This window comes from Nonomuraea sp. NPDC052129 (genome assembly GCF_040680095.1).
GTDB lineage: Bacteria > Actinomycetota > Actinomycetes > Streptosporangiales > Streptosporangiaceae > Nonomuraea.
The window spans coordinates 170,904-254,208 of record NZ_JBFAVX010000016.1 but is presented as its reverse complement, the minus strand read 5'-3'; the positions used below and the strand labels follow the sequence as shown (position 1 = coordinate 254,208).

The 83,305-nt window shown below is 66.9% G+C and carries 102 protein-coding genes and 1 tRNA gene (1 of these 103 running past the window's edge); 87 read left to right on the top strand and 16 right to left on the bottom strand.

Going from position 1 to position 83,305, the window contains the following annotated elements; all coding sequences use genetic code 11:
- The first annotated feature begins 107 nt into the window (after window positions 1-107).
- The 28 genes from AB0L53_RS31960 (at window position 108) to AB0L53_RS31825 (ending at window position 15,291) form a co-directional block, all read left to right on the top strand.
- Window positions 108-959 carry a YqaJ viral recombinase family protein gene (locus tag AB0L53_RS31960; RefSeq protein WP_364001716.1) on the top strand — a complete coding sequence of 284 codons (852 nt, stop codon included), beginning with the start codon at window positions 108-110 and terminating at the stop codon, window positions 957-959.
- Window positions 956-2,416, top strand: coding sequence for a hypothetical protein (locus AB0L53_RS31955; RefSeq protein WP_364001707.1), 1,461 nt, complete (start codon window positions 956-958; stop codon window positions 2,414-2,416). The genes AB0L53_RS31960 and AB0L53_RS31955 overlap by 4 nt, the downstream gene beginning before the upstream one ends.
- Complete coding sequence (locus tag AB0L53_RS31950; RefSeq protein ID WP_364001704.1) at window positions 2,416-2,808, top strand: hypothetical protein; 393 nt, start codon at window positions 2,416-2,418, stop codon at window positions 2,806-2,808. The genes AB0L53_RS31955 and AB0L53_RS31950 overlap by 1 nt, the downstream gene beginning before the upstream one ends.
- 79 nt (window positions 2,809-2,887) lie before the next feature.
- Window positions 2,888-3,310 carry a hypothetical protein gene (locus AB0L53_RS31945; RefSeq protein WP_364001702.1) on the top strand — a complete coding sequence of 141 codons (423 nt, stop codon included), beginning with the start codon at window positions 2,888-2,890 and terminating at the stop codon, window positions 3,308-3,310.
- Window positions 3,307-3,564 carry a hypothetical protein gene (locus AB0L53_RS31940; RefSeq protein ID WP_364001699.1) on the top strand — a complete coding sequence of 86 codons (258 nt, stop codon included), beginning with the start codon at window positions 3,307-3,309 and terminating at the stop codon, window positions 3,562-3,564. The genes AB0L53_RS31945 and AB0L53_RS31940 overlap by 4 nt, the downstream gene beginning before the upstream one ends.
- On the top strand, window positions 3,561-3,686 hold the full coding sequence (locus AB0L53_RS31935; protein WP_364001696.1) for a hypothetical protein: 126 nt from the start codon (window positions 3,561-3,563) through the stop codon (window positions 3,684-3,686). Before AB0L53_RS31940 ends, AB0L53_RS31935 begins: the two co-directional genes overlap by 4 nt.
- The gene (locus tag AB0L53_RS31930; RefSeq protein ID WP_364001693.1) at window positions 3,683-4,057 is read left to right on the top strand and encodes a hypothetical protein; all 375 of its coding nucleotides are present in this window, start codon (window positions 3,683-3,685) and stop codon (window positions 4,055-4,057) included. The genes AB0L53_RS31935 and AB0L53_RS31930 overlap by 4 nt, the downstream gene beginning before the upstream one ends.
- Window positions 4,057-4,434 (top strand): hypothetical protein, encoded by a 378-nt coding sequence (locus AB0L53_RS31925; protein ID WP_364001690.1) that lies wholly within the window; start codon window positions 4,057-4,059, stop codon window positions 4,432-4,434. The genes AB0L53_RS31930 and AB0L53_RS31925 overlap by 1 nt, the downstream gene beginning before the upstream one ends.
- Window positions 4,434-4,856 (top strand): hypothetical protein, encoded by a 423-nt coding sequence (locus AB0L53_RS31920; RefSeq protein ID WP_364001687.1) that lies wholly within the window; start codon window positions 4,434-4,436, stop codon window positions 4,854-4,856. Before AB0L53_RS31925 ends, AB0L53_RS31920 begins: the two co-directional genes overlap by 1 nt.
- Window positions 4,853-5,101 (top strand): hypothetical protein, encoded by a 249-nt coding sequence (locus AB0L53_RS31915; RefSeq protein ID WP_364001684.1) that lies wholly within the window; start codon window positions 4,853-4,855, stop codon window positions 5,099-5,101. The genes AB0L53_RS31920 and AB0L53_RS31915 overlap by 4 nt, the downstream gene beginning before the upstream one ends.
- A complete protein-coding gene (locus AB0L53_RS31910; protein WP_364001681.1) occupies window positions 5,098-5,649 on the top strand; it encodes a hypothetical protein in 552 nt (183 codons plus the stop codon). Before AB0L53_RS31915 ends, AB0L53_RS31910 begins: the two co-directional genes overlap by 4 nt.
- Window positions 5,646-5,837, top strand: coding sequence for a hypothetical protein (locus tag AB0L53_RS31905; RefSeq protein WP_364001678.1), 192 nt, complete (start codon window positions 5,646-5,648; stop codon window positions 5,835-5,837). Before AB0L53_RS31910 ends, AB0L53_RS31905 begins: the two co-directional genes overlap by 4 nt.
- Window positions 5,838-5,936: 99 nt before the next feature.
- A complete protein-coding gene (locus tag AB0L53_RS31900; protein WP_364001675.1) occupies window positions 5,937-6,137 on the top strand; it encodes a hypothetical protein in 201 nt (66 codons plus the stop codon).
- A gap of 7 nt (window positions 6,138-6,144) precedes the next feature.
- Entirely contained in the window at window positions 6,145-6,480 is a 336-nt protein-coding gene (locus tag AB0L53_RS31895; RefSeq protein WP_364001672.1) for a hypothetical protein, read from the top strand.
- Window positions 6,477-6,797 carry a hypothetical protein gene (locus AB0L53_RS31890; protein ID WP_364001669.1) on the top strand — a complete coding sequence of 107 codons (321 nt, stop codon included), beginning with the start codon at window positions 6,477-6,479 and terminating at the stop codon, window positions 6,795-6,797. The genes AB0L53_RS31895 and AB0L53_RS31890 overlap by 4 nt, the downstream gene beginning before the upstream one ends.
- Window positions 6,781-7,167, top strand: a complete 387-nt coding sequence (locus AB0L53_RS31885; protein ID WP_364001666.1) for a hypothetical protein — start codon at window positions 6,781-6,783, stop codon at window positions 7,165-7,167. The genes AB0L53_RS31890 and AB0L53_RS31885 overlap by 17 nt, the downstream gene beginning before the upstream one ends.
- Before the next feature lie 3 nt (window positions 7,168-7,170).
- Window positions 7,171-7,515, top strand: coding sequence for a hypothetical protein (locus tag AB0L53_RS31880; protein ID WP_364001663.1), 345 nt, complete (start codon window positions 7,171-7,173; stop codon window positions 7,513-7,515).
- Window positions 7,508-7,954 carry a hypothetical protein gene (locus tag AB0L53_RS31875; RefSeq protein ID WP_364001660.1) on the top strand — a complete coding sequence of 149 codons (447 nt, stop codon included), beginning with the start codon at window positions 7,508-7,510 and terminating at the stop codon, window positions 7,952-7,954. The genes AB0L53_RS31880 and AB0L53_RS31875 overlap by 8 nt, the downstream gene beginning before the upstream one ends.
- Window positions 7,955-8,071: 117 nt before the next feature.
- Entirely contained in the window at window positions 8,072-8,596 is a 525-nt protein-coding gene (locus tag AB0L53_RS31870) for a DnaJ domain-containing protein (RefSeq protein WP_364001657.1), read from the top strand.
- A 762-nt stretch (window positions 8,597-9,358) separates the two neighbouring features.
- A complete protein-coding gene (locus AB0L53_RS31865; RefSeq protein WP_364001654.1) occupies window positions 9,359-9,634 on the top strand; it encodes a hypothetical protein in 276 nt (91 codons plus the stop codon).
- 468 nt (window positions 9,635-10,102) lie between these two features.
- Window positions 10,103-10,858 carry a hypothetical protein gene (locus tag AB0L53_RS31860; RefSeq protein WP_364001651.1) on the top strand — a complete coding sequence of 252 codons (756 nt, stop codon included), beginning with the start codon at window positions 10,103-10,105 and terminating at the stop codon, window positions 10,856-10,858.
- 61 nt (window positions 10,859-10,919) lie between these two features.
- Window positions 10,920-11,624: a hypothetical protein gene (locus AB0L53_RS31855; protein WP_364001648.1), complete on the top strand. Its 705-nt coding sequence runs from the start codon at window positions 10,920-10,922 to the stop codon at window positions 11,622-11,624.
- Between the two features lie 73 nt (window positions 11,625-11,697).
- Window positions 11,698-12,420 carry a hypothetical protein gene (locus AB0L53_RS31850; RefSeq protein WP_364001645.1) on the top strand — a complete coding sequence of 241 codons (723 nt, stop codon included), beginning with the start codon at window positions 11,698-11,700 and terminating at the stop codon, window positions 12,418-12,420.
- A gap of 486 nt (window positions 12,421-12,906) precedes the next feature.
- Window positions 12,907-13,305: a hypothetical protein gene (locus AB0L53_RS31845; protein ID WP_364001642.1), complete on the top strand. Its 399-nt coding sequence runs from the start codon at window positions 12,907-12,909 to the stop codon at window positions 13,303-13,305.
- A gap of 335 nt (window positions 13,306-13,640) precedes the next feature.
- Entirely contained in the window at window positions 13,641-13,787 is a 147-nt protein-coding gene (locus AB0L53_RS31840; protein ID WP_364001639.1) for a hypothetical protein, read from the top strand.
- Window positions 13,788-14,178: 391 nt separating this feature from the next.
- Window positions 14,179-14,553 carry a hypothetical protein gene (locus AB0L53_RS31835; protein ID WP_364001636.1) on the top strand — a complete coding sequence of 125 codons (375 nt, stop codon included), beginning with the start codon at window positions 14,179-14,181 and terminating at the stop codon, window positions 14,551-14,553.
- 270 nt (window positions 14,554-14,823) lie between these two features.
- Entirely contained in the window at window positions 14,824-15,057 is a 234-nt protein-coding gene (locus AB0L53_RS31830) for a hypothetical protein (protein WP_364001633.1), read from the top strand.
- Between the two features lie 15 nt (window positions 15,058-15,072).
- Complete coding sequence (locus AB0L53_RS31825; RefSeq protein ID WP_364001630.1) at window positions 15,073-15,291, top strand: helix-turn-helix domain-containing protein; 219 nt, start codon at window positions 15,073-15,075, stop codon at window positions 15,289-15,291.
- A gap of 67 nt (window positions 15,292-15,358) precedes the next feature.
- Here the strand turns inward: AB0L53_RS31825 and AB0L53_RS31820 are convergent, their stop codons facing one another.
- Window positions 15,359-15,883 (bottom strand): hypothetical protein, encoded by a 525-nt coding sequence (locus AB0L53_RS31820; protein ID WP_364001627.1) that lies wholly within the window; start codon window positions 15,881-15,883, stop codon window positions 15,359-15,361.
- A gap of 20 nt (window positions 15,884-15,903) precedes the next feature.
- A complete protein-coding gene (locus tag AB0L53_RS31815) occupies window positions 15,904-16,380 on the bottom strand; it encodes a hypothetical protein (RefSeq protein WP_364001624.1) in 477 nt (158 codons plus the stop codon).
- 185 nt (window positions 16,381-16,565) lie between these two features.
- On the opposite strand from AB0L53_RS31815, the gene AB0L53_RS31810 reads away from it, so the two are divergent.
- Together AB0L53_RS31810 and AB0L53_RS31805 are read left to right on the top strand one after the other, a co-directional pair.
- Window positions 16,566-17,540: a tyrosine-type recombinase/integrase gene (locus AB0L53_RS31810; protein ID WP_364001621.1), complete on the top strand. Its 975-nt coding sequence runs from the start codon at window positions 16,566-16,568 to the stop codon at window positions 17,538-17,540.
- A 756-nt stretch (window positions 17,541-18,296) separates the two neighbouring features.
- Window positions 18,297-19,082, top strand: a complete 786-nt coding sequence (locus AB0L53_RS31805; RefSeq protein WP_364001618.1) for a DNA adenine methylase — start codon at window positions 18,297-18,299, stop codon at window positions 19,080-19,082.
- Here AB0L53_RS31805 and AB0L53_RS31800 read toward each other — a convergent pair.
- Together AB0L53_RS31800 and AB0L53_RS31795 are read right to left on the bottom strand one after the other, a co-directional pair.
- The gene (locus AB0L53_RS31800) at window positions 19,062-19,529 is read right to left on the bottom strand and encodes a hypothetical protein (RefSeq protein ID WP_364001615.1); all 468 of its coding nucleotides are present in this window, start codon (window positions 19,527-19,529) and stop codon (window positions 19,062-19,064) included. The genes AB0L53_RS31805 and AB0L53_RS31800 overlap by 21 nt on opposite strands.
- Window positions 19,526-19,891: a hypothetical protein gene (locus tag AB0L53_RS31795; RefSeq protein ID WP_364001612.1), complete on the bottom strand. Its 366-nt coding sequence runs from the start codon at window positions 19,889-19,891 to the stop codon at window positions 19,526-19,528. The genes AB0L53_RS31800 and AB0L53_RS31795 overlap by 4 nt, the downstream gene beginning before the upstream one ends.
- A 55-nt stretch (window positions 19,892-19,946) precedes the next feature.
- On the opposite strand from AB0L53_RS31795, the gene AB0L53_RS31790 reads away from it, so the two are divergent.
- From AB0L53_RS31790 to AB0L53_RS31650, 29 genes are all read left to right on the top strand, one after another.
- Window positions 19,947-20,264 carry a hypothetical protein gene (locus AB0L53_RS31790; RefSeq protein ID WP_364001609.1) on the top strand — a complete coding sequence of 106 codons (318 nt, stop codon included), beginning with the start codon at window positions 19,947-19,949 and terminating at the stop codon, window positions 20,262-20,264.
- Window positions 20,264-21,007: a ParB N-terminal domain-containing protein gene (locus AB0L53_RS31785; RefSeq protein WP_364001606.1), complete on the top strand. Its 744-nt coding sequence runs from the start codon at window positions 20,264-20,266 to the stop codon at window positions 21,005-21,007. Before AB0L53_RS31790 ends, AB0L53_RS31785 begins: the two co-directional genes overlap by 1 nt.
- A gap of 27 nt (window positions 21,008-21,034) precedes the next feature.
- Window positions 21,035-21,532: a hypothetical protein gene (locus AB0L53_RS31780; RefSeq protein WP_364001603.1), complete on the top strand. Its 498-nt coding sequence runs from the start codon at window positions 21,035-21,037 to the stop codon at window positions 21,530-21,532.
- A complete protein-coding gene (locus AB0L53_RS31775) occupies window positions 21,529-22,815 on the top strand; it encodes a PBSX family phage terminase large subunit (RefSeq protein ID WP_364001600.1) in 1,287 nt (428 codons plus the stop codon). The genes AB0L53_RS31780 and AB0L53_RS31775 overlap by 4 nt, the downstream gene beginning before the upstream one ends.
- 187 nt (window positions 22,816-23,002) lie before the next feature.
- Window positions 23,003-23,542 (top strand): hypothetical protein, encoded by a 540-nt coding sequence (locus AB0L53_RS31770; RefSeq protein WP_364001597.1) that lies wholly within the window; start codon window positions 23,003-23,005, stop codon window positions 23,540-23,542.
- 23 nt (window positions 23,543-23,565) lie between these two features.
- Window positions 23,566-25,029: a hypothetical protein gene (locus tag AB0L53_RS31765; RefSeq protein WP_364001594.1), complete on the top strand. Its 1,464-nt coding sequence runs from the start codon at window positions 23,566-23,568 to the stop codon at window positions 25,027-25,029.
- 9 nt (window positions 25,030-25,038) lie between these two features.
- On the top strand, window positions 25,039-25,338 hold the full coding sequence (locus AB0L53_RS31760) for a hypothetical protein (protein ID WP_364001591.1): 300 nt from the start codon (window positions 25,039-25,041) through the stop codon (window positions 25,336-25,338).
- A gap of 84 nt (window positions 25,339-25,422) precedes the next feature.
- Window positions 25,423-25,605 (top strand): hypothetical protein, encoded by a 183-nt coding sequence (locus tag AB0L53_RS31755; protein ID WP_364001588.1) that lies wholly within the window; start codon window positions 25,423-25,425, stop codon window positions 25,603-25,605.
- Window positions 25,606-25,634: 29 nt separating this feature from the next.
- On the top strand, window positions 25,635-27,203 hold the full coding sequence (locus tag AB0L53_RS31750) for a phage portal protein (protein WP_364001585.1): 1,569 nt from the start codon (window positions 25,635-25,637) through the stop codon (window positions 27,201-27,203).
- Window position 27,204: 1 nt separating this feature from the next.
- Complete coding sequence (locus tag AB0L53_RS31745; RefSeq protein WP_364001583.1) at window positions 27,205-29,091, top strand: phage minor capsid protein; 1,887 nt, start codon at window positions 27,205-27,207, stop codon at window positions 29,089-29,091.
- Window positions 29,088-29,261: an Rmf/CrpP family protein gene (locus AB0L53_RS31740; protein WP_364001580.1), complete on the top strand. Its 174-nt coding sequence runs from the start codon at window positions 29,088-29,090 to the stop codon at window positions 29,259-29,261. Before AB0L53_RS31745 ends, AB0L53_RS31740 begins: the two co-directional genes overlap by 4 nt.
- A gap of 71 nt (window positions 29,262-29,332) precedes the next feature.
- A complete protein-coding gene (locus AB0L53_RS31735; RefSeq protein ID WP_364001577.1) occupies window positions 29,333-30,208 on the top strand; it encodes a hypothetical protein in 876 nt (291 codons plus the stop codon).
- Between the two features lie 45 nt (window positions 30,209-30,253).
- Window positions 30,254-31,198: a P22 phage major capsid protein family protein gene (locus tag AB0L53_RS31730; RefSeq protein ID WP_364001574.1), complete on the top strand. Its 945-nt coding sequence runs from the start codon at window positions 30,254-30,256 to the stop codon at window positions 31,196-31,198.
- A 13-nt stretch (window positions 31,199-31,211) separates the two neighbouring features.
- Window positions 31,212-31,541, top strand: coding sequence for a hypothetical protein (locus tag AB0L53_RS31725; protein WP_364001571.1), 330 nt, complete (start codon window positions 31,212-31,214; stop codon window positions 31,539-31,541).
- Window positions 31,534-31,878 (top strand): hypothetical protein, encoded by a 345-nt coding sequence (locus tag AB0L53_RS31720; RefSeq protein WP_364001569.1) that lies wholly within the window; start codon window positions 31,534-31,536, stop codon window positions 31,876-31,878. Before AB0L53_RS31725 ends, AB0L53_RS31720 begins: the two co-directional genes overlap by 8 nt.
- A 44-nt stretch (window positions 31,879-31,922) precedes the next feature.
- Window positions 31,923-32,312 carry a hypothetical protein gene (locus tag AB0L53_RS31715; RefSeq protein ID WP_364001567.1) on the top strand — a complete coding sequence of 130 codons (390 nt, stop codon included), beginning with the start codon at window positions 31,923-31,925 and terminating at the stop codon, window positions 32,310-32,312.
- 312 nt (window positions 32,313-32,624) lie between these two features.
- The gene (locus AB0L53_RS31710) at window positions 32,625-33,026 is read left to right on the top strand and encodes a hypothetical protein (RefSeq protein WP_364001564.1); all 402 of its coding nucleotides are present in this window, start codon (window positions 32,625-32,627) and stop codon (window positions 33,024-33,026) included.
- Entirely contained in the window at window positions 33,023-33,475 is a 453-nt protein-coding gene (locus AB0L53_RS31705) for a minor capsid protein (protein WP_364001561.1), read from the top strand. The genes AB0L53_RS31710 and AB0L53_RS31705 overlap by 4 nt, the downstream gene beginning before the upstream one ends.
- A gap of 79 nt (window positions 33,476-33,554) precedes the next feature.
- Entirely contained in the window at window positions 33,555-34,028 is a 474-nt protein-coding gene (locus AB0L53_RS31700; protein ID WP_364001558.1) for a hypothetical protein, read from the top strand.
- A complete protein-coding gene (locus tag AB0L53_RS31695) occupies window positions 34,028-34,534 on the top strand; it encodes a hypothetical protein (protein WP_364001555.1) in 507 nt (168 codons plus the stop codon). The genes AB0L53_RS31700 and AB0L53_RS31695 overlap by 1 nt, the downstream gene beginning before the upstream one ends.
- Before the next feature lie 269 nt (window positions 34,535-34,803).
- A complete protein-coding gene (locus AB0L53_RS31690; RefSeq protein ID WP_364001552.1) occupies window positions 34,804-37,173 on the top strand; it encodes a hypothetical protein in 2,370 nt (789 codons plus the stop codon).
- Window positions 37,174-37,276: 103 nt separating this feature from the next.
- Window positions 37,277-38,056 carry a hypothetical protein gene (locus tag AB0L53_RS31685; protein ID WP_364001549.1) on the top strand — a complete coding sequence of 260 codons (780 nt, stop codon included), beginning with the start codon at window positions 37,277-37,279 and terminating at the stop codon, window positions 38,054-38,056.
- Between the two features lie 16 nt (window positions 38,057-38,072).
- Window positions 38,073-38,636, top strand: coding sequence for a hypothetical protein (locus AB0L53_RS31680; RefSeq protein WP_364001546.1), 564 nt, complete (start codon window positions 38,073-38,075; stop codon window positions 38,634-38,636).
- A gap of 24 nt (window positions 38,637-38,660) precedes the next feature.
- Window positions 38,661-39,806, top strand: a complete 1,146-nt coding sequence (locus AB0L53_RS31675; RefSeq protein ID WP_364001543.1) for a hypothetical protein — start codon at window positions 38,661-38,663, stop codon at window positions 39,804-39,806.
- Window positions 39,807-39,817: 11 nt separating this feature from the next.
- Window positions 39,818-42,541 (top strand): fibronectin type III domain-containing protein, encoded by a 2,724-nt coding sequence (locus tag AB0L53_RS31670; RefSeq protein ID WP_364001540.1) that lies wholly within the window; start codon window positions 39,818-39,820, stop codon window positions 42,539-42,541.
- An 11-nt stretch (window positions 42,542-42,552) separates the two neighbouring features.
- A complete protein-coding gene (locus tag AB0L53_RS31665) occupies window positions 42,553-43,203 on the top strand; it encodes a hypothetical protein (RefSeq protein ID WP_364001537.1) in 651 nt (216 codons plus the stop codon).
- Complete coding sequence (locus tag AB0L53_RS31660) at window positions 43,200-43,541, top strand: hypothetical protein (RefSeq protein WP_364001534.1); 342 nt, start codon at window positions 43,200-43,202, stop codon at window positions 43,539-43,541. Before AB0L53_RS31665 ends, AB0L53_RS31660 begins: the two co-directional genes overlap by 4 nt.
- A 7-nt stretch (window positions 43,542-43,548) precedes the next feature.
- Window positions 43,549-43,830 (top strand): hypothetical protein, encoded by a 282-nt coding sequence (locus AB0L53_RS31655; protein WP_364001531.1) that lies wholly within the window; start codon window positions 43,549-43,551, stop codon window positions 43,828-43,830.
- Window positions 43,814-44,545 (top strand): CHAP domain-containing protein, encoded by a 732-nt coding sequence (locus tag AB0L53_RS31650; RefSeq protein WP_364001528.1) that lies wholly within the window; start codon window positions 43,814-43,816, stop codon window positions 44,543-44,545. Before AB0L53_RS31655 ends, AB0L53_RS31650 begins: the two co-directional genes overlap by 17 nt.
- A gap of 7 nt (window positions 44,546-44,552) precedes the next feature.
- Here the strand turns inward: AB0L53_RS31650 and AB0L53_RS31645 are convergent, their stop codons facing one another.
- Window positions 44,553-45,653 carry a pentapeptide repeat-containing protein gene (locus tag AB0L53_RS31645; RefSeq protein ID WP_364001525.1) on the bottom strand — a complete coding sequence of 367 codons (1,101 nt, stop codon included), beginning with the start codon at window positions 45,651-45,653 and terminating at the stop codon, window positions 44,553-44,555.
- Window positions 45,654-45,907: 254 nt separating this feature from the next.
- On the opposite strand from AB0L53_RS31645, the gene AB0L53_RS31640 reads away from it, so the two are divergent.
- Window positions 45,908-46,147 (top strand): hypothetical protein, encoded by a 240-nt coding sequence (locus AB0L53_RS31640; RefSeq protein ID WP_364001522.1) that lies wholly within the window; start codon window positions 45,908-45,910, stop codon window positions 46,145-46,147.
- 52 nt (window positions 46,148-46,199) lie between these two features.
- A complete protein-coding gene (locus AB0L53_RS31635; protein ID WP_364001519.1) occupies window positions 46,200-46,814 on the top strand; it encodes a hypothetical protein in 615 nt (204 codons plus the stop codon).
- A gap of 282 nt (window positions 46,815-47,096) precedes the next feature.
- On the opposite strand, the gene AB0L53_RS31630 is transcribed toward AB0L53_RS31635, so the two are convergent.
- Together AB0L53_RS31630 and AB0L53_RS31625 are read right to left on the bottom strand one after the other, a co-directional pair.
- On the bottom strand, window positions 47,097-47,702 hold the full coding sequence (locus tag AB0L53_RS31630) for a YdcF family protein (protein ID WP_364001516.1): 606 nt from the start codon (window positions 47,700-47,702) through the stop codon (window positions 47,097-47,099).
- A complete protein-coding gene (locus AB0L53_RS31625) occupies window positions 47,699-49,060 on the bottom strand; it encodes a helix-turn-helix transcriptional regulator (protein ID WP_364001513.1) in 1,362 nt (453 codons plus the stop codon). The genes AB0L53_RS31630 and AB0L53_RS31625 overlap by 4 nt, the downstream gene beginning before the upstream one ends.
- Before the next feature lie 723 nt (window positions 49,061-49,783).
- Here AB0L53_RS31625 and AB0L53_RS31620 point away from each other — a divergent pair.
- The 11 genes from AB0L53_RS31620 (at window position 49,784) to AB0L53_RS31570 (ending at window position 60,108) form a co-directional block, all read left to right on the top strand.
- Window positions 49,784-50,431, top strand: a complete 648-nt coding sequence (locus AB0L53_RS31620) for a GPP34 family phosphoprotein (protein WP_364001510.1) — start codon at window positions 49,784-49,786, stop codon at window positions 50,429-50,431.
- A gap of 31 nt (window positions 50,432-50,462) precedes the next feature.
- Entirely contained in the window at window positions 50,463-51,938 is a 1,476-nt protein-coding gene (locus AB0L53_RS31615) for an APC family permease (RefSeq protein ID WP_364001507.1), read from the top strand.
- Between the two features lie 18 nt (window positions 51,939-51,956).
- Entirely contained in the window at window positions 51,957-52,625 is a 669-nt protein-coding gene (locus AB0L53_RS31610; RefSeq protein ID WP_364001504.1) for a GNAT family N-acetyltransferase, read from the top strand.
- A gap of 107 nt (window positions 52,626-52,732) precedes the next feature.
- Window positions 52,733-52,924 carry a hypothetical protein gene (locus AB0L53_RS31605; protein ID WP_364001501.1) on the top strand — a complete coding sequence of 64 codons (192 nt, stop codon included), beginning with the start codon at window positions 52,733-52,735 and terminating at the stop codon, window positions 52,922-52,924.
- Window positions 52,925-53,128: 204 nt separating this feature from the next.
- On the top strand, window positions 53,129-53,989 hold the full coding sequence (locus tag AB0L53_RS31600) for a hypothetical protein (protein WP_364001498.1): 861 nt from the start codon (window positions 53,129-53,131) through the stop codon (window positions 53,987-53,989).
- 251 nt (window positions 53,990-54,240) lie between these two features.
- On the top strand, window positions 54,241-55,560 hold the full coding sequence (locus AB0L53_RS31595) for a hypothetical protein (protein WP_364001495.1): 1,320 nt from the start codon (window positions 54,241-54,243) through the stop codon (window positions 55,558-55,560).
- Window positions 55,561-55,563: 3 nt separating this feature from the next.
- Window positions 55,564-56,796 carry a metallophosphoesterase gene (locus AB0L53_RS31590; RefSeq protein WP_364001492.1) on the top strand — a complete coding sequence of 411 codons (1,233 nt, stop codon included), beginning with the start codon at window positions 55,564-55,566 and terminating at the stop codon, window positions 56,794-56,796.
- A gap of 22 nt (window positions 56,797-56,818) precedes the next feature.
- Window positions 56,819-57,358: a dCTP deaminase gene (gene dcd / locus AB0L53_RS31585; RefSeq protein ID WP_364001489.1), complete on the top strand. Its 540-nt coding sequence runs from the start codon at window positions 56,819-56,821 to the stop codon at window positions 57,356-57,358.
- Entirely contained in the window at window positions 57,355-57,885 is a 531-nt protein-coding gene (locus tag AB0L53_RS31580; protein ID WP_364001486.1) for a hypothetical protein, read from the top strand. The genes dcd and AB0L53_RS31580 overlap by 4 nt, the downstream gene beginning before the upstream one ends.
- Window positions 57,882-58,982 (top strand): glycosyltransferase family 4 protein, encoded by a 1,101-nt coding sequence (locus AB0L53_RS31575; protein WP_364001483.1) that lies wholly within the window; start codon window positions 57,882-57,884, stop codon window positions 58,980-58,982. Before AB0L53_RS31580 ends, AB0L53_RS31575 begins: the two co-directional genes overlap by 4 nt.
- An 82-nt stretch (window positions 58,983-59,064) precedes the next feature.
- A complete protein-coding gene (locus AB0L53_RS31570) occupies window positions 59,065-60,108 on the top strand; it encodes a serine hydrolase domain-containing protein (protein ID WP_364001480.1) in 1,044 nt (347 codons plus the stop codon).
- Window positions 60,109-60,188: 80 nt separating this feature from the next.
- Here the strand turns inward: AB0L53_RS31570 and AB0L53_RS31565 are convergent, their stop codons facing one another.
- Window positions 60,189-60,923, bottom strand: coding sequence for a GntR family transcriptional regulator (locus tag AB0L53_RS31565; protein WP_364001477.1), 735 nt, complete (start codon window positions 60,921-60,923; stop codon window positions 60,189-60,191).
- A gap of 47 nt (window positions 60,924-60,970) precedes the next feature.
- Window positions 60,971-61,648: a winged helix-turn-helix domain-containing protein gene (locus AB0L53_RS31560; protein ID WP_364001474.1), complete on the bottom strand. Its 678-nt coding sequence runs from the start codon at window positions 61,646-61,648 to the stop codon at window positions 60,971-60,973.
- 290 nt (window positions 61,649-61,938) lie between these two features.
- Between AB0L53_RS31560 and AB0L53_RS31555 the strand changes: the two genes are divergently transcribed.
- The 11 genes from AB0L53_RS31555 (at window position 61,939) to AB0L53_RS31505 (ending at window position 70,785) form a co-directional block, all read left to right on the top strand.
- Window positions 61,939-62,337: a hypothetical protein gene (locus tag AB0L53_RS31555; protein ID WP_364001471.1), complete on the top strand. Its 399-nt coding sequence runs from the start codon at window positions 61,939-61,941 to the stop codon at window positions 62,335-62,337.
- Between the two features lie 59 nt (window positions 62,338-62,396).
- Window positions 62,397-63,905, top strand: coding sequence for a hypothetical protein (locus tag AB0L53_RS31550; protein ID WP_364001468.1), 1,509 nt, complete (start codon window positions 62,397-62,399; stop codon window positions 63,903-63,905).
- Window positions 63,902-64,288, top strand: a complete 387-nt coding sequence (locus tag AB0L53_RS31545; RefSeq protein WP_364001465.1) for a hypothetical protein — start codon at window positions 63,902-63,904, stop codon at window positions 64,286-64,288. Before AB0L53_RS31550 ends, AB0L53_RS31545 begins: the two co-directional genes overlap by 4 nt.
- Before the next feature lie 152 nt (window positions 64,289-64,440).
- The gene (locus AB0L53_RS31540; RefSeq protein ID WP_364001463.1) at window positions 64,441-64,665 is read left to right on the top strand and encodes a hypothetical protein; all 225 of its coding nucleotides are present in this window, start codon (window positions 64,441-64,443) and stop codon (window positions 64,663-64,665) included.
- The gene (locus AB0L53_RS31535; protein ID WP_364001460.1) at window positions 64,662-65,195 is read left to right on the top strand and encodes a hypothetical protein; all 534 of its coding nucleotides are present in this window, start codon (window positions 64,662-64,664) and stop codon (window positions 65,193-65,195) included. Before AB0L53_RS31540 ends, AB0L53_RS31535 begins: the two co-directional genes overlap by 4 nt.
- A gap of 13 nt (window positions 65,196-65,208) precedes the next feature.
- Window positions 65,209-65,658: a hypothetical protein gene (locus AB0L53_RS31530; protein ID WP_364001458.1), complete on the top strand. Its 450-nt coding sequence runs from the start codon at window positions 65,209-65,211 to the stop codon at window positions 65,656-65,658.
- On the top strand, window positions 65,655-66,623 hold the full coding sequence (locus AB0L53_RS31525; protein WP_364001455.1) for a hypothetical protein: 969 nt from the start codon (window positions 65,655-65,657) through the stop codon (window positions 66,621-66,623). Before AB0L53_RS31530 ends, AB0L53_RS31525 begins: the two co-directional genes overlap by 4 nt.
- A 13-nt stretch (window positions 66,624-66,636) precedes the next feature.
- Window positions 66,637-68,571, top strand: a complete 1,935-nt coding sequence (locus tag AB0L53_RS31520) for a hypothetical protein (RefSeq protein WP_364001452.1) — start codon at window positions 66,637-66,639, stop codon at window positions 68,569-68,571.
- A complete protein-coding gene (locus AB0L53_RS31515; protein ID WP_364001449.1) occupies window positions 68,571-68,870 on the top strand; it encodes a hypothetical protein in 300 nt (99 codons plus the stop codon). Before AB0L53_RS31520 ends, AB0L53_RS31515 begins: the two co-directional genes overlap by 1 nt.
- A gap of 296 nt (window positions 68,871-69,166) precedes the next feature.
- Window positions 69,167-69,421 (top strand): helix-turn-helix domain-containing protein, encoded by a 255-nt coding sequence (locus tag AB0L53_RS31510; RefSeq protein WP_364001446.1) that lies wholly within the window; start codon window positions 69,167-69,169, stop codon window positions 69,419-69,421.
- Window positions 69,418-70,785: a tyrosine-type recombinase/integrase gene (locus AB0L53_RS31505; protein WP_364001443.1), complete on the top strand. Its 1,368-nt coding sequence runs from the start codon at window positions 69,418-69,420 to the stop codon at window positions 70,783-70,785. Before AB0L53_RS31510 ends, AB0L53_RS31505 begins: the two co-directional genes overlap by 4 nt.
- 132 nt (window positions 70,786-70,917) lie before the next feature.
- Here AB0L53_RS31505 and AB0L53_RS31500 read toward each other — a convergent pair.
- Window positions 70,918-70,992 (bottom strand) — tRNA-Arg (locus tag AB0L53_RS31500).
- A 116-nt stretch (window positions 70,993-71,108) separates the two neighbouring features.
- Here AB0L53_RS31500 and AB0L53_RS31495 point away from each other — a divergent pair.
- Entirely contained in the window at window positions 71,109-71,495 is a 387-nt protein-coding gene (locus tag AB0L53_RS31495; protein ID WP_357941552.1) for a response regulator, read from the top strand.
- Between the two features lie 406 nt (window positions 71,496-71,901).
- Here AB0L53_RS31495 and AB0L53_RS31490 read toward each other — a convergent pair whose 3' ends face one another.
- Window positions 71,902-74,646 (bottom strand): AAA family ATPase, encoded by a 2,745-nt coding sequence (locus AB0L53_RS31490; protein ID WP_364001439.1) that lies wholly within the window; start codon window positions 74,644-74,646, stop codon window positions 71,902-71,904.
- A gap of 103 nt (window positions 74,647-74,749) precedes the next feature.
- Here AB0L53_RS31490 and AB0L53_RS31485 point away from each other — a divergent pair, with 103 nt between their 5' ends.
- Together AB0L53_RS31485 and AB0L53_RS31480 are read left to right on the top strand one after the other, a co-directional pair.
- Window positions 74,750-75,370, top strand: coding sequence for a LysE family translocator (locus tag AB0L53_RS31485; protein WP_364001436.1), 621 nt, complete (start codon window positions 74,750-74,752; stop codon window positions 75,368-75,370).
- A gap of 4 nt (window positions 75,371-75,374) precedes the next feature.
- Complete coding sequence (locus AB0L53_RS31480; protein WP_364001433.1) at window positions 75,375-75,920, top strand: TetR/AcrR family transcriptional regulator; 546 nt, start codon at window positions 75,375-75,377, stop codon at window positions 75,918-75,920.
- Between the two features lie 90 nt (window positions 75,921-76,010).
- On the opposite strand, the gene AB0L53_RS31475 is transcribed toward AB0L53_RS31480, so the two are convergent.
- From AB0L53_RS31475 to AB0L53_RS31460, 4 genes are all read right to left on the bottom strand, one after another.
- The gene (locus AB0L53_RS31475) at window positions 76,011-77,207 is read right to left on the bottom strand and encodes a hypothetical protein (RefSeq protein ID WP_364001431.1); all 1,197 of its coding nucleotides are present in this window, start codon (window positions 77,205-77,207) and stop codon (window positions 76,011-76,013) included.
- Between the two features lie 9 nt (window positions 77,208-77,216).
- Window positions 77,217-77,597 carry a Rid family detoxifying hydrolase gene (locus AB0L53_RS31470; protein ID WP_357941542.1) on the bottom strand — a complete coding sequence of 127 codons (381 nt, stop codon included), beginning with the start codon at window positions 77,595-77,597 and terminating at the stop codon, window positions 77,217-77,219.
- A gap of 9 nt (window positions 77,598-77,606) precedes the next feature.
- On the bottom strand, window positions 77,607-78,632 hold the full coding sequence (locus AB0L53_RS31465) for an alanine racemase (RefSeq protein ID WP_364001427.1): 1,026 nt from the start codon (window positions 78,630-78,632) through the stop codon (window positions 77,607-77,609).
- A gap of 298 nt (window positions 78,633-78,930) precedes the next feature.
- The gene (locus tag AB0L53_RS31460) at window positions 78,931-80,475 is read right to left on the bottom strand and encodes an amidohydrolase family protein (RefSeq protein WP_364001424.1); all 1,545 of its coding nucleotides are present in this window, start codon (window positions 80,473-80,475) and stop codon (window positions 78,931-78,933) included.
- A gap of 242 nt (window positions 80,476-80,717) precedes the next feature.
- Between AB0L53_RS31460 and AB0L53_RS31455 the strand changes: the two genes are divergently transcribed.
- Entirely contained in the window at window positions 80,718-81,167 is a 450-nt protein-coding gene (locus AB0L53_RS31455) for a hypothetical protein (protein ID WP_364001421.1), read from the top strand.
- A gap of 12 nt (window positions 81,168-81,179) precedes the next feature.
- Here AB0L53_RS31455 and AB0L53_RS31450 read toward each other — a convergent pair whose 3' ends face one another.
- A protein-coding gene (locus AB0L53_RS31450) for a DUF4153 domain-containing protein (protein ID WP_364001418.1) crosses the window boundary here: on the bottom strand, window positions 81,180-83,305 show its 3' portion. 1,198 nt of this gene lie beyond the right edge of the window; only the last 2,126 of its 3,324 coding nucleotides appear in the window; its start codon lies off the right edge, out of view — the gene reads right to left on this strand; the stop codon is at window positions 81,180-81,182.

Sequence of the window (83,305 nt, the reverse complement as noted above, 5' to 3'; positions counted from 1 at the left end):
GGTGGGGCCAAAACTCACCAGAACGCAATCAACCGATCACGCAGTGGGGCCAACACTCACCCGTAGATGGGGCCAGCTCTCACCCTTGAAACCAGACTGGCTCCCGCATCGCCGGGGTCGTCGGCCTGTCCAAGTACGCATCCCGCTACAGCACCTGGTGCGAGATGGCGGGCCTCGTTGAGCCCGACCCGCAGAACGATGACCAGGCCCGCGGCCACTTCCTCGAAGGTGGGGTCGCGGACTGGTACGCCGCCGAGCATCCAGAGTTCAAGCTCGTCGAGGCCGGAACGTGGATCCACACCGACCCTGAACGGGACTGGCAGCTCGCCAACCCCGACCGGCTGCTCCTGCAGCACGGTCGCGTGGTCGGCGGACTGGAAATCAAGACCGACGAGAGCGGCCGAGAGTGGGGATCACCCGGCACCAACGAGATCCCCGTCTACTACGCCGCCCAGGTCCAGTGGTACATGGACACGCTGGGCCTCAACTGGTGGAAGGTCGCCGTCCTCATCGGTCGTGGCTTCCAGTTCCGCGAGTTCCACATCGACTACAACCCGGACGACGCCGAGTGGATGCGCGAGCAGGCCGAGAAGTTCATGGTGAGCATCGCCTGGGACGAGATGCCCCCGGTCGATGGCCACAAGGCCACTGTCCGCACCATCCGCAAGCGGCATCCGGCCATCGACCCCAACCTCGTCTACGACATCTCGCCTGAGCTGGCCGATCGTTGGCTCCCCGCCCTGGCGGAGGAGAAGACGGCTCTCGCTGACGCCAAGGCGGCCAAGGCCCGCGCGGAGCGGGCCCGCGCGGAGCTGCTCGACGCGATGGGTCTGGCCGGCCGAGCCCGGTACGGCCTTGACAACGTCGCCCGCCGCCAGTCCAAGAGCGGCGGCATTCCCTACCTGGTCGTCGAATCCGACCTTCCCGCCTCTGAACTGCAAGGAGCCGCAGCAGCATGACCACCTCGGACAACCTTCCCGCCATCGCCGCCTGGTCGGTCCCCGACCGGCTCAAGTACGCGCACGAGCTGGCCAACTCCGGCCTGCTGCCTGATTCCTTCCGTAAGCAGCCCGCCAACGTGCTGTACGCGATCGAGTACGGCATCGCGCTTCGCGTGGATCCGGTCGTCGCCATCACCGAGATCCATGTCATCAAGGGAAAGCCGTGCCCGTCCTCGGCCTTCATGTCCGCTCTCGTCCGCCGCGCTGGGCACAAGCTGAGGATCAAGGTCGAGCGGGACGACCAGGGCAACCCGGTGAAGGCCGTCGCCACTCTCATCCGGGCCGATGACCCGGACTTCGAGTTCATCTCCGAGTGGACTGTAGCCCGCGCACAGCGGGCGGGCCTGTTCAAGCAGAACGACAACTACGCGAAGTACACCGAGCAGATGCTCAAGGCCCGCGCCCAAGGCGAGGTGTGCCGGGACGGTGCGAAGGAAGCGTTGCTTGGGCTGTCCCACCTCCCCGAGGAGATGGGCGTCGTCGTCAACGAGGACGGTTCGTACGTCATCACCGATGCCACGGTGGAGGCGGGCGCATCGGTGCGTGAGGCCGCCGCGGCTGCGCAGGAGGCGACCGGCGTGGTCATCGTCAGTCCGAAGAAGCTGAAGGACCTGGCCGACCTGATGGACGCCAAGGGCGTGCAGGACAAGCTCGGTTACCTCCGAGACCTGTTCCCCGACCACGAGTTCAAGTCGGCCCACGACCTGACCGCTGCACAGGTCGACCAGGCGATGAACGCGCTCGGGCGGGGAGTGAACCTGCCCAAGCCACAGGACTCGGATGGAGCGCAGTCGAGCACCGCGCCCGCCAGCGAGCAGACCAGCCCGGCCCTGGACGATGAGAAGCCCGCCGGCGGCGGCGAGCAGCCCTCAGCCTCCAAGGAGGAGCCGGTGGAGGGCGACGTCGTCGAGGACGGGCCCGCCGACCCTGCAGACCTTCGCGTGCTCGGCATCCTGATGACGGACCTGGGCATCACCCCGCACAGCGGCACAGGTTCCAAAAAGCTGAACGACGATGCCCGGTTCACCTGGCTGTCGAACTTCCTGGGAGTCAAGGTCGAGGGCTCCACGAAGAACCTCAACTACGACCAGGCACAGCGTGCCGTGGCCGAGCTGAAGCGGCTCCAGGTCGAGCGCGCTAAGCAGCGGGTCAGCCTGTACAAGCAGATCGGCGAGTCGTTCGACCGAGTCGGCGTCGCGGGCGAGGAGCGTTTCCACGACCTGTCCGACCTGCTGGGTCGGACCGTGATGAAGGCCGACGCCCTGACTCACGATGAGGTTGTCGCAGTGGCCGAACTGCTGGAGCAGGCGCTCGGCAGCGAGCAGCCCCGCAAATCCTGGGACACGATGATCCACGCCGCTAAGGCCGCGCTCGCGGCCGAGGCCCAGAGCGAGCAGCAGGGCGGCGACTTCTGATGGCCTCCACGGAGCTGGCCGTACGTCACGTGGTCAGGTTCAACCGAGCCACCTGGCGCAGCCCGCGCGCTGAGATCTCCCTGATCCTGCCGCTACCGAAGAACACCATGGACCCTCGCTGGCTGGCCTGCACGAACCACCACACTGCGTGCGACTGCCGAGAGGCGGAACTGGCCGAGGAGCTCAACGAGGTCCGGGTGGAGCTGCGCCACATTCTGACGGTGCTACAGGAGGAACTGGCCGATCACGCGACGTGGGCCTACACCGCCGACAACCGGGACGACCCGATCGCGCAGTGCAAGTGCTTCGGCTGCAAGATCGCTCGGCGCATCTACCACTCCATCGGCGGTGAGGTCATCACCAACGGATCCCGCCGAGGCACCACCAGATGAACCCCGTCCGGGCGTCCGCGCACACGCCAGGGCGCCCGGACGGCACCAACCTCACCCCGCCCTCGAAAGGACCGTTGGCATGACCAGCGACAACACCGCGAACGAGAGTAACCCGCCCGGTATCAACCCCATCGACCCGCTCGGGCAGTACTTCACCGACGACACCATCCAGATGCTCGTGGGCCAGCGCAACTCCCTTGTGGGCCAGGCCGAGCAGATCCGGCAGCGTGCCGACCACGAGATCGGCACCCTGAAGCGGCAGGCACGCCAGATCGAGACGCTGATCCGGTACGCCGACCAGAACCGCGACCCCAGCAGCGGCGGGCAGACCCCGGAGACCATCGAGTGCGCGGGGTGCGGCCGAGCCGCGCACTGGGTCCCCAGCTTCGGCTGGTACCACACGGTCGACGGCCAGTCCGTCCCTGCGGGTGAGCAGTGCAAAAGTGAACCGCTCCCCAGCGCCGCCGAGCCGGCCCGCCTCGCCGAGGTCGGGCGCGCGTGACGATCAAGCTCCTTCCGGACGGTTCGATCGACCCGTCCGGGATCGACTACCAGCAGGAGACTGGCCCGTACTGGGTGGTCTTCGTGAACAACTCGGCGGTCAACCCAGACCGGCCGCTCCCCCACGCATACGCCGCACACGAGTGGACTCGACTGGCCAGCCACGCACTCGAGACCGGCGGACGCGATCGCGTCGAGCTCGTGCAATGCACGCCCGAGGAACTCGACTGGGCGCCCGCTGGCGGTACCCAGTGAATCGCCGCAACGACCGCCCCGACCTGTGGGCGCTGGTGGGGCTGCTGCTCCTCGCCGTCACGGTCGCCATCGTCGTCCTCACCTCGTCCCCCTCCATCCTGGAAAGCGAGATCATCAAATGACCACCCTCACCGCTGTCCCCGGCAAGACCGACATCCGCGTCGGAGCCGCCGACCTGCTCAAGACCGGCGGCTGGATCAAAGGCAAGTACTACTCGACCAACCCCAAGAAGGCCGGCGTGTGCCTCGTCGCGGCGATCAGCCTCGCTGCGGGCCTGCCCGCCGTCGCGCTGGCCAGCCTCAAGCCGCACTCCAAGGACATGGGCTACCTCGCCCGCTGGGAGATGGCGCAGGACCTGTGCTTCGAGATCGCCGCCACGCTCGGCCGACCCGCGCACGAGATGCCGCCGACGCGGTGGCTGTCGTACTGGAACGACAAGCCCCACACCACCCTCGACCACGTGCTCGGCGTGCTCGAAGGGCAGGCTGCCTGATGACCACGCTCGACACCGCTGAGATCCGGCGCAAGACGGCCGAACTCCTGCGTCAGCGCGGATGGGTCAAGGACGAGCACCTCGCCGACTCCGCACACCCGACGGAGTGCCGCCTGTGCCTTGTAGAGGCTATCGGTCAGGCTGCGGGCCTTCCGCCCCTCAGCCTGAGCACCGCAAACAAGCGGGCGGCCCTGCTGGAACCGGCTTACCGTGGCCAGTACCGGGCGGTGCGCCACACCATCGCTGAGCTGGCTGTCGCGCTGGGGTGGCTGGAGACGAGCACCCAAGGCCCGATGTACTGGCTGCTGAACTGGAACGACGCCGCTGACCGTTCCGTGGACGACGTCCTCTCCGTGCTCGAAGGGCAGGCCGTCTGATGGAAGAGTGGTGGTACCGGCTGACCCGCCGCCAGCGGCGGATCGTCCTCGCGGGCGTGGTGGCGTACTCCGCGCTCAGCTTCGTGAGCGCGGGCATCTGGGCGTTCGCCACGGTCATACTGGTGCTCGCGGTCTGCTGCCCGCTCAGCTATGCCTTCGGTCACGAGTCCGCGCGGCGTGAGCTCGAACGCCGCATGGACCTGACCGAGACCCAGTACTCGAACGCCGTCGAAGCGACAACGCGGGCCATCCAGGACCAGGCGGAGATCGCCAGCGAACTCCATGAGCTGCGCAGAGACCTGGCCGCCTCTCATCTACGTCAGGCCACCCTCCGCGCCCGCCTCAACGAGGCCGGGATCAGCGTGGCTAACGACGACACCGAGGAGATCGACCGCGTCCCGGAGGCCCAGCCTCACCCGTGAGAGACCTCCTGCTCTACCTCCTGGCTGCGGTCGGCGCGATCACCGTGTCGGCCGCAGCCGCATTGGTGCTGTTCGGAGTGCGGCTGCACCGAAAGCACCAGCGGGCCAGCCGTGCGCGGCGCGACCAGCGGGCCCGCACCCTGAGACCGGAGCACGTGAACGGCCAGGAGGGCCTGGCGGCCTGGCACGACTACATCACTGATCACGACCTGCACAACATCGACATCCCGAAGGAATGGAAATGACGACTCCCCGCGTGGCGGGCTGCGACATATCGCTCACCAGCACCGGCCTAGCCTTCAACACCGGCTGGTGCGCCACGGCCGGACGCGACGGAATCACCGCGCTGGCGATCGAGCAGCGCACCATGACGATCCGCGAGCAAGCCGACAAGCTGCTGCTTCACCTGCAGACCGCCGACCTCGTGCTCATCGAGAAGTTCGTGCTCGCCCGGGGCAAGGCCGGCTCGGGCGGCGCGGGCGAGCGGGCCTACCTCTACTACCTGGTCGTGGACGCCCTCATCCACCAGATCGGCGTCCCGATCGTCGAGGTGCCGCAAGCCACGCTCAAGATCTACGCGACCGGCAGCGGCAACGTGAAGAAGGACGAAGTCAAGGACGCGGTTGCACGCCGCCTGCCCATGTTCGTGACCAAGGGCAACGACGACATGTGCGACGCCGCCGTGCTCGCCGCGATGGGCTCCGACCGCCTCGGCCACCCTCTCGCCGCCATGCCGAAAGCGCACCGCAGAGCACTCGACACGGTGACGTGGCCGCAGGTGATGGCCGCATGATCCGCCTCATGGCGTTCCTCGCCGTGCTCGCCGCCACCTCGGGCGCCTCCTGGGTCATCTACCAGGACAGCAAGCCGGGCGGCATCCTCATCTTCCTCGCCTGCATGGTCGTCTTCGTCGCTCCCACGTACTACCGGCTGATGGACCTCACCCCCAAACGCGACGACACGACCCCGAGGATCGGATGAGTCCCCGCAAGCGCGAGGAGCGCGGCGAGCCCGTCGTCGTTGACGGCCAGGTCGTCGGCTTCCAACTTCCCCTGCCCGACCCCGACAAGGAGCCCAAACGTGCCAGCACCCGAAAGCGCACCGCTCGACACCAAGCGACAGCGGAACCGAAGGCGCAAAAAGCCTGCCCATAGCCGGACGGCGATCTGGTCCCACGACGGCGCCACGCTGCTCGCCGTCGTCGAGGGCCACGTCACCCCGGATGACATCGCAGCCGCGCGGCAGCTCGCTCTCCGCGCGACACCAGCACCACCGCAGTAGGAGAACCATGCCCAGCACAGCCGAGAAGACCATCGCCCGAGTCCTCCGAAGGAAGACGCCCACCGCTGAAGCCGTCCTTGACGAACTCGCCCGGGCGGGCTGCACGATCACTGACCCGGAGCCCATCGAGCCGCCCGTGTGGCTGCCCAAGGACAACATCAGCCGGGCCAACGTGCAGCAGGTCGCCGACCTGGTGCGCGAAGGCAAAACCGTCGAGGAGATCGTCGCTGAGACCGGTAAGTCGAAGCGGATGGTTGACCGCTACGTCTCCGCCGCGATCCACCTCGGGTGGGTGCGCCGCCGGCCGCAGCGGAAGCCATCGACACGGAAGGCGCCGTCGTGACGGCGGCCGAGGTGCTGCGCCGCGCCATCAGTGACGCTGCCAGAGCGTTAGCGCACCGCATGTACGAGCGTGACCAGCTCCCGGAGGACGAACGGCCCGACCCATACGCGTTCGCGCTCGACTATCTCAACGCGCAGGTCGGCCACGGCTGGAGGCCGACAAACGCGCAGAAGAACTCGTGGACGTCAGCGCCGCCGCGCGACCACACCGAGACCTACAACCGCGGCGCTGCACTGGCGCGCCGCCTGCTCAACCGCGAATCCGCCACCGATGACGACACCGACAAGGGGAGCTATCACGATGCAGGTCCCGTTTGATCCGAGCGGCAGCCTGATCCGCCACCCACACCGATATCCGAGCCCGGACGAGATCGACTGGCAGGACGCCAAGCCCTTCCAGGCTCGCCTCATCCTTACCGACGTCAGGAACGCCCAGGGCTACGGCAAGTACGTCATCTGGGCAGAAGCCCACGGCATCCGCCGCTTCCCGATGGACACCGAGCACGCCTTCGCCGTCGTCAAGAACACGTTGATGGACCACGGCGCCATCATCACGGACACCAACCCGGAGTGGACGTTCACCAAGACCCACGCCCGCGGTGGAGACGCCTACGGGATCAAGCTCGTCCGCAAGCGGTTCCTGGATCAAGAAGGCGGCGACACCGAGCCGGAAGAGAACGAGGAGTAACCCATGACCGCCCCTCAGCCACTCAAGCGCGCCTCGATCGCCCTGCTGAGGCAGATCGCCGCCCACGACCTAGGAAATGGCGTGCTGTTCCAGCCTGCACCACGCGGATGCCGCAAGATCGACGGCACGGACTTCTCCACCCGGGACGAGACGTTCCGCCTCCCCGCACAGCTCCAGCTCATCACCATCGAACACCCCCGGCTCGGCGTCTGGAAGATTCAGTTGACCCACGCCGGCCACGACTACCTGGCCAAGGCCGACGAACGCCGCGCCAAGCACGGCCCGATCAAAGGCGCGCGGGCAAGCCTGATCGTGGTCGACGAGGCCGTTCGAGGCCACCATGCCTAAGCAGAACCCCGACCAGCCCGGCGACGGGTTCAAGCTCATCGAAGGCAAGTCCAACAGCTACCGGCACCGCAACACATGGCTACGGCGCTGGCGCGACAGCGACGATCCCCTCTGCGCCGTCACCCGAAAGGCCCGCGGGGTGGAATGCGGCCCTCCCGTCGCGGTCGTCCTCGTCCAGTACTCCTCGAACTCCTTCGCCCGCCCCGACGTCGGTCGGCTGCGCTCGGTGTGCGCCTTGCACCTGCCATTCGCGGACGGCGTGGCACGCCTGGCCAAGGAGGCGGAGGTGGCCGCGCACGTCCGCCTCGTGGATGCGCACGCGGAGGAGTTCGCTGAGTACTTCGAGGATGAGGTGACACGGCGGTGCAAGAACGCGGCCGAGGTGGCGATGCAGGGGCTGGCCCACTTCCTCAAGGATGGCACGGAAGGAACCCGATGACCGAGCAGCCGCCGATGACGCTCAATGCGCGGAGGGTTCGGGGGCCGGGGAACCGAAGGCGGCGGATGACCCGCACACCCCGCTCGGCCAAGGGCCTGCCTTCGGGCGAGGTGGTGCGTGTTCTCACAGACTGACCTGGCCCAGTGCCGGAAACATGGGTGCGGCAAGTCGATCCGGTGGACGACCACCGAGCTCGGCAAGATGCTCGCCGTCGACGCATACCCGGACCCGGACGGTAATACGGCCGTGTGGAAGGACGTGTTCGGCGTCCTCTGCTCCCGCAGGGTGACGAAGGCTCGGCCGCTCGCCCCGCACGAGAAGCTGATGCGACCGCACACGTCCACCTGCCTGCGGGGCCAGCGGCGGACGGCGACCGATGGCCCGCCTCGGCAGCCGCCGCCCAGGCCGGCACCGGCTGAGGGCGAACTGTACGGCCGGCTCGGCGTCGACCAGAGGGCTACTGCGCTGGACATCAAGAAGGCGTACCGCCGGCTGGCCCGTCAGCTCCACCCGGACCTTCACCCGGGCGACGCCGCGGCGGCCGAGCGATTCAAGAAGGTGACGGAGGCGTACGACGTGCTGTCCGACCCACGTAGGCGAGCCACGTACGACGTGACCGGGCGACGGCCGACACCGAGATAAAGGGAGGGGTGAACTGGCCGGACCCGAGTAGGAGGAATTTGCCACAGATGCTCCTGATTACTCCTGATTACTCCTGCTGTTCATCCTTTCCGCGAAGAGCTGTAGGGGGGCAGGATCAAAGGCGCGAACCCTGGCCAGGAGCGCAGGTCACATACCACGCATATACGGTGGGGGCTCGACCACTTCCCTCGGTGGGCGGGTCCCCGCTTCACGTTCATGGAAGGGAAGGCGGCACGCAGTATGCCGTGGGTTCGCGTCGATGATCAGTTTCCTACGCATCGGAAGGTGCGGCACCTGTCTGACCGGGCGTTTCGGCTGTTCGTGTCGGCGTTGTGCTGGTGCAACGACAACTTGACCGACGGGCACATCCAGGAGCGTGAGCTGAGGTTCGTCAGCGATATTCGCGCTCCGAAGCGGTACGCAGATGAGCTGATTTCGGTCGGATTGTGGGAGAGAACGGACTCAGGTTGGCGTGTGCATGACTACCTGATTTATCAGCCTTCCGCAGAGAAGATCAGGGAGGGTCGTGACGCTAAACGAGCACGTCAGGAGCGGTGGCTAGACCGCAAGCGCGAGGAAGGAAGATCACGCGGAGACGCGTCTCAAGACGCGACCGCAGGCCTGTCTGAAGACGCCCCCCCAATCCCATCCCAATCCCACTCCCAAGACAACTTCTCTAGTCAGTCATCTAACCCGCCGTACCCCGCGCGCGACCACGACGACAACCAGACAGACGGACAGGACTTTTCCCAGGTAGACGAGATGGTCAAGCGCGAACTCGCTCCGCTCGCCGCGCACGACCTCACAGACCAGCAAGCCGCCCACATCAGGCGGACCATCCTCGGACGAGCCCGAAGCAAGGTGAAGAACCCGTACCGGTACGTGCAACGAGCGCTCCGCGCCAACCCCGGCGAACACCTGCCCAAGTTCGAACCCATGCCCGACGCACACCGAGGCGTCGGTCGCATGTGCCCCCACCACCCGTTCATGGCCGAACCCTGCAGAGCATGCGCAGCCGACCGCCTCGCCGCCGACTAGCAGGAAGCACCACCCGAGACCCGTCACCGACCCCACCAGGCCAGCAACCCCTGGTCGTCGATGACGGGTTTTCGCATAAACAGGACACCGCACAGACCACAACCAAGAACACAGACAGGAGACCAGCAAAAGACCTGACGACGTCCACACACGCGCGCTAACAGGGGCACACCAGCACAGAGAGACCCTGACACACGCAGAAGCGCTCACAAGCGACAACAGCACACAAACCGCGACCAGCCCCAAGCACCACAACACCACCCGAAGCTGACGATGCCGACGGCTCGGCGCGGGGCAATGGATCACGGTTCGGGTAAGCCCGGAACTTAGTATGGCTTTCAAACTAAAGCGTTAGCACTGGCCGGATAGGGGGTGGGGGTATAACTGGGACTCCCGCTTCGCAACGAGTTGATAACAAAAGATTGACAACTCTTGCTACCTCATTTTCTAGAAAACACAGTGATCACTGTGAGAAACACATCAACGGCCACGGCAGCGAGCGCAGCGCTTCTCAGCGCTGCGACCATCGCCGCCGCCCTGGCCATCGCCGCACAGGCCGCGCCCAGCAGCGCGACCACCACGGCGCACGTAGCAGTGCCAACGTGCGTCACCGTGACGCCTACGGCGGAGATCACCGTCCCCGGTGAACCTCCCCAGGTGATCAAGACCGTCATGCCGTTTCCCCTGTGCATGGACGTGGTGACCCTCACCGGTCCGCAGGGTTCGCCCGGTCCGAACGGTGCCACCGGCCCGCAGGGTTCGCCCGGCCCCCAGGGGTCGCAGGGTGAGACCGGACAGACCGGCCCTCAAGGTCCGGAAGGTCCGGCAGGCCCCCAAGGTCCGAAGGGCGAGCAGGGCCCCGCAGGCGTCCAGGGCCCGAAGGGCGACCAGGGCGAAACCGGTCCGACCGGTCCCGCAGGCACGCCCGGAACAGTCGGCCCCACAGGCAATCAGGGCAACCCCGGCACGCCCGGACGTGACGGCAAGGACGGCAGGAACGGCACGCCTGGACCTACCGCCACGACCACGCCCCGCGCGTCCAGCACACGCCGTGCGACCCCCACGCCCAAGCCCGTATCCACGGAAACCCCGTGGCTGGACGGGTGGCAGGTACCGGCCGTCTTCGCCTTACTGGCGCTACTGGCCGCCGCGTACCTTCTGTGGCTCAAGCGTCGCGACCGGAATGCTGAAAGCGACAGCGGTACCGCTGACGGCGACGTCTAGCAACTCCCGCCCCCGCCCACACGGGCGGGGGCACCCACAACATCGAAAGGCAAGATCCAAAGTGGCACCTACCAAGCCGACCACCGACGCCGTCAAGGCGGCACTCTCCACACTTCTGGCCTGGTTCTGCACCATGGCGGACGGGCAGTACCGGCCCGTCGTCGTGATGGAGGCAACCAAGCGCGTCAACCACGACGACAGCAGGAACAGCCCGACCCGTCTCGGGTGGCGCTGCCCCGGTACGCGCCTGCCAGTCGTGGCCATGCTCGCAGCCCTCAAGCGCGGTTGGGACGCCGCGCCGAAGTCGTGGCCGATGCTCGCCGACGTGGCCCCTGCCACGCTCGTGGAGGAGGGTTGCGCGCTCTACGGTCTCGACTCCGAGCACGTGGCAGCCGACTGGGACGCGGTCCGGGAGCAGGCAGACGGAGCGGTGATCACCGCCCTGTACCGCGCCACGCAGCCCGACGTGTCCGCCCCGTGGGACGTGATCGCGGCGGTTCTCACCCCCGCCCCCGAGTCGGAGAAGGGCAGCAAGCTCCCCGACCAGGAACGCGAGTTGGTCAACGCGATCATGAATCTCTCCGAGACCAACCCCGCACGCGCCGCCCTCATGACGGAACTCACCGACGAGGGACGCGCGGAAGTCGAGCGCCGCACCAAGGCCAAGACCGAGAAGGAAGCGCGCCGCAAGGCAGCCAAGGACCAGGCCGACGCGCAGAAGGCGCAGACCAGCGACAAGCCCGCTAAGGCGACCGCCAAGAAGTAGCCCCACCGCCCCCGCCCCGGCATGGGGCGGGGCACCCCACCAACACCCCCAACCACCACAGGAAGAGACCGGCATGAACCCGATCAGGCGCGGAGCGGCTTACGTGGCCGTCGAAGCCGTGCAGGCCGCGCGGCAGGCGTTGAACGACCACCGGATCGCCTGCGGCAAGTGCGTCAAGCAGGCCGCGTGTGACACGCTCGCGAACCTTCAGCGCGAGGTCTTCATGTCCAGCCAGACCAGCCGCGCGGCCCTGCTCACGTACGCGGCGCAGGGCAGCACCGTGGAGTACCACGGGCCCGCCGTCCACCTGCACGGCGTGTGGTACATCACGGACACATGCCGTACGTCCCTGCACACGTCGTACCTCCTGCACGCGGTCAGGAGCGGCGCGATCATCGATGACGTGCCGTTGGACCAGATCAGGCAGCCGATGGAACCGGAGCCAACCGGCGTCCTGGCAGCCGTCCAGCGCGCGGCGGCCGAGATCACGCGTCTACTCGCCGCGTGCGGCTACCTCCTGCACGTCCGCGTGTTCGCAGAAGAGGGCAGGGCTCGTGTCGAGTACGACGCGCCCATGTTCGGCCGGTACGACCATGAGGCCCGATACGCGCGCCAGCACGCGACCGGCAAAGCTCAGGAGGAAGCCGCCTACGTGGTCGAAGCGCTCATATCGCTCCGCATGATGAGCCAGTTCGCGCGGACCGGAGCACTACGCGAGATCAACGGCCACGCGCGCAGCGCAGAACTAGCGCGCGAACGCGTCGAGAAACGCACCACGCGCCGACCGACCGCCTAGCGCGCATCGCGCCCAGCGAGCCCCGCACGGCACCCAGCCGTGCGGGGCTTTCGCGCGTCCCGCCCCCTCCGGGGCGGCCCTGGGGGTCCCTATTTGGCTTGGTTGATGGCGAATGGAGTTGATCTTGTACTGTTGTGGGTCGTCTCGGAGGGGTGGTGTGTGGTGGCTGGTCAGGCGTGTGTGGGGCCGTGCAACGACAGGGCGCGTGAGGTGTGGGGCGTGTTCCTTGCCGCTCGTGATGTGCATGCGGATGCGGTGGATCGGTGGGTGCGGGAGGGTGCGGAAGGTGAGCCTCCTGCGGAGCCGGTTCAGCCTGTGCTGTCGTGGCGGCCGGGTGAACCGTTGGTGTGTGGACGGTGTCGGGCGACGACGAGGCGGGCGTTGCTGGAGGTGGATTCGCTGGCGTCGGTGGTGTCCGCGCGGGGGGATGGTCTTCGTCCGGCGTCGCGCTGGTCGCGCGTGTCGGGGTCGAGGCCGAAGCCTGCGGTGTCGCCGGATGCGGAGCTGCTGGACGAGTTGGTGGGGGAGCTGCTGTGGTTCGAGGATCAGGCGCGGGCGGTGTTGGGGTTTCCGCCGCGCCCGTCTGGTGCTCGGGGTGCGGTGGCGAGGTCGCGGGCGGTGGCGTGGCTGGTGGATCACCTGGAGTCGGTGCTCGCCGCGGCGGCGGCCGGGCCGGCCGAGCTGGTGAAGGGTGCGCTCGGCTGGGAGTCGCGGCTGCGGAGGACGGTGGAGGACGAGCCGCCGAGTTGGACGCCGGCGCGGTGCTCGTGCGGTGACCGGAATCTCCGCTGGGATGCGCGGGTCGGGTACTTCGTGTGCGGGGCGTGCGGCAATCACGTGTCGGCGGTGGAGGAGCGGGGCCTGGTCGTCGACGAGGCGGGTTAAGTGCAAGGTGTGATTGATCGGCTTATATACCGCGGCGACATATTATTGAAAGCGCCGTATCGATCGGTGGGCATGTCTCCGACGAGGAGTACATCTTGGCCGGTATCGGGATGAGACGCAATTAGCGTCGTCCCGAAGATGGCGTTTCTTGTCGAGTCTCCTCCTGGTCGATCTATCTCAACCTGGCTGCACGGTTGAAGGTATAGGGCGTACTTGTCATTTTCTTCAACATCTGTCGTGCCTAAAGGCATGAAAAAGACAGACATGGACGCCGGGCGAGCGTTGGCATTGCGTATGACTAGTGCTGTAGATGTTGTGTCATTCGGTGGCCACCATTGGATATTTCGAAAGAAGGATGCCTTCGTTTCCGCGTCAGCTTCGGCTTTCTCTCGGGCGCGATCCCGCTGATCCTGCGCTCGTTGCGCCAGGGCATCGGCGCGCTGCTGGTCGCTGATCTTGAGCGCGTTCACGGAAATTACTAGGGCTGGCACGGACATGAGGCCGGCCAGGACGGTGGCGATGGCGGCCCAGGCTTGGACGTTCCAGCGGACGTCACGGGCTCGTGTTTTGCGGCGAGGGCGTTGGGACAACGCGATGCGTCTGGTCACTCGGCCGGTCGTACGAGCAGCAGCGCCCCGTGCCTGCGAAGAGGGCGAAGGCAACACGAGGCGTTTCGTCACTCGGCCGGACGACCGAGGAGCAGCGACTCGTGACGATTGCAGCGGTTTTCGCCCCATACCCTATTGTGCCTCTTGAGACGGCAGTGGCGCGTGAGCACCTGGTTACGTGTTATAGATCAAGTTGGGACCTGGACGGCCAGAGGCGTCATCAGCGTGCGAGCAACACTGGGCGGTCGGGACGCGAATACCTGACATGGGAACAGAAGCGTTCTACACCACAGCCGCACAGGTCCTACCGACGCTGTTAATTGCCCTAGCAGTGGAGGTCGGGTTCTTGCTGCAGATCTTCTTCGGGGAGAAGAAGAAGCCAGGGCGGGCGAGAGCGGCCGCAGGAGAGATTGCTAAGTGGGGCGGGGGGTTTATGATACTTGGCCGGATATTTCTGTTTGGCGAGGTGCTGGCTCTTGCTGCGATCGCGTTCCGGTGGTTCAACGGATGGACATTTGCTGGGGTTGGATTGTGTCTGCTGATCATGCTTGGTGCAGTGGTCTACATTCCCACCAGGCGCCTCCTCCGGGCGGATCTCTCGTCGGATAAGGATGAGGATGAGGATGAGGATGAAGGCTAGCGTCTGCGTCGTTGCGCCGGGTCGGCGGGGTGTGTAACACTTCGTGTCGGCAGGTGATCTGTGCCCGTCACGCGGTTCGGTCCTGTGACCTGCGGAAACTCTGATGAGGCACTGAGAGCGTCTCTAACAAGATCACCTTTCTGCCTATCTCCCCCTATGCGAACAAGCGAGATCGCTCACGAGCGTTGACCATGACGCGCCGATCTCGCCTGATTGCATGTCCGGAATCGCCTAGTACGTCCTCGAACGCGACCAATGCGGGGGTGAGACGTGCACCCAGCGACCGCCCGCCAAGCCGCCACTCGCCTCGACCGCGAACCGGGCACGATCCGGCAGTGGGCCCGCCGCTACCAGGCGCGCGTCCTCGGCCGGGCCGGCCGTGAGGTCGTCTACGACTACGACGACGTGGCCACGATCGAGGGCTGTATCTGGCGCGGCGACCCCGTCCCCCTAACCCCTGAAGCCCGCGACGAGCTTCGCGCACAACTTGGGCGCGCCGCCTGAATAGAGAGGCCCTTCGTGAAACTCCCGAAGAACAAGCGCATCGTCGGCGCCGAGCGCGCCCAGCTTGCCGAAGCGGTCGCCCAGCAATACGCGAGCGGCGAGTCGATCCGCCTCATCGCCCTCAACATCGGGCGCTCCTACGGGTTCGTGCACCGCCTCCTCGGAGAGGCCGGCGCCGAGCTGCGTCACCGCGGCGGCAACCAGCGGTCGGCCTGCGAAACAGCGAGCGCGTGATGCCGCGCGGTCAGTGGCGGCGGGAGACGGAGCCGGTAGGCATGTCCTGGTGTGGGCCGATGACGTGCTATCGGAGTATGCCCGGGTTGGTGAACATGTACGTCACCGCGATGATTCCTGCGAGGATCATTGAGAGGAAGACGGCAAAACCCCACCTGCCAAGTCGGGCTGGGGTACCGACTGCTCTGTAGAACTTGTCGGTCGCCCAGGTGTGGTAGGCGGCACCAGCGATGACGAGATAGCCGAGCACGATGGCCATGAAACCACCGGGGACTCCATGGTTGTTGCGGGCGAAGGCTCCCATCAGCAGGAGTATCCATCCCATCGCTAGCCCGGCGAGTGTCCAGATCATCTCGCCTTGACCCTCTTTGCCTGGTTCGTTTTGGAAGGCGTAGACGGGGCGGGGGGCTGGGCGTGGGCTCACATCATGATTGGCGGGTTCCTCAGGCTCGTCCTGTGGTTGTTCTGTCCGACGATGAACGCTTTGGCGGGCATACCGGATGGTTGCAATGAGAGATGTGATTGCTACGAGGAGGCCAAGTACCGAGGCCACCTTGTCGGCGATGTCGAGACTTTCGAGCCAGGCCGGCATGAGGATTCCCTTCGGGGCGGTCAGGGGACGAGGAGATTGATCAGCACGCCGATAGGGATCGACATTGCCACTCCCAGGGCGAAGAACATCCACTGCTGGCGCCGCTCCGCGCGGATGGTCGCCTTCGTCTCGCCAACGAGGATCTGCCGAATCTTCTCAGCCTGCTCCTGATCGATCGCCAGAAGGCGCTGCTGCTCCTCGGCCTGGCTGATGAGAGCTTCGCGGGCCGCCTGCTGAGCTTCAAGATCGCGCCGTAGATCGTCCATCAGCCTGGCGGCTTCGGCGAATGCTGTGTTGACCTGTATGAGTCGGTGTCGAAGGGCCTCGCCCGGATCTTCGGCAGCATGCGTGATCTGTTGTCTGCCCGTGTGGATTTTCCATGCAATCGGGCCCATGAGAAACGTGATCATAAGGGCGAAGAGGATGGTTCTCGGGACCGGCCAGTCGCCGGACCAGCCGATGGCCACTGATGCGAAGACGATAAGCATGAGCGGCACGGACATTTCCCCGTGCAACACAAACCATGCACGCACTCTTCTCATCTGTCTATTGGACCGTAGCGCGAGGTATTAGCGCGGCGGTGAGATAGAAATGCGACCTTGAGTCTTCAGAGCTTCATGATCTCTAAGAAATGGTCATAATCGTAGTTATGTCCATAGATCATTCCTGCTAGCGTCGAGATATGACTGCCGAGCTGATCCGGGAGCCGATCGGGTCAGGTGGGATCTCCTTCCCGCCGACTCTGCTTGGCTTCGCCCAGGACGCCACGATGGCATGGCTACTGTCGTACGACTCGAAGAACACGCGCGATGCCTACCGGCTGGAGATCGAGCGGTGGTTCGCGTTCTGCGACGAGACCGGCCTCGACCCGCTCAAAGCGCGCAAGTCCCACGGCGACGTCTACAAGCGGTGGCTCGACCTCCAAGCTGGAAAGCCGATTCCCCCGAAGACCATGCAGCGACGGATCTCGGCAGTGTCGTCCTGGTACGACTACCTCGCCGACGAGGAGATCATCGACGCCAACCGGTTCAAGCGGACCCGCAGGCCGAAGGTGTCACGAGGCCACTCCGAGACGACCGCGCTCACGCGTGACGAAGCCCGCGCGCTGGTGGCCGCGGCCGACGCCGACCACGGGCCGGCCCGACTCCGTACCTCGGCGTTCATCCGGGTCCTGCTGCACACCGGAATCCGGATCGAGGAAGCGGTCTCCGCTGAGTTGAGCGCGCTCGGGTATGAGCGGGGCCTGCGGACGCTGCGGATCGTCGGCAAGGGCACGAAGCCGAAGAAGCGCCGCCTCCCGGTGGAGACCGGCTACGCGATCGACCGGTATCTGGAGGACCGGGCGCGCCGTGCTGGCGTCGAGGTGTCGCAGCTCACTGGGCGGATCTTCGTGACCGATACCGGCGGCTGCTTCTACCGGTCGTCGGCGTCGGCCCTGGTGACGCGGATCGGCCGCCAGGCCGGGATTCTCGCGAAGGTCACTGCGCATGTGCTGCGGCACACGTGGGCGTCGCTGGCTGCGGAGCTGGGCGCGGACCCGTTCGAGATCAAGGAAGCTCTTGATCACGAGTCGATGGACACGACCATGGGCTACGTGCATTCGGGGCGACAACTGGAAAGAGATCCTTCCCAATTGGTGGCGTCGGCGGTTGAGTAGGGCGCTGCCCGAAAGAGGGTTCGATCTTTCAGGTAGAGGAATGTACACCTACGGCAAACGGTTAACGCGTGGATACAGAAAGCCTCCCAGGAGTATCAAGTTCTTCCACTCGGGAGTGGAAGAACGTTGGACGTCCTGGAAGGCTGCTGCTACTTCCCGCTGGGAATCACCTTGGCGATAATCAGGGCGATGGCCAGTGGTGGAGTCATACTCGCACCAGAAACGGCGAGTATGATGCACAACCGGACGGTTCGGGTCTTGCTTTCCAGGGCTTCCCGGACCGTCCGCCCGAACTCGCTGACTGCGCTAGGCAGGAGATCGGACGGTTCTATTGGAGGGAGAGGTGCATCCTCTTCCCCATCGCGAGATGTCATGACGAGACAGTCCCGCACGCGCGCCCTGAAGTGCAACAACGTGAAAGTTATTCAATCTCCGAAGGAGTGAAGTTTCATCCGCTAAAGCGTAAATCTACGACTCCCCGGAGTAGATTTGAACACCTTCCACCTCAGGGGTGCCCGACTTGGGCCGCTATGTCGCGCTATTCCCTAAGACTGAGCGGGAATTATGTTAGCGGGCAGGCCAGCCGTGTCCCTGATGTCAGACGTCGGCGATCGTTCGGAGGCAGAAGAGTGAAATCTGGCTTCGGCAGCCGAACTGAAACGTTTCGCACATCAACGACATAAGCAACATGCGAGAGCCGGGTGAACCGATACAGGGCACCGGCTCTTTCGCGTGCTCCCTTAAGGAGAACCGCCCGTGGCGTTGCGCCCTCCGTTTCAGTACTACGGAGCCAAGGGCAGGCTCGGCCCGTTCCTGGCCAGCCTGCTCCCCAAGCACGAGGTATACGTCGAACCCTTCGCCGGATCAGCCGCCGTATTTTTCGCCAAGAACCCCGTCCCCATCGAGACGATCAACGACATCAACGGCGACCTCGTGTGCTTCATGCAGACGCTCCGAGACCGGCCCCGCGCCCTGATCAGGGCAATCGAGCTCACGCCATACGCCCGCGCCGAGCACCAGGCCGCCAAGCTCGGCGACACCACGGCGTCGGACCTGGAGCGCGCCCGCCGCTGGTGGATCCAGTGCACCCAGAGTCGAAGCGGTGAGGCGGGCGCTTCCTGGCGTCGGCCGACCTCGCGGACGCGGGTCAACAACCCGGCCGGCTCCAAGCGGGCCGCCGCGGCGCTGCGTTGGCACGCCGCCCGGCTGCGGGAGACGTTCATCGAGCAGTGCGACGCGTTCGAGCTGATCGAGCGCATGGACTCGCCGCAGACGGCGATGTACGTGGACCCGCCATACCTGCGCAGCACCCGCAACATCTTCGGGTCCGGCCATTACGTCAAGGAGATGGACCGCGAGCCCGAGCACCGCCGCCTCCTGGAGGTGCTCGCCGCCAGCAAATCAGCAATCGTCCTCAGCGGCTACAGGTCTCCGCTGTATGACGAACTGCTTGGCGGGTGGCACCGCATCGACTACCGCGTCCGCGCCAGCTCCAGCGACGAGCGGCGGCACGCTGTCGAATCAGTCTGGATCAACCGATGAGGGCTTGAAGTCGACTATTGCCGACTTGCCAATATCGCCATATTCGTAAATGACACCATTTTTGCCGCTTATTCTGATGTTTTTCCCGTCTGATCCGGTTATATACCTGACGCGAATATCGTCCGCCTTATCGACGGTATGGGAATCGGAGACCCGATAGAAAACGCTTGGCAGCAGGAGCCGAAACAGCAGAGCCTCGCGACGGATGTGTGAGCCAGTGGCCCCTGTGGCGAAGGTCAGCGCGGTGATCAGTTTGAAGAGTTTTCCTGGGCGGCTGTCGATCACGGCAGCGTATTCCTCAACGCGGATCTCGGCCCGTGCTGACTTCCCGTACCGCAGACGTGCCGACCAAGTCACGATCTTCCTGGCTGCCCATGGGGAGATGTCGCAGAACTCGTTGACGAGCAGGCCGCCGCCGATGGCGAGGATGATCTCCTGCGTGCTCACCTGCCGCCTCCGGCTAGGAGGCCGTGCATCCAGTCGAGGCGAAGGAAGCCAAAGGCGGGCTTAGGCTTAAACGGAGCGGGGCGCCGTTCGGCGAGCAGTGCACGAACTGCGGGAACAGCAGCACCAACCATCGTGTAGAAGCGACGACGTGGTCGGTTCGCGTCAGGTTCGAGTTCTTCCCACTCTCCCATGACCATGTGTGCGTCTTCGAGTCGGTCAAGGACGTTGTAGACGGTAGGGCCCGAGCGTTTGACCTGCTTCATAATCGCCCAGCCATGGACCTTCTCGCCTTCGTCGTGAGCATTAAGCAGCACCTCCAGGACGTCCAGCGTGGGCTGAGTGATGCGTTGCAAACCTTCCATGACCTTATCTTACCTACTCAAAATAAGCGGTGCGCGCCGAACAGGAGAGCTGATCATGGACATCAAGGAGTACCAACCGACGCCGGAGCTCGTCGAGGCCGTGCAGGTTGTCGGCGGCCAGGTCGAGGACGTCGTGTCATGGATCAACACGTACTCGAACCTGCGGGGGATCGTCGGGCAGACCGCGATCCGTGGTCGTTCCGGCGAGTACGTCGATGTCCAGACGCCGGAGGGTATGCGTCGCGCGGTCCTGGGCGACTACGTGTGCCACGACGGCGCGGGTGAGTTCTGGCCCGAAGCAAAGTCGATCTTCGAGCGCCGGTTCGCGGTGCTCCCTGCGGCGGTCCTCCCGAGCGCGGCGGGGAAGGGCTGATGGCGAAGATCGCGCCACAGGAGTACCGGATGGTCGCGGTCGGCGACCTGGAGCCGCACCCGGACAACCCCCACCGGGGCGACGTGGGCGTGATCGTCGCGTCGATCAAGAAGAACGGCTTCTATGGGTCCGTCGTCGCCCAGAAGTCGCGGATGCGGATCGTCGTCGGTGAGCACCGCTGGCGCGGCGCGACCAAGGCCGGGCTCAAGCATGTGCCTACGGTCATCATCGACGTAGACGATGAGGCAGCGAAGCGGATCATGCTCGCGGACAACCGATTGGCGGAGTACGGCGAGTATGACGACGCCAAGCTCGCCGAGCTGCTCCAGTCCCTCCCCGACCTGGATGGCACAGGGTGGAGGGACGACGACCTCGCGGATCTGCTCGACGACCTCGGCAGCAACATCGAGATCGTGCATGACGAGCCGACCCAGCCCAGGCCCGCACCGGCCGGGACGCCAGCCCCTGCAAGGGAAGACCTCGACGACGAACCCGAGGACGACACGGCCGATGGCAAGGACGGCGAGGAGCCAGCGGACGAGGACAGCGCGGTCCGGACGGACGCTCCCCCTCCCCCACGGCCCAAGGCGGGTTCGACGGTCGAGTTGATCGTGCCGCTCACGGCGGCGCAGCACGACGAGGTGACCGGCCTCATCGCGGACATCCGCAGCCGAGACGGTGAGGCGCCGCTCACAGAGGTGGTGATGGCTGCACTTCGAACGCACGCAGAGCGACAGCGGTAGTGCTGTCATAATGAGGGGATCCCCTTCATGGCCGACGATCCACAGGCAAAGCTGGCGCGGCACGAGCGCCGCTATCAGGCGTTGCAGATGCGGATCGCTGGGGTCAGCAATGCGGTGATCGCTCAGCGGCTGGGCTACTCCTCGCCGCAGCTCGTCTCCAAGGACGTCACGACCGCACTGAAGAGGGCCGCCAAGCAGGAGGCGATGGCAGCAGAGGAGCTGCTGCATCTGGAGATCAACCGGCTGGACCGCATGATGGCGTCCGTTTGGCCCCGGGTGATCAAGGGCGAAGTCAACGCGGTCGAGGCCGCCCTGAAGATCGTTAACAAGCGGGCAAGCCTGCTCGGTCTGGACCTGATCAACAGGAACGGCGCGGCCGACAACGACATGGCCAGCCTGCTCGGCAACATGCTCATCCAGCTCCAGCAGCGTCACAACGTGCCCGACCCGGACACCGATGTGATCCTCCAGGCCGACGTGATCCACGGCGAGATCGAGTACGACGACGGCGGGGGTGAGGCGTGAGCCTTGTTCTGGACATCGTCCTGTCACCCAAGCAGGAACGCAGCATCGCCGAATCGACGGCTCGTCTGAACATCTGGCAGGGTGCCATTCGGTCAGGCAAGACCATCGCGTCCCTGATCAGGTGGGTCACATTCGTCGCGAACGCGCCGCGCGGCGGCAGCCTGGTGATCGTCGGCAAGACCGCAGACACCATCGCCAGAAATGTCTTCGAGCCGCTCACAGATCCCGCGATCACCGGCCCGATCGCCAAGCGCATCACCTACACCCGCGGTGCCCCGACCGCGACCATCCTGGGCCGCCGCGTCGAGATCATCAGCTCGAACGACGCCCGCGCCGAGAACCGTCTGCGAGGTATGACGGCGGCCGGCGCCTATGTTGACGAGGCCACCCTGATCGAGCGGCCGTTCTGGGACATGCTCTTGTCCCGGCTGAGCGTGAAGGGTGCGAAGCTCTTCGCCAGCACAAACCCAGACGCGCCCAGCCACTGGCTCAAGAAGGACTTCCTCGACCGGGCTCACGAACTCGACCTCAAGAGCTGGCACTTCCGGCTCGACGACAACCACTCGCTCGACCCGGCTTACGTCAAGGCTCTGAAAGCCGAGTACTCCGGCTTGTGGTTCAAGAGATTCATCGAGGGCCGTTGGGTCATGGCTGAGGGAGCCATTTACGATCAGTTCGACGAGGACAAGCACGTCGTGACCTCGTTGCCGCTGATGGAGAAGTGGCTGTCGGTTGGCGTGGACTACGGCACCACGAACCCTTTCGCGGCGGTGCTCCTGGGCGTGTCCGTTCCCGACAGGGAGGGTCAGCGTCGCATCTTTGTCGCCTCCGAGATGCGCTACGACTCCCGTGCCGAGCGTCGCCAGTTGACCGACTCGGAGTACAGCACGCGGTTGACCGACTGGCTGGACCACATTTCCGGCACGTACGGGCCAGGCACGCACGGCGTCAGGCCTGAGTGGCTGGTGGTGGATCCCTCGGCGGCCAGCTTCATCCAGCAGTTGTACCGGGACCGCTACCGGCCCATGCAAGCCGATAATGCGGTCTTGGACGGCATCCGTACGGTGTCGAACCTCATCTCCGCCGACCACCTGCGGGTACACGCGAGCTGCCGCGGCCTGCTCGACGAGATGGCCGGCTACGCGTGGGATGAGCGCAAGGCCGAGCGCGGTGACGACGTGCCGGTCAAGGTGGACGACCACAGCGTGGACGCCCTGCGGTACGCCCTGCACACCACGCAAGCGGCGTGGCTGAGGCTGCTCGAACCCGTCCCCGTTCTCTAGACGCGCACCCCGGATATGCGGCCGGTTGTGGCGGCTTGGCCGCCCGGAGGTGCGTCGCTCCGCGCGGCTTCCCCGTACGCGCGTCGAGCACCAGGTGCGGTCCCCGGCCCTCGCTGTTGAGGGGCGGCGGTGGCCGGGGCCGCACTGCTGGACCTCGTGATGATCCGATTCTGATCAGGGAGTTTCCGTGACTGCTGAGAGCATGCTCATCTGCGAGTCGATCAAGTGGAAGGCCGCGTGGCGGCTGGCGAAGTTCTGGGGTGACGATATCGGCCCGGATGCGGTGCCGTATGACGTGATCGAGCGCGCGGGCAACCTGCTGATGCATGGTGGCGCCAGCATGATGTGGCAGGCGCTCATCGGCAATGGCAACGCGACCCCCGGCCAGGCGCTCACCTACTTCAACAACGCGAACGCATTCCTTGGAGTCGGTGACTCCAGCGCCGCGGCGGCGGCCACACAAACTGACCTACAGGCGGCGTCCAACAAGGTCCGCAAGGCCATGGACAGCGCCTTCCCGCAGCACACGGACGGCACCACCCCCGCCAACGCCACGGTGACGTTCCGGTCCACGTTCGCGACCGCCGACGCGAACTTTGCCTGGAACGAATGGGGCATCTTCAACGGCGCTGCAGGCGGCCGGATGCTCAACCGCAAGGTCGAGACGCTCGGCTCCAAGACGTCGGCCGCCTCGTGGGTGCTCACCGTCACGCTGACCCTGGCCTGACCTGCGGCTCTAGGGGGGCGTTCATGGCCGCACTGGTTCGGCCGCTCGCATCGGCCGCGTCCGGCACGAGCACGTCGTTCACGTGCGCCAAACCGGCTGGCACGGTCGCCGGCGACATCCTGATCGCACTCCACGCGTGCGACGCAGGTGCCATGTCCTTGATGGGCACCCCCAGCGGGGGGAGCACGTGGCAGCCGTTGCTGGCCAGGCAATGGGATGTTGGCGAAGACCCAGGCACGAAGCTGTGGTGGAAGACGGCAGGGGCGTCGGAGCCCTCGACCTATGGTTTCACGCAGGGGTCCGGTTCTGACGGGATCGCTATCATCGCCGCCATCTCCGGTGTATCGCAGGTCATCGTGTCTGCGCAGAGCGGCTACTACACGCCCGGCGTGTTCGCGACGGCCCTGCCTACGCCGGGTATCTTCCCGAACGGCGCCGACGATATCGAACTTCGTTTCGTCACGTCGCCAGCCGGTGGCGTGGAGACGCTTACGTCACCAGCCGGGATGAGCACCGGGGCCGTCAGCGTCCAGTCGCAGAAGTACACCTGCGGCAGCGCTGCGTATCGGCAGCTCACCAGCTCCTCGCCCACGGGGACGCTGAACTTCAGCGCATCGCCTGGCCTCTCGCTGGCCCAGGGCTTCACGGTGGCGATCCAGTCCGTAGCCACTCAGGTTGCCAAGAGCGGATCGGACTCGGCTGCGCTCACCGAGCAGGCCAGCGTGTCGGTGGCGCAGCTGCGCAGCGACTCAGCGGCTCTCACCGACAACGCGCAGGCGTCGCCGCTGGTGGTCGAGCAGGCCAATCTGGCTGAGACGATCGTCCTGGGTTCAGCCGCGGCCACGGCCGACACCGCAACGGCAGCGGAGACCGCCTTGACGGCCGCCGAGGTGCTGCGACCCGACACCGCCACGCTCGGTGAAGCGAACCAGCTCTCGGCCATGACCGGCCGGAACGACACCTCCAGCATGGTCGAGGCCGCCGCTATCGGCCTTTCGATCAGCGACCAGGTGACGCTCGCGGAGATCGCGTCCAAGGCAGAGTTTCTCGGCCCGGTCACAGCTGATCAGGTCGCAGTGAATGATGCCGCATCCGCGGGGGCTCTGCTTGGAACCGGCGACACAGCCGCGGTGGCCGAGCATGCGCGCGTAGACGTGCCGCGCGCCGCGACCGACTCTGCCGCGCTGAACGAGCAGGCCGCCGCAGGCCCCGGTGTCAGGGAGGCGGTAGCGCTCGCCGAGTCGGCCAACGTCACCGTCCTGCTCGACCGGTCCGATGTCGCGCTGCTGGCCGATGCGGGTTCGTCCGCCAAGCCGACCAACGCGTCGGACTCAGCCGCGCTGATTGAGACAGCGCTCGTCGCCGAGGTCGGCCGGGCGATCACAGGCGTGGAAGACCCGCGCCGACAGTGGGGCGCGAGCAGCGGCCGACGCCAGTGGAGCGTCGATACGTCCCGCCGTACCTGGTCCGCTTCGACGCACACGTAAGGAGCTGTGGTGCTTGAGCCCATGTCGTCGCTCTCGCGCGAGTGGCTGCCGTTCTTCGTGCGCGGGGCGAGCGGCACGGAGGTGGTGCAGATCGCGTTCACCGTGCCCGGTGTGGAACCGGTCGAGGACGACTGGAACGACGCCGTGTGGGATCCGGCTTCCATCACTCAGCAGGGCGCGGACGCACGCGTCCTGTTCGGCCCAGGCGGCACGGTCGAGCGGCCGGACGGCACATACCAGGCGTGGGTCCGTGTGACTGCGCCACCCCAGCTACCGGTACTGCCCGCCGGGCTGATCTACGTCATCTAGGGAGTCTTCAAGGAGAGTCCGACAACCGGCCGGATCGTTCGCTACCGGGGCAATCAGGGTCTCCAGGCGATCAGGGCGGCCATTGTGACCGCTGACGTGGACACACTCGACCCCGAGGGGGTTCGGCTCGGCACGGTGCCGCCGCTTGATTCCGCCTTCCACGTGCACCTATGGGTGTTCACGCCTGGGCAACAGGGCGGGTTCCACGAGTACAACGTCGGCCCTGGCGCCGGGCCGGGCTACTGGCATTGGCCCACGCGCACGTGACCGAATCAACTGAAGAGTAAGGGCGTGAGATGCCGCTGCCGGTGCAGGATCAGGCGTGGCCGCCGCCGCACATCAATCGTGAACTGCGGCTCTATCGACAGTGGGAGGCGTGGTACGCCGGAGATCCTGATCATCTGGCGAGCGTGTATGGCGCGAACCAGGTTCATGGGGTCGGGCTGGACCCGAAGGGGTGGGATCGGCCACAGCCGGGCGTGACAGGGTTCATCAACCGCGTCAGCCGCTGGTTCTGGGGAAGCCCGACACCGGCCGGGCAGGTTCGGAACACCAAGCTTCACGTGCCGATCGCGGGCGATATCTCGTCCACCTCGGCGGACCTGCTGTTTTCTGAACCTCCGACGCTTCGGGTGAAGGGCAAGAACGGTCAGAAGCGGCTCGACTCCCTCATGCATGAGGCGGGCATCTACGGCTCCCTTCTGGAGGCCGCAGAGGTCAGCTCGGCGTACGGCGGTGTGTTCCTCAGGGTCGGCTGGGACACCGAGATGTACGACCATCCGGTGCTGTCGGTGTTCCCACCTGATAGCGCCGTCCCGGAGTTTCGATACGGGGCGTTGGCGGCGGTCACGTTCTGGAAAGTCCTCGCCGAGGACGACAAGTGCGTGATCCGGCACCTCGAACGGCACGAGAAAGGCCGCGTCTACCACGGGCTGTTTGAGGGCACTGCGGACCGGCTCGGCAAGCCGATCCCGCTGACCGAGCACCCGGAGACCGAGATCTACGCCGACAAGGTCGACGAGACGGGCGGCTTCGACACCTACTACGCGCGCGGGCTGCTCACCAGCTACGTGCCCAATATGAGGCCCCACCGGCTGATACGGGGGACGGCGCTCGGACGCAGCGACTACCAGGGCGTCGAGCACCTGATGGACAGTCTCGACGAGGTGTGGACCTCACTCATGCGAGACATTCGGCTCGGTAAGGGCCGCATCGTGGTGCCGGACCTGTTCCTGGAAAACCACGGGCGCGGCAAGGGCGCGTCGTGGGATCCGGACAAGGAGATCTATTCCGGCCTGGGCATGCTGCCGCCGCCCGGCGCGGCGCCGAATGCGATGCTGACGGTCTCGCAGTTCGCGATCAGGGTCACCGAACACGTCGAGTCCGCACAGGCCCTGGTCGCTCAGATCCTTCGCGGCGCGGGCTACTCGGCGTCATCATTCGGCGAGTCGGACGGCTCCGGCCGACAACTGACCGCGACGGAAATCCACGCCCGCGAGCGTAAAAGCTTCTCGACCAGGGGCAGGAAGACGGGCTACTGGACCCCGCCGCTGCAATGGCTCGCGGAGGCGCTGCTGTCCGTGGACCTCGGCGTGTGGGGCACGAAGGTCACGCCCGAACGCGCCGAGGTGCATTGGCCGGACGGCGTCATGCCGGACCCGGAGGCGCTGGGACGCACGGTCGAACTGCTCAACCGGGCCCAGGCCATCAGTCTTGAGTCCAAGGTGCGCGTGGTGCATCCCGAGTGGGACGACCACCAGGTCACGGGCGAGGTCAAGAGGTTGCGCGACGAGCTCGGATTGACCGTCCCGGATCCGGACAGGCTCGACGACGTTCTTGTCCCGGATGCGGACGGCGAGGACTGACGTGAGCACTGCGGCGGCCGAGGCTCTGGCGCAGGAGGACCTGGAGCAGATCGAGGCCACTCTCGACCACGCCCGCGCCGTGGCAGCCATCTACTACGACGCTGAGCGGGAGCTGCTGCGCGTCGTGTCGGAAGCGCTGGTCGCACGGCTCGGCGAGCCCGAATGGGAGGGAGTCCGCTTCGCGGAGCTGCGGGAGCTGCGACGCCAGGCCGACCGGGTGGTGCGCCGCCTGGAGCGGCTGTCGCAAAAGCTCGTGACGGCTGGCGTCGACGCGGCCTGGCGCCGCGGCGTGCAGCGCGCGATGACGGACCTGACGCATCTCGGGAACGCGAAGCGGATCGGCCAAGGCCAGGGCGTGATCGAGCTGGCCAGGCAGACGGTGCAGCGCGTGCAGAGCGTCCACATGGGGGCGTTGCGTACGACGCAGGCCGTGTTCTCTCAGGTGGTTGCGCAGGTGTCGGCCCGAGCGCTGACGGGCGCGGAGAGCAGAGAGCAGGCGACGCGGCGGGCGCTGGACATGTTCGCACGCAAGGGCATCACCGGGTTCACGGACTCCCAGGGCCGGTCGTGGTCGATGGGAACGTACACCGAGATGGCCGTCCGCACGGCGATGGCACGGGCGGCCGTGGACGGTCACCTGGCCACGCTGAAGGAGAACGGCGTCGATCTCGTGATCGTGTCCAGATTGCCGTTCACCTGCCCGAAGTGCGACTTCTGGGAGGGGAAGGTCCTCGCCCAGTCAGGCCGGATCGGCTGGCGCCAGGAACTGTCGTACGCGTCGGACGAGATGGTCGATGTACTCGTGGAGGGCACCGTCGAGCAGGCCCGCACGGCCGGCTTGCTGCATCCCGGGTGCGGGCACAACCTCGGCGCGTACCTACCAGGCGCGACGAAGAGGCCCCCGGTGCGCAAGCATCCGGCCGACTACGGCGACTCGCAGAAGATGCGCCGCATGGAGCGGGATCTGCGGGCCGCGAAGCGGCAGGCGTCGGTTGCGCTGGACAAGGAAGACCGTGATCGGGCCGACCGGCGCGCAGAGTCGCTGAACGAGCAGATCAAGGAGCACGCCAAGGAGTCCGGCCTACCGATTCGCCGCGATCGGCAGCGCGCCAAGATGCTGCCGCGCAATCTGGAGAAGCGACCGGACGAGGAGCTGGCAGCGCTGCTCGGGCAGCACGCCGACGACGAGGCAGCCGTCAACCGGATCACTGAGGTTCTCGAGCAGCGCGACGACGAGCGCCAGGTCCAGCGCGAGCAGAAGGTGGCGGCCGCAGTGGCGGATCTGCCGGACGACTTCGCGCAGGCGAGCGACGAGCAGATTCTTGACCTCGTGCGCCGCTTCTCCGACGCTGGCGACGGGCCCGCGCTGGAGCGGCTGCTGGACGAGCTGGACCGGCGTGAGCGGGTGTCGGCCACAGACCCGAACTGGTCGTGGCGGGACGACGAGACCGAGGAGGATCGCCAGGTCTCCGACCTGATCGCGGACGGCGTGGACGAGTTCGACGCGTACGGGCAGGTCTACGGACTCGACCCGGATGTGGCGCGGCGCGTGGACTCCCGATCGCACGTGGAGTCGCAGCGGCTGCCCGGTGAGACGCTCGACCAGGTGGTGCGCCGCCTGTACGACGAGTGGGCCGAGGTCCAGTACATCGCTGTTGAGCGATACACCCGCGGGGTGCTGGTTAACGCCGAGGGCCGCAAGCGAGGCATCGACGGGCGGTCTCTGATGTCTGGGTTGGCCGCCCGCGCGATGCGGTACGCGAGTGACGAGCTGAAGATCTGGTGGGAGAAGCATCCGCGCATGACGTATACGGAGTTCCGGGCGCAGGCGTTGGGCCGCGACTCCGACCGCCGCGCGGCCAGACGGACCAGGGAGGACCGCAGGTGAGTCTGCCCGAGCTGGACCGTCGCGCGGCCATCACCACGGCGCGCTACGCCGCGTTGCGACGAATGCCAATCACCGACTGCCCGTACGACCCCGCAGGCGACGCCCGCAGTCGGGCGCTTGCCCTGCTGTGGGTGCGCATCTACCGCAGGACCCAGTCAGCCGGGCGCTGACCAGGGGTTCCTGCCCGTTCTGTAGGCCCGCCTGGTGCGGGCCTTTGTCATGTCCGGCTCCGGGAGGGCCAATGTTCGATCACTCGATGCTGCCGACGACGCCTGGCGCGATCATCGGCTACCGCAGGTCCGGTCGACCGATCCGCGTGATCGCGGGCGGTGCCCCGGAGGGCGAGGGAGGGGGCGAAGGCCAGCCGCAGGGCGAGCCGCAAAGCGGTGGTCCTGAGGCCGGGGTCACGCCACCCGCCCAGCAGGAGGGGACCGTGCCGGATCCGCTCGCTGCCACCCGGCAGCGGGAGGAGCAGGTCAACCCTGATGCGCTCAAGGTGGATCAGCTTCCTCCGTGGGCTCAGAAACTCATCCGGGAGACCCGAACCGAAGCTGCCGAGTTCCGCAACCAGCTCCGCGAAGCGCAGAAAGCAGCCGATGAAGCGGCCAAGGCGAAGGGGCCATCCGCTGAGGAGATCACTCAGCAGGTCCAGTCCGACCTGGCCAAACAGATCGGCAAGGCGCTCGGCCTCGTCGGTGAGGAGCAGCAGCAGCTCACACCGGAGCAGATCATCGAGCAGCTCACTGGTGAGCGAGACACGACGGCGAAGGAGAGGGACGAGGAACGCGACCGGCACCGCCGCGCGCTGGTGGAACTGGCCGTGCACCGGCAGGGCCTGAAGCTCGGCGCCGATCCCGATGCCTTGCTCGACTCGCGCTCCTTCCTGAAGAAGGTCCGTGACCTCGACACCGATGCGCAGGACTTCGCCACGAAGCTCGGCGAGGTGATCGAGCTCGCGGTCACGGAGAACCCGAAGTTCAAGGGCGGTCCCCAGGCGGGCCCGCCGTCTCGCTCGGGAGGGGAGTTCGCCGGCGGGCCTGGCGGACGTGCGCCCAACGCTGAGCCGTCCATCGACGACTTCCGCAAGCAGCGGCAGGCGAAGAGGTCGTCGCAATAAGCGCCAGCGTTACCGCTGGCTAACTTCGCTTAGAGAAGGCCCGAAATGGCAAATGAATTTCTGACGCCGACGGTTATTGCCCGGCAGGCTCTCGCCAATTTGTACGAGACGACCGTCATGTCCCAGCTCGTTTACCGGGATTATGAGGAGGAGTTCGTCTCCCGGATCGGCGACACGATCACGATCAGGAAGCCCGCCAAGTTCGTGGCGAAGAATTTCGACCGGACGACCGGAATCGAAATCCAAAATGCAGTCGAGGGCCACATTCCGATCACGCTCGACCGTTTCGCCGACGTTTCTTTCGCGGTTACTGCCGAAGATCTCACGCTCAATATCATCGATTTCAATCAGCAGCTTCTTGCCCCGGCAACCGAGGCAATCGCGCAGAAAATCGACAGGGATATCCTGTCACTGCGCCAGGACGTCGTGCAGCAAGTCGGCCTGAACACCGATACGAACGAGAAATTCCGCTATGCGAATCCCCGAGTGGCCATCGCCGCCCGCAGGGTTCTCAACCAGCGCAATGTTCCGGCCACCGACAGGTACATTGTCGTCGGCCCCGAGCAGGAAGCACTCTGGCTCTCGGACGAGCTGTTCCACAGGGCCGACGCGCGCGGCGACACCGAGGGGCTTCGCGAGGCGAATCTGGGAAGGCGGGTTTTCGGCTTCGACAGCTATCAGACGCAGAATATCAAGGAGCCGGAATTCCTGCCCACGGACCCGTCTGGGAAGACCCTTCCGAACCACGAGGTCGGCGTCGCTTTTCACAAAACAGCATTCGCTCTCGTGACCCGTCCGCTTGTTCTTCCGCAGGGTGCAGCCAATGCGCATGTCGAATCCTATAAGGGTTTTGGTTTGCGCATTGTGATGGATTACGACATCACCAAGAAGCAAGACATCGTGAGCATCGACACGCTTTACGGGGTCAAAACTCTAGACCGCGATCGTGCCGTGGTCATCACGACCGGCACCACGAAGACAAAGCCGTAAAGGGGTGACCGGAATGTGGGTGTACCACAACCGGAACACCGGGGACACGGTGGAGCTGCCCGAGCGGAACCCGATCCTAGACTGCTGGAGTAACTGGGAGATCATCTCCCGGCCAACCGAATCGGCGACTCCAGCCTCACCCCCCACGCCGGGGTCTGCCACCGCGCAGGCTCCGGCCGACCCGGTCCCGGATCTACCGCCCGGTCCGCCGCCTGAGAGCGCGAGCAAGGCCATCTGGGTCGTCTACGCGGTGTCACGCGGCATGTCGGAGAAGGACGCCAAGGCTCTGAGCAAGGCCGCCCTCTTCGAGGAGTTCGGCCAGGAGGAGGAGAACGATGGCTAGACAGAACCTCCCGGTCACCGACATGAGCCGAGCCGGCGTGAGCCTCAAGGGCGCCCTGAGCTCGGCCGTGGCCGACGGGCACGCGTTCGGCTACTCGTCCCGGCGGCAGATCCGTCTCGTCAATGCCGGGGCGTCCGCCAGGACGGTGACGGTGGTCATGCCCGGCCAGGTGGACGGCAAGGAGCTGCCCGACCAGCTATACCCGCTGGCGGCTGGCGCCGACCTGCTCGTGCCTCCTTTCCCGCCGATCTACCGCAGGGCGGAGGACGACACGGTGTGGATCAACTACGACAGCCCTGCGGACATCCAGGTCGCTGTGTACGAGCTGCCTGCTTAAGGGCGCCAGCGGTTCCGCAGGCGAGATTCGAGAGGAGGCCCGTCGTGGTGGTGTACGCGACGGCCGACGACTACGCGGCCTACACCGACAAGCCCGCGCCGGATGGCATCGATGCCGTGCTGGAGCGGGCGAGCGAGCGTATCGACGAGCTGCTCATCGGCGCGGTGTACGACACCAATGGGCAAGAGATGCCGACCGACCCGCGCGAGCGGGAGGCAATCATGCGGGCCACCTGTGCGCAGGCGGCCTGGTCGCTGGCGCTTGGTGATCCGTACGGCGTGGCCAGCGCGTTCCAGGACGTGCAGATCGGCTCAGTCCGGCTCGGTGGGCGGAACACCGAGGGTGGGCCGCCGCGGCACGCGCCGGACGCATCCCGCATCTTGCACGTCGCTGGATTGCTGCCGGGTTACGCGTTCGACACGACGGCCTGGTGATCGCATGCTTCCTGATTGGCTGCTCAGGCATCAGGCTCTGATCGAACCCTTTCTCGGAGACGGTGCGTATGGGCCGATCTTCGGCCCTGCCGTGACCGTGCGGTGCCTCGTCGATGACGAACGACGGCTCGTCAGAGATGCCCAAGGGGCCGAGACCGTCAGCGACACGACCGTGTTCTTCCCGCCTGGCACCGGCTGCCCGGAAGGGTCGCGGGTGACCGTAAACGCACGCGTCACCACCGTCATCGCGTCCTACGCGCGAGACGGCGGCGGTCTGCCGACCCCTGATCACGTAGAGGTGGTGTGCCGCTGATGGGCAAGGCGAACGTACGGATCAAGGTCGATGTGCGGCTCGACCTCAAGCTCGGACCGGACATCATCGAACACGAGCTGAACGAGGCCGCCGCACTCGGCGTATATCTGGCATCGGAGCACGTCCTGACGGAGGCGGCCCCGCGCACACCGTGGCGAACGGGTGACCTGCAGCGGTCCGGTGACCCGCGTGAGCGACCAGGCTCGATCGCCGTTGATGCAGGCAAGCTGAAGGCCGCCCTCGGCTACGACATCGCCTATGCGGCTCGCCAGCATGAGGAGATCACGTGGGAGCACCCGATCCAGGGTGAACCGAAGTGGCTGGAGAAGACGCTCCAGGCCGAAGCGGGCACCGTGCACCGCATCATCGGTACCCAGATCGAGAGGGCGCTGCGCGGATGAGTGCGGAGACCTTCTCCCGTGACCTGCTCACCGGCTTGGCGGTGCTGCTGGCTGAGGCCGGCGTGGGCCATTGGGATCCCGTGGGCGCTTATACGGCGGCACAGCGGGCGATCACACTCGGTGGGTTGCCCAGCAAACCCGACGAGGCCATTGCGCTGACGATCTATGGCACCGGCGCGGGTGGTGACGACCCTGAGCAGTCGGATTCGACAGTGCTGGTACAGGTCCGGGCCCGGACGGCGTCGGATCCGCGCGTGGCCGGCGACTACGCCGACGCGGTGTTCGCGACGCTGCATGGCCGATCGAACCTCACGTTGTCCACGGGCGTGGTCGTGCTGCTGATCCAGCGGACAATCGTGGCCGCTCTGGGCCGTGACTCCTCCGGCCGGTGGGAGCGGCCGGACAGCTATGAGCTGATGGTGGTCTGGCCTACGCCGTATCGCGACTAGCTCGCTCTTCCCATTTTCTCGCGCCGTCCCGCTGCTGCTGCAGGGCGGCGCTTTCGCATGCACTGAAGGAGAGACGATCATGCGGAGCCTTCTTGCGCGTGACTGGCGGCTGGACGTGGACACGTCTGCGCCCGGCGCGGCTGTTCCGATCTGGACCCAGGTCAAGGGCCTGACGTCGTTCGAGCGGAGTTCGGACGACAACACGGAGGAAGATGGCGACTTCGACGATGAGTCGGGTTACGGCAGCTCCGTCGTTACGGAGCGAACGTGGCAGATCGAGGCCGAGGGTCGCAGGAAGAGGACCGACGACCCGGTGTTCACGCCGGATCCTGGCCAGGAGAAGATCCGGAAGGCCGCTCAGATCGTCGGCTTCAACGCCAACATCAGGGTGCGCTGGTTCAGGCGGGATGGAGCGCCCGACGCCTACCAGGGTATTTGCACGGTCACCGAGTACACCGAGGGCGGGGAGCGCACGGATCTGGAGCCGTTTTCGTTCACTCTGTTGGGCCAAGGCGCTCCGGAGGAGATCGACAACCCGGTGGCGGGTCCCTGATGGCGGCGGCTTTCAAGGACCTCGACTCCTTCTTTGACCCCACTCTGAAGTTGCCGGTCGGCGGGAAGACGTACGTCGTCCCGCCGCCGTCAGCCGAGGTGGGCCTGCTGTGTCAGCGACTCATGCAGGCCAGCATCGCCGCCCAGGCAGGGCAGGCGGTCGACGAGGACGGCCTGAACGAACTCGCTGAGGTCGTGCTCAACGACGAGCAGGAGAAGGACCTCTATCAGACCATCCTCGGCGCTGCCTGGGATGAGCTGCTGGCCGACAAGGTGGCGTGGCCGAAGGTCCAGCACGTTGGACAGACGGCGCTGATCTGGGTCGCGGCCGGTCTTGAGGCTGCGGCCAAGCACTGGGAGTCCGGCCCCATGGGGGAAGCGGAGGCCCCGACTCGGACGGAAGCCTCGGCGGCGAAATCGACCCGATCTCGGGGCTCCGCGACTACTACGACCCGGACGACGGCCTCTCGGGGCAAGGCAGCCGGGTCACGTGGCAAGACCTCCTAAGCAGGTGGGGGCTCGTAGAGGCTGATCTCCACAGTGAGTACGGAATCGATTTGGACGAGCCTGGCCAGCTCCGGGGCCGGTCGTGGAGGTGGTTGCAGGCCCGCGTCGTGGGCCTGCTGACCGCTGACACGAGAGTCGCGCGGGCTCTGGACCCCGGCGACGACTCCGTAGGCCGCCACAAACGGCGTTGAGCGACAGCGGAAACGCCGTCGCATAGCCGTCTTTAGCCCTCGCCTCCCTTGCGATCGCGACTCTCCGAGAGGTGGCTCATGGGCCTCAACGTGGGCGAACTCTTCGCCACGATCCTCGTCAAGAACCGGTCACGGCAGCCGATCAAGCAGTTCGTCGGCGATCTTGACGAGGCGGCCAAGAGGTCCCACACCAGCCTGGGATCGGTCGCGTCGAACGCGGCCGCGATGAGCGGCCGTTTGACCGCGATGGCCCTGGCCGGATCAGTTGCCGCCGGCGGGCTGGCTGCTGCCGCGCAGGGTGGAGTCGCGTTCGTGGCCGCGCTGGCCCCCGCGGCGGGCATCGTGGCGGCTCTGCCTGGGGCGCTCGCGCTCGGCGTGGGCGCCCTGGCCACGCTGAAGGTCGCGCTGCCCGGGGTGAGCGAGGCGTTCAAAGCGGCTTTGGCGGACGACCCGGCCAAGTTCGCCGAGGCCATTGCGAAGCTGTCACCTGCGGCTCGGGCCGCCGCAGTCGAACTCCGAGCGGCCAAGCCCGCGATCGACGCGCTGAAGGGCACCGTCCAGGACGCCTTCTTCCAGCCGCTGCTCGGCCAGATCTCCTCGCTCGTCTCCGCCTTGTCGGGGCCGCTCACGGCCGGCATGTCCGGGGTGGCGCGCGAGTTCGGTCTCGCGGGGGCGACCGTTGCCCGGTTCGCGACGTCGTCGGCCTCGATGTCGGCAGTGTCGTCAATCTTCGCCTCGCTTCGGCAGGCGGTCGCAGATATCCGGCCCGCGATCGAGCCGCTGCTTACCGGGTTCCGTGACCTGTCGGTGGTGGGCGCCAGCTTCGCTTCCGGGCTCGCGCCTGGGATCGCCTCCGTAGCGCAGCGCTTCGGGGAGTTCCTGTCGAACGCCGCCGCCAGCGGCAAGGCGCTGTCGTGGATGCAGGGTGCGCTGGAGATTTTCCGCCAGCTCGGCCAGGTCGCTGGCAACGTGATCGGCATCATCCGGAGCGTCTTCGCGGCGATGTCGACGGGCGGATCGAACGCCCTTGGACTGCTCGGCCAGATCCTGTCTCAGCTCAACGCGTTCCTCGCGAGCGCCGAGGGCCAGCAGATCTTGGTCACGATCTTCCAAAGCCTGAGCCAGGTCGGCGGCGCCTTGATGCCGATCTTCAAGGCGCTAGGTGGCGCGTTGGCGCAGGTGGCGCCGCACATTGGCAAGATCGCGGTCGCGCTAGGTCCTGGCTTGGCCGCTGCCGTCTCGGCACTTGGTCCAGCACTGAGCGCACTTGGTCCGGGACTTACTGTAGTTGCCCAGATGCTCGCACAGGCGTTCGCGTCGCCGGAGCTTCAGGCGGGGCTGCTCGCGCTTGGGCAAGGACTTTCGGCGGCACTAACTGCAGTTGCACCACTACTGCCTGTAGCGGCCCAGCTTGCCGGGATCCTGGGCCAGGTTCTGGGAATCGCGCTGACCAATCTCTCGGCCGTGCTCGGCCCTGTGATCAGCGCCTTGGCTGATGCCCTACGACCTGCCCTAGAATCCGTTTCGTCTGCTTTGTCACAACTTGGGCCGATTATGGCGCCGATCTATGCGTCCTTCGGTCAGATCGCAGGCGTGGTCGTGCAGCAACTCTTGCCGCCGATCTTGAATCTCATCCCAAGCTTGCTAACTGGGCTAGTTCCTGCCTTTGTGCAGCTAGCTAAGGCAATGCTGCCAGTTCTTCCGATTTTGACCGATTTGGCAGTCATGGCGATCCAGCAGGTCCTCCCTGCCTTGATCCCCATCCTGCCCATGCTGACCAAACTCGGAGTGGGGTTCGCCCTGTTCGGAGCCAAGGTGGCCGAGATCGTTGCCCAGCTCAAGCCCATGATCGAGAAGGGCGTCGCGGTCTTCCAGTGGATGTACAACGTCTTGATCGGCCACAGCATCATCCCGGACATGGTCAACGGGATCGGCACGTGGATCGGCACGAAGCTGATCGGTTGGTTCACGGCACTCCCAGGCCGGATCAAGTCTTCGGTGTCGAACCTGGGCTCGACGATGCTCGGCATCGGTAAAGACATCGTGAACGGTGCCTGGCAGGGCATCCAGTCCATGGCGTCGTCCTTCTACAACAACGTCCGAAACTTCTTCTCCAACATCGTCAAGAACGTGAAGTCAACCCTCGGGATCCACAGCCCGAGCAAGGTCTTCGCGTGGATCGGCAGGATGCTCCCCGCTGGCATGGCCAAGGGCATCACGGCTGGCGCGGGCATGGTCACATCGTCGTTGCGGAAGGTCGCCGCCATGGCGGCCAGCACAGCGATGCCGAACCTGTCGCCAGGGATCGACGTCCCGAACGGCCTCTCCGGAGGGCTGGCCAGCGCGCAGACGGTCATCCACCAAACCAACTACTACCCGCAGGCAGAACCAACGAGCACGAGCGTCAACCGCGGGCTCCAGCTTGCGGGCGCCCTGGGGGTGATCTGACATGCCGTCGTACACGCTGGACGGTGTTGCACTCGATCACCCCGCAGGCTGCTGGCGTCTCAAGCGGGGCACGCAGCGTCGCCCGCTTCCAGGCGCCCGCGCTGTGCGGGTCTCGGTCACGGGCCGCGCCGGTGAACTGCCGATCGTCGGCCTCGATCATGAGGCGACGTCGTTCTCGCTGACGTTCGCAGTGACGGGCGCGACCCCGGCCGGAACGGACGGCGGCTATCCGCAGATGGAGATCAACCTGGAGGCGTTGACCGCACTCCTCGGGGTCCGCAACCGGCTCATGAGCCTTCGCTACCAGGCAGGGCCCGTCGTGCGGGTCGCGGACGTGACCGTCACGGCTGCGTCGGATCCGGAGATCATCGTAGGCGCGGCACGCGCCCGCCTGACGGTGGTGGTCGAGGTCCCCAAGGTGTACTGGCGAGACGAGACGATATCCACCTGGGCGGGGTCGGCGAATGCCTCCGACCAGGTGGTAACCACGCTCGCCGGAAGCACCGCACCGATCACCGACGCGCTGATCCGAGTCACCGGGCCCGCAACGAACATCACCGTGCGAGACGTGGCCAGCGGCGGCAGCGTCGGCCTTCTCACGTCAGGCTCGAACTCGCTGACGGCCGGCCAGCGACTGCTGATCGACGCAGACGCCCAGCAGGCCGCGCTGGTCACCACCGACACGTGGGACGTGGCCACGGGCACGAACCGCACAGGCGTGATCTCGGTGTTCGGGCAGGGCTCAGCGAACCGATGGATCCACCTCACCCCGGCGATGGCGGTGGGCGATCCGTTCTCGCGCGCGGTGCTCATCTCGTGCACTGCAACCGGCACCACCGCGGCGTCCGCGCTTGAAGTACGGGCCCGCCGCTCTTACTTGTGATCCGAGAGGGGACACATTGACCACCGACCAGCCGTTCGAGCAATTGGCCGAGGCCGTACCGCCTCATGAGCATCCGGAGCTGCGCCCTATCGGCCAGATGGGCGTGGCCCAGTCCGTACCCGTGTGGGCGGTCAACAGCTCGATCGACCCGTCGTCGATTCCAAAGCTGATCGCGGTTCATCTCACGATCCCGCCCGGTACCCCGCTCTCGAAAATCGTGGTCGGCGCCCTGATGGACTCGACCTCACCGGAAGGGCTCTGGTCCGCCACCGTCTACGACGGCGTGACCACGCTGCCGATCGCTACGGCGGTACGCAACCAGTTCAACGCCCGGTCGTCCAGGCATGAGCGGGCGATCACTCCGACCATTCCACCCAGCGATACCGCCCGACAGGTGTGGGTCATGCTTGCCATCACGACCACGATGGCGAGTCTTGCTGTGGTCAACACGCTGGGTAGCCAGAGATACATGGGTGGCCTGTGCTACAGCACCAACACCTATGACCGGCCGCCGGCCCGGTTCGACGACCGCCAGGGCTGGCAGGACGAGACGCGTATCCCCCTGGTCGCGCTCGCGTGATTCTCGGGCGTCAGAGGAGGGACGATGCCATTCGACCTCCGGCTCATCGTCTTCCATCCGAACGGGGACCGGCGCGGCTTGCTCGCGCATCCGCTGCACATCCAGGCAGCGTTCCCGTTCAACGACATCCCATCGCTGAAGTTCAGCTACAGCATGCACGCGCCCGGCGCCGACCTGATCACAACGCCTTGCGAGATCGGGCTGCAGTGGTCGTCGGACGGCAACACGTGGCTCGAGTTCCCTGAAGGCCGATTCCTGCTGATCCAACGGCAGGGCGACCAGATCGACCAGGGCGCGGTGTGGCAGTTCGACTGCCCCAGCTATCTGTGGACGCTGCAGAAGGCCGTCACGTTCGCCAACAGCTCGGTCGAGCCCACGAACGGGAACCGAGTGTTCAGCGCCGCAGCCACGTCCGGGTTCATCATGCAAACGTTGCTGGGAGAAGCGCAGACCCGCGGCGCTCTATCAGGGCTGACATGGACGTTCAACGCCTCCACCGACTCCTCGGCGGCCTCTTGGGGCAACCCGATGGCGATGGGCGTCCCACTCGGCACAGACTTGCTCGCGGTCCTGCTGCGGCTCGTTTCCTACGGGCTGCTCGACTTCCGTCTGACGGGCGCTCGCCAGCTCTCCGCGTGGAATGCCAACAGCGGTGCGCTGCGCGACCTCTCCACCGGCGCCTCTCCGGTCATCTTGCGTGCCGGCCGGGATGTCACGGCCGCTCCGGACGTGGTCACGTTGGAGGACATGGCATCGGCCGCCTACGTCGTCGGGGATAACAACATCCGGCAGGAGGCCGTTAACATCGGTGCCTCGCTGCCGTGGGGGCGGTGGGAGGCAGGCGTCCGCGAGGTCGGCATCACCTCGACGACCTCTGCCAACAACATCGGCACAGTGACGGTCCTACGCGGATCGCAGCAGAGCGTGCAGCGAACACGCGAAATCACCATGTACCAGGCGCGACATCTACCGCTGCGGGACTACCGGGCCGGGGACACGATCCTCGCCCCGAGTGACGGCGGAGAGCTGGCACCGATGAGGGTGCGGCAGATCACCCTCACCCGATCGGCGGGCGGTGTCGTCGCCGGGAACCTGATCCTGGCCGATCGGCGCGAGGACTACCAGTTGCGGGTGGCGCGGCAAATCGCCGCGCTGTCCGCCCGGCCCTGACGGGGGTACAGGTGCAGGTCATCATTTCTGGGCAGGCGCAGCGGTTCGCGCTGCGACTGGCCGTGTACGAGCCGAACGGCGACCGGTTGGGTTCGTTGCCGCATCACCTCGGGTTCGAGGCGGCGCTGCCCTTGAACGACACGTCGTCGCTCAAGGTCACGTATCCCGCCGCCGGAGTTGGCTCCGGCTGGCTTGAGCAACCGTGCGAGATTGCGGTCGAGTACGCGGTGAACGGCGACGTGTGGGTGGAGCCGGACGGCGGCCGGTTTCTCCGGATCAAGCGCGGCAGTGACAACACTGATCTGTCCCGGACGCGCACGTTCGAGTGTCCGGGCTGGTCGTGGCAGCTCCGCAAGGTAATCATGTACGCGGGTCCGGTCATGGCCGACGGGAAGCGGCCATTCTCCGCAGTGTCAGCGGGGGCAATCCTGCGGACCCTCATCGATGAGGGTCAGGCCCGCGGCGCTGTGCCGGGCCTCGATGTGGACTTCTCGACGACGCACGACAGCTCGGGCGCGGCCTGGGACAAGGCGCTGACGTTGGAGCTGGAACCGGGTGTTGATCTGCTCGCGTTGCTGCTCAACCTGAGTGAGCAGGGCGTCATCGATTGGACGATGTCCGGCCGCACGCTGCGTGTCTTCAACGAGGGCAGCGAGCTGGGTAACGACCTGGCCAGCGGGCCTGCGCCGGTGGACCTGCGGCTCTCGCGCGACATCGACGAGGCGCCCGACACCGCGACCCTGGAGGACTTGGCCACCGCGATCCTTATCCGGGGTGAGGCGGGCTTGAGCGTGGAGGTGACGAACCCGGCAGCGCCGCAACCGTGGGGGCGGTGGGAAACGTCGCAGTCACAGGGCGGCGTGTCTGACCAGGGCACAGCAATCCTCCTCGGAACAAATGCGCTTGAGCGAGCAGGGCGGGAGAGGGCGCAGCTCACGCGAGGTATCCGATTCGAGGTCGCGCGGTGGCTGCCGTTTGAGCACTACCAGCCAGGTGACTTCGTGCTCGCGCCCGGCGACCAGGGCGTCATGGACTCGCTTCGGTTGCGGCAGATCACGCTCGCCGTGGGCGCAGACGGCTCCATTTCGGGAAACCTCGTGCTCAACGACAGGTTCATTGAGCGAGAACTCAGGTTGGCCCGGCAGGCCGCTGGGATCCTCGCTGGCGGCGTCTCGTCGGGAGGCACGGGCGGCGAGCCTGCTCCAGAGCAGCCGGGAGGCCGCGCGGCGGCACCGCCCGCGGGCCTGATCGTGGAGCCGGCCGCGTATACCGATGAATACGGCTTCGCGCGGGGGCAGGTCACCGCGACCTGGTCACCGGTCGCCGCCGACGTGAACGGCGTCGCGATCGACCCGGATGGCTACGAGCTGTACGCGCGCGTGAACGCCGTGGGCGAGGCATGGAGGTTGATCGCCTCCACCGACGACACCACGGCGACGTACTCGCCCTTGATCGTCAATACCACGTACGGCTTTAAGGTACGGGCGACCGCGCAGGGGACGAAGGGTGAATTCTCGGCCCCGTACGTCGCGCTGATCCCCGACGACGTGACACCTCCCCCGGTGCCGAGCACGCCGGCGCTGTCCACGCGCCTGGGCGTGATCGAGGTCGGCTGGAACGGCTTGGGCCAGAACGGCGGCGGCATGTCGTCGGACTTCGAGCTGGTGCGCGTCTACATGGCGGCCGCCGAGAACGGTCCGTTCGACGTGGTAGATAGCCTGCGCGCGGCCGGGGTGGCGCTTGTGGTGGACCAGCCGTACAACACGCTGAGGTGGTTCCGCTTCACCAGCGTGGACCGGCGCGGGAACGAGTCAGCGCCGTCGAGCTCGGCGAGTATCTCGACGAAGCCGCTGGTGGACACGGACATCATCGGGAAGATCATCAGCGGTGCGAACATCCAGGCAGGAACGCTCAACGCGGCGGACGCGATGATCGCCAACACGATCACCGGAAACCTCGTCCAAGCCAACGCGATCAACGCCGGGCACCTCCAAGCTAACGCTGTCACCGTGGACAAGCTTGCGGCCGGATCGGTGAATGCCGCCGCGCTGACCGCTGACGCGATCACAGGTAAGACGATCACCGGCAGCTTGTTCCGCACTGCGGCGGCTGGTCAGCGGATCGTGATAGATCCCGCGACGCTGTCGATCCGCTTCTTCCCGGGCAGTAGCACCAATTTTTCGCAGTTGTTCACCCGGGACAATATTTTTCCTGGAGAAGCGACCTTTCAAATAACGTCAGGGCAGAACCAAGTAGGGTCGGCGCAGTCGCAATTCATGGTGGCGGCCGGATTTAACCAAATGCGTATTTACGACCCCGGCACCAACAACGACAACGGCGGTTTCGTGGAGTCCGCTGAAGACTACGCGCGCATGGGCTACTCCGATGGCGGCAGCGCCGAGCAGTCTTGGTGGTTCGATGGCTCGGCCCGGACCAGGCACTACGGCAAGTGGTGGGATCACAACGATCTCGGTCCCACGGCCGGGATCAACTCCGGCTCACTGATCACCAGCTCAGGGTTCAGCGGTCAGCAAATCTCCTACGGCTCCACCATGCAAGGAAATATGGGGCCTGTTGCCACCGTCCGCGACGGTAACACCTCCGCGAATTTCTACTGGTGCCTCACGGCAAGTAATCAGTCCGGTTTCACGATGGGCTGGGGGCCCAGCGGATCCAGCACCTTCACGGGAAAAGCGACGTACTGGTGGAGTTTCCGCCACAACGGGAGTGCATAGAAATGACAGACGTGTGGACGCTGTGGGACGCCGAGCTGGGCTACGGCCCCACCAGCTTCCTCGATCGCGACCGGGCACGCCGATCCCCGCTGGGCGCTGAACCGTCGTGGGGTGTGGTCAAGGTTGATCCGAGCGGCGCCCGGATTCTGCACGCGTTCCCGCACAGCACCCTGGAGTGGCGGGCTGCGGAGTACGGCATTGACCCCGAGGACATCGACACTCTCCTCGAAGTGATCTTGTATGAGCCGTGGATCCCTCGCGAGGATGACCTGCTGGCGATGGTTCACCCCGAAGCGAGCGCGATCCTGCGTGACACCCGAGGCATGCCCGACTGCTGGACGCCCGGCGTCAGCGACTCCGACCGATTGGCCGCCCACCTCGCCCGCATCCAGGCCGTCAAAAACTATGCTGTCTTGCAGAAGAAGGCATCAGTCGCAGACCGTCAGGCCGCGCTCGACTTCGTGGGCTCCACCCGCGTGGCGCCGCCCGATCCTCTCGACCCGATTAAGACGACGACCAGACTGGATCCGATCCGGATCGAGTCCCGGAAGATGGCCGTGAACTGGCTGCGCGCCAGCGGCGATCAGACGGCCTGGCCGGACTTCTACCACAAGCCCATGTGCACGTTCATGGGCATGCAGCCCGCAGGTGGTACCGGGTGAGCGAGGAACAGCCATCGAATCTGGCGCTGACGCTGGAGAAGCTCCGCCGTGCTGTGGAGGTCGGATTCGAGAAAGTAGGAGGTACCACGGCGCTCATCCTGCAGCGCCTGGACCAGGTGGACGATCGTCATGCAGAGCTGGTGCAGCGCGTCGAGCAGGACCGCGCGGCTGCCGACATCCGACACGCAGCACTGGAGACGCGGCTGGACGCCATCGAGCGGGAGGCTGTGACGCGTACGCAGCTCGCAGAGCGGACCAAGCAGATAATTGCCGTCGTCAGCGTTCTCGTCACGGTCGCCAGCGTCGTGATCGCGCTGATCAGCCTGGCCCGGGGCTGATCTTCACGTGACCGTGTACCCCGTCGAGGACGGCGTTCTCATTGTGCCCGCCGTACTCCCTATCCACGTGCCTGAGGGCGAGCTGAAGCTCAGCTTGGCCGACTGGCTGGCCCTTAACACCCCCAACAAGGAGGACGTGATGTCCGACGACGAACTACCGCCGAGTCCCTTCATGGACGCCGATGTGACCGAGTTCGACCCCGACCAGTCCTGGCTTCCGCAGGAGCCAGGGTCGGTTGTCGAGGACGAGGCTCTCGGGGAGGAGGTGGAAGGTGGCGAAGACGCCTGAAGATGCCATGCTCGACGTCGTCCGCTCCCAACTCGGCTACACCGAGAGCGGGACCGGGTGGACGAAGTTCGGCGCTTGGTGGGCCGAGCGGCACAACAAGTCGCAGGAGTGGGCCCGCGAGCCGTGGTGTGACATGTTCCTGGCCTGGGCGGCTGATCAGGCCGGGCTGAGCTCCGTGGTGGGAGATTCGGCCTGGACGCCTGGGCACGCGCAGTGGTTCAAGGACCGCGGCCGTTGGGGCCACACGCCCAGGCGCGGCGCCATCGTCTTCTTCGACTGGCAGGGGAGCAAGAACATCCCCGCGATCGATCACGTCGGCATCGTCGAGGCAGTCCGCTCGAACGGCACCATCGTGACGATCGAGGGCAACACCTCCAACCAGGTCAAGCGGCGCGAACGCTCCGGCCTGGTCGCCGGCTACGGCTATCCGGCGTACTCCAGCAAGCCCGCACCCATGCGTGAGCCGTCGTGGACGGAGGAGATCGTGAAGACCCTGCCTCTGCTGAAGCGCGGTGCGCGCGGCTATGACGTGAAAACGCTGTTCTACCTGCTGCACGCCCGCGGCCTCGGCCTCGGCCTCGGCGGCGGTATCGACGACACCGTGTTCGGCGGCCCGCTGGAGGACGCGCTTCGCACCTTCCAGAAGCAGGCTGGCCTGAAGGTGGACGGCGAGTGCGGGCCGAAGACGTGGACCGCGCTCCTGCGCGTGGTCTGATCGGGCCTTAGAATTTGGTGCCGTTGCCTGTTTTTGCGATCTCGCGGATCTCTTCCGGCGTTATGCCCGTGACATTTCTCAGGTCTGCCCCGGTCAGGTCCGCGCGGGTCAGGTCCGCGTCGGTCAAGTTCGCGTAGGTAAGCTTCGCGCGGGTCAGGTCCGCCTCGGTCAAGTTCGCGCGGGTCAGGTCTGCGGGGGTCAGATCCACCTCGGGCACCTCGGGCGGCACGACATCGGTCTCCTTCCCGGGCAGCTCCTCCTCGGTCCGGTTCGCCAGGTCTGCGGGGGTCAGGTCCACGCTGGTCACCTTCGCGCGGGTCAGGTCCGCCCGGGTCAGCTTCGCGCTGGTCAGCTTCGCGCGGGTCAGGTCCGCGCGGGTCAGCTTCGCGTCGGTCAGATCCACGCGGTCCAGGTCCGCGCTAGCCAGATCCGCGCTAGTCAGATCCGCGCGGGTCAGATCCGCGCTGGACAGGTTCGCGCGGGCCAGGTTCGCACGGGTCAGATCCACGCGGGTCAGATCCACGCGGGTCAGGTTTGCGTCGGTCAGGTCCGCTCCGGACAGGTGCGCGCCGAACAAGTTCGCGCCCGACAAGTCCACACCTTTCCATTCCGCACCTTCGAAGTGGGCGGCACCCAGATGTGGAGCATCTGCCGCACTGAACGGTGCGATGATGCCAAGAACCCGAAGCGCAGCTCCTACATCAGCTCCTGGCTGCCATCGGCCTTCCGCCGTGGCGGGGCGATCATGTCCCAGAATGAACCCCATAATGACGTGCGGAATGGTTGCGGCGTAGGGTGGAGAATCTTCGGCGATTCGCTCTAGCGCGAAGAGCCCGCCGATCCTCACCTCGACATTGTCCGAACCGATCTGCTCGAGGGCCTTGCTGTACCGGTCTGCGATCTGCTCCTGCTGGGTGGTTCGGAGGGTTTCCTGTCCCGTCTCCCATGTGAGTGCCGTATAGACCAGGCCGCCACCAGTAAGGATCAGTCCCAGCAGCAGGCCAATCGAGGTGACATGCTGCCACGGCCTTTGGCGGTGGGCGTCGTACAGCTCTTGCCGCTTATCAGCGGGCAAGCCGTCCAACTCTTCCTGTGTGGGCGGGGTCACCTTAGGCTTCCCGGATGCTGGCTGTGGTGCTGGTCGGGCGCGATTCCGGAACGTTCTCGTCACCCGCTGCGGCGGCGTCGGTGACCCGCTGGTCGGCTGTTGCCCAGGAGGCGGAAGCCCACCGTTCGGCTTATCGGGATTGGTCACGTTCGGGACGGTAACTGATCTCCCAAATCCGTAAGTGCAGTGCCCTGCCGAGGTGGCGGGGCCTTTCGCATGTCTAGCCCCATGGAGGAACCATGCATGGAGAGCCCGTGACCTACGACAAGCCTGTCGAGCGGAAGGTGACCGCCGCGGCAGCGGGCTCCTACCTCGGCCTGCTCGCGACCCTGACCGTCCTGCAGACGGTCAGCGCCGACCTCGATCTCATCGCATGGCTGCCCGACTGGCTGGAGTCGATGGCGATCCCGCTGCTGCCCGGCCTCATCACGTGGGTGTCCGGCTACAAGGCCAAGCACACCGCGCGGCCCGACCTGCCGCTGGACCAGAGGTAGACCATCCCCGCGATCCTTTGTCGGCCAAGCCTTCGACCTACCTGGAGCGTTAATGACGATCACGATCAACGGCGACGACATCACCGTGAACTGCTGCAGTCCTACTCCGGTGCCTGCGCAGTCCGTGCTGCGGCGCGAAGACCTGGTTAAGCTCTCATGCGCCACCGTCCTGCCTGAGCAGATCAACGGCGCCGCTGCGCTAGATCGGCAGATGGTGTGCGCGAAGGCCATCCTGCCGGCCGGTAAGACCATCACGCACCTGGGCGTGCCGGTGGCGAGCGGCCCGCGAGGTGTCCCGTCTGGTGAATCCCGCCTGGCTGTCTACAGCATCACAGGTGGTCTAATCGCCGAAACCGGCAACGACGCCAAGCTGTTCGATGGGACTGGATGGCGGTTTTCTCCGCTTGCCGCTCCGCTGCCGGCCAAGCCGGAAGACAGAGTGATCTGGCTGACCGCGCTCCTACCTGCGTACAGCGTTGCGCCGCCAGCCCTGCTGGCGGCGAAGAACCCGGTTACCGACTTCCCCAACCTCTACAACCCGAACGGCTTCCGGACGTTCACTCACCCAGATCGGACCCAGCTCCCCACTGATGTCGGAGGAGACTACCCCCCGCTGAACATGGTGGTCTGCATCGTGGGCGTCGACCTATCGGTGAACCAGCAGTAGCATCCGATCGCCACCCGCCCCTGACGATTCCGTGAGAGCGCAGACCGCGAGGCGACGCCCTACGCGGTCGGCCAGGGATAGCCGGTCGTCGCTCAACCTATGGGAAGCCCCCGCTCACCTCTTCGGAGGTGAGCGGGGGCTTTTTCGCGTGCGGGCAGAAACTCGACCTACATGTGTTCAGCTACTACGCGATCGAGGAACGCACTCGTGCCGGCGAATGCTGTCCCAGATACCAGGAGTGCCAGGTGAACAGCACCTCCGCAGACCGGAGGGACTTCCCACTCAACGCCACGCCCCATCAGCGCGTTGCACATGAGCAAAGCTGCTCTCCCCAACGCGGCGTTTGACCTCTTTCCACTCGCGGATTACTCGCCGCCTGCCGCCCGGAATGGATGGCCAGTCCGCCCGAGTTACAAGCTTCCCGTCGTAGACAGGTTCCCACGCGATGGCATGAAAGGTGCCGATATCCGGCAACAGAGTCTTAAGCATGTGAACGGTGCGGCGGTGGTACCACTTGGACACAGCGGTGATCGCGAGCCTCGATCGTAGGGCTTCCTGAAGAAAAGGTAGCGCGAGTTCGACGTTCTGCCGGGTGTTGGCAGACTGATCTTCGCACCGGATGACATCGTCGGGGACGCCACGTTCAAGAAGGAGGCGGTGGAAGGTGCGCCCTTCGTTAATCCCGTTATGGCGGTTCGTTCCTCCGGTAGCAATGATCAGGGAAGTGAGCCCAGCGTGGTATCGCTCAGCCGCGATCTCGGCCGGTTGAGGCTGGTTGGTGCCGAAGAGAAAGAGCGCAGTCGATTGGCTGTCAGGTGGGGGTGCTGCGATATCCACGAACGCGGTGATTTCGGCGACCTGTTCAGGATTGAGGTCGTTTATCGTCAAGAGTCCTCACCAGGGCCATGGTCGGAGAGTTGTAAGCGACTCTCCGACGGACGAGTAGTCGCTTCCATGTATCGGGAGTGATAGTTAGCAGTCTGGCGCGTATCGGCGAAGTCTTGGGCTAGAGCATTGTCCAGCTTGCCCGCGAGCACCATGGTGGGCCACGCGGGACGACTGCCCGACAGTGCCGCATGTCCGGCGGCTACTGACTCATCCAGGTGCCCAAGGCCGGCCTGAGCGAGGGCCAGGATCAGTAGCGAGCGAGCATAGCCCGAAGGATGCTCGCCGCGTTGCCGCGCCTCTGGTTGGTAGACGGTCTGGATCACCCGATTGGTCGCCGCCACCGCTTCCTTGAAGCGGCCCACAAACAGCAGAGACGTGGCGGTGTAGGGAGGGTCTTCTGCCAGAGCGATGGAGAAGGCGCCTGTCACCGGAGCGTCAGCGGGTAGCGCCGCAATCGCCTTGCCTGCGCGACGTCTGGCCAGGGTCATACGGTCAATTTCCCCGGCCATCGCTGCTGCACGCATCTCCTGTGACGCAAGCTTGGCATGGACAACGGTGCCCTCCGGCACAGCCTCCTGGCCCTGGGCAGACAGCGTCGCCGATTGGCGCGGTTGCCCCTGATACCAGGCCACCATGGCCTTCGTCAGGGCGGACCATGCCGCCAGTTCCGGGTGTTTCGCTTCTCTGCTGTGACGTTCGGCGTCTGAGCACCAAACGCGAGCTGCTGCATGTTCTCCCATGTCGCATGCGGCCACAGCGAGCAGTTGAGATAGCCAGCCAGTCGCGAGCACGAGGTCCTTGCGCGGCTGGCCTGGCCCCGCGCAGCCGAGTATCCCGCTGGCGTAAGACCTGACGGTGAGGAGCTCGTCGTAAACGTTCGCTGGTGGTAGAGCGCAGATCGTCAACGCATAGTGGTCGATGAGCTCACCCAAGCTGTCCACCACGTCACCGACATTGTCGTGGCCGATCATGTCGAGGGCCTGGATGACGCGGCGATCCTGGTGCAGCCGCAACGCAGGCGTGGCGGCGGCCGCAATCCCGTGTCTGAGGAAGGTCCGGCGTAGCACCTCACTCACCTGCTCTACATCGTCGCTGAGGACAGTGTACGGAGCAGGCGGGGGTTTCCTATCAGGAGCTTTCTGCAGCGTATCCAGGTCCACCTCGAATGTTTCCGCCAGTGCTGGGAGCCAAGAAGTGGGCCGGACACGGCCTTGCTCCCACCTGCCGACCTCGTGCCGTGTGACCGTGAAGGTCCCGGTGATTGCACACAGTCTGTCTGCAACCTGCTGCTGCGTCATTTTGGCGGCCTTGCGAAGGCATTTCAGCATATCCGGAAGCGGCAGGTCGAATGCTTCCACCTGGGAAGTCCTTTTCGGTCGGCATGTGGGCACGCTGTGGGCACGTAAATCGTGCCCCTCCATCGTGCTCCTAATGGATAGATGCTGCACAGGGTGTCTACCGCAAACACCACATAACAAGAGACGTGACACGCCCAAGAGCTTCCCTCAGCCGAGCAGAGGTTCAATCTGATGAGAGTGTTGCATCAAACCGTGTCAGCACCATATGGCTGTTTCGCTACACGCGCAGGCCAGCCGCTCCAACCGCGCGACCCGCTCACGCAACTCGCCGTTCTCCTGCTCCAACGCGGTGACCCGCCCAGCCAGAGCACGCGCGAGAGCAATCAGCTCCTCGCGCGACAGCTCCTCCAGGCCAGACACCCGACGATCTCACCACGCCCGGCTGAGATGATCAAAGTCACACGATGTGACGAGACCAGAACATCTGTCACTTATTACACACAGGCTGAATGTCTACGCGCAGGCGGTGAGAGCCGAAATACCCGGATCGCCCACGGTTCGATGATCGTGGCGTGGCACTCCTCCACGAGCAGTGCATTGGCGTCAAGCGCAGGGCGTCATGTGCTGCAGGTGCCACGCCCCGTGCGGTACAGCGCGGCTACCCACTCCTCGCCGCCATACCGCACGCCTCGGCGCGGGCCGGGCCGACCTCCCGGCGGCGGCCAGCCGCCCTCCGATCCCAACTGACGACCCGAAGGGCTTGCCCTCATGATGTGGTCCCCCTTGTCCAGAGGAGACTCGCCAGCGCTTGCTGACGATCTACTCTTCGTCGTCTGGGACACCAACCATTCAGGCCGGCCTCGCTTGCTTCCCGCCATTGCCGGGCTGGTGCTGGCTGGCGGTCTGCTCGGCGAGCTCGTGCTGCATGGTCGAATCGTCATCGAGGGCGAACGGTTGCATGTCGCCGACGCCCGTCCAGTCAGGAAAGAGCTGCTCGACCGGGTGCTCGCCTCGCTGAAGCGCGCGCCGGAGTGCACTGCCGTCCGTATCTGGCTGGACGGCCTGGCCAAGTCGTCCATTGCCGATGTGGCCGAGCGGTTGAGGGCTGCCGAGTTCCTGAAGTCGGAGGGCCGGACATTTCTCCTGCGCAAGGAGCGCTACTTTCACACGGACTTCGCGCGGGCGATGTGGCCGATGACGCAGGTGCGGTCGATCCTCATCTTCGGCAGAGAAGCCCGCCAGCAGGACCTCGCGTTGATCGCGCTTGCCGATGCGGCGCAGATGAACACGGTGGTTCTGGAGGACCCGGCTGAACGATTGCAGGCCGACCTCTACCGCCGTCACCTGCTGACCACGCTGGAACCTTCCCTGGCCCACCTGACGGGGCACGTCCGCGCAGCAACAGGCGATGCCGTCCTGACCTACCGCTGAGCCTCACCACCCCCCTCTAGAAGGAATCCCCGTGACTAATAACCATGATCCGGTCGGAGTCTTGCGCGCTGGTCGGCTGGGCACCTCCAGCATCCTGGCGTTCGTGGGCGGCGCCGCCGCGCCGCTCACCGTGACCGCCGGGCTGAGCGCGGCCGCGTACGCCGCCACGGGCAGCCTCGCTCTACCTTGGGCGTTTCCCTTGGCGGGCGTCGTGCTGGGGCTGTGGAGTGTCGGCTACGTGGCGATGGCCCGGCGCAGCAAGAGCGCCGGCGCGCTGTACACCTATATCGCCCAGGGGCTGGGCCGTCCAGCAGGCGTCGCAGCGGCATGGATTGCGCTGGCCAGCTACAACCTGCTGCAGGTCGGCCTGTATGGGGCCATCGGCGCGGCAATCGCGCCCTTCCTCCAGGGCGCGACGGGTATCTCCCTGCCCTGGTGGCTGGTCGCGCTGGCCGCGTGGGCGGTCGTCGCGGTCCTGGGGGTGATGCACGTCAGCGTGAACGGCCGCGTGCTGGCCGTGCTGCTGGGCGCGGAGGTAGCGGTCATTGTCATCCTCGATGCCGCCGACGTGCTCTATTCGGCCAACGGCCTGGCCGGGACGTTGTCCCCGGCCGCGCTGACGGGCTCTGGTGTGGGCGCCAGCCTGATGATCGCGATCGTTGGGTTCATCGGTTTTGAGACAGCACCGGTCTTTATAGAGGAATCCCGTGAGCCCGCCCGGACGGTGCCCAGAGTCGTGTACATCGCCCTGGCGGGCTGCGCCATCCTGTACGGCACGTCGGCATGGGCAATGATCGTGGCCGCCGGGCCCGGTCGCATCGTGCAGACCGCGCAGCAGAACGGAGCGCAGACGTTTTTCGCGCTCGCGCAGACCCACGTGGGTGCCGTCGCCGTCACCATCGCACAGGCATTGTTCGCCACCAGCCTGCTCGCGGCCATGATCGCATACCACAATACGACCGCCCGCTACCTTTTTGCGCTCGGGCGGGAGCATGTTCTGCCCCCGGCGTTCGGGCGGGTCCGGCCCAGTAGCGGGGCTCCTGTCGTCGGCTCCATCGCGCAGACCACAGTGGGCGCGATCGTCATCATCGGCTTTGCCCTCGCAGGCGCGGACCCCCTGCTTGACCTGTTTTACACCGTGGGTACCACCGGCGGACTGGGCGTCCTGCTGCTGATCGCCAGCACGGCTCTGGCAGTCATCATCTACTTCGCGCGTCACCCTGCCAGGCAGAGCGGTGAGACCCTGTGGCACCGCTGCATTGCCCCAGCGCTGGCAGCTGTAGGGCTGGGCGTGATCTTGGTGCTGGTGCTCACGAACCTACCGACACTGTACGGCTTGCCCGCCGATCACTGGCTGGTGCGTATCCCCGTCGTCCCCTTCACCTACGTCATCGTCGCGTGCGCCGGCGTGCTGTACGGCTTCGGCCTGAAGGCAATGCTGCCCGAGCGGTATGAGCGGATAGGTATGGGCGCCAAAGCAGCCGCTCCCAGCCAACCCATCAACTGAGAAAGGAGATCATCCGTCATGCACCCACTGCACCCCCCGATCCGCCGCGCCGGTCCCGAAGACGTCCCCCAGGTCGCCAAGCTGATCGCCACCGCCTTCCATCCGCTGGATGCCGCCCGCTGGCTGGTGCCAGATGAGGCCAGCCGCGACAAAGTGATGGCCGGCCACTTTCGGATCCTCGGGGAACATGCTCTTGAGCATGGCCTGATCGACATCATCCCCGATGAGGCCATCGGCGACCGGAGCGAAGTGCGGCTCCACGGTGGCGCCGCCCCGGCCGCCGTCGCGGTCTGGTTCGACCGGACCATGCCGCTGCCAGAACCAGAAGACTATGAGCGCCGTCTGGACTGGGCCACGGGTAAGTATGCTCATCGGTTCCGGGCTTTGGACAAGCTGCTCGCGGAGCATCATCCGACCGAACCGCACTACCACCTGGCCCTACTCGCGGTGCGTCCGCGCTACCAGGGTCGCGGGCTGGGCAGCGAGTTGCTGCGCCACCATCACGAAAGGCTGGATCACACGGCCGTCTACCTGGAGGCCAGCAGCTCGCGCAGCCAGAGGCTTTATGAGCGGCGCGGCTACCAAGGCCAGGGCCGACCATTCGCGCTACCAGACGGTTCCCTCTTCTATCCCATGTGGCGCCCCGCTACCGCCCAGGAGAACGACTGGCTGCTGCCGCTGCTGTAAGCGTCAGCGCGGCCGCGGCAGCGTGCGCGAACCCGATCACACCTGCGGCTCGGGCAGGAACACCCCTCCGCCTCGCTCTGGCCACCCGATCCACAAGGACGCATTCGATGGACTCCATCATGCTCGTCGTCCTGGGCTGGCCCCTGCAACGCCTCGGAGAGCAGGACCAGCTCGACAAAGAGCAGCCCGCAGACGCCTGGCCACGAGCCGAAACGACCTTCCCCCGCTGTGAGCCTGCGACCCCCGCGCGGGCCCACAACACCGCCCCGGCTGAGCTGGGCCGGGGCGACCGGCCGTGAGACGGCGTCCCCCAACGCCGTCTCACGGCCACCCACACTCCATCGGCACGACCCATGGGCGGCGGCCATCGGCCAGCAGCCGGCTGAGTGCCCCAACTTCACCCATCTTCGTCCTCACATCCCCCTGAAGGCTCGATGACTACCTCCCCTCTGCGGTTTGGCATTTACTACGATGGCGGCTGGTTCACCCGGCTATGGCGATATATGGCTGAGCACTCCCCGTGGCGGGCTGGCCTGTATTTCGGCGGCGTACACGACCTGATGCGCTGGCACCTGCATCGCCAGTTCAACCGCCCGCTGGCCAGCGTCGTCCTGGCAGAGACGCACTATGTTCTGGGTCGCCTTCCTGGGAAGACCGACGCGCAAGCCGATGACAGCGGATGGGTCGGGACCCCGTGGGGCTCCTCACCGGTGTGGGATCGCATCCTTAAGGAAGAGGGGATCGTCCGGCACGACACCGTCATGACGGCCGCCGGGGAAGCTGGCAAGGCCCACATGCAGATAGGCACCGACGTCGAACTGGCGTTGGTCACCTACACCACCGCGACCAGCGCGAATCTGGACGTCGTCGTGCTCATCGCCCCGTACGCTCACCTCGTTCCGCTCGTCCGGCATCTGCAGACGGCCGGAATCCAGGTCGTCGTCCCCAGCATCTACGAGCGGTACTCCACCAGCACCGGCCGGGCCAAGATCAGCATCGAGCCTGCCCTGGCGCAAGCAGCTGACCACACACCCCCATGGACCGACCTGATAACCGCCGGTCTGCAAAAGGACTATCGGCTCGTCTACCCATTCGTCGCAAAAGTCGGCGGCGAGGACAACATCGGTGCCGCACGAACCGATGGGTTCCGATACGGCACCATCAACCGCTGGGATTCGGGTTCCAACTACGGATTCATTACCGAAAGTGACGGGACACGCTGGTTCGTCAAGGTCGACGAGGTTAATGGTGGCTTCCCGCTGCTCAAGGGGCAACCTGTCCGGTTCCTCGGCGACCCGCATCCTGCTCTCGGTAGGGACTACCCACGCGTCCGCATCTGCTGGACGTATGACGTGAACGCCTGAGAGCTCGCTCGCGCCCTGACAGCCGACGAGTGCATAGGAAGGCCACACAATGACATCCCAGGGATCTGCCCTCCTCATCCACGCCGGAGCCCTCCTCGCCTCCGTGTGGATGCCTAGCTGGCCGATGACGGACGAGAGGTACCTCCGCGTCATCAAGACGCTCGCACTCAAAGCCCTCTCCGTCGCGCGCACATCAGCCGCCATTTTCGCAATCTCCACCATCTTTTAGTCGAAGCCAAAAGGGATGCCAGATGACCCAGCAGTCCGGTTCCACCGTTCCTACTGACTCGCTGGCCGTGCGCGGCGGACCGGTCTTGTCGGGCACCGTGCGGGTGGACGGCTCGAAGAACGCCGCTCTGCCGCTCGTGGCCGGCGCCGCCGTCATAGACCGGCCCGTCACCTTGGTCAACCTGCCCGCCAGCGCAGACGTCGCCATCCTGGCCGACCTCATCCGCGCCGCCGGAAACCACATAACCGCGCAGGCTGGCACCCTGCACGTCGCTCCCGCGCCCGATCAGGTAAGGCAACCTGATCGGGCGCTGGCGGCCCGCATCCGAGCCTCCTACTATCTGGCACCCGCGCTGCTGGCCCACGGCCGAGCTGAACTGCCCTGGCCGGGCGGGTGCGCCGTCGGCGAGCGTGGCATGGAGCTGCACTTCATGGTCTATGAAGCGTTCGGTGACAGCGTCCACACCTGCGAGGCCGGATACCAGATCACCGCCCCCCGCAACCAAGCCCACACCCAGGTCGAGATCACCCTTCCCTTCCCAAGCCGCGGGACCACCGTGGTGGCCCTGCTGCGCGCGGTGGCAGCCCGCCGCCCCCTGGTGCTGCGCACCCCCAACACCTCGCCGGAGGTGGCGGGGCTGGTCCAGGCGCTGAACGAGTCCGGCCACCACACCGTCTACCAGCCGGACGGAACGCTGACCTTCATGCCGGGCGTGACCCAGGCGGCACGCTGGCAGGTGCCGGGCGACAAGATCGAGGCCGGGACGCTGCTGTGCGCACTCGCCATCACGGGAGGCCACGGCCGCATCCTCGGTGTCAACCCCGACCACCTGACACCGCTGATCGAGCTGCTGTCCAAGGTAGGATTCCCCGTCAACCCGATCTCCAACGGTGTCGAGCTGGGCGCGGACGTCCGGCTGACCGGAACGCCCATCGACGCAATCGCAACCCGGGACTCCCTGGCCAGGGCCGACTGGCTCGACGCGGACTTCGAGCCGCCGCTGATGGCCCTGGCCCTGACCCTTCCGGGCATCCATTCCTTCGCTGATGAGATCAACCCCGGACGGCACGCCAACCTGCTGCCGCAGCTGCGCCGTCTCGGCGCGGTCATCGCCGAAGAGTCGGCCACCGCCTGCCAGGTGAACGGTCCGCAAACGCTGGTCGGCGCCCACGTTGAGGCCGCCGACATCCGGACCGGCTCGACACTGTTGGTCGCCGGATTGGCCGCTCAGGGCACCACCGTGGTGACCCGTCTCAGCCAAGTGCGGCGCGGACACGCCGACCTGCTCGGAAAACTCCGCTCGCTCGGCGCCGATATTGCTGACGAACCGGTCACGGAGTGAGCCATGGCCAAGGTCACCGCAGAAGCGCGCCTCCCCGTGCGGCCAGTGAAGGCGATTCTCGCCACCACCGATGTGCACTCCTCGCTGGGCGACCCCCTGCCGATGCTCAGCCATCTTCACAAGGCCCGACCGAACACGTTGGTTGCCGACTGCGGCGATTTCTTCGAAGGTAGCGGCTACTACCGCCTCGGTGGCGGCGCACTCGAACGGCGACTTCTCACCCGGCTGTACGACGTGCTGGCTCCGGGCAATCACGGCTGGCACCACCACCTTGAGCCTGATCTGCGCCCGCTCACCGTGTGCGCGAACGTCACCGACGATGCCGGAGCGCCTCTGTTCCGCCCTCTGCACTGGGCTGAGATCGGCGGCCAGCTCGTCGCTGTCACCGCGGTGCTCGGCGAGCAGGCGTTTGCCTGCCTGCCCGCCAGAGACCGCGCCGGGCTCCACTTCATCGAGCCCGCCCGTGCGCTGCACGCCCTGGCAGAGGCCCATCGTGCGGATGCGTGGATCGTGCTCAGCCATGCCGGCTACCAGCACGACCTGGCGTTAGCCCAGGAGTCCCCGCACCTGGACGTGATCTTCGCCGGTCACTGCCACAGCGACCACTACGGGCCCACAGTCGTCGGCGCCACGCAGGTAGTCAAGGGCTATGAGCTGGCCGCCGGGTACGCGACCGCGACACCGCAAGGATCGGGCTGGCACGCCACCGTCCACCGATTCGCTCCCGCCAACCACGTCCCGCTCCCGCTCCCGCTGCAGGCTCTCGTCCAGGAGATCGACCACATTCGCCGTCGTCTCCAGGAACCGCTCGCGGTGTTGGCCCCGCGTTTTCGGAACCGGCCGCTGGACCTTCCTCGCCTGCTGAGCGAGGTCGCCGCGTACCTGCGGCATCGAGCCTGCGCGGAAGCGGTGGTCTTGAATCAGACCAGCCTGCGAACCCTCTACCTGCGTGAATACCTCACCGTGGGGACGCTGCTAGGGATCGAGCCGTTCGCCAACCAGCTCACCACGGTGAACCTGCCTGACCAGTTCGTCGATCGCCCGCAGGAGCTGGTGGCAGGCCTCGCCAGGTGGATGGGGCCGATCATCACCGCTCCCGACCCTTTACCTGCGCGCCTACGTCAGGTCGTGACCACCCAATACGTGGCGATGTCCTTCTTGGACACCGCCAACCCACCGGACGGCGAGCCGCTCGCCGACATCGTCAGGCACGTGTTACGGACCAGCCGCCCCTGAACCGATAGGGAGAGGGAAACGAATGATCCTCACCGGCCCAGAGATTGGGGCTGCTGTCAGAGATGGCAGAGTGCGCATCGACCCGTTCGATCCGGGCCAGGTCAACCCGAACAGCTACAACGTCCGGCTCGGCGACACCCTGCTCACCTACACCGACCCCGTCATCGACGCTCACCGGCCCAACCCCACCCGGACCGTCACAATCGACAGCGGCGGCCACGTCCTGCGGCCGGACGAGCTCTACCTTGGCCACACCGTCGAGCGAGTCGGCTCCGACGCGTTCGTGCCCCTGCTGTTCGGCCGCTCGTCGGTCGGCCGGCTCGGGCTGTTCGTGGAGATCACCGCCCCGATCGGCGACATCGGGTTCTACGGCCAGTGGACGCTGATGTTGTCTGCCATTCGACCGCTGCGCGTCTACTCGGGCATGCGGATCGGCCAGATCATGTTCTTCCTGAGCGCCGGACCCATCGACCTCTACCACGGCAAGTACCAAGCGTCAGATGGGCCGCAGCCCTCTCGGCTATGGGACGACGGCCGCCGGCGTCTTGAGGCTGCAACGTGATCCTCACAGGCCGGGAGATCGCTGCCGCGATCAGCGCTGGCGAGATCACCATTGCGCCTTTCGAGCCGTCTCGCCTGTCGCCCAATGCCTACGACTGGCGGCTCGGCGAGCGCCTGCGGGTGTGTGAAGGCGAACTCGACGCCGCCGCCACCACCGTCTTGCCTGAGATCGTCATCCCGAAGGAGGGATTCGTGCTGCGGCCGGGCACGCTCTACCTCGGCCACACCCTGGAGCGGACCGCGTCGGAGCGGTACGCCCAGTTCCTCAACGGCGATCGCACCATCGGTGGCCTGGGCATCTGGGTCCACGTCTCCGCGCCACTCGGCCACGCCGGTCACGCGATCTGCTGGACGCTGGAGATCCGCGCCGCCCGCCCGGTGCGCGTCTACCAGGGCATGACCTTCGGCAAGCTCGTCTTCCTGCAGACCTTCGGCGCCTCCTGCAGCTACCAGACCATCGGCCTCAAATACACCCGCTCGGGCGGCATCGACACCTCCCGCCTATATGAGGAGATCGGACGCTCATGAACGACCCCATCGCCAGCGCCCCCGTCCTGACCGCGCTGGACATGCCCGCAGCCAGCCCTGGAGGCTCCATCGAGCTCCTGTACGACCTGTACACCGGGCCCGCTCCACTGATCGATGCCCAGGCGTTCATGCTGGCCACCGATCGCCCACACGCTCACCCGCCAACCGGAGTCCGGCTGATGAGTGCCCGCGGCAAATGCGTCGATGGGGATCCGTTCTGGGCCTACGTCGGCCGGCTGCGCCAGGCGCTGGACGAGGCTGTCGACCCGGCGAAGGTCGAGGTGATCCACCTGCAGCACCTGGCCTTCGGCGCGAGCGCCGCCCTGACCCGGAGCCTGCCACAGCATCCGGCCCTATCGCTGGTTCACGGCACCGACCTGCTGTTCGCCGCCGCCCACCCCACCCAGCGGCAAGTTCTGGCCGAAACCGTGGCCGCCAGCCGTGCCGTCGTCGTGCCTACCACGGCCATGGCCGACCGCCTGATCGCCCTGCACGAGCCGTCCCGCAACGCCCGGATCGAGCACATCCCCTGGGGCATCCCCGACCGGCTGCTGCACACCCCGCCCCTGCCGCGACAGCCCCGCCAGGACGAGCTGAGAGTACTGTACGCAGGCCGCCTCACCCCGGAAAAGGGCCTCGACTCCGTCTTCCTCGCCCTAGCCGACACGGCCGGCCTGCAGCTGTCCGTCGCCGCCCCGCCCGAGCAGTACGCCTCTCACGCGCTCCGCTCCGACCGCCGCCACACCTACCTGGGCTGGCTGCCCCGCAAGCGGCTGTGGCAGGAATTCGCCGACCACGACCTGTTGATCGTGCCGTCCACCATCCTGGAAGCGTTCGGACTGGTCGCCCTCGAAGCGCAAGCCTGTGGCCTGCCGGTGCTCTACCAGCCGGTACCGGGTCTCACCGAGGTCCTGGGCGACTCCGCGCTGAGCGCCAACCTCGCCGACCCCGCGATCATGAACAAGATCATCAGAAATTTGCAGGCCGACCCGACGATCCTGGATGACCTGCGCGTGGCTGGCCTCGACAACGCCGCACGCTTCCCCCTCAGCGCCACAGCGAAGTTGTTGACCGATCTCACCCAGCAGATCACCTGACGCCGCGTCCTCCCGGCGGCTCTGCCGCGTGCTCACTACCCTGGCATCCTGACCCGGCCGCACAGATCGAGGGACACCCACCATGGCTGACGCCCACGACGCCATCACCCATCTGCTTGACCAGGGGGTTCGCCAGGGGGTGTTCCCGGGCGCGATCTGGGCCATCGGCGACGCGGACGCCACACTCGACTTCGGCGCCTGCGGGCTGGCCGACCCCGCCGACCCCGCCACGACGGTGCGGCCCGATACCCTCTGGGACGTCGCGAGCCTCACCAAGATCCTTGCCGTATGGACAACCATCGGTACCTTGTGGCACGACGAGCAGCTTTCGCTGGACGACCCGCTGCACGACTTCTGGCCCGAGGTGGACGGCTACCCGCTCGGCCAGGTCACCGCCCGCCATCTCCTCACACATACCGCCGGCGTGCCCCTGCGAGCCAACCTCAAGGCCCTCTACGGCGCTGATCCGCAGGCCATCCGCGAAGGCGTCCTGCACGAGAACCCACATCGGCCGCCGGGCCAGGCGGTCGAATACACCGACCGGGCCCCCCTGATCCTCGGCTTCCTCGCCGAATACCTCGCCGGAGCCCCCCTGGATCAGCTCGCCACCGAACGGGTCTGGAAGCCCCTCGACATGACGAATACCCGCTTCGGCCCCCTGCCGACCTCTGACCGGCCCCGTTGCGCCCCCACGGAGTACGACCCCGATACCGGCGCCCACCTCCAGGGCGTCGCCCACGACTACTCCGCCCGCCTGCTCGGCGGCGTGTGCGGCATCGCCGGCGTCTTTTCCACGCTCAAGGATCTGGCCCGATTCCTGCAGCATCTCCTGCCTCCCGGCCCCGACTCCGACCAGGTCGGGTTCGGGCCAGCCTGGGTCACCGAGTCGCTGGACATCCACACCGGTGACCTCACGCCAGCGCGCGGCCTTCTTTGGCACCCCGCCCCCGACAGCGGCCCCCAGGAGGACATCTACGTCCACCATGGCTTCACCGGTACGGCCATGTGGCTTTCACCGAAGCAGCAAAGATGGGCGGTCCTGCTCACCAACAAGATCTACTACAGCCGTGACCGCGACCCGCTGATGAGCATCCGCGCCGCCTTCCGCACGCTCGTCTTCAGCTGACCGGAGAGGGCGGTGAGCCCATGAGTGAGGATCAAGCTGAGCTGTGGCCGTTGTTCGGGCTACGTTCCTCGGCCGCATCGCTACAGCATGACTTGCTCGTCGACGAACCTGATCCGCGTCGGGTTCGCAACAAACCGCAGCAGCTCGACCAGGTGACCCTGCCGATCGGCAATGACCTGGTCATAGGTGAGGACGAGTGCCCGTCGCACGAGTTTCAGGGCCTTGGCCTCGGCATCGCTGGCCTGACGGTTGGCGATGACGCGTCGCACCACGGAGTGTGGCTCCAGGTCGGCGTCAGTGAGAGCCTGGTAGACGCCGCCTGGGACCTGGCCGCGCTTGGCTATCGGGGTGTCGCTGACGAGCTGGTGGGGGTAGATCGCTTCGTCGAGTCGGACCACGGTGTCGCCGATGGTTGCGCGGCGGTTGCGCGTGATCACCTCGTCGCCGCTGTCGAGGTTGAGAAGTCCGGCGACGTCGGGGGCCGCCTCGCTGGTGGTTACCTTGCCAGTGATCATGGCGCCCTCGGTGCCGGAACGCTCGCAGCACTTGGCCCAGGGCAGTGGGCCGTGTCCGTGCGGTCCGTGCAGAACAAGATCCACCACTGTGAGCGGTGGCTGCACGATCATCCCTTCGGCCGCGTGGCGGATGACGAGCTGCTCGGCCTTCAGAGTTGCGAGCGCTTGAGAGATGGTGCCGATCGAGACTCCGTGCTCGATGGCGAGGAGTTGGGAGTGGGGCAGTGGTTCGCGTGGCGGGTAAGTTCCGTCGAGGATCTTGGCTCTGAGGTCGTCGGACACTTCTTTATGGCGGACCATGGAAGCATGTTATCCGGAAAACGAGCGATCTGATCGGGCGTTCGTGATCAGTGCTGAATCAGCTCCGGGTCGGGCAGTTTGGAGGACATCTGCCACAACTGGCCTGGTCTCTTGCGTGGCCACAACGCGGGCGCGTAGACGTACAGCTCCGCGCTATCGGCCGCCGGCCGCCGCATCGCGTTCACCACGCGCAGCAGTTCGTCCCGAGCCCACAGGGCATCACGGCCAGGGCACGTTGTCGCACACATTGCGACGTTGGCACTGCTGCCGACCATGATCTGTACCTCTTCGGCGCGGTCGAGGCGCTTCGTCGGGTGCAGGCGCGGGTCGGACTCGCCAGAGACGACGATCTGCACTGACGTGATGTCGTTGATCCGCACGAGTGTCAGCCTGTCCTGAGATGCCAGCCATGCCGTCATACCGGCAAGCGTGAGGCAGCACGGTCGTCGTTCGCAAGCGATCTCGGGGGCCGACTGAGGCGGCTGTGCCGAGCTCTGGGATGCGCTGGGGTCGGAGACTTGGACGCCTTGACCAGGGACGCGAGTAACGAGGCTCGCGTCGGCGAGCAGCTTGAGGGCGTTGCGGATGGTGGACCGATTTGCCTCGTGCTCCTGCGAAAGCTCGCGTTCCGAGGGGAGCCAGCTCCCTGGCGGGTAATCGCCTCGCCTGATCTTGGCGGCGATCTGGTCCGCTATGCCTTGGGCTTTCGCGGGCGGGATCGGCATCCGGTCTCCATGTGCTCCTCGGGCGGGCTTTCCGGCCTTTGGAGCCAACTTTAGAGGCATCCATGATCCGTCCAAGAGCAGTGCTCGCGCGATCTTGGCTTGGTGGCCAGGTACGGGTTGCGGTACAGTCATGGTATGCGTACCATGGCCGTACCAACAGGATAGTCGTAGATCGCCGCTGCACCTGGTGCGCTTCCCGCAGAAACTCCCCGAGAGCGCAAAGCGGCCCCGCAAGTGATTCCGAGGCCGCCGCATCAGCACCTTCCCTTGCGACAGAAAGCAGGTGACCGATGAGCACCATCATGACTCCCGCGCCCAAGACCGCCGACCAAGAGATTGCCAAGCCGCCGCCCCCGCCGCTGGAGCACCAGCTCTGTGTCGAGGTCAGAACCTTGGCCGAGAAGGTCAATGAGGGCGGCGTCTGTGTCGGCAGCCATGACGACCGCTGGGTTCAGCAGGGTCTGACCCGGCGCAAGGCTCGCCTCCTGTGCGAGCCCTGCGACGTGCGCGACGACTGTCTGCGCATGACCGTCATTGAGGAGGCGCTGTCGATCCATGTCTACGGCGGTTCGATCCATAACCTGCACGGTGCTCGCGGCGGCGTGCTCGGATCGGGGCGGACCGAACCCGTGAAGGAACTAGTGGAAGCGCTGAAGGCCGACGCTGCCAAGCGCAAGCCTCCGGCGTGATCCTCTTGTGAATCTCTAAAAGCGACAGCGGTACCGCCACCACATTAGGAGTCCCTCTGATGTTGCTAACCAAGGCCGACCCGGAGAAGGAGAAGCGGGCTCTCGATGCCGAGCGTCTTCGGATTGAGCGCCGCCGCTTGGCCAGTGACGCCCGGCGCGCGGACGCGCGGGCAGCCGAGGCTGCCCAGCGCGACCGCGACGAGACCACCCGCGCCGAGCGTGACCGCCAGCGCGCGGAGACGCGCGACCGGTGGCGGACCCGCCTCCAGGTTGCGAGCCGACTGTCGGTCATGTCCGTGACAAACGTCGGCGTCAACGCCGTGGCGGTGGCCGGTCAGTTTCTCGTGTTCCATGCGCTGACCTGGCCTCTGATGCTGGCCGTGCTCGGCGCTGCGATCGTTGAGTCCGTCGGCGTCTATGTGTCGTGGCATGCGCATGTCGCGCGGCGCGAAGGGGATTCAGCCTGGGCGACGCGGATGATGTCGTACCTGATCGGTGCAGCGGCGGGTTACCTCAACTACACGCACGTGCCACTCGTGCCGGAGCTGTTCGCCGCCTGCTCGCTGGCCAGCCCTTGGCTATGGTCGATGCACTCGCGACACCTGCACCGCAAGGACCTGCGAGACAAGGGGCTCATCGACCCAGCGGCGCCAAAGTTCTCCCCACTGCGCTGGCTCCTGCATCTGCCGGAGACGTTCGCCGCATTCCGGTGGGCGGTCGGTGAGGGCGAGCAGTCGCCGACCGTCGCCGTCCAGGCCGTACGTGAGCGCTGCCGCGTCGAGATGACGTGGCGGTCCGTCGTCCAAGCGCAGGGTGCGGTGATCGACGCGCAGCGCTCCCAGCTCCAGCTCACCCTGACACGAATGGCGTCGCTAGCAGAGGAGACGCGCGGACTACGCCCGGACGCGGCGAAGGCCATGCACGACGCCGCCGTGTTCATCAACTCGGTCGGCACCGGTCTGCTGCCGCACTATCAGCCACCGCTCAGCCTGGCGCCCGCAGCGGACCAGCCCAGCCAGAAACCGACAGCGGAGACCCAACCGCAGCCCCGCTACCGGACCAGGCTCCGCTCCCGCTACCGGACGCCGTACCCGACCACGAAGCGGACCACGAAGCGGACCGGGCGGCGGCCGGCTGGTCCGGTAGCGGCACCGGACCGACCGGACCAGAAGCCCGCCACCGATGCTCCTGCTCCGGTCCGGCGCGAGCGGACCAAGCGGACCAGCCGCACCAAGAACCGGTCCGCCGTCAGCGGACCAGCGGACCGGGTGAACGAACTGCTCCCGCTGGGTGAGCGGATAGCTCACGAGCTCAAGCGGACCGGGCGGCGGCTCACCCGCCGCACCCTGCAGACCGCGCTGCGCGAGGCGGGCCAGACCGCCTCAACGAAGGTCGCCAACGACCTGGTCCGACTCCTCTCGGAAGCGGACCAGCCGGGACAGCGGACTGGCCGCCCGCCCCGCAAGCCCGGACCAAGAACCGGACCAGCGGACCAGCCCGGCGACCGGACCAGCGAACCGGACCACACGTCCGCCCGGACCACCGCCACGACAGGAGACGCAGCATGACCGCACTCAACGAGACCACCGTCTGCTACATGCCGATCCCCGCCTGGGACCACCTCACCGACATACCGAGTGTCGTCATCGTGGAGGCGGAGTTCCGCGCCGACAGCCCGTACCACGTCCGCCTCACGGTCGAGCGGCGGCCCGGGGTTGATGTGCCGCTGGACGTGCTCGCCGCGGGCCTGACTGGGCGCGCGGAGTGCGCGGCGCTAGCCACCTGGCCGCTGGATGAGGAGTTCGTGCGGTGGGACGTGCAGGCGGCCGGCCCGGTCGCGCTGCGAGTGCCGCGGTGGCTATTGGCGTGGCACTTGCAGAGCTTGCCGCAGATCGCTCGGGCGCCGGATTGGGACGCGTTTGCGCGGGCGTGTGTCGAGGGCGCGCCATGACTGTTCGTGACCGCGCCCATGCATGCATGCCGCTGCAGACCAGCCGGAGGCAGTTCGAGCGCGGACCTCAACGCGCGGGCGCGCCGCGCGCCGCGCGCCGCGCGCGCGAGGGGCACCGTAACACGCTCACTCATCGTGATCAAGGAGCAGCCGTGGCCGCGTCCAACCGCCGCCGGTTCGCCGAGCAGCGGATCGCCAGCGCCCGCCACACCTGGACGGAGTTCCTCAGGGCGGCCGAATGGCTGACGTCGGAGCTCAAGCAGCTCGCCGAGCATGACCCGCAGCGGGCTGCGCGCATCGCCACGGACCTGCGCACGCAGACCCGTGCGATGGCCGAGAAGTTGAACACCGAGGACGCCGAGAGGCGGCCGAGATGACGTTCGCCTTCGTCCCGCCCGAGGGCTTGCCCACCGAGCAGGTCGAGAAGACCGCCGAGCAACTTGCCCCCGCGGCCGACCCAGCACCCGCGCCGGCGCGGGCCTCCTGGCTTGAGGTCCTAGAGGACCGGGCCAAGATGCGCGGCGTGCGTACGGCGCGGCTGCCCTCGGTCGTGACGGTGCGCGCCTACCACCGCGAGCGCGAGTATGTGCCGTTCGAGGCAGGGCTGCTCGATTGGTTCGCGCGTGCGCATGGCGTCTTCGCCGTTTGCTGGTGCTTCGTGTGCACGTCGATGGCGTTCCTGGGCGCGGGCGACTACCGCCGACGCTGGCGCCGCTTCCGCGAGGAAGGACTTCCCGGCCTGTGCCACGCCCAGCTCCCAGCGCTCAAATCCTTGTCCGGGTTTCCCCGCGTGTGGATCGCTGCCTGGTCCGCCATCTGCTGGCCCGGCCTGAAGTTCTGGGGCCCGATCACGATCGGGTCCTACCTGCTGATGATCTCCCTCCCCCTCCTGCTGAACCTGCTCTGAAAGGCCATCCCTCATGATCGCTCTTGTTCTCGGTGGCGGCTTCTCGTTCGGCCTCGGCTGGGTCTTCGCAGGCATCCGCAAGAAGGACAAGCTTCCCGGCAAGCCCCTCGGCGTGATCGCCGTCCTTCTCTTGCTGCTGTTCTCGGCCAGCATGTTCCTGCTGCCAACCGGCCGCCTATTCGTCAACGCTGGTGCATTGCTCGTGGAAATGGCCACACGCGGTGCGATCGCGACCCTTGTCGGCTCAGTAGTTCTGTTCCTGCTCGCCGCCGCGTTCGCCTTCATGGCTGGCGCGGTCGTCAAGGACATCTCGAAGGACGCCAAGCCGGACATGCCGACCTTCGTGGCCTGCTCCCTTCTGTGGATCTTCGGCGGGATCGCGTTCGGCTCAGTCTGGGGACCAGTCCAGTACGACGAGTTCACCGCGGAGCTGATGCGCCAGGCCGTGGAGAACTGGTCATGAGCGACGCCCTACTCACGGTGTTCTCCGTGCTCGTGTCGTTCGCGCTGTTCGTCGTCAGCGGCTGGTTCTTCTTCCACAAGCCGGATCCGGAACACTCCGCCGAACCCCCCGAGTACAAGGTTGAACGAACCTGGACCGCGAAAACCACCCGCATCAGGATCGGCTGGTTCAAGCAGGCGCTCGGGCCGGCCGATGAGCGAGACGCTGCCCCGGGCAGCAGACCCGACGACCAAGGCGACTGCAGGCCACAGCCGGTGAAGCCCGTCGTGGTCGAGCAGATTCGGCCGCACGCCCCGCCTCCTCAGGCACCTACTGAACCTGCTCGTCCCGCTGTCGCCCCGCCCTCCCCGTCGAAGGCCGAGGTCACCGTCGAGCGGTCGCGCCCGGCTGCGCCGGTTGCGGTCGAGGCGAAGCGGCTCGACGACCAGGCCCACGACCCCGTACCCGCACCTGTGGACCTCGAAGGGATCGACATGTCGCAGGCTCCCCTCGTGCCTGCCGGTGATGGCACCGCCACCCCTCTGCCTACCGTGCCTCAGCTCCAGGAGGCGTTGGCCACGGGAGGTTTCGACAGGTTCATGGCCTGGCTGCGGGCATTCTTCAAGGCCAGCGGCCACCTCGAGAACGATGCGCGGCACGCGCACGACGACCTGATGGATGTGGCCAGGCGGGCCCGCAACAAGTACTTCCTCGCGTTGCAGGCGTTCAACGCCGTGCAGATGGACGGCCTAGACCCCCGCACGATCGGCCGCATGTGGGACGTCCTGGCCAGCGCCCAGCAGGAAGCGCACGCGGCCGCCATGGTCACGCAGTACTCGGCTGAGCTGGTGATCGCGTGCGGTGGGTCGCCGCCCGCTGTGGCATCGGCCATCCGCGCGCTCGACGACGGTCACGGCGACATCGCCCGCTCGGTGAAGGCCGCGCCCGTCCGGGTGGTGCGCAAGTTCAGCTTCTACGAGAACTAGCAAGGAGCACGACGTGGCCCGCCACACCACGCCCGAGCAGCAGGCCGACGAGCCGACCGAGCACCAGGAGGACGAGCAGGCGCAGGCCCTGGCCAAGACTGCGGCGGCCGTCGCGCGCAAGACCGCGTTCCGCTACCGCCACGCCATCGCACCACACGCCGTCGTCGCCGGTGTGTGGGGCACCGGCGTGGCCCTGTACCTCGCTGACGTGCCCGCTTGGCAAGTTCTGGCGGGCGAGGCCGCCGTGTACGCCGCGGCGGCGGCCGTGCGCGCTTTCGTACCGAAGACACGCGAGCCGCTCGCTCTGCGCTGGTGGCAGGTCGGCGCGGGGGCGTGGCTGCCTGCGGCGGCTGAGCTCGGCGCGACCGGGGTCATGCAGAGCCTGTTCTTCGCGGTCGCGGGCGCCTGGACGGTGCCGTACATGTGGCGGAACCGGTCACGCATCCTCAGGCCGGAGAAGAAGCCTCGCGAGTTGGAGGCGGCGCAGCAAGCCAAAGCTCTGGAGACGGACCCGACCGTGACGCGGTGGAACATCAAGACAGCGGGTAAGCGCGGTGCTCTGCCTGGCGCGGTGCTGGCCGGCCGCCAGGAGTTCGCGCATGGCGGCGCTGAAGGGGTGCGCTACCGCATCGGGCTGGACGGGCAGACGACTGAGGACGCCATGGCCGCGCGCAAGCGGATCTGCTCCGACTTTGGCCGCGCGATCAACTACGTGCACGTGGAGGAACCGGAGGGCGGCGAGCAGAACGCCGCCATGGTGACGTTCTTGAAGAAGCTGGCGGTCGAGGACCCGCAGCTCTGGACTGAGCCGCTGATCAACATGGAGACCGGCGTCATGCCGATCGGCCCGTTCGAGGACGGCGCGGGCGACTCGGCGTTGCAGGTGTGGGAGCCGGGGTCAGGGCCGCTGCCGTGCGGCATCTTCGGGTCGATGCGGACGGGCAAGAGCTCCATCTTGAAGATCGCCGTGGCGGAGTTCGCCCGCACCGGCGGCAAGATCGTGCTCGATTACCTGGACCCGCAGGGCGGGCAGAGCTGCCCGTCTTTGCTGCCGTACACGCCGAACGCGCGCGGCATCGACGAGATCCGCGACCGTCTGCGCGCGTATCGGGAGGAGATGCGCCGCAGGAACGAGTTCTTGGCCACCGTGGAGTGGACCGATGAGGAAGGGGAGGCCCAGCTCGGCGTCCAGTCTTACGACTATCCGGGCGCGCACGGGCTGGACATGCGGATCACCGCCATCGACGAGTTCCACAAGGTGGCCCGGCACGACGACCTCGCCGAGATCGTGTACGACATTCTCGCCGAAGGCTCCAAGTGCGGCATGACGGTGTGGATCCTCGACCAGAACGTGTACGTCAACAGCCTGGGCGGCGGCGACATCCTTGCTCTGGTCACCTCTGGCAACGTGGTGGTCACCCGAAACAGTGACGCCCGGATCGCCTCGGCCACTTTCGGGGCGCGGATGGCCGCGTACCCGCATCTGATCAAGCTGCACTTCCCCGGCACGCAGAAGCCGACGAAGGGCTGCGCCTACCTGCTCGGCGCCACGTCGCGGCCGGTGATGACGCGCGCCCGCCACATCCCGAAGATGCGTGCGGCGATGCAAGGCACGACGTCGCCCAGCTTGACCTGGATGGGCGGGAGGTCGGGCGCGCCCGCGCCGGCTCGGTCGGAGCACAACGAGGTGGCGGCCCAGGAGGTCGTCAGTCTCGACGCGCCCGTGCAACTCGCCGCGCTCGACCCGGGCGACGTCGCCGCGGCGCAGGAGGTGGTGCTGTCGCTGCTGGCCAGTGCCAGCGAGGGCTTGACGGGGCCAGAGGTGACGGTCCGGTCGGGGCTGTCGTTGCCGGTGGCGTTCCGCGTGGCTGCGTCGCTGACCGAGCAGGGCCGAGCACGCATGGCCGGTGACCGGTACGTGATCGCGGACAGAGAGCGGGTGGCGTGATGGGCGCGATGGCGCGGTTGCTGGTCATGGTGGCGTGGCTGTGCTCATCGCAGGCGGCGGCACGGGTGGTGGGGGTGAGCACTGATCTGGGCGTGGTGGTGCCTGCGGTGGTGCTGGTGTCGTCGGCCCTGGTCCCCCTGATGGAGGTCGGCGCTCGTCTCCTGCCTGTGGCGGCGACGGTCACCGCATCCTGGCTCTTGGCGGCTCTGACGTGGGGCGAGGGATGGGCATCTGCGCTGGTCGCGTCCGCGTTGGCGCTGATGCTGTGGCTGTCTCGGGAGAGCGGCGGCCAGGCATGACAGTCGCTCTGCGACAAATGCGACACATGAGCACTAACGCGCACAAGTAGATATTGACGTGATGTGACGTTACTTGCTGGACAAAGCCACTCATTGCGCTAATGTGTCCACGTCACGACTGTAACGAAAGTTACGACAGGACAGACATTAGCCTCCAGCCCACCACCTGAACACCCGAGATCGGAACGGTAGCCGCTGCTACCGAGCAAGACCGGCCCCGAGCGCACGCCTGCCAGCACATCGCCCGGGGCCGAACTCCCGCCCAATCCACACGACAAGGAAGGAGCGCTCCCATCATGGCGCGCACAAGCAGGTCCACGCGTCGTACCGCAGCCAAATCCAAGGCCCCCAGCTCGACCGGAGCCAGCGGCGACGATGAGTGGCTGACCCTCGACGAGGTCTGCACGAAGCTGAAGGTTTCTCGCCGCACCTGGGACAGGTGGCAGGAAAGAGGCCAAGCCCCCCGTTCCATCCGGCTCCCCGGCAATGGTCCCTACCGCATCCGCCCAGAGTGGCTGCAGGAATGGCTCGACACCCAGGAGCAGGCGTGAAGAGCTACAACGTTCGGTTCTGGAAGATCACGGTCCGCAAGGGCAAGCGCGCGCCGTACATGCTCCGGTGGGTCGTCGAAGGCAGGATCTTCAACGAGTCGTTCACGACTCACGGCCTGGCGGACTCTCGCCGCTCCGAGCTCATGGCAGCAGCCCGCAAGGGCGAGGCATTCGACACTGAGACGGGGCTGCCGGAGTCGATGCATCGGGAGGACCAGGACATCACCTGGTTTCAGCATGCGCTCGACTACGTTGCCAAGAAGTGGCCGAGAGCGTCCGCCAACTCCCGGCGTTCCATCGTCGAGAGCATGATTGCTGTGACGCCGGTCCTGACCCGCAACCTGCGCGGCGCGCCCGACCCCGAGACACTGCGTGACGCCCTGCGGTGGGCATTCATCCCAACCCGGCCTGAGGACGAGCGGCCGGACGATGTGCAGGCGGCGCTACGGTGGCTGCACAGGGTATCCCTGCCGCTGGCCGCCCTGACCGAGCGCAAGGTTGTCGCTAAGGCCCTCGACGCCTGCGCCACGCAACTCGACGGCAGAGAAGCCTCACCGGAGTACTACCGGCGGCGCCGCCGGATCTTCTACAACTCGCTGCGATACGCCGTCGTTGAGGAACGGCTGGGGGCGAACCCGCTCGACGACAAGGCGCTCAGGAGCGACTGGGCCCAGCCCGACGTGGACGACGCGGTGGACCCGCGCGCGGTGGGCAACCCCCGTCAGATCGCCGAAGCGTTCATCGCGTGCAGCTATGTCGGCCGCCGTCAGGGGGAGCGCTTCGTAGCCTTCTTCGGCTGCATGTACTACGCGATGATGCGCCCGGCCGAGGTGAGCCGACTGCGACGGGCCGACTGCCACTTGCCGGACTCGGGGTGGGGAAAGCTCATCCTGGAGGCGTCCAAGCCCGAGGTCGGCAAGGACTACACCGACAGCGGCGAAGTGCACGACGACCGCTCTTTGAAGGGGCGGTCGAAGAAGACCGTCCGGGTGGTGCCGATTCCGCCCGAGCTGGTGGCGTTATTACGTGGGCACATCGCCCAGTTCGGGGTGGCCGAGGACGGCCGAGTGTTCCGCTCCGAGAGCGGACGTCCGGTCCCGAAGTCCACCTACTCACGGTTATGGAAGAAGGTCCGCACGCTCGCGCTCGCGTCTGAGGAGCTCGTCACGCCGCTGATGGGCAAGCCATACGACTTGCGGCACGCGGGGGTCACCTGGCGGTTGTCCGCTGGGGTGCCTGCGGCTCAGGTGGCCGAGTGGGCGGGGCACAGCGTGGAGGTCCTGCAGCGGATCTACCACCGATGCATGGCCGGTTACGACGAGGTGTGGATCGAGCGCATGAATCGCGCCCGAGAGGACAGCTGATGATCAAGGGAACGCGTATGGCACGCGGAATTCGTCTCAACGTGCCGAACAGTGTCGCAGAATGGCATGGCCAGGCGATCAAGGAAACAAGCAAAAAGCCAGGTCAGACGGTGTCTGACCTGGCTGTCGAAATGGTGCCCCCTGTAGGATTCGAACCTACGCACCCGGCTCCGGAGGCCGGTGCTCTATCCCCTGAGCTAAGGGGGCTCAACGAGTGATAAGGCTACCAGTATCGGGCCACCACTCCGCACCACGATAAAGGTCCAGCCACACATCCAAGGAAAACCCCACGTGACCGCGCCACTACGGGTAGCTTTGCGGCCGTGGGCGAGGTTCTTGGCAGGGTACTGGTCGTGGACGATGACGAGGTCATCCGTCAGTTGATCGCGGTGAACTTGAGCCTGGAAGGGTTCGAAGTCGCCACCGCCACCGATGGGCAGGACTGTCTCGAGCGGGTGCTCGATGTCATGCCCGATGTCATCACGCTTGACGTGATGATGCCGTTTCTTGACGGCTGGGTGACAGCGGAGAGGCTGCGTACCGATGAGGCGACCAGTCACATCAAGGTCGTGTTGATCACGGCGCGGGCGCAGGACGACGACAAGCGGCGGGGGCGAGGGATCGGCGTCGACGCCTATCTCACCAAGCCGTTCGACCCGGCGGAGCTCATTGAGGTGGTCCGCGATCTTGCGGCGGGAAGCCGGGTCTGAGCCCCACTCGTTTCGTTCAACGAGTGAGTGGGGTTGAGCTCAAGCGCCTCGATGGGCGTTGAGATCGAGCGGCCTCGATGGTGATCGCCGTCAATCAGGTCGCTGTTCGGGTGAAGGATTCTGGTAGGGGTTTGGGTCGGGCGGGGTGGGCAGTTGCGGCGCAGAATGCGCGAAGTGTCCCGATGTGCCGACCTCAGGGCCCGTCGACGTCGTCGTCGGGCCACTCCCCCACCACCGAAGCGTCAGCGTCCGCCACAGCCAGGCACGCGGGGCTATCGGTCCTCGGCCCAGTGCAGGCGTGCGGGTGGCATAGAGCGATAGAGCTAGGGCAGCACGCAGGGCCACGGGCGCCCAGTGCAGCCGCGTGAGGGCACAGGGCAAGAGGAGCGCACGAAGGACGTCGGGGCTACAGCAGTGCGCGTGTCCGGGCCTCCGCCGCAGCCTGCGTACGCGTAGAGACCTCCAGCTTGCCCAAGATGTTGGACACGTGCACGCTCACCGTCTTCTGCGCGATGAACAGCCGTTCCGCGATCTCCCGGTTCGTCAACCCCTCCGCCACCAGCCTCAGCACCTCGGTCTCGCGTGCCGTCAGGCCCCCGTCGCCATGCCCGCCGCCGCCGGTGGTGAAGCGGGCTCGGCGGGCGAAGTCGCTCAACGCGGTCTCCAGCGGTGTGGCACGGAGTTTGCCGGCTGCCTCGCGGGCCAGGTCCCACTCGGCCTGGGCTTCTGTACGGGCGCCTGCTGCCAGCAAGGCCTCCGCGAGGCGCCAGCGGGCGCGGGCTGCCTCGTAGACGAAGCCGAAGTCGAAGGCCGCCACCACGCGCCGCCACAGCTCCACGTCGAGGCGGCCGTGGACGCGGTGCCATTCGGCCTCCGCTCGCAGGGCCCAGGCTTGGCCCTCCGGGCCCATGGGGCCGCGTTCGCCCACTGGGCCGGATTCGACGGCGAAGCGGACGCGGTTGAGGAGGTCGTCGGCGCCCTCTACCTGGCCTAGGTCGGCTAGTGCCCACAAACCGATGGCGGCGACGCGCAAAGTGCCCGTCTCGCCGGGTTCGAGGGTGGCCATGGCGGCCTCTACGTGTTCGAGGGCCAGGGCGGGGTCGCCGCACCAGAGGGCGTGTTCGGCGGCCATGCCTCGGGACATGTAGGCGACGAGTATGTCGGACCAGAACGGGCGCAGCCAGTTGAGGCGGGCTTCGACGGCGGGCAGCCCGCGGGCGACCTCTACGAACAGGGCGAACGATGACAGGACCGCCTCCGGCAGTGTGCCGACGCGGGCGCCGAAGCCGGCGGCGGTGGCCTCGGCTTCGTCCCATTCGCCGGCCACGTAGTGGATCAGGAAGCGGAGGAAGCGCAGATCGGTGCCGTAGGTGCTCCAGTTGAGGCCGGTTTCGACCGCCAGCTGGATGCCCGCGTCGGCGATCTCGGCCGCCTCTACGAGCAGGCCCTGCTCGTAGAGGATGCGGGCGTAGTGGAAGCGGGCACGGAGATCCATGGCCAGGTGGCCGGTGTTCGCGGCGGCGGCGGTCTGGGCGAGTGAGCGGGCCCGGGTCATGTCGCCTTCGTTCTCGGCGTGCAGGGCCAGGGTGAGAAGGGCGCCCGCTTCCGCGTCGCGGGCGCCTGCGGCTCTGGCCGTCTCGATGGCCCGGCGGGCGATGTCCTCGGCTTCGGCGTGCCAGGCGGACCAGGTGATCGTGCGGGCATGGGTGGCCAGGGCTCGGGCGAGGGTGGGCTGGTCGGCGGCGGCTTCGACGGCACGTTGGGCCGCGGCGATGGCGCCTTCCTGGTCGTCGAGCTCGACCAGGTAATAGGCCAGCCGCTCGTTGACCTCGGAGGTCGGGGGCAGGGCGCGCAACTGCTGGACGGCGCGGTGGTTGTCGCCGCTGTCGGCCGCCATCACCGCGCTCCGGAAGGCCAGCGTGGCCCGCTCCTCACCGGCGAGTTCGGCGGCGTCGGGGACTCGGTCCCACAGGCTCAGCGCCCGGTCGTAGTGGCTGTGGGCTTCGGCGGGCGCGCCCAGGCGCTCGGCCAGCCTGCCCGCCTTCGCGGAAGCGGCCAGAGCCCCCGCCAGGTCGTGGCCGGCCAGGTGGTGGTGGGCGAGCTCGGCGGGCGAGGTGAGCAGTCGTGCGAAGTCGGCGTGCAGTCTGCTGCGCTCTCCGGGCAGCAGGTCGGTGTAGGCGGCTTCCTGCAGCAGAGCGTGCCGGAAGGCGTAACCGTAGCCGTCGACGCGGAGCAGGCCGCGCGAGACGATCTCGCGTACGGCCTCCTCGAAGTCGGCCAGCGGGAGCCCGGAGACCTCGCGCAGCAGCTCGTCCTCGACGCGGCGACCGGCGACCGCGGCGGCGCGCAGCACGCGCTGGCCGGGCTCGGACAGCACCTCGACCCGGGACATCAGCAGGCTCGCCAGCCCGTCGGGCAGGGTGTCGCCCTCGGCCACGGCGGCGAACAGCTCCTCGGCATAGAACGGGTTGCCGCCCGCACGGGTGACGATCACGCCGAGCTCCTGTGCGTCCACATCACCCAAGGTCGCGACGTAGTCGGACATTTCGCCGGAGTCGAGAGGGCCAAGCTCCAGGTGGGTGACGCTGGGCAGGCGCTTCAGCTCGGCCAGCACCGGCCGCAGGGGGTGACGGCGGTGCAGGTCGTCGGTGCGGTAAGTGCCGACGACGCACACGCGCTCGCTCTGCACCATGCGGCTCAGGAACACCAGCAGGTCACGCGTCGAGCGGTCGGCCCAATGCAGGTCCTCGATCACGAACAGCACCGGCTGGACCTCGGCCAGCAGCCCCAGCAGCGAGCCGAACAGCCGCTGCTGCGTGAGCCCGGCCGGAGGCGCGCTCTCCACGCCCGGCAGCAGCTGGCCGAGCAGGGGGTGGGCGGCGGCCGCCTCGCGGACGGCGGGCTCGGCGCCGCGCAGGGCGTCGGCGAGGGGGAGGTAGGGCAGTGTGTCGCCGAGCTCGGCGCACTGCCCGACCAGCACGTTGAAGCCACGGGAACCGGCCTCGGCGACCAGCTCGGACACCAGCCGGGTCTTGCCGATGCCGGCGTCGCCGCCGACGAGCGCCACCTCGGCGGTGCCGAGTGCGGCGGATTCGAGCACGCGCGCGAGTCTCGCCAGCTCAGCAGCGCGCCCGACCAGGAGACCCTTCACGGCAGCAACTATGCCACGCCTGGCCGACATTCCGATTGGCCCAGGAACGGGGTACCCGATTGGCTCTCAACAGCGGGCCAAAGCCACTTTACGCTTATATTTCATGATCCCTTGGTCCACGTACGTGCTCTTCGTGGGCGCCTCGCTCGCGCTGGTGCTCATCCCCGGCCCGAACCACCTCTACATCACCGCCAGGGGCCTTTCTCAGGGCCGGGCGGCGGGGCTGGCCAGCGCGTTCGGTGTGGAGACCGGCACGCTGGTGCACATCGTGGCGGCCGCGGCCGGGCTCTCGTACCTGATCACCAGGTCCGCGACGCTGTTCGGGATCGTCAAGTGGGCAGGAGTCGCCTATCTCGTCTATCTGGGGGTACGCGCGCTCACCGGCAAGGAGCAGGCCGAGTCCGAGGTGTCGCAGCCGGCGCAGCCGCTCGGCAAGGTGTTCCTCGAAGGTGTCGTGGTGAATCTGCTCAATCCCAAGGTCACGCTGTTCTTTCTGGCGTTGCTGCCGCAGTTCGTGAAGCCGTCGGCGGGGTCGCCGGCGCTGCAGATCGTGGTGTTCGGTGCCACGCTTCTGGTGCTGGGGGTGCTCTCCGATCTGGTGTACGCGTTCACCGCCGGGGCGCTCGGCGCCCGCCTCGTCAGGAGGGCCAGGGGGCTGCGGCTCTTCAGCGGTGTGGTGTACCTGGGGCTGGGCGTGATCACGGCGTTCGCCGGGAGAAAATGAGCGCATGGCGCCGAGGAAGCAGCAGGAGATCTTCGACGCGACGCTGCTGCTGGTCGCGGAGAAGGGCTATGACGGTCTGACCGTCGAGGGCGTGGCCGAGCGGTCAGGCGTCAACAAGACGACGATCTACCGGTGGTGGCCGTCCAAGGCCGCGCTGCTGGGGGCGGCGTTGGTGGAGGCGGAGGCGCTGGAGTTCGAGGCGCCGGACACGGGGAGCCTGCGTGGCGATCTCGTCGCGCTCGTGGAGGGGGTCAGGCGGCTCCTCACCCAGCCGCCGGCCAGGGACATCGCGGTGGCCGCGCTCGGCGCCGCCGTACGCCATCCCGAGCTCGACGCGCGGCGGTTTTTCGCGGACCGGTTCGCGCGGGAGCGGCAGGTCTTCGAGCGTGCGGTACGGCGGGGCGAGCTGAAGCGGTCGGTCGACCCGATGCTGGTGGTCGATCTGCTGGCCGGGGCGGTGTGGATCAGGGCGGTGTTCCGGGGGTTGCCGCTCACGGACGACTTCGCGAGTCAGGCGGTGTCCATGGTGCTCGATGGTGTCATGTCCTAAGGGACGACTTCGCGAGCCAGGCAGTGTCCGTGGTGCTTGGTGGCGGTGTCATGTCTTAGTGGGATAAATCGGGACCGCCCACGCAGCCTGTCAGAGGGCCTCGGCAAGTGCGGCCGGAATGCGGTCCAGCACCGGGTACGACATCAGTCCATAGGCGTAAAAGTCCACCGCCAACGCCCCCGCCGCCTTGGCCCCCCGCGCCTTCGCGACCAGCCGGTCGGCCGAGTCGCTGTCGGGGTAACCGGGCCGCAGCACCGCGCGCACCTCCCGATCCTTGCCCACCGACCGCAGGTACGCGCCCACATCGTCGGCCACCCGGGCGGCGTCGCGCGCGTAGGCGAGCACGCCGAACGCGGGCACGAGATCGCCGAGCGCCACCAGATCCACGCCCAGCTGCCAGGCGTCATGCGCGGCCAGGCCGGGCGAGGGCAGCCCGTCGGTGTAGCCCTTGACGGCGCCGGTGGAGTCGATGAACACCAGCTTGGAGCCCTCGTCCGCCACGGCGGAGGCCACCTCGGAGACCAGCGTGGTGACGGTCTCCGACCGGGCGCGGGCGTAGGCGACCACCTCAGGCCCTGCGTACGCCGTCAGCGCCGCCCGGGTCACCTCGCCCTGCGCGGGCGGATCGCCGTCGAACACCCCGCCCACGATCCTGGCGCACTCCTCGCGGGCCACCTCGGCGTTGACGCCCAGGTCGGTGGCCCGGCGCATGCAGTAGTCGCAGAAGCACAGGCCGAACAGGTAGGCGTCCATCGGCCCGAGCGGCACGAACGAGCGCTGCGGTTTGAGCGGCCTGAAGTGCAGCGACTCGGCCACGACACTGTCGACGCCGAGCCGGGCGACCGCCCTGGACAACGCGACGGCGTACTGCCGCACATCGGGATGCGCCGGGCACAAGTCGGTGAGCGAACCTCGATCGCCGAAGCAGTCGCGTACCGTCACATCTGGATGCTGGGTGCCGATCGTGGCATTGCGCAGGAAAACCGTCCAGCCATGGAGCTTCAGCCCTCGCTCCGAACAGGCTTCGCGCAGGCCGTCGAGCGCGTTCTGGTATCCGGCCGTCGGCCTGAGCCGCAGACCGGAGAACAGGTCGGCCGGCGGGACGAAGTGGGCGCCGTCGTGGCGGAGCGTGAGCCTGGACAGTCCGTGCGGGGTGACGTCGCGGGAGGCGTGGTGTACGGCGCCGACCGTGACGCCCGCCACGCCGTACCCGCTGATCCTGTCGAGCACCCGCTCGACGCCCTCGCCGCGTAGATCTTCGACGAAGACGTACACCGAACTGTCCACGGACCGACCTTACGCGCTCTTGTGCGCGACGAAGTCGATCTCCACCAGGATGTCCATCAGGTCCGAGCCGACGGTCGTACGGACCGGGTACGGCTGGCTGAAGTACGACTTGTACACCTCGTTGTAGGCGGCGAAGTCGCGCTTGAGATGCTGCAGGTGAACCGTGGCCTTGACCACGTCGTCGAAGCCGAGGCCGTGGGCGGCGAGAATGGCGCCGAGGTTGCGCATGGTCTGGTGGGTCTGGGCGGCCACGTCGTCGCCGACGACCTCACCGGTCTGCGGGTCGAGCGGCCCCGCGCCCGAGGTGTAGACGAAGTCGCCGACGACCAGACCTTGGGAGTACGCGCCGACCGGGGCCGCGCCCTCGGTGGTCCTCAATTCCTTCTTCACAGCATCTCCCTAACCAAATTGGGTGCTTATTGTGCCGACGCGGCGGTAGTCCCGGTCGACCACCGGGAGCGTGCGCCACTTGTCGAAGGCGGTGCACGGGTGCGAGATGCCGAAGGCGAGCAGGTCGCCCGGCTTGAGCCCGTCGGCGCGGACGACCGTGTGCTGGTCCTGCATCTTCACGATCGTGACGCCGCCGCGCCTGGGAACGGGCAGGCCCTCGTCGTACGGCGCGTCGCGCTTGCCCAGGCCGACGATCGCCAGCCCCGGCTCGGGTGTGGACAGCACGTGCGCCCACACCTCCATCGCGGGCCGCAGCTCGCCGGGCACGCGGTTGAAGGGCGTGCGCTCTCGGTAGTAGCCGTCGTCGTGGGTGACGTACGCTCCGGCGCGCAGGACGATCCTGGCCTGGGTGGCGACGAGCTCGCGCCCGATCACGTCGAACCACTGGCTGCCGCCGACGGTCAGGATGGGATTCTTGACGCGGATGTGCTCGGCGGCATCCTGCAGCAGATACAGATATTTCCGGACCTCGGGCGCCGTCTTCAGCGCCCCTTCGTACCCGGCGATACCGGCCAGCTCCACCCCGTCGGTCCGCTGCACATACGCGGCCACCTCCAACAGCTGGTCCAGCGTCCGGCACCCGGCCCGCCCGCCCGCATGCCCGAGCTCGACCAGCACGCTGAACGGCCGCGACGAGGCATGCCGGGCCAGGATGTCCACCCCTGCTACGGAGTCCACGAACGACAGGAAGTCGAAGCCCGGGTCGGCGGCCAGCTCCGTCGCCGCCCACTCCAGCCCGGCCGGGTCCACCATCTGGTTGGCCACCATGACCCTGGCCGCCCCGAACTCCCGCACCGCCATCGCCTGCCGCGCCGTCGCCACGGTGAGCGCCCACGCGCCCGCTTCGAGCTGCATGGTGGCGATCTCTCGGGACATGTGCGTCTTGGCGTGCGGCGCCAGCTCCATGCCGTGATCGCGGGCGAAGGCGGCCATGGTCGCGATGTTGTGCTCCAGCGCCTCCTGATGCACGACCATCAGGGGGAGGGTGGCCCCGTCGAAGACGGACCGATTGTGTTCGTGGATTCCCTGCACAACACCCCCATTTGTCCGCGCCTGACCCTATCTCATGTTTATTTTATGATCTTGTACGGCAGGCCGGGTGGAGGTGGCTGGGCGCCGATGTTTTTATGATCTTGTACGGCAAGCCCGGTGAGCCCCACCCGCCACACGGGGCCGGGCCCTGTCCAGGGGCACGCTCCTCCGGTGGAGGTGGCTGAGCGCCGTGACGTGCGCGTTCTTGGCCCCGTCCGTGGTTCCAGGGGGCGCCGGCCGGTTACGGGCGCAGTGCTCGTCCTGGAGTCTTGCCCGTCAAGGCGCCGTTCGCCAGCACCGGCACCCCCGACACGAGCACGTCGTCCACTCCCCTCGCCGGTGTGCGCGGAGTCTCGTACGTGGCCAAGTCCGTCACCGTCGCCGGATCGATCACCACCACGTCGGCCGCGAAGCCGCGCCGGAGCAGGCCGCGGTCCGTCAGGCCGAAGCGTCGCGCCGGGTGCGACGACAGGTGGACGGCGGCCTGCCCCCACGTCCAGTCGCCCAGCTCACGCACGTGCCGTCCCAGGAACCGGGCGAACGCGCCGAAGCCGCGCGGATGCGGGTGGCCGCCCACGTAGATGCCGTCCGAGCCGCCCGTGTGCGAAGGGTGGCGCAGCACGCGGCGTACCGACTCCTCCCCCTCCGGGCCCTCGTCGGGACGGGCCGTCACGCAGCCCGCTTCCAGGCGCGTCTCGACGAGCAGGCGGCGGCAGAACTCATGCGGCGCCAAGCCCGCCCGCTCGGCCGCTTCGACCATGCCCAGACCCTCCGCCCACTCCAGGCCGGGGGCATGGGAGATGGTCAGGCGCGGCCAGGTCCGCGCCAGCTCCGGCCACCAGCCGTCGAGCTCCCCGGACGACAGCATCTCCAGGGCGCGGTCCGGCTCGGCGCCCGGGACCTCGGGCGGCAGGACGACCATCGCCAGGATGGTGTTGCCGCGCAGGTAGGGGTAGGAGTCGAAGGTCAGGTCCACGCCCCCGGACAGCGCCTGCTCCACCAGGGGGAGCAGGACGTCGGCGGGTCCGTGCAGGTGGGAGATGTGCACGGCCGTACCGGATCGCTGGGCTATCTCGACGACCTCCGACATGCCTACGTCGGCTCGCTCGCCGTAGGCCCGCATGTGGGTGACGTACGGCAGGCCCGCGAGGGGTGCGCACAGGGCGGCCAGTTCCGCTGCTGAGGCGTAGCGGCCGGGCAGGTACTCCAGGCCGCTCGACAGGCCGACCGCGCCGTCCGCCAGGCCGCGTTCGACGTGGGCGAGCAGGCGGGTCAGCTCGTCGGGTGCGGGGGTGCCTGAGGAGGGGCCCATGACGTCGTAGCGGATCGTGCCGTGCGGGATCAGGTAGGCGGTGTTGAGCGCGACCGCGCGGTCGTACCCCTGGAGCAACTCGGCGACCGACAGCCCGCCACCGGAACGCACGCCATCCGAGGCACGGGGGCCATTCACCGCTGCGAAGTAGCGTTCGGCGTACGCGACGGTGTCGGCGGAGCCAGGGGCGAAGGACAGGCCATCCTGTCCCAGTACGAAAGTGGTCACCCCCTGGCGAAGTGTCGCCAACTGTACGGCGGGGTCGAAGACGGCCGCGTCGCCGTGGGCGTGGCAGTCGATGAACCCCGGTGCGACGAACCGTCCGCTCGCGTCGATGACGGAGGCGGCCTCCGCGCCGTCGAGGCGGCCCACGGCGGCGACCCGGTCGCCGGTGATCGCCACATCGGCTCGGTACGGCGGCGCCCCCGTCCCGTCGAGCACGTGTCCGCCGCTGATGATCACATCGAAAGCCACTCAAGGATTAAACATGATCCAGCAGGTACCGCGCGGCTGCGGTCCAACCCGGGAAACCCGTCCGGCGACTGTCGCCGACTCGAACGGCCGACAAAACAGAACATGATCACTTTTGATCAAGCTTGAGATGGTTAATGCGCTACATGGCTATTTGTCCACTATATGAGCGGGAATTACCTCAAGACGCTCGTTGCTCGAGGCGGGACACATGGCCGTGCTCTTCGCCGGAGACGGAGAAGGTCATGATCGAAAGAGGCGCGCTCGTCGTCCTAGGATCGGCTCTTGTCGCCGCCCTCGCCCTGCCTCAGGGCTTCACCGCGGCGGTCCCGGCCACCCGTACGGCGGCCCTGTCGACACGGCTGAACCCGTGCGACGACAAGGGCCAGGGCTGCGCGAAGGGTTACTCCGACGGCTACGCCAACGGCGTCCGGTGTCAGCCCTCCCGCCCAGGTAAACACCCGGCCTCAGGCCAGCCGGACTACAAACTCGGCTACAAGGTCGGCTGGGCGGTGGGCCGGAAGCACGCCGGCTGTGGCGGGGGCGGTACATCCGGGCGCGCCCAGTCCAGGCACCAGGGCAAGAGACGGGGCGCCGCGGACGCGGCCAGGTTCCACCGGTGTGTGAAGGGGCACTTCAAGGGCCGGTCGAAGACGTTCAAGCACGGTTACCGGGCCGCCAATCCCCACTGCTAGGACCACCGGCCGTCAGTCGGAGATCCGGGGCTCCGGGCGGTCGCAGCCCGTGGTCGTGGTAGCGACCGGGCGCTTGGCGAGCAGTTCGCGGGCCTGCGACCTGGCCAGATTCCAGCCGTTCCACGCGTCCGGCTGGTTCAGGCCGTTGGCCTTGATCACGTCGGTCAGTACGCAGCTGCGTTGCGGTTCCGGGAGCCGGTCCAGGGCCGGTACGGCTTCCGCGCCGAGGTCGCCCAGGTAGTCCGCGTCCAGTTTGGCCGGCCCGCGTACCACCACCTGCGTCTGGGCCACCTGGAAGTCCGGGTTGACGATCGCGAACGCGCCCAGTCCGAGCCCGGTGACCAGCACGATCGTGCGGGGCAGCCAGCCGGAGCCGCGACCGGCCAGCCGAGCCGCGCCCGCCAGTATGACCAGGGCGAACAGCGCGCCCAGCCACCAGACCGTGGCCTGCACCGACAGGCGCAGCCGGGACAGGCCGTACGCCTCGGTGTAGAGGTCCATGCGATGCAGCGCGGAGGCCAGCACGACCATGGTGAGGGCGCAGAGCACGCCCAGCTGGCCGGCCAGCAGCCAGCGTTCGCGCCGCTCGGTCCGGAGCAGCCCGGCCACGACGGCGACGATGCACATCACGAACACGCTGACGACGACGAGCTGGAAGAAGCCCTGCCTGGCGTACTCGGCGTAGGTCAGGCCGGCGGTCTTCAGCACCCAGGAGTCGCCGCCGAACAGCACAGTGATCTGTACTGCCACGAACGCCGCGAACAGCAGGTTCACCGCGGTCAGCGGCACCACCCAGATGCTCCTGGACACACCGAACTTGACCTCGGGCCCGATCGGATCCACCACGGGCCGCAGCGCGACCAGCACCACGGCGGCCAGCAGCACGGCCCCGACCACGAGCAGGAAGATCCGCAGCGGCACCGACTCGGCCCAGTCCGGGGTCGCGGTCAGGCGCTCCAGGTAGGTGGCGAAGACAGGATCGGCCGAGGCGAACAGCAGCCCGAACACCACCAGCAACACCGCCGTGATGCCCAGGGCCGCGACCATGGGCAGGATGCGCCGCTTGGCGGTCAGCCGCTTGAGCGGCTTGGCCAGGAACCACGGCACCGGCCCCAGCGCGAGCAGCACCGACACGCCGCCCCTGATCACGCCCAGCCAGCCGAACCCCGCCCCGGAGACGGCCAGCGCCAGCAGCCCGCACCCGGCCAGGAACAGGATCCCGACCAGCCAGTCGGCGTCCCGCACGGCGGCCATCGCGATCAGCCAGTAGGCGGTCAGGCCGAACAGCACCGTCCACGGCGTGATCCGCCGCAACACCGCGGGCAGCGCCGCGGCGCCCAGCACCATCGTGACCAGGACGATGCCCAGGCCCACCTGCGCGTCCGGCAACGCCACGGCCGTGAACACGCCGGCCCCCGCCGCCGCCGGCAGTAGCCAGCGCGGCGTCTCGGGCAGGTCGGGGCGCGGGAAGAGCGGCGGCGGGACGTACGGCGGAGGCGGTGACTGCGGCCCGTGCCCCTGCGGCCCGTGCCCCTGCGGTCCGGGGACCTGCGGACCAGGGACTTGCGGACCAGGCACTTGCGGACCGTACACCTGCGGCCCGTGAACCTGCGGACCAGGCTGACCCGGCCCCTGGTACGGCTGGCCCGGCGGCCGACCCTGAGCGGGCTGGTACGGCAAGGCACCGGCAGCCCGTCGCCCGGTGCCCGCCCCCAGAGACACCCCGACGGCCCCGATGAGCGCGGTGACCAGCACGAGCGTGATGAGCGCGGCCGTGTCGCTGCCCGAGGCCACACTGACGAACACGGCCGCGAACAGCCCGACCAGGAACCCGAGGAGCAGCCCGACGACGCCTCCCCCGACCATCCGCCCGAGCCGCCCATCAGACACCGGCACCGCCGACATGGCCGCCTGGGCCGGTGCCGGCGAAACCCCCGACAGACCCCGCGACGGAGCCGGAGCGACCGGCTGACCCGGAGCGACCGGCTGACCCGAGGCCACCGGCTGAGCCAGCGCGACCAGTTGCGCCAAGGAGTCCGACAGAACCGAGGAGGTCGGCTGGACCGACGGGACCGGCTGAGCGGACGGGACCGGCTGAGCGGACGAGACCGGCGACTCCGGCTCCTGAGAAGACGAAG

Excerpts from the sequence above, each read along its gene's own strand:
- AB0L53_RS31560 (WP_364001474.1), bottom strand. The coding sequence starts at position 61,648 with ATGCCGATCCCGCCCGCGAAAGCCCAAGGCATAGCGGACCAGATCGCC.
- AB0L53_RS31525 (WP_364001455.1), top strand. The coding sequence starts at position 65,655 with ATGAGCGACGCCCTACTCACGGTGTTCTCCGTGCTCGTGTCGTTCGCG.
- AB0L53_RS31875 (WP_364001660.1), top strand. The coding sequence starts at position 7,508 with ATGCCTAAGCAGAACCCCGACCAGCCCGGCGACGGGTTCAAGCTCATC.
- AB0L53_RS31955 (WP_364001707.1), top strand. The coding sequence starts at position 956 with ATGACCACCTCGGACAACCTTCCCGCCATCGCCGCCTGGTCGGTCCCC.
- AB0L53_RS31725 (WP_364001571.1), top strand. The coding sequence starts at position 31,212 with ATGTGGGTGTACCACAACCGGAACACCGGGGACACGGTGGAGCTGCCC.
- AB0L53_RS31765 (WP_364001594.1), top strand. The coding sequence starts at position 23,566 with ATGGCCGCACTGGTTCGGCCGCTCGCATCGGCCGCGTCCGGCACGAGC.
- AB0L53_RS31530 (WP_364001458.1), top strand. The coding sequence starts at position 65,209 with ATGATCGCTCTTGTTCTCGGTGGCGGCTTCTCGTTCGGCCTCGGCTGG.
- AB0L53_RS31865 (WP_364001654.1), top strand. The coding sequence starts at position 9,359 with ATGGTCAAGCGCGAACTCGCTCCGCTCGCCGCGCACGACCTCACAGAC.
- AB0L53_RS31600 (WP_364001498.1), top strand. The coding sequence starts at position 53,129 with ATGGCTGAGCACTCCCCGTGGCGGGCTGGCCTGTATTTCGGCGGCGTA.
- AB0L53_RS31705 (WP_364001561.1), top strand. The coding sequence starts at position 33,023 with ATGAGTGCGGAGACCTTCTCCCGTGACCTGCTCACCGGCTTGGCGGTG.
- AB0L53_RS31880 (WP_364001663.1), top strand. The coding sequence starts at position 7,171 with ATGACCGCCCCTCAGCCACTCAAGCGCGCCTCGATCGCCCTGCTGAGG.
- AB0L53_RS31550 (WP_364001468.1), top strand. The coding sequence starts at position 62,397 with ATGTTGCTAACCAAGGCCGACCCGGAGAAGGAGAAGCGGGCTCTCGAT.
- AB0L53_RS31565 (WP_364001477.1), bottom strand. The coding sequence starts at position 60,923 with ATGGTCCGCCATAAAGAAGTGTCCGACGACCTCAGAGCCAAGATCCTC.
- AB0L53_RS31455 (WP_364001421.1), top strand. The coding sequence starts at position 80,718 with ATGATCGAAAGAGGCGCGCTCGTCGTCCTAGGATCGGCTCTTGTCGCC.
- AB0L53_RS31920 (WP_364001687.1), top strand. The coding sequence starts at position 4,434 with ATGGAAGAGTGGTGGTACCGGCTGACCCGCCGCCAGCGGCGGATCGTC.
- AB0L53_RS31710 (WP_364001564.1), top strand. The coding sequence starts at position 32,625 with ATGGGCAAGGCGAACGTACGGATCAAGGTCGATGTGCGGCTCGACCTC.
- AB0L53_RS31605 (WP_364001501.1), top strand. The coding sequence starts at position 52,733 with ATGGACTCCATCATGCTCGTCGTCCTGGGCTGGCCCCTGCAACGCCTC.
- AB0L53_RS31885 (WP_364001666.1), top strand. The coding sequence starts at position 6,781 with ATGCAGGTCCCGTTTGATCCGAGCGGCAGCCTGATCCGCCACCCACAC.
- AB0L53_RS31510 (WP_364001446.1), top strand. The coding sequence starts at position 69,167 with ATGGCGCGCACAAGCAGGTCCACGCGTCGTACCGCAGCCAAATCCAAG.
- AB0L53_RS31635 (WP_364001519.1), top strand. The coding sequence starts at position 46,200 with ATGACGATCACGATCAACGGCGACGACATCACCGTGAACTGCTGCAGT.
- AB0L53_RS31700 (WP_364001558.1), top strand. The coding sequence starts at position 33,555 with ATGCGGAGCCTTCTTGCGCGTGACTGGCGGCTGGACGTGGACACGTCT.
- AB0L53_RS31735 (WP_364001577.1), top strand. The coding sequence starts at position 29,333 with ATGTTCGATCACTCGATGCTGCCGACGACGCCTGGCGCGATCATCGGC.
- AB0L53_RS31945 (WP_364001702.1), top strand. The coding sequence starts at position 2,888 with ATGACCAGCGACAACACCGCGAACGAGAGTAACCCGCCCGGTATCAAC.
- AB0L53_RS31790 (WP_364001609.1), top strand. The coding sequence starts at position 19,947 with ATGGACATCAAGGAGTACCAACCGACGCCGGAGCTCGTCGAGGCCGTG.
- AB0L53_RS31695 (WP_364001555.1), top strand. The coding sequence starts at position 34,028 with ATGGCGGCGGCTTTCAAGGACCTCGACTCCTTCTTTGACCCCACTCTG.
- AB0L53_RS31465 (WP_364001427.1), bottom strand. The coding sequence starts at position 78,632 with ATGGTCGTGCATCAGGAGGCGCTGGAGCACAACATCGCGACCATGGCC.
- AB0L53_RS31535 (WP_364001460.1), top strand. The coding sequence starts at position 64,662 with ATGACGTTCGCCTTCGTCCCGCCCGAGGGCTTGCCCACCGAGCAGGTC.
- AB0L53_RS31720 (WP_364001569.1), top strand. The coding sequence starts at position 31,534 with ATGGCTAGACAGAACCTCCCGGTCACCGACATGAGCCGAGCCGGCGTG.
- AB0L53_RS31780 (WP_364001603.1), top strand. The coding sequence starts at position 21,035 with ATGGCCGACGATCCACAGGCAAAGCTGGCGCGGCACGAGCGCCGCTAT.
- AB0L53_RS31910 (WP_364001681.1), top strand. The coding sequence starts at position 5,098 with ATGACGACTCCCCGCGTGGCGGGCTGCGACATATCGCTCACCAGCACC.
- AB0L53_RS31590 (WP_364001492.1), top strand. The coding sequence starts at position 55,564 with ATGGCCAAGGTCACCGCAGAAGCGCGCCTCCCCGTGCGGCCAGTGAAG.
- AB0L53_RS31795 (WP_364001612.1), bottom strand. The coding sequence starts at position 19,891 with ATGGAAGGTTTGCAACGCATCACTCAGCCCACGCTGGACGTCCTGGAG.
- AB0L53_RS31930 (WP_364001693.1), top strand. The coding sequence starts at position 3,683 with ATGACCACCCTCACCGCTGTCCCCGGCAAGACCGACATCCGCGTCGGA.
- AB0L53_RS31785 (WP_364001606.1), top strand. The coding sequence starts at position 20,264 with ATGGCGAAGATCGCGCCACAGGAGTACCGGATGGTCGCGGTCGGCGAC.
- AB0L53_RS31570 (WP_364001480.1), top strand. The coding sequence starts at position 59,065 with ATGGCTGACGCCCACGACGCCATCACCCATCTGCTTGACCAGGGGGTT.
- AB0L53_RS31835 (WP_364001636.1), top strand. The coding sequence starts at position 14,179 with ATGGGAACAGAAGCGTTCTACACCACAGCCGCACAGGTCCTACCGACG.
- AB0L53_RS31575 (WP_364001483.1), top strand. The coding sequence starts at position 57,882 with ATGAACGACCCCATCGCCAGCGCCCCCGTCCTGACCGCGCTGGACATG.
- AB0L53_RS31895 (WP_364001672.1), top strand. The coding sequence starts at position 6,145 with ATGCCCAGCACAGCCGAGAAGACCATCGCCCGAGTCCTCCGAAGGAAG.
- dcd (WP_364001489.1), top strand. The coding sequence starts at position 56,819 with ATGATCCTCACCGGCCCAGAGATTGGGGCTGCTGTCAGAGATGGCAGA.
- AB0L53_RS31595 (WP_364001495.1), top strand. The coding sequence starts at position 54,241 with ATGACCCAGCAGTCCGGTTCCACCGTTCCTACTGACTCGCTGGCCGTG.
- AB0L53_RS31850 (WP_364001645.1), top strand. The coding sequence starts at position 11,698 with ATGAACCCGATCAGGCGCGGAGCGGCTTACGTGGCCGTCGAAGCCGTG.
- AB0L53_RS31480 (WP_364001433.1), top strand. The coding sequence starts at position 75,375 with ATGGCGCCGAGGAAGCAGCAGGAGATCTTCGACGCGACGCTGCTGCTG.
- AB0L53_RS31905 (WP_364001678.1), top strand. The coding sequence starts at position 5,646 with ATGATCCGCCTCATGGCGTTCCTCGCCGTGCTCGCCGCCACCTCGGGC.
- AB0L53_RS31555 (WP_364001471.1), top strand. The coding sequence starts at position 61,939 with ATGAGCACCATCATGACTCCCGCGCCCAAGACCGCCGACCAAGAGATT.
- AB0L53_RS31515 (WP_364001449.1), top strand. The coding sequence starts at position 68,571 with ATGGGCGCGATGGCGCGGTTGCTGGTCATGGTGGCGTGGCTGTGCTCA.
- AB0L53_RS31810 (WP_364001621.1), top strand. The coding sequence starts at position 16,566 with ATGACTGCCGAGCTGATCCGGGAGCCGATCGGGTCAGGTGGGATCTCC.
- AB0L53_RS31485 (WP_364001436.1), top strand. The coding sequence starts at position 74,750 with ATGATCCCTTGGTCCACGTACGTGCTCTTCGTGGGCGCCTCGCTCGCG.
- AB0L53_RS31730 (WP_364001574.1), top strand. The coding sequence starts at position 30,254 with ATGGCAAATGAATTTCTGACGCCGACGGTTATTGCCCGGCAGGCTCTC.
- AB0L53_RS31675 (WP_364001543.1), top strand. The coding sequence starts at position 38,661 with ATGCCATTCGACCTCCGGCTCATCGTCTTCCATCCGAACGGGGACCGG.
- AB0L53_RS31820 (WP_364001627.1), bottom strand. The coding sequence starts at position 15,883 with ATGCCGGCCTGGCTCGAAAGTCTCGACATCGCCGACAAGGTGGCCTCG.
- AB0L53_RS31950 (WP_364001704.1), top strand. The coding sequence starts at position 2,416 with ATGGCCTCCACGGAGCTGGCCGTACGTCACGTGGTCAGGTTCAACCGA.
- AB0L53_RS31690 (WP_364001552.1), top strand. The coding sequence starts at position 34,804 with ATGGGCCTCAACGTGGGCGAACTCTTCGCCACGATCCTCGTCAAGAAC.
- AB0L53_RS31610 (WP_364001504.1), top strand. The coding sequence starts at position 51,957 with ATGCACCCACTGCACCCCCCGATCCGCCGCGCCGGTCCCGAAGACGTC.
- AB0L53_RS31925 (WP_364001690.1), top strand. The coding sequence starts at position 4,057 with ATGACCACGCTCGACACCGCTGAGATCCGGCGCAAGACGGCCGAACTC.
- AB0L53_RS31750 (WP_364001585.1), top strand. The coding sequence starts at position 25,635 with ATGCCGCTGCCGGTGCAGGATCAGGCGTGGCCGCCGCCGCACATCAAT.
- AB0L53_RS31545 (WP_364001465.1), top strand. The coding sequence starts at position 63,902 with ATGACCGCACTCAACGAGACCACCGTCTGCTACATGCCGATCCCCGCC.